General features: G+C 39.2%; 90 protein-coding genes (1 of these 90 cut by a window edge). 28 read left to right on the plus strand and 62 right to left on the minus strand.

Features of this window, described 5'->3' with window-relative positions; all coding sequences use genetic code 11:
- Positions 1–859: 859 nt before the first annotated feature.
- Positions 860–1,378: a KdsC family phosphatase gene (locus tag ACLCDV_RS03980; protein ID WP_286896804.1), complete on the plus strand. Its 519-nt coding sequence runs from the start codon at positions 860–862 to the stop codon at positions 1,376–1,378.
- A 2-nt stretch (positions 1,379–1,380) separates the two neighbouring features.
- Positions 1,381–1,959: a Maf family protein gene (locus ACLCDV_RS03985; RefSeq protein WP_317668374.1), complete on the plus strand. Its 579-nt coding sequence runs from the start codon at positions 1,381–1,383 to the stop codon at positions 1,957–1,959.
- Between the two features lie 54 nt (positions 1,960–2,013).
- Here ACLCDV_RS03985 and ACLCDV_RS03990 read toward each other — a convergent pair whose 3' ends face one another.
- The 16 genes from ACLCDV_RS03990 to ACLCDV_RS04065 all read right to left on the minus strand — a co-directional run bounded on the left by ACLCDV_RS03990 (position 2,014) and on the right by ACLCDV_RS04065 (position 19,602).
- Entirely contained in the window at positions 2,014–4,596 is a 2,583-nt protein-coding gene (locus tag ACLCDV_RS03990; protein WP_411972950.1) for a TonB-dependent receptor domain-containing protein, read from the minus strand.
- Positions 4,597–4,865: 269 nt separating this feature from the next.
- A complete protein-coding gene (locus tag ACLCDV_RS03995; RefSeq protein WP_286896798.1) occupies positions 4,866–5,285 on the minus strand; it encodes an HYC_CC_PP family protein in 420 nt (139 codons plus the stop codon).
- Between the two features lie 378 nt (positions 5,286–5,663).
- The gene (locus tag ACLCDV_RS04000) at positions 5,664–8,129 is read right to left on the minus strand and encodes a phosphocholine-specific phospholipase C (RefSeq protein WP_333576227.1); all 2,466 of its coding nucleotides are present in this window, start codon (positions 8,127–8,129) and stop codon (positions 5,664–5,666) included.
- Between the two features lie 180 nt (positions 8,130–8,309).
- Positions 8,310–9,071, minus strand: coding sequence for a tryptophan synthase subunit alpha (gene trpA / locus ACLCDV_RS04005; RefSeq protein ID WP_286896795.1), 762 nt, complete (start codon positions 9,069–9,071; stop codon positions 8,310–8,312).
- Between the two features lie 3 nt (positions 9,072–9,074).
- Positions 9,075–10,259: a tryptophan synthase subunit beta gene (gene trpB, locus ACLCDV_RS04010; protein ID WP_411972951.1), complete on the minus strand. Its 1,185-nt coding sequence runs from the start codon at positions 10,257–10,259 to the stop codon at positions 9,075–9,077.
- Entirely contained in the window at positions 10,256–10,882 is a 627-nt protein-coding gene (locus ACLCDV_RS04015) for a phosphoribosylanthranilate isomerase (RefSeq protein ID WP_317668370.1), read from the minus strand. The genes trpB and ACLCDV_RS04015 overlap by 4 nt, the downstream gene beginning before the upstream one ends.
- 1 nt (position 10,883) lies before the next feature.
- Positions 10,884–11,873, minus strand: a complete 990-nt coding sequence (trpD, locus tag ACLCDV_RS04020; RefSeq protein ID WP_286896792.1) for an anthranilate phosphoribosyltransferase — start codon at positions 11,871–11,873, stop codon at positions 10,884–10,886.
- Positions 11,874–12,223: 350 nt separating this feature from the next.
- On the minus strand, positions 12,224–12,691 hold the full coding sequence (locus tag ACLCDV_RS04025) for a hypothetical protein (protein ID WP_317668369.1): 468 nt from the start codon (positions 12,689–12,691) through the stop codon (positions 12,224–12,226).
- Between the two features lie 151 nt (positions 12,692–12,842).
- Positions 12,843–13,064: a DUF2795 domain-containing protein gene (locus ACLCDV_RS04030; RefSeq protein WP_028072584.1), complete on the minus strand. Its 222-nt coding sequence runs from the start codon at positions 13,062–13,064 to the stop codon at positions 12,843–12,845.
- A gap of 122 nt (positions 13,065–13,186) precedes the next feature.
- Complete coding sequence (locus tag ACLCDV_RS04035) at positions 13,187–13,945, minus strand: ABC transporter ATP-binding protein (protein ID WP_286896789.1); 759 nt, start codon at positions 13,943–13,945, stop codon at positions 13,187–13,189.
- The gene (locus ACLCDV_RS04040) at positions 13,927–14,718 is read right to left on the minus strand and encodes a lysophospholipid acyltransferase family protein (protein WP_411972952.1); all 792 of its coding nucleotides are present in this window, start codon (positions 14,716–14,718) and stop codon (positions 13,927–13,929) included. The genes ACLCDV_RS04035 and ACLCDV_RS04040 overlap by 19 nt, the downstream gene beginning before the upstream one ends.
- A gap of 66 nt (positions 14,719–14,784) precedes the next feature.
- The gene (locus tag ACLCDV_RS04045) at positions 14,785–15,699 is read right to left on the minus strand and encodes a substrate-binding domain-containing protein (protein ID WP_411972953.1); all 915 of its coding nucleotides are present in this window, start codon (positions 15,697–15,699) and stop codon (positions 14,785–14,787) included.
- A 5-nt stretch (positions 15,700–15,704) separates the two neighbouring features.
- A complete protein-coding gene (locus tag ACLCDV_RS04050; protein ID WP_120333478.1) occupies positions 15,705–16,175 on the minus strand; it encodes a DsrE family protein in 471 nt (156 codons plus the stop codon).
- 31 nt (positions 16,176–16,206) lie between these two features.
- Positions 16,207–17,187 (minus strand): c-type cytochrome, encoded by a 981-nt coding sequence (locus ACLCDV_RS04055; protein WP_411972954.1) that lies wholly within the window; start codon positions 17,185–17,187, stop codon positions 16,207–16,209.
- A gap of 80 nt (positions 17,188–17,267) precedes the next feature.
- The gene (locus ACLCDV_RS04060; RefSeq protein ID WP_411972955.1) at positions 17,268–18,170 is read right to left on the minus strand and encodes a LysR substrate-binding domain-containing protein; all 903 of its coding nucleotides are present in this window, start codon (positions 18,168–18,170) and stop codon (positions 17,268–17,270) included.
- Positions 18,171–18,231: 61 nt separating this feature from the next.
- Positions 18,232–19,602, minus strand: a complete 1,371-nt coding sequence (locus ACLCDV_RS04065; RefSeq protein WP_317668364.1) for a dipeptidase — start codon at positions 19,600–19,602, stop codon at positions 18,232–18,234.
- 107 nt (positions 19,603–19,709) lie between these two features.
- On the opposite strand from ACLCDV_RS04065, the gene ACLCDV_RS04070 reads away from it, so the two are divergent.
- The 7 genes from ACLCDV_RS04070 to ACLCDV_RS04100 all read left to right on the plus strand — a co-directional run bounded on the left by ACLCDV_RS04070 (position 19,710) and on the right by ACLCDV_RS04100 (position 28,405).
- Positions 19,710–20,024, plus strand: a complete 315-nt coding sequence (locus tag ACLCDV_RS04070) for a hypothetical protein (protein WP_317668363.1) — start codon at positions 19,710–19,712, stop codon at positions 20,022–20,024.
- Positions 20,025–20,031: 7 nt separating this feature from the next.
- The gene (locus ACLCDV_RS04075; protein WP_120333476.1) at positions 20,032–20,583 is read left to right on the plus strand and encodes an RNA polymerase sigma factor; all 552 of its coding nucleotides are present in this window, start codon (positions 20,032–20,034) and stop codon (positions 20,581–20,583) included.
- A gap of 31 nt (positions 20,584–20,614) precedes the next feature.
- Positions 20,615–20,929, plus strand: a complete 315-nt coding sequence (locus ACLCDV_RS04080; RefSeq protein ID WP_317668362.1) for a hypothetical protein — start codon at positions 20,615–20,617, stop codon at positions 20,927–20,929.
- Positions 20,930–21,110: 181 nt separating this feature from the next.
- Positions 21,111–23,834 (plus strand): outer membrane beta-barrel protein, encoded by a 2,724-nt coding sequence (locus tag ACLCDV_RS04085; protein ID WP_411972956.1) that lies wholly within the window; start codon positions 21,111–21,113, stop codon positions 23,832–23,834.
- Positions 23,835–23,852: 18 nt separating this feature from the next.
- Positions 23,853–24,641: a GLPGLI family protein gene (locus tag ACLCDV_RS04090; RefSeq protein WP_317668360.1), complete on the plus strand. Its 789-nt coding sequence runs from the start codon at positions 23,853–23,855 to the stop codon at positions 24,639–24,641.
- A gap of 253 nt (positions 24,642–24,894) precedes the next feature.
- Positions 24,895–27,612 (plus strand): outer membrane beta-barrel protein, encoded by a 2,718-nt coding sequence (locus ACLCDV_RS04095; protein ID WP_411972957.1) that lies wholly within the window; start codon positions 24,895–24,897, stop codon positions 27,610–27,612.
- Between the two features lies 1 nt (position 27,613).
- Positions 27,614–28,405 carry a GLPGLI family protein gene (locus ACLCDV_RS04100; RefSeq protein ID WP_411972958.1) on the plus strand — a complete coding sequence of 264 codons (792 nt, stop codon included), beginning with the start codon at positions 27,614–27,616 and terminating at the stop codon, positions 28,403–28,405.
- A 58-nt stretch (positions 28,406–28,463) separates the two neighbouring features.
- Here ACLCDV_RS04100 and ACLCDV_RS04105 read toward each other — a convergent pair whose 3' ends face one another.
- Both ACLCDV_RS04105 and ACLCDV_RS04110 read right to left on the minus strand, forming a co-directional pair.
- Entirely contained in the window at positions 28,464–28,643 is a 180-nt protein-coding gene (locus ACLCDV_RS04105; protein WP_046674057.1) for a hypothetical protein, read from the minus strand.
- Between the two features lie 118 nt (positions 28,644–28,761).
- A complete protein-coding gene (locus ACLCDV_RS04110; RefSeq protein ID WP_411972959.1) occupies positions 28,762–30,900 on the minus strand; it encodes a S46 family peptidase in 2,139 nt (712 codons plus the stop codon).
- A 176-nt stretch (positions 30,901–31,076) separates the two neighbouring features.
- Between ACLCDV_RS04110 and ACLCDV_RS04115 the strand changes: the two genes are divergently transcribed.
- The 4 genes from ACLCDV_RS04115 (at position 31,077) to ACLCDV_RS04130 (ending at position 33,588) form a co-directional block, all read left to right on the plus strand.
- Positions 31,077–32,447, plus strand: coding sequence for a DEAD/DEAH box helicase (locus ACLCDV_RS04115; RefSeq protein ID WP_343571082.1), 1,371 nt, complete (start codon positions 31,077–31,079; stop codon positions 32,445–32,447).
- A gap of 6 nt (positions 32,448–32,453) precedes the next feature.
- Positions 32,454–32,699: a hypothetical protein gene (locus tag ACLCDV_RS04120; RefSeq protein WP_411972960.1), complete on the plus strand. Its 246-nt coding sequence runs from the start codon at positions 32,454–32,456 to the stop codon at positions 32,697–32,699.
- A 104-nt stretch (positions 32,700–32,803) separates the two neighbouring features.
- Positions 32,804–33,154, plus strand: coding sequence for a gliding motility protein GldC (gldC, locus tag ACLCDV_RS04125; protein WP_088160288.1), 351 nt, complete (start codon positions 32,804–32,806; stop codon positions 33,152–33,154).
- Between the two features lie 26 nt (positions 33,155–33,180).
- Positions 33,181–33,588, plus strand: a complete 408-nt coding sequence (locus tag ACLCDV_RS04130) for an EVE domain-containing protein (RefSeq protein WP_075991117.1) — start codon at positions 33,181–33,183, stop codon at positions 33,586–33,588.
- Positions 33,589–33,698: 110 nt separating this feature from the next.
- On the opposite strand, the gene ACLCDV_RS04135 is transcribed toward ACLCDV_RS04130, so the two are convergent.
- The 7 genes from ACLCDV_RS04135 to ACLCDV_RS04165 form a co-directional block, all read right to left on the minus strand.
- Positions 33,699–34,226 carry an acyl-CoA thioesterase gene (locus ACLCDV_RS04135; RefSeq protein WP_120261652.1) on the minus strand — a complete coding sequence of 176 codons (528 nt, stop codon included), beginning with the start codon at positions 34,224–34,226 and terminating at the stop codon, positions 33,699–33,701.
- Between the two features lie 14 nt (positions 34,227–34,240).
- Positions 34,241–35,155 carry an SDR family oxidoreductase gene (locus ACLCDV_RS04140; protein WP_411972961.1) on the minus strand — a complete coding sequence of 305 codons (915 nt, stop codon included), beginning with the start codon at positions 35,153–35,155 and terminating at the stop codon, positions 34,241–34,243.
- Positions 35,156–35,337: 182 nt separating this feature from the next.
- Complete coding sequence (locus tag ACLCDV_RS04145) at positions 35,338–36,282, minus strand: M20/M25/M40 family metallo-hydrolase (protein WP_411972962.1); 945 nt, start codon at positions 36,280–36,282, stop codon at positions 35,338–35,340.
- 89 nt (positions 36,283–36,371) lie between these two features.
- Positions 36,372–37,022, minus strand: a complete 651-nt coding sequence (locus ACLCDV_RS04150; RefSeq protein WP_294184090.1) for a lipoprotein signal peptidase — start codon at positions 37,020–37,022, stop codon at positions 36,372–36,374.
- 55 nt (positions 37,023–37,077) lie between these two features.
- Positions 37,078–37,464, minus strand: coding sequence for a TraR/DksA family transcriptional regulator (locus ACLCDV_RS04155; protein ID WP_046674049.1), 387 nt, complete (start codon positions 37,462–37,464; stop codon positions 37,078–37,080).
- Positions 37,465–37,467: 3 nt separating this feature from the next.
- Positions 37,468–40,881 (minus strand): isoleucine--tRNA ligase, encoded by a 3,414-nt coding sequence (ileS, locus tag ACLCDV_RS04160; RefSeq protein ID WP_120333468.1) that lies wholly within the window; start codon positions 40,879–40,881, stop codon positions 37,468–37,470.
- Between the two features lie 213 nt (positions 40,882–41,094).
- Positions 41,095–41,445, minus strand: a complete 351-nt coding sequence (locus ACLCDV_RS04165) for a HesB/IscA family protein (protein WP_046674047.1) — start codon at positions 41,443–41,445, stop codon at positions 41,095–41,097.
- A gap of 285 nt (positions 41,446–41,730) precedes the next feature.
- On the opposite strand from ACLCDV_RS04165, the gene glyA reads away from it, so the two are divergent.
- The 8 genes from glyA (at position 41,731) to purE (ending at position 49,880) form a co-directional block, all read left to right on the plus strand.
- A complete protein-coding gene (gene glyA, locus ACLCDV_RS04170) occupies positions 41,731–43,002 on the plus strand; it encodes a serine hydroxymethyltransferase (RefSeq protein ID WP_046674046.1) in 1,272 nt (423 codons plus the stop codon).
- 529 nt (positions 43,003–43,531) lie between these two features.
- The gene (locus ACLCDV_RS04175; RefSeq protein ID WP_075991123.1) at positions 43,532–44,128 is read left to right on the plus strand and encodes an RNA polymerase sigma factor; all 597 of its coding nucleotides are present in this window, start codon (positions 43,532–43,534) and stop codon (positions 44,126–44,128) included.
- A 459-nt stretch (positions 44,129–44,587) separates the two neighbouring features.
- On the plus strand, positions 44,588–45,283 hold the full coding sequence (locus tag ACLCDV_RS04180) for a zinc metallopeptidase (RefSeq protein ID WP_411972963.1): 696 nt from the start codon (positions 44,588–44,590) through the stop codon (positions 45,281–45,283).
- A gap of 133 nt (positions 45,284–45,416) precedes the next feature.
- Positions 45,417–46,757, plus strand: a complete 1,341-nt coding sequence (ffh, locus tag ACLCDV_RS04185) for a signal recognition particle protein (RefSeq protein WP_046674043.1) — start codon at positions 45,417–45,419, stop codon at positions 46,755–46,757.
- A gap of 301 nt (positions 46,758–47,058) precedes the next feature.
- Positions 47,059–47,682, plus strand: a complete 624-nt coding sequence (locus tag ACLCDV_RS04190) for an NADH-quinone oxidoreductase subunit A (RefSeq protein WP_411972964.1) — start codon at positions 47,059–47,061, stop codon at positions 47,680–47,682.
- Positions 47,683–47,684: 2 nt separating this feature from the next.
- Complete coding sequence (locus tag ACLCDV_RS04195; protein WP_075991127.1) at positions 47,685–48,188, plus strand: NADH-quinone oxidoreductase subunit B; 504 nt, start codon at positions 47,685–47,687, stop codon at positions 48,186–48,188.
- A gap of 31 nt (positions 48,189–48,219) precedes the next feature.
- A complete protein-coding gene (locus ACLCDV_RS04200; protein ID WP_317668353.1) occupies positions 48,220–49,362 on the plus strand; it encodes a 5-(carboxyamino)imidazole ribonucleotide synthase in 1,143 nt (380 codons plus the stop codon).
- 8 nt (positions 49,363–49,370) lie between these two features.
- Entirely contained in the window at positions 49,371–49,880 is a 510-nt protein-coding gene (gene purE, locus ACLCDV_RS04205; protein WP_088160297.1) for a 5-(carboxyamino)imidazole ribonucleotide mutase, read from the plus strand.
- A gap of 44 nt (positions 49,881–49,924) precedes the next feature.
- Here purE and ACLCDV_RS04210 read toward each other — a convergent pair whose 3' ends face one another.
- The 4 genes from ACLCDV_RS04210 to bshA form a co-directional block, all read right to left on the minus strand.
- Positions 49,925–50,908, minus strand: a complete 984-nt coding sequence (locus ACLCDV_RS04210) for a sugar phosphate isomerase/epimerase (protein ID WP_317668352.1) — start codon at positions 50,906–50,908, stop codon at positions 49,925–49,927.
- 227 nt (positions 50,909–51,135) lie between these two features.
- Positions 51,136–51,699 (minus strand): ribosome recycling factor, encoded by a 564-nt coding sequence (gene frr, locus ACLCDV_RS04215; protein ID WP_317668351.1) that lies wholly within the window; start codon positions 51,697–51,699, stop codon positions 51,136–51,138.
- Positions 51,700–51,728: 29 nt separating this feature from the next.
- Positions 51,729–52,433, minus strand: a complete 705-nt coding sequence (gene pyrH, locus ACLCDV_RS04220) for a UMP kinase (protein ID WP_411972965.1) — start codon at positions 52,431–52,433, stop codon at positions 51,729–51,731.
- Positions 52,434–52,507: 74 nt separating this feature from the next.
- Positions 52,508–53,650, minus strand: coding sequence for an N-acetyl-alpha-D-glucosaminyl L-malate synthase BshA (gene bshA, locus ACLCDV_RS04225; RefSeq protein ID WP_317668350.1), 1,143 nt, complete (start codon positions 53,648–53,650; stop codon positions 52,508–52,510).
- A gap of 351 nt (positions 53,651–54,001) precedes the next feature.
- On the opposite strand from bshA, the gene ACLCDV_RS04230 reads away from it, so the two are divergent.
- From ACLCDV_RS04230 to ACLCDV_RS04250, 5 genes are all read left to right on the plus strand, one after another.
- Complete coding sequence (locus tag ACLCDV_RS04230; RefSeq protein ID WP_411972966.1) at positions 54,002–54,721, plus strand: DUF1003 domain-containing protein; 720 nt, start codon at positions 54,002–54,004, stop codon at positions 54,719–54,721.
- Positions 54,718–55,122 carry an alternative ribosome rescue aminoacyl-tRNA hydrolase ArfB gene (arfB, locus tag ACLCDV_RS04235; protein WP_411972967.1) on the plus strand — a complete coding sequence of 135 codons (405 nt, stop codon included), beginning with the start codon at positions 54,718–54,720 and terminating at the stop codon, positions 55,120–55,122. The genes ACLCDV_RS04230 and arfB overlap by 4 nt, the downstream gene beginning before the upstream one ends.
- Positions 55,123–55,272: 150 nt before the next feature.
- Positions 55,273–55,641 (plus strand): BlaI/MecI/CopY family transcriptional regulator, encoded by a 369-nt coding sequence (locus tag ACLCDV_RS04240; RefSeq protein WP_317668347.1) that lies wholly within the window; start codon positions 55,273–55,275, stop codon positions 55,639–55,641.
- A 30-nt stretch (positions 55,642–55,671) separates the two neighbouring features.
- Positions 55,672–57,405, plus strand: a complete 1,734-nt coding sequence (locus tag ACLCDV_RS04245) for an energy transducer TonB (RefSeq protein ID WP_411972968.1) — start codon at positions 55,672–55,674, stop codon at positions 57,403–57,405.
- Positions 57,406–57,421: 16 nt separating this feature from the next.
- Positions 57,422–58,312: a hypothetical protein gene (locus ACLCDV_RS04250; protein ID WP_317668345.1), complete on the plus strand. Its 891-nt coding sequence runs from the start codon at positions 57,422–57,424 to the stop codon at positions 58,310–58,312.
- A gap of 22 nt (positions 58,313–58,334) precedes the next feature.
- Here ACLCDV_RS04250 and ACLCDV_RS04255 read toward each other — a convergent pair whose 3' ends face one another.
- From ACLCDV_RS04255 to ACLCDV_RS04310, 12 genes are all read right to left on the minus strand, one after another.
- Entirely contained in the window at positions 58,335–58,625 is a 291-nt protein-coding gene (locus ACLCDV_RS04255; protein ID WP_317668344.1) for a chaperone modulator CbpM, read from the minus strand.
- A 4-nt stretch (positions 58,626–58,629) separates the two neighbouring features.
- Entirely contained in the window at positions 58,630–59,562 is a 933-nt protein-coding gene (locus ACLCDV_RS04260) for a J domain-containing protein (protein WP_317668343.1), read from the minus strand.
- A gap of 154 nt (positions 59,563–59,716) precedes the next feature.
- Positions 59,717–61,291, minus strand: a complete 1,575-nt coding sequence (locus tag ACLCDV_RS04265) for a M28 family peptidase (protein WP_411972969.1) — start codon at positions 61,289–61,291, stop codon at positions 59,717–59,719.
- A gap of 178 nt (positions 61,292–61,469) precedes the next feature.
- Positions 61,470–61,916, minus strand: coding sequence for a ribose 5-phosphate isomerase B (gene rpiB / locus ACLCDV_RS04270; protein ID WP_411972970.1), 447 nt, complete (start codon positions 61,914–61,916; stop codon positions 61,470–61,472).
- A gap of 12 nt (positions 61,917–61,928) precedes the next feature.
- Positions 61,929–62,789 carry a twin-arginine translocase subunit TatC gene (gene tatC, locus ACLCDV_RS04275; protein ID WP_317668341.1) on the minus strand — a complete coding sequence of 287 codons (861 nt, stop codon included), beginning with the start codon at positions 62,787–62,789 and terminating at the stop codon, positions 61,929–61,931.
- A 76-nt stretch (positions 62,790–62,865) separates the two neighbouring features.
- Positions 62,866–64,221: an acetyl-CoA carboxylase biotin carboxylase subunit gene (accC, locus tag ACLCDV_RS04280; protein WP_046672273.1), complete on the minus strand. Its 1,356-nt coding sequence runs from the start codon at positions 64,219–64,221 to the stop codon at positions 62,866–62,868.
- A 73-nt stretch (positions 64,222–64,294) separates the two neighbouring features.
- Positions 64,295–64,774: an acetyl-CoA carboxylase biotin carboxyl carrier protein gene (accB, locus tag ACLCDV_RS04285; RefSeq protein WP_411972971.1), complete on the minus strand. Its 480-nt coding sequence runs from the start codon at positions 64,772–64,774 to the stop codon at positions 64,295–64,297.
- 74 nt (positions 64,775–64,848) lie between these two features.
- Positions 64,849–65,838, minus strand: a complete 990-nt coding sequence (locus ACLCDV_RS04290; protein WP_317668340.1) for a beta-ketoacyl-ACP synthase III — start codon at positions 65,836–65,838, stop codon at positions 64,849–64,851.
- A gap of 7 nt (positions 65,839–65,845) precedes the next feature.
- A complete protein-coding gene (gene plsX / locus ACLCDV_RS04295) occupies positions 65,846–66,784 on the minus strand; it encodes a phosphate acyltransferase PlsX (RefSeq protein ID WP_075991146.1) in 939 nt (312 codons plus the stop codon).
- Between the two features lie 106 nt (positions 66,785–66,890).
- The gene (rpmF, locus tag ACLCDV_RS04300; protein ID WP_046672269.1) at positions 66,891–67,082 is read right to left on the minus strand and encodes a 50S ribosomal protein L32; all 192 of its coding nucleotides are present in this window, start codon (positions 67,080–67,082) and stop codon (positions 66,891–66,893) included.
- 14 nt (positions 67,083–67,096) lie between these two features.
- On the minus strand, positions 67,097–67,633 hold the full coding sequence (locus tag ACLCDV_RS04305; RefSeq protein WP_120333455.1) for a YceD family protein: 537 nt from the start codon (positions 67,631–67,633) through the stop codon (positions 67,097–67,099).
- Positions 67,634–67,735: 102 nt separating this feature from the next.
- Positions 67,736–68,386 (minus strand): epoxyqueuosine reductase QueH, encoded by a 651-nt coding sequence (locus tag ACLCDV_RS04310; protein WP_411972972.1) that lies wholly within the window; start codon positions 68,384–68,386, stop codon positions 67,736–67,738.
- Positions 68,387–68,565: 179 nt separating this feature from the next.
- Here ACLCDV_RS04310 and ACLCDV_RS04315 point away from each other — a divergent pair, with 179 nt between their 5' ends.
- Positions 68,566–69,723, plus strand: coding sequence for a hypothetical protein (locus ACLCDV_RS04315; protein WP_411972973.1), 1,158 nt, complete (start codon positions 68,566–68,568; stop codon positions 69,721–69,723).
- Between the two features lie 16 nt (positions 69,724–69,739).
- Here the strand turns inward: ACLCDV_RS04315 and ACLCDV_RS04320 are convergent, their stop codons facing one another.
- The 6 genes from ACLCDV_RS04320 to ACLCDV_RS04345 form a co-directional block, all read right to left on the minus strand.
- Positions 69,740–70,588 carry a transglutaminase-like domain-containing protein gene (locus ACLCDV_RS04320; RefSeq protein WP_411972974.1) on the minus strand — a complete coding sequence of 283 codons (849 nt, stop codon included), beginning with the start codon at positions 70,586–70,588 and terminating at the stop codon, positions 69,740–69,742.
- A gap of 100 nt (positions 70,589–70,688) precedes the next feature.
- Entirely contained in the window at positions 70,689–71,348 is a 660-nt protein-coding gene (locus ACLCDV_RS04325; protein WP_411972975.1) for an ABC transporter ATP-binding protein, read from the minus strand.
- A gap of 101 nt (positions 71,349–71,449) precedes the next feature.
- The gene (locus ACLCDV_RS04330) at positions 71,450–73,843 is read right to left on the minus strand and encodes an FtsX-like permease family protein (RefSeq protein ID WP_411972976.1); all 2,394 of its coding nucleotides are present in this window, start codon (positions 73,841–73,843) and stop codon (positions 71,450–71,452) included.
- Positions 73,844–74,096: 253 nt separating this feature from the next.
- Positions 74,097–76,544 carry an ABC transporter permease gene (locus ACLCDV_RS04335; protein WP_411972977.1) on the minus strand — a complete coding sequence of 816 codons (2,448 nt, stop codon included), beginning with the start codon at positions 76,542–76,544 and terminating at the stop codon, positions 74,097–74,099.
- Positions 76,545–76,570: 26 nt separating this feature from the next.
- A complete protein-coding gene (locus tag ACLCDV_RS04340) occupies positions 76,571–79,012 on the minus strand; it encodes an ABC transporter permease (protein ID WP_411972978.1) in 2,442 nt (813 codons plus the stop codon).
- Between the two features lie 204 nt (positions 79,013–79,216).
- On the minus strand, positions 79,217–79,441 hold the full coding sequence (locus tag ACLCDV_RS04345) for a helix-turn-helix transcriptional regulator (protein ID WP_312188547.1): 225 nt from the start codon (positions 79,439–79,441) through the stop codon (positions 79,217–79,219).
- A gap of 123 nt (positions 79,442–79,564) precedes the next feature.
- Here ACLCDV_RS04345 and ACLCDV_RS04350 point away from each other — a divergent pair, with 123 nt between their 5' ends.
- Positions 79,565–80,236 (plus strand): hypothetical protein, encoded by a 672-nt coding sequence (locus tag ACLCDV_RS04350; protein ID WP_411972979.1) that lies wholly within the window; start codon positions 79,565–79,567, stop codon positions 80,234–80,236.
- Positions 80,237–80,385: 149 nt separating this feature from the next.
- On the opposite strand, the gene ACLCDV_RS04355 is transcribed toward ACLCDV_RS04350, so the two are convergent.
- The 15 genes from ACLCDV_RS04355 to ACLCDV_RS04425 all read right to left on the minus strand — a co-directional run.
- Positions 80,386–82,791 carry an ABC transporter permease gene (locus ACLCDV_RS04355; RefSeq protein WP_411972980.1) on the minus strand — a complete coding sequence of 802 codons (2,406 nt, stop codon included), beginning with the start codon at positions 82,789–82,791 and terminating at the stop codon, positions 80,386–80,388.
- 246 nt (positions 82,792–83,037) lie between these two features.
- The gene (locus tag ACLCDV_RS04360; protein ID WP_411972981.1) at positions 83,038–85,422 is read right to left on the minus strand and encodes an ABC transporter permease; all 2,385 of its coding nucleotides are present in this window, start codon (positions 85,420–85,422) and stop codon (positions 83,038–83,040) included.
- 37 nt (positions 85,423–85,459) lie between these two features.
- Complete coding sequence (locus tag ACLCDV_RS04365; protein WP_411972982.1) at positions 85,460–87,865, minus strand: ABC transporter permease; 2,406 nt, start codon at positions 87,863–87,865, stop codon at positions 85,460–85,462.
- Positions 87,866–87,898: 33 nt separating this feature from the next.
- Positions 87,899–90,289, minus strand: a complete 2,391-nt coding sequence (locus tag ACLCDV_RS04370; RefSeq protein WP_411972983.1) for an FtsX-like permease family protein — start codon at positions 90,287–90,289, stop codon at positions 87,899–87,901.
- Positions 90,290–90,340: 51 nt separating this feature from the next.
- Positions 90,341–92,734, minus strand: a complete 2,394-nt coding sequence (locus ACLCDV_RS04375) for an ABC transporter permease (RefSeq protein ID WP_411972984.1) — start codon at positions 92,732–92,734, stop codon at positions 90,341–90,343.
- 99 nt (positions 92,735–92,833) lie between these two features.
- On the minus strand, positions 92,834–95,224 hold the full coding sequence (locus ACLCDV_RS04380; protein ID WP_411972985.1) for an ABC transporter permease: 2,391 nt from the start codon (positions 95,222–95,224) through the stop codon (positions 92,834–92,836).
- Positions 95,225–95,439: 215 nt separating this feature from the next.
- Positions 95,440–97,803 carry an FtsX-like permease family protein gene (locus ACLCDV_RS04385; RefSeq protein ID WP_411972986.1) on the minus strand — a complete coding sequence of 788 codons (2,364 nt, stop codon included), beginning with the start codon at positions 97,801–97,803 and terminating at the stop codon, positions 95,440–95,442.
- 32 nt (positions 97,804–97,835) lie between these two features.
- A complete protein-coding gene (locus tag ACLCDV_RS04390; RefSeq protein ID WP_333576164.1) occupies positions 97,836–100,217 on the minus strand; it encodes an ABC transporter permease in 2,382 nt (793 codons plus the stop codon).
- 63 nt (positions 100,218–100,280) lie between these two features.
- Entirely contained in the window at positions 100,281–102,689 is a 2,409-nt protein-coding gene (locus ACLCDV_RS04395) for an ABC transporter permease (RefSeq protein ID WP_333576162.1), read from the minus strand.
- A gap of 47 nt (positions 102,690–102,736) precedes the next feature.
- On the minus strand, positions 102,737–105,139 hold the full coding sequence (locus tag ACLCDV_RS04400) for an ABC transporter permease (RefSeq protein WP_411972987.1): 2,403 nt from the start codon (positions 105,137–105,139) through the stop codon (positions 102,737–102,739).
- A 91-nt stretch (positions 105,140–105,230) separates the two neighbouring features.
- Complete coding sequence (locus tag ACLCDV_RS04405) at positions 105,231–107,720, minus strand: ABC transporter permease (RefSeq protein ID WP_411972988.1); 2,490 nt, start codon at positions 107,718–107,720, stop codon at positions 105,231–105,233.
- Positions 107,713–110,121, minus strand: a complete 2,409-nt coding sequence (locus tag ACLCDV_RS04410) for an ABC transporter permease (protein WP_411972989.1) — start codon at positions 110,119–110,121, stop codon at positions 107,713–107,715. The genes ACLCDV_RS04405 and ACLCDV_RS04410 overlap by 8 nt, the downstream gene beginning before the upstream one ends.
- Positions 110,122–110,206: 85 nt before the next feature.
- A complete protein-coding gene (locus ACLCDV_RS04415) occupies positions 110,207–112,582 on the minus strand; it encodes an ABC transporter permease (protein ID WP_411972990.1) in 2,376 nt (791 codons plus the stop codon).
- 133 nt (positions 112,583–112,715) lie between these two features.
- Positions 112,716–115,121, minus strand: coding sequence for an ABC transporter permease (locus ACLCDV_RS04420; RefSeq protein ID WP_411972991.1), 2,406 nt, complete (start codon positions 115,119–115,121; stop codon positions 112,716–112,718).
- 44 nt (positions 115,122–115,165) lie between these two features.
- Positions 115,166–115,343 carry the 3' end of an ABC transporter ATP-binding protein gene (locus ACLCDV_RS04425; protein ID WP_411973928.1) on the minus strand. Its footprint extends 500 nt past the window's final position, so only the last 178 of its 678 coding nucleotides appear in the window; its start codon lies off the right edge, out of view — the gene reads right to left on this strand; the stop codon is at positions 115,166–115,168.

A 115,343-nucleotide genomic window follows, 5' to 3' on the forward strand; every position in this document is an offset into this window, starting at 1 on the left:
GAATGAGTTTATCGTTTACTTTTCTGTAGGTATTGTATTTCGATGGTACCTGGGGAAAAAGATATATGTAAAATAACAAAAAAACTTGCTATTCCTAAAATAATCAAAAGTCAGCATAGAAACAAACCTATAAACAGTCAGGAGGTATCCCAAAATAATCGATTAGCGTGTAATAGCGAGTTTTTGTTAATGTAAGTGCAGCTTATGGCATGTGTGTCCTTTATTTCTTAGTCTGGATAAATTGGGATCAAGTAATGATCAAATTGGGTCTTTTAACAGTACTTGTTCAGTGCTCGTTCAGTGATTGTTCAGTGATCACTCAGTATAGACTGAATAATCAGTGACTAATCACTGTCTAAAAATTGATTGAATATTGTTATTAGCTACGTATTGGTAGGGAGATGGTTCAGTCAGGTTTATTTAATAGAAGATGAAAAAATACATATAAAAACAAAACCCTGATGATGGGCACCAGGGTTCGTTACTAACCAATTATAAACCTAAATTATGAAAAGACTCTTTAAGGGCTTCTAAACTAAATTAGTTGCCGTGTTATTCCATGAAAACTAAAAATGATTGTTTTTTAAATCTTATGCACGTTTCGAGCAAATAACTTCTCTGACTGCATATTGTTAGTGTTTCATAGTGAGATAACCTTTAATTATCTTCAACAAAGATACGGTAAATATACAGTAGTATCCAAATATTTTTTCGAATAAGTTGCTAATACAACTATGTTGTGACACACAAATGATATTTTGGCTTATCTGAATAATTATCTGACAGCCTCGTCAATTAGATCGGTATCGCTGCGCGAATAATTACTCGAAATGCCTTACTTTTACAAAAATATATTTTTATGGTATTGACCGAATTTAAAGCGATAAGAGCATTTGTATTGGATGTAGATGGTGTATTGACTGATGGTACTGTACAAGTTAATGAAGAAGGGCATCAATTACGTACATTTAATATAAAAGATGGCTATGCGATGCAGTTGGCGATCAAGAAAGGCTATCCTATTTTTATCATCACAGGTGGAGGTTCGAAGGGGGTCGAGCAGCGGATGAAAGGTTTGGGAATCAAAGAAGTGTATTCAAAAGTTACTGACAAGCTTTCTAAAATGAAAGAACTTGCTTATGATTATAAGCTTGAATTAAATCAGTTGATGTACATCGGTGACGATATCCCTGATTTTAGCTGCATGAAGTCTGTTGGCGTAGCGGTTTCTCCGGCAGATGCAGTAGAAGAGATCAAGAAAATTTCGCATTATGTGTCTGGTTTTTGTGGTGGAAAGGGAGTTGTGCGTGAATTGATTGAAAAGGTCATGAAAGTACAAGGCAATTGGTATGAGGATGAAACAGTGAAAAGTATATAAGGATGTTGAAAAATCTAAAAAATAGAACAATTATATTAGGGTCTCAATCTCCACGGAGAAAACAGCTGTTAGCAGGGCTTGGGCTGACATTTGAAGTCGACGTTCGGGAGACGGATGAATACGTGGATCCGAATTTATCGGCTGCAGAGGTGGTTCGCCAAATCGCTATTCGTAAAGCGGAGGCATTTAGAGATAAAGACGATTGTTTGGTTATCTGTGCCGATACTATTGTCGTATCGGATAAGGGCGAAATTTTAGGTAAACCCAAAGATGAACAGGAAGCCAGGACAACTTTAACAAACTTGGCTGGTAAGAAACATTTGGTATTGACTGCCGTAGCGATCTTATGGGAGGGTAAGATTAGTACTTTCGTCGAAACGACAACTGTTTATTTTTACGAATTAGATGCGGATGAAATCGATCATTATGTTACTAAATTTTCACCATTAGATAAAGCCGGTTCTTATGGAATACAGGAATGGATCGGCTTAATCGCCGTAAAAAAAATTGAGGGAGAATATAATAATGTGGTCGGATTACCAACGGCAAAGCTTTATCAAGAATTGAAAAAGTTAATGTAAAAAAAAGCGGCAAAAGCCGCTTTTTTTTTATCCCCTGATTTTTTAGTTGAGCTGTTATTTGATGAAATAACGAACCCCAGTGTAGAACATGCGTCCTGTTAATGGTCCCCAAAGCATCGAAGTGTCAAAATAGTTTCCAAAGGGTTGATCCGCTGCAAGTATTGGCATATTTTGGAAATAATTAGACAGATTTTCTCCGCCCACATATACAGTGAAGTTTTTGTCTTTCCCAAAAGTTTTGCTAATCTGCGCATTCATGGTCGCATAAGCTTTTGATGCTGTAGGCATTTGATATTCAACGGGGTTCTCTGCTGTTGATGGAATGCGTTTTTGTCCAACTACATTCAGCGTATAGTCTACACTCCAGCCAGAATGGTGATTATATGCTAGGTTGACAAAGCCACGGTGTTTGGCCAATAGCGGTTTGGTCTTTCTGCCACTTTCAAAATCAGTTTGGACATCAAGTAAGCGATAGGCCAATCTCGTTTCAAAATGTGGTGCTGGCATAAAGCGAAATTCTGTTTGTAAGCTATTGGAGAAAGACTTCCCATTCAAATTGTAAAAATTGATCTCTCGGGGGTTTTCGTAATCGACCACGACCTGATTAGAGAAGCTGTTATGGAAAAATTCAACGGATGCCGAAGCCTCACGTCCAAAGATTCGCATACTTTGGTCTATCGCTATTCCGCTATTCCAGGAGACTTCAGGTTGTAGGCCATAAGCTTTATCGTATATATTAGGCGATTGAATAACCAATTTTCTACTACTTGCCAAGACGGCCGTATTCTCTGCAAATATATTTGCTGTACGTTGGCCTCTTCCTGAGCTAGCTCGAACCGTTGTTCCCGCAATCGGTGCATAACGTAAATGGATGCGTGGCGTTGTAAACCAACCATACAGGGAATTATAGTCTTGGCGGAGACCGATAATGGCATCAAATTTTTCTGATGGACTATAGGTATATTCTGCAAATGCTCCCGAAATCACTTCTTTCCTTTTGAAGTTTTGATCTTTTAAATACCACTCATTGTAATTGTCATAATTAATGGAGGCACCAACGCGATACTTGTGAGCGACTGTACCGATAATATCTTGAAATAAGAGGTTAGCATATCCATTTTGTTGGTCCGAATTGTAGTTATTGAGCCCAAAATAGCTTTTTTGATTGTAATTTGATCCTGCAAGCTGGAGACCTATGCTGCGGTGCTTATTTTCGGGGAACACGTAACCAATTTTAGCGAAACCTTCTACACGTTCAATATCAAACCCTAAACCATAGCGATTCGTTGTACCCTTATCTGTTTTTTCGTTAAAATCAATCTGCCCACCTGTACGGTCGTCATTGAGATATTTTACCCCAAATTGTACCATAAGTCCTTTTCCGTTTTCATAAAACCAACGGTTGACACCAGAGAATAGATTGCCAACAGGTACATCTCTAAATCCGTTGTGACTAAAGTTCATGGATTTATTGTACATGAAATTGTCGTGCAACAGAACTGCGGTGGACCAATGCTGACCAATTTTTTGTGAAAGATTTAAGTTGACATCTGTGCGTCCCATGTTGTTAGCATAGGCATTAAAAAACAATCTTTCTGAATTTTGCGGTTTTTTCAATTCGACGTTGATCTGTCCGGCCATGTTTTCGAAACCGTTGGCTACGGAACCGATACCTTTCGCGATTTGAATTGATTCAATCCATGTTCCTGCAATAGAATTTAAACCTAAAGGAGAAGCGAGCCCACGAGGTCCGGGTAAATTTTCAACGGTTAATTGGGTATAAATACCACTAAGACCCAGCATTTGAATCTGTTTGCTGCCTGTTACCGCATCAGCACTGACGACATCGACGGAGGCATTGGTTTCAAAGCTCTCGCTTAAATCACAGCAAGCGGCTTTGAATAACTCTTTTCCTGTAAGAACTTCCAGTCGTGCAGGTGTCATACGGTCGATGTAATTTGAGCGTCGTGTTCCTTTAACCTCGACTTCCATCAACACATTTCCCTTTGCTGTAATCATGATGACTTCATGGAGATCTTTGATGGTGATGGTGTCAGGTTTCATTCCAACGTAACTTACCACCAATTTGTTGAATCCTTCTTTATGGTCCAATTTAAAAACACCATTTTCGTTTGTTCTTGTGTTTTTGGTTGGAAGGTTGGCCCAGTGTAGATTGGCGCCAATAATCGGCTTAAGATCCCCCTTTTCGTTTTCTTCAACGACAACACCGGTAACAGTATGTGGATGGTCATGGCTATCGGTTGTTACAATTTTCTTTTCGGGGATTTTGCCATTTTCCAAGCGTGGATACATACAACATTCGTGAAGTTTAGCATAGGATTCTTCATCGGCAACCAGGTTGTCTACATCGTGACCAACATGCGCAATGTTTTTCTTAATAGACTCCAGTTGTACTTTCTGAGGATTATATTTGATCTGTAACAGGTTGTCGCTGGCATTCCAAACAGCCATTTCTACACCATTCATTTTCGCGGCAGTTTCAATACGTTTTTTACACATGGCACAATTTCCGGCCACTGTAAGCGTCCTCGTACTGTCGGTCTGTGCCTGTACAAATGCCAGAAAAAATAAGGATAGAATGGTTGTCGTATATATTTTTTTGAAAATTTGATTCATCGTTTTAATTAAGAGTATTCGCTTCAACTAGCATTTAATTTTTACTTTCATGATATCGCGCGACCGCATTTATGGGTAACGGATCTATTTTTTCAGTTCTACTACTATTTTTGCTGAATGATTTAAAATCCACTGTTTTTAGTTCCGTGACAAGCGACGGAAAGATCAATGTTGGGAATGACAGTCTGCCATTCTTACGAAATATAAAAATTATACTGGACTTCTGTCAATTCAAGAAATTGAACTGTGTTCGGTGAAAAGAGGTGATATTAAATCCTAAAATTTTGATTGAGAATAAAAACAGGTGGGTTCTGTCTATTATCGCTCGCAAAAACGGTATACTTTAGTTTAGAAAAATCGTCTTCCTCCTCAGAGAAATGATAATAATTAAGTATCCAATGACGCGTAATTATTGCGGGAGAAAAAGTGTTAAAATCAAGATTTTGTGTTACTCGGCTGAAGTGATCGACTTTTTGTGCTTCGATCTTAACATCTTTACAGCTTCCTGTTTCATGACAGTGGTTCTGCTGTTTTTTTGCAGACTTGGCACAAAGAGGGCAGGCCATATTATGGCTTTCCGATAACGATACACTTTTTGTTTCTCCTTGGCAAAAATGAAGATGCAGTGAGGCACCACTTGCAGCGAGCAAATAGAAAAATAAGCCGATAAATAGTGCGATTTTCTTCATTGAAGCAAAAATAGAGAAAATATGTAATTTTTTTTTGTAATATTTTGGATAAATGTTATAACTTGTAGTAACAAATGAAAAACCAAAAATTACCAGAGTTATGTATTTATTATTTATTAATCCCGTCAGCTCCTATTTATTAGCTATCCTTTTGATTGTCGGGGCAGTTTTATTGTACAAAGGATTCTACCATCTCGCTCGTCGTATACAGGAATAAAACAATATATTAGACCTTATTCCCGGATACTGTTAGTAGCTTGAATATGTGCTGTTTCTTCTAAGATAGCAGCATGTAAGGATTATTCATTGAATTTTAACTATTCAGGTAAGACATGATAAGAATGGGAGTATTTATTTAGACACTCCCATTTACTTTGTTTATCGGCTTAATAAGGGATCACTTTTTCCTGCATTTCCAATCTCTATACGCCCCGCATATTGTTCCTCGAAGTTTGAGAAACCAGCGCAGGTGAGGCGGAAATCATACCAAAAATTTTGCTTAGCCAAATCAAAATGTATCTTAATGGATTGTCCCCCCTTAAGTTGCAGATTCTTTTTTTCTTTTCCATAGCTGGCGTCCTCAAAAACAAGTTGCTGGGTTGTTTTCCCATTGTTTGTACATGAAAAAGACAAACGCCCGGTAAACGCTGATTCATTTTTACTTTTTTCATAGGTACAGCGGATCTTTAACTCTGGGTTGTTTGTGTCACCTTTAAACGCTCGATAAAATCCATTTGGGCCATAGATCTCGAGGTGGTACATTTTTTTATCGAAGGCGTCTAGCGACCATTGGTCCGTTACACGATCTCCGGGAGAAATAGCATAATTTCTTGAGGTTCCAACTTCTCCTTTGTAGCTAGCAGCATGGTAGACTGTAAAAGGTGAGCCCGCAGCGTGTTTGCCAAAAATTTTATTTGAAGCTTCAAATGTGACCAAGTAATCCCCTTTGGATTGGTATTCGCCATGCACATAAAGTTCATAGGGAAGGATACATGAATCCCGGAGCCCTTTTTCTTGTTTTGGGAAATAGGGTGAACTGCTGGGGTCTTTCTCTATTTGTTTGATCTCCATTTCGCTGAGCGCTTTGAAGCCCATGGGAAGGCCTTTGAACTTGGCTTGGTGAATCTCTTGGATAAAAGGTTCCCGTTCTAGTACCATAGGTTTGTTTATGGTTTCGCCATGATAGGGCCTAAATGCCGAAGTTAAGTCACCACATACGGTACGTCGCCAACTGCTGATGTTGGTTTCTTTTATATTTTTATTGGTTTTGTGATTAATAAACTTCTCCAGAAATTGTAAACTGGAGGTATGGTCAAATACTTGCGAATTGACCCAACCCCCTCTGGTCCATGGAGAGGCAATGATCATCGGTACACGATAGCCAAGACCGATATTGCCTTCTCTTCCGCTTTCAGGATAATATTGCTCATCGCGGCGGACAAATTCTAATCCAGGGTTGATTCCCGCTGATACTTTTCCGCTTTCTGTATCATCAGGATTCGGCGCCGTAAAGGGTGCAAAGTGATCAAAATACCCATCATTCTCATCATAGGTAAGTATAAAAATTGTTTTTTTCCAAACTTCTGGATTTTGGGTAAGAATGTCTATGATTTCGCTAACATACCATGCGCCAAACCAAGGAGAATCGGGATGGTCAGAAAAAAGCTGCGGTGGAGCCAACCATGATACGGTTGGAAGTTTACCTTCCGCGACATCTTTTCGGAATTGATACAGGACATCTCCTTTAGGGATCTGTAACTCGCGCTGTTGCCCCCCTTCTTGATAATGCATTGTTTCCAATTCCATATAATCAGGCTGTGCACTGTTGTTAACAAAAGCACGGCGATGAATATCTTTTGTCCGCTCATCGAGCTTTTCAAAGTTCTCGGCAGTATATAGCTGTAATTCTTCTAGCGTATGTTTGAGATTTTTCTTTAAATTTTCAAGTGCTTCGCCAGTTGTTGTTTCGCTAATTTTACGTTCGAGGTCTTCTTTTTTTAATGTCAGGAGCTGACGATAGCGTGGATGGTATTTGACTTGATATTGGGGGAAGTATTCCATCGGATTACAACCAAAATTGGCGAGCCAGCTGTTTGCTTCACCACTATAGCCAGCGCTGCTTGAAGAAATTTCATTTTGATAGATTTTCCAGTCTACGCCTAATTCCGAAAGGCGTTCGGGGAAAGTCGTCCATGTTGCTTTCCCGCTAAACTCGGAGTCACCATTCCAAACTAAGGCCTTTCCTGTAAGATTTTCCCGTATATTGGCGGTCCAGAAATAAAGCCTATTCGGATTCGTGCCGGTGATGCTCGAACAAAAGTGTTGGTCACAGATTGTGAAAGAGTCCGCGAGAGAATAGTAAAATGGAATATCTTCGCGGCTATAATGCCCCATGGTCAACGGTAGATTCGAAAATTCTTTAAATCCGGAGTGTTTTACATCCAGCCATTTGTTCATCTTGCCTTTATTGCGTGCATCTGTTTGATCGGTCCAGTTGTGGGGAAGACAACCCATCCAGGTGACTTTCGAATCTTTGATATCCAATCGGAAGGGAGCAAATGTTTCGCCGGATTTTTGCGTCTGAAACCAGACTTTATTCCGATTGGGTTGACGGATAGCTCTAGGATCATTAAAGCCTCTTACACCACGTAATGTTCCAAAGGCATGATCAAATGAACGGTTTTCCTGCATTAATAAAACAACGTGTTCGGCATCATAAAACGTGCTGCCCAATGCTGGATTAATAGCCATCGCTTTCGCAATGGCGGATGGAATAACATGGGAGATAGAAGCTCCCCCAGCAAGCATAGCTGCTTTCTTTAAAAAATCTCTTCGCGTATCCATGGTTATATCAGTATTGATTTGATTGGCTGCCTATTGCTTGGTTGATCAAGGCAACAAAGTCTCTTCGAAAAATCATATTTTCGAAAACTGTCTTAAAAATAAGAGTTCGATCCAAGAAAAAAGACTTTAGACCGAACTCTTATTAAAAAATTAACGCTTTGCTAATTTCTAGCCTACATATTAAGCTTTGATAGACGCAATAAATGCTGGAATCTGTGCAAGATAATCCGGTTCTTTTAGCCGTTTGACAAATGCTGTACCGATAATGGCACCGGCCGTATGCTTACTTGCTTTTTGAAAGGTAGGTTTATCGGAGATACCGAAACCAACGATCAATGGGTTTTTTAATTGAAGATCATGTATCCGCTTGAAGTAAGCTGCTGTATTGTCTCCAACATCAAGTGTTTTACCCGTCGTTGCATTGGAAGAAAGTAAATAAATAAAGCTTCTTGAAAGGCTGTCTATTTTTCTGATTCGTTCTTCAGAAGTCTGTGGTGTTACAATGAATATATTTGCAATCCCATTTTTCTCGAACGTCTCTTTGTAAAGTTCTTCGTATTCATCCATGGGTAGGTCAGGTATAATGACACCGTTCACGCCTACATTCTTACATGCTTCACAGAATCTTTCAACACCAAATTGGAGTACTGGATTAAAGTAGCCCATCAAAAATACGGGGATGCTGACATGTTTGCGGAGGTCAATCAATTGATCAAACAGTTTTTCTACGGTCATGCCATTCGCCAAAGAAACTTCTGAACTGTGCTGAATGACAGGTCCATCCGCCACTGGGTCGGAATAAGGAAACCCGATTTCCAAAAAATCCGCGCCAGCTTCTTCCAATTTCTTTGCAATACTTATTGTGCTGTCCAATGTTGGATATCCAGCGGTAAAATATATCGATAAAAGGGGAGTACCTTCTTTTTTTTCAATTGTATTCATGCCTTAAAAATCAAAGTATTTCATATAATTATCTAGATCCTTGTCACCACGTCCAGAAAGACAGACAACGACAGTCTCATCACCTTTAAAAGGTATTTTTTCCAAATAAGCCAGTGCGTGAGAACTTTCAATAGCTGGTATGATACCTTCTAGTCGCGTAAGCTCAAGACCGGCCTGCATCGCTTCGTGGTCGGTCACACTGACATAGTTACCTCTGCCAGATTTGAATAACCAAGCATGTTGGGGGCCAATACCGGGGTAGTCAAGTCCTGCTGATATGGAGTAAGGTTCTATGACCTGGCCATCCGCTGTTTGCATCAGTATAGATCGGCTTCCATGTAAAACCCCCTCTTTTCCTAATGCTGTTGTCGCAGCGGATTCGCCTGAATCAACACCGTGGCCTGCAGCCTCTACGGCATACAATTGAACCGATTCTTCATCTAAGTAATGATAGAACATACCTGCCGCATTGGAGCCTCCTCCGACACAAGCCAATACGATATCTGGATTTTCTCTTCCTGTTTTTGCCAAAAGCTGTTTTTTCGTTTCTTCAGAAATAATCGACTGAAAGCGAGCAACCATATCGGGATAAGGGTGTGGTCCCACAACAGACCCAATGATATAATGGGTGTCGACAGGGTTGTTGATCCAATCTCGCAAAGCTTCATTGGTGGCATCCTTTAGCGTTTTGGAGCCCGATGTCGCAGGAATAACTTCGGCACCCATCATTTTCATCCGTGCTACATTTGGAGCTTGACGTTGAATATCAACTTCTCCCATGTACACTGCACATTGAATACCTTTCAGCGCACAAACGGTAGCTGTGGCAACGCCATGCTGTCCTGCGCCTGTCTCCGCAATGATGCGCTTTTTACCCAAGCGTTCCGCCAATAGAATTTGGCCAATGGTATTGTTGATTTTATGCGCTCCGGTATGGTTAAGGTCCTCCCGTTTTAAGTAAATCGTAGTTCCATATTTTTCAGAAAGACGCTTGGCATGATATAATGGAGAAGGACGTCCGACATAATCGCTGAGCAGTTGGTTAAATTCCTCCTGAAAGCTCTCTTCTTCGATAATTTTGAGATATTCTTCACGTAGCTCTTTCACATTTGGATAGAGCATCTCAGGGATATAGGCTCCTCCAAAGGGACCATAGTATCCTTTTTCATTGACTTGATATATACTCATTTTCTAATAGTATTTATACTTTGGCTTAATAGCTCAATATCTTTTAAGCCGGGTTCTACTTCAAATTTTGAATTTAAATCCAGTGCATATAGCCGTGGATCATTTCTTTCTAGCGCTGTTTTGATATTTTCGGGATCTAAACCGCCGCTGAGAAAATAGGGGGTGGTAAGTTTGTATTGGTCCAATAGGGACCAGTCAAATTGCACTCCTGTACCACCATAGGAACTACTTTTTGTATCAAATAAAAAGTAGTCTACAATTTTAGCGTAAAGATCCAGCTGTATCCAGTCAAAGTTTTGATCGACTCCGAAGGCTTTCACGATGCTAACTGCTGATTTTTCTTTCAATTCAAGACAGAATTCTGCAGATTCATTTCCATGCAGTTGAATTGCATTTAATTGGAATTCAGTTATTTTATCTAGAATTTCTGAAAGGCTGGCATTAACGAAAACTCCGACCTTACTTAGGCTGTCAAGATCCTTAATATATGCGGAGGAGCTTTGACCAACATAACGTTTGGATTGATCATAAAATATAAATCCCATATAATCGATGCCCAGGGAGGCTACAGCGGTTATATTGTCGGGATATTTCATGCCACAAACTTTTACTTTGATCGCCATTTTATTTTTTGATTAGTTTTTGGAAACTGCGCAAAGCTTTACCTCCCATCAATGAACTTTCTGCTTCATAAAAACAGTCGCCAAAAGTTTTTTCGGGGTTAAAGGTCTTAATTGCAAATGCGGCGTTGGTCAAAACAACATTGTTCTGCACATCTGTACCCTGATTGTTCAATATAGATAAGAATGTCTGGGCCGCATCTGCTATCGTTTCACCTCCCGTCAACTCCTGAGCTGAGACTGGGGTAAAACCAAGTTCTTCCATGTTGTAGTAATTCTCTCCTTGGTTGTTGATTACTTTAAAATCACCGGTCATGGATATTTCATCATAACCGTCTAAGGCATGAATAATGGAATATTGTTTGTTGGTGTTTTGATATAGATAACCATACAGTCGCGCTAATTCTAAACTAAATACACCAACGGACTGAAATCTGGGATTGGAAGGATTTGTCAATGGTCCCAGCATGTTAAAGAAAGTCTTAACACCCAATGCACGACGTATCGGGGCAACGGTTTTCATGGCAGGGTGAAACAATGGTGCATGTAGGAAACAGATATTGGCTTCATCAAGCTGGCGTTGTAGTTCCGACTTGTCGTTGCTGAACTGATAGCCTAAATATTCCATGACATTGGATGAACCACAGCTCGAAGATACCCCGATATTACCGTGTTTGGCGACATGATAACCAGCTCCAGCGGTGACAAAGGATGCTATTGTCGAGATATTGAAGGTATTTTTACCATCCCCACCTGTACCGCAAAGGTCAATTAAATCATAACCGTTAAAATCCAGCTTGAGGCATAAATCATACATCGCATCTCTAAACCCGCCAAGCTCTTCAACGCGAATACTGCGCATACCATAAGCCGTCATAAATGCCGCAATTTGGTGACTGTCATATTTGCCCATGGCAATGTTGGTTAGAATCTCGTAGGCCTCTTGCCGAGAAAATGTCTTGTATTCAAATAAATGCGCTAAAATTTCTTTCATGGTAATTTAAATAAAAAAAGGGCTTACCTTATTTAGGCAAGCCCATCATATCTTGACGTATTAATCAAATAATGCAATAGGAGTTTGCCACAACGTTATTCGTTGTGCCACCACCAAGCTTTATTTGATACAGTTGTTATCATTGTTATTTTTATTAATACAAATATGGTTGATAGAATTATAAAATGCAAGTGTTTTTATTGAAAAATTTTTAAGAAAGCATCATTGGCTTAATATTGCTCACAAATATACCGTAAAATAAAACCTGATAAGCGTGCATTTATTTAAGACTAAGCGTGATATTTAGGGATTCTAAGAGCAAGCGTCTGATAAAATAGGGGCGATGAAAACTAATAGAATACAAAATGCGCTTTATTGTTGCCTTTGGAGACTAATGTAAAAGATGCAATTTTCTTATCACGAATGACTGCCGCAAATACAAAACGCTTGAGGTATTTGACAAAGTAGACTTGTTGTGGATCGATACCTTCGAGATCGATATCACTGGTTTCTTTTCTTCCAGCTTGAGCAAAGCTAAGATATTCCAGTTGGTTGATATCCTTGCTCTGTACATTTATCCTGATTTCATCGATGCTAGCCAATAAGTAGTCCTGTAGATCTTCGTCCAATTTTTTTGATGTTATGAGGTCTTGACTTAGAATTATATCAGTAGCTAGATCTGGATCATGTAAACGTTGAACAAATCTTTTTAAAACAACAACATAGTCATTGGGAGTTTGTTGTTCCTGAGCAAATAGGCCTTGGCTGACTAAACAGCCAATAAACATGAGCAACACTAACTTTAATTTAATTTTCATACCTGTAAGACTTGTCTTCATCAAAATGGATTAAAACTCTGGAATAAAAACCTTCGTGAGCTTATGGATATAAACCGTACTGAGTTGTTTCCGCAAAGAGGGGGATGCCTTTAATAAAAAACGCCTTTTGAATAAAGGCGTTTTTTATTTTTTAGTATTCATCTTCATTGAAGAAGAAATCGTCTTTTGTTGGATAGTCGGGCCAAATTTCTTCGATATTTTCATATGGCTCACCATCGTCCTCAAGAGATTGTAAGTTTTCAATCACCTCAACAGGTGCACCCGAACGAATAGCGTAATCGATTAATTCATCTTTTGTTGCTGGCCATGGTGCATCTTCTAGATGCGAAGCTAATTCTAATGTCCAATACATATAAAAACAATTTAAGTTCTCTATTTTCGCAAAACTATCATTTAATTTAACTTAAGCAAGTAAATCACGTGTTATTTTTGCTGTATTAATGTAAGTAGTTGATTGCTAGAGTTATAATATTTTTAGATATTCTCAAAGTCACTTCCCTTTTCGTTTAACGCATTCAGTCTTGGTGACACGGATTTGATGTCGGGGTTTGGATAATCATTTTCGATCAAGCCATCTCGCATGCGTACAATGCGATGTGCATGTAATGCGATATCCTCTTCATGTGTCACTAGAATAATGGTATTGCCTTTGGAGTGAATTTCTTCCAGTAGGCCCATAATTTCAATGGAGGTTTTGGTGTCAAGGTTTCCTGTCGGCTCATCGGCAAGTATAATGGAAGGATCGTTGATCAATGCCCTAGCAACAGCAACACGTTGTCGTTGTCCTCCTGAGAGCTCGTTAGGCCTATGATCCATACGATGTCCTAGGCCAACACTTTCCAATGCCGCTGTGGCTTTTTCCTCCCGTTTAACCTTACCATAACCTGCATAAATTAAGGGCAGAGCAACGTTCTCAAGTGCTGTATTTTTTGGTAGTAGGTTAAAAGTTTGAAAAACAAAACCAATTTCTTTGTTCCTTACTTCGGCGAGTTCATCCTCCGTCATGTCACTGACATTAATCCCGTTGAGGATGTATTCTCCTCGGCTAGGCGTGTCCAAACAACCGAGAATATTCATTAACGTGGATTTGCCCGATCCTGAAGGTCCCATTAAGGCAACAAATTCTCCTTTGTGGATGTTGAGTGTAACAGAGCTTAAGGCATGAATTGTTTCCGCACCAATTTGGTATTCTCTGGCAATATCCTTGATTTCGATTAAGATCTTTCCTGACATATTTTTTGGAGGTTCTCTAGGTCATGAAAATACGATTTATTCTTCATAATCCAATAGGAATGCATTTTGTCATATACAACTTTTTCTAGTTCTGATGCATTATCATCGTTAAAATCTTTTGTCTCTATGGGGTTGAATACATGTATTTTAACTATTCCCGGCCGAGATCCTCTTTTCGAACCGTCATCGAAAAAGATATCCCAGGCATTTTCTATGATAATGGGTACTGCGGGAACGTCATTTTGAATAGCGATTCGAAAGGCTCCGGATTTAAATGCGTGAATCTGTGGCGGAAAACTATCGTCGATTTTTCCTTCTGGAAAGATGACCACACTTCTGCCATTTCTGACGAGTTCATTGGCACGTTGGAAGGCCTTGAAAGAAGATACTTTACTTCTTCTTGTGACCGGGATATCTATTGTTTTGAAAAAAATACGTGTAACCGGATTTTTAAGCAATGAAGCTTTTCCGATAAATGAAAAAGGAGCTGGGCACAAATAGGTGAGGGCTGTTATATCCAAGACCGAAGTATGATTGGGACACAATACCATGGAACGGTTCCAATCTATTTTTGATTCATGGCTCACCTTAAAAAATACACCAGCTAGGGCCGAACCACCAACTGATACCCAGCGTCGCATACGGGCGATTCGAACATAGTTTTTTTCGGGACGTCGTGCTAGAAAATAGATGTAAGGGAAAAACAGAAGAAAAACAAGTAGAACGCTGATAAAATACCAATACCGATGGAGTTTTTTGAGCAATAGGATCATACAAGTCAACTAATTTTGACCTAAAGTAAAGAAAGAAAATGGATAATTAATTATCCATTTTCTTTTTTAGTCTACTGTGAAACCAAATTTCTTGTAAATATTCTTGGCTGTTGGCGAATCCATGAATTTTAAAAAGTCATCTGCTGCCTGCGTATGGGGTGCGTTTTTAAGCTTTGCAGCAACGTAAGTTGCCGTAGTATTTTGCGCATCAGGAATGGTGATCCCTTCAATTGGATGGCCAATTAGTTTTTGGTAAACGACTTCAGAAGTCCAAACGGGAGCCGCATCGGCCAGTCCATACAATACACGCATGGGGCTTTCCCTATGATGGATCTTGGTCAGATAAGTGCTGCCATCTTTGACCTTATCATCCATGATTTTCTTGACAAGTTGTTCGCCCCCGGCTTTTTTATAAGATGCTTTGATCTGCTCGCCAATTCCTTCCCATTGGGGGTTAGGCATGCTGATACGAACTTTGTCATTCCCCAGATCATTCAAGGTTCTGATATTAGCGGGATTACCTTTTGGGATCATCAAACAGATATTGTTGTAGCAATAAACCTGTGTATGGCTGAAGTAATCTGCCATCTCGTTGATCGCTCGTTTGCTCGCTGTATAAATATCGGGCTTATGCGTAATGCGTAGATTGCCTATCGTGATTGATCCGCCTTTAATCTGTTTAGCTAAAATGCCCGGCGGCAGGGTTTCAACAAAAATACGTTCGTATTGTGGATATTCTTTTTTGAATGATGCAAGTAGATCATCGACAACCATAAATTGATTGCCCGCGAAAAAGACAGTAAGCTGCGGATTCTCGATATCACCATATAAATCTGGAATATTGTCTATCCCGGGGACCGTAAAATTTAGAGCCGATTCTGGTGGATTATTCCAGGGGGGATCAAAACGATGTTCTTGTGCCTTAATTTCCTGGGCTCCCAATAATGCTATTGTTAGACCAAGCAGTAGAAAATTTTTCATTATACTTATGGTTTAACGATAACCCAACCTTCATTTGCTCTTAAGATTAATTCACCATTTCCGCTAGGAACATAGCCTATAAAATCAAATAGTTCTTCTTTGGCAATATGTTTCTCTTCCAACGTATTCAGGCACTGTGCTACGATAACGCCTTTCTCGACGAGGTCTTTCAATGGTTTCTCGTATTGGCTGTTCTTTTTTAGGTAAGCTTCGGTACCACCGGAAAATGCAACCAATTCAATCTGTAAGTGTCCTTTTAACCGTGGGTCTTTCAAGACATTGTTAATATTACGGATTGCTTTTTCAATTGTTTTTGGATCATTGCTGTCCAGCTGATAAATGGCTTTATACGCTTTTTTCTTAGCAACGGCACCGCTGTATTGATGGTTATTGAGCAACAATTTATTGTCCTGTGCTTTCGCTTGAATAGTCGTTATCGCTACTAAAATGCAAGCGATTGTAAATTGTTTTTTCATATTTATTATTGATTTAATGGGGTATTTATGTTTAAAAATTAAAAGGTCCGAGTTTATGTTGTTCTAAACTAACGTTATCGGCATAAGGTGGGTAGGGGCTATCTTTGGGTTTTTTGCTTAGATTAGGATAGTCCAATTGCTTGTTTGTTTTTTGAGGTCTATCGAAAGAATTGATATATGCTGCGACATCATAGGCCTCGTCATCTTTCAACAGAGGTGCATCATAAGTTGCGCCTAAAGGCATATTAGCTTTGATAAAACGAGCTGCGGTAAGCAATCGTGCCATACCAGCACCATCATTGTAGCTGTCTTTTCCCCATAAGGGTGGGTATTGATATCCTTTTCCCGCTGTTTGTGGTAGCCCCTGACCATCTTTTCCATGACAACTTGTACATTTATTCTCAAAGACCAATTGACCATGTTTCAAGTCCGCGGCACGGTTGGGGATATCCATTTTTATAAATCCTTGGCCTGCCAACCGACCTTTATTAACTGTATTTATGCTGATGTTTTTGATATAGGTGATAATGGCTCTCATTTCCTTGCTATTTTCAGGAATGGCTCGGCCGTTCATGCTTCTCTCAAAGCAACCGTTGATACGCTCTTCAAGTGATTCAACCTTATTTTCTCGTCCAATATAAGTTGGAAAGACATTGGTGAGCCCGACATAAGGGGCAGCAAAAGCCTTTGTGCCTCCATTGAGATGGCAGCTGCTGCAGGCAAGCTTGTTTCCGATTTTGACCTCCCCATCATAGAAATAATCGTAGGTATTTTTAATTAGCTTTTCACCATAACTGGCCATTTTACCTTCAGGATTATCTTTGAATGAGATTTCCTTAAATTGGGAAACGTGCGTAATAAGCGAGTCGTTGCGCAATTCAAGAGAATCTGTTTGCTTTTTGTTTTCATCATGTTTTAGTGGAAATATACATAAGGTCGTACATGTAATAACCAATGCTACAATGATCCAGCTGAGTGCCTTTAAATAATCTGTTAGTTTTTTATATTCCATTACGCTAATTCATTTGTACAAATCTAGCCGCCTCAAATCTGGAATTAAAACGAAGTTTGTTTATGAGATATAACATTTGGTTATAACTTGAAGTTTTGCCGCAGACAGAATTGTAGAAACTGGTTGGGCGCACCGGCAAGTCCTCCATATAAATGGGTAAAATAGAAATAACGTTCTATTGTCAATTGTGGAATATCAACAATGGTCAATAGATTATTTAACACTTCTTTTTGCACTGTATGAATCGATAAAAAAGCAAAGCTGTTGCGACGTGCAAGGTAGCCTTTGATACTCTCTGTTGAAGGCAAGATCATTTCTATCTGTACTTCGGATAGATTAATGCTTTTATCTTTTAGTGCATTCTCAATAATTGTTCGTGTACCCGAGCCCTGCTCGCGTAGTACCAAAGGTAAGCGCGTGATATCGGATAGTATTGGATTTTTTAATTGAGCTAATCGTGGGTTTTGGCTATTTGTGACCAGAACTAGCTCATCCTTCATAAAAGGAATGTATTTCAGCGCCCGGTTGTCGGTAGACCCCTCCGTGATACCTAAATCCAATGTTTTGTCGATAAGCTGTTCCTCAATACTGCGGCTATTGGATTGAAAAGACTGGATACGGTTGTTGGGATATTGGGATAGAAAATCGGCAAGCAGAGCAGGTAAAACATATTGGGAGATGGTTGTGCTGGCTCCTAAGACCAGATTTCCTTTTCGCCCTTCCTGCAACTCCTGTATTTCCTGGCCCGCCTGGTTATACAGATTGATAATCTGTTGGGCATATTTATAGAGAATTTGACCTGAATCGGTTAAATTAAGATTGTTGCCCTTTCTTTCGAAGAGTGGTACGCCAAGTTTCTTCTCTAGTTCTTGGATGTTTTTGCTTACGGCTGGTTGTGAGATGAAAAGGGCTGAAGCCGTTTTGGTGAAATTAAGGTGCTGAGCCGCAGTGTAAAATACAATTAAACGAAAATCAAAATCCATAAAACGATAAAGGGTTATTTCTAAAATTTAAAAATAACCCTTTATCTAATGAAAAACTAAATTATTTGCTTAGTTCCGCGTAATATTTATGAAATAAAGGAATTGTTGATATGCCCATAAGGTAATTTTCAATACCATACTTTTCATTTGGAGAATGTAGGTTGTCACTATCTAGTCCGAAGCCCAAGAGTACAGTCTTTAAACCCAATACTTCTTCAAAAAGAGCGACGATTGGGATCGAACCACCACCGCGCGTTGGAATAGGTTTAACACCAAAGGTGTCATGTAGGGCTTTTTCTGCCGCTTTGTAAGCAACACTGTCGGTCGGTGTGACGACAGGCTCACCACCATGATGAGGTTTAACCTCTACTTTCACATAATCTGGTGCAATAGATTCAAAATGTTTTTTGAAAAGCTCCGTAATACGGTGCGAGTTTTGGTTAGGTACAAGACGCATTGAAATTTTTGCATTCGCTTTTGAAGGTAATACCGTTTTGGCGCCTTCACCGATATAACCACCCCAAATGCCATTTACTTCTAAGGTTGGTCGAATACCGGTGCGTTCCAATGTCGTGTAACCTTTTTCTCCCCAGATATTTTGGATACCCAGGTCGGTTTTGTATTCTTCAATGTCAAAAGGTGCTTCATTTAATGCTTTACGTTCTTCAGCCGTCAATTCGACAACATCATCATAAAATCCAGGGATAGCGATATGATTGTTTTCGTCATGTAATGATGCAATCAGTTTTGCCAATATCGTCGCCGGATTGGCTACTGCTCCACCATATACGCCGGAGTGTAAATCTCTATTAGGCCCCGTGACTTCAACTTCAACATAAGAAAGTCCACGTAAGCCAGTTTCTAACGATGGTTGGGCCATGCTGATCATCGATGTATCAGAAATCACAATAACATCGGCTTTCAGTCTTTCAGTATTTTCTTTTACGAAGGTACCCAAATTGACCGAGCCCACTTCCTCTTCTCCTTCAATCATAAATTTGATGTTGCATGCTAATGCATCATTTTTAATCATGTATTCGAAGGCTTTTACATGCATATAAAACTGACCTTTATCATCGGCAGACCCACGTGCATAGATTTTGCCATCACGGACTGTCGGTTCGAAAGGAGGGGTATCCCACAACTCATATGGATCAGCAGGTTGTACGTCGTAATGACCATATGTCAACACTGTAGGAAGTGCCGGATCGATGATTTTTTCTCCATAAACGATTGGATTACCAGCGGTAGGACAAACTTCTACATTGTCGGCTCCGGCTTCACGCAATTTCTGAGCAACAAATTCAGCAGTCTTTTCAACATCTCCTTTAAATTTAGGATCGGCACTTACTGATGGTAAACGCAATAAATCAAACAACTCATCCAAAAAACGTTGCTTGTTTGCTTCTACATATTCTTTAATGTTTTGCATATTGTTTGTGTTTGAAACAAATTTACACAAATCGATACATTTAACTCAATTTGTTGTAACCTTTTCGGAAATGGCTGCGACTAATGTGAAAACTAATTCAAATCATTATGGAAAAGCAAACAGTAGGAGCCATTTTAGGAATCGGACTATTTACATGTATCACCTTATGTGTTTATTTTATTATGCGGTATCGGAGTGTCGCTGTTCAGATTCCGGGTGAACATAAGAAAAGAGAGTCGCTAGATTGGCAAAAGCCCGGGATTTTGGTGCTTGGTATAGGAATAGGATTGTTCATTGTGGGAATTTTGGACAACTACATGAATACTGATTTGCCCGATTCACTTGCCGTCGCAATTTTGATTATTTCTGCGGGTGTTGCAATGATAATTGCTAACCGATTGGATAAAAAACGCGATATTTAACCCGCCAATGGATGAAATCTATATTCGAAAAGTTCTATCAGGCGATGTGGAATCCTATCGTTATTTTATAAAAACGTATAAGGATATGGCATTTTCTGTCGCTCTTTCCATTGTGAAGGAAGAGCATTTGGCAGAAGATGTCGTTCAGGATGCATTTATAAAATGCTATCAATCGCTGTCTTCCTTTAAAGGGAAATCGAAATTTAGTACCTGGTTTTACCGAATTGTTGTGCATGTTGCTTTTAATGCTATTCGTCATAAGAAACTGGAGCTGGTCAATTTTGATCTATCCCATCATGACATGTCGCATGAAGATTCTGTATTGGATGAAATAATAGACCACGAAAGAAAAGAAATGATAAACGATGCACTCACTATTTTGCCCGCTCGCGAGTCTGTTGCATTACGCCTGTTCTATCTCGAAGAACAGTCGATGGATGAAATTAAAGAAATTATGGGCTGGACATTAGCGAATACGAAAGTGATCTTGCACCGGGCCCGTAAAAATATGCAGATCATTTTAAGTCAGTTAATTAAAAAAGCGGAGTATTATGGATAAGGAACAGGAAAGATTCAAAAAAATTATGCAAATGAGTAAAATAGAAATACCATTTGACGATTTTGAACAACGTATCATGAACGGTATCGCTGCGCTCGAGAAAGATAAAGAGAAAGCCCTGGTAAATAAAAAGTATGCGATTACATTTTTTCTTCTGGGGACTGTATGCGGCATGATGTTCAATAATTATCTGATGGCCAAAATTCAAGTTGCAGACATAGCCCCGGATCTTAAAAATTACAGTGCAATTGGGGGCCAATTATCTTTTGCTGTTTTGATATGCTTTTTCTGTCTTCAGTTGTGGCGTTTGATCAATATGCAACAGAAGAGGCATTATCAAGCATAGTGAATTTTTCTATATACATGTGTAGGAAATGGGCTTCTCAAAAGGAGCCTCTTATTTTGCTTGTAAGAGGGGCTTAGGTGTTAAAATTCTTTTTTAAGAAATAAAATTAAATTTACTGTAACAAAACATTGGTTTTATCTACTAATGATATATTGATATTAATTTACTATCCAACAATTTTATGAAAAGAGTTTTACAAATTCTCTTATTTTTCATTCTTTCTATTCCTGGTTTGGCTTCGGGACAATCCAAGATTGCTGGGAAAATAAGTGATGTAAAGGACCAACTAAAGTTATCAGACGCAACAGTCATGCTGTTGACAGCTAAAGATTCCATACTAACAGGCTTTACGCGATCGGACGAAAATGGTCTGTTTTCCTTAGCCAGACCTGATACTGGAAATTATGTACTGATTGTGAGCTATCCCAAGTATGGCGATTTTTATACGGAGATTCAATCTGGAGTGGATTACTCCAAATTGGCTATTGGCCTAACCAATACAGCCACATTATTACAAGAAGTCATCGTCACTGGACGTATCCCAATCACCATTAAAGGTGATACCACAGAATATGATGCCGGCAGTTTTAAAGTTGAAAAGAATGCCAAGGTTGAGGACCTGTTGAAAGCTTTGCCTGGCATCACGGTTGATGCATCTGGAAAGATTACTGCACAAGGTAAAACAGTCAAAAAAGTATTGGTAGACGGAGAAGAATTTTTTGGTGATGATCCGACACTGGTGACACGAAATATCCGATCGGATATGGTGGATAAAGTTCAGGTTTACGAGAAAAAATCCGAGCAGGCAGAGCGAACAGGAGTGGATGACGGTCAGCGTGAGCAAACGATCAATGTAAAGCTAAAAGAAGGTTCTAAAAATGGCATGTTCGGAAAAGCGCTTCTTGGCGGTGGAACCGACGACTACTATATGGGGCAATTGATGTTGAACAAGTTTAAGGGATCGCAGAAAATATCAGTTTATGGGCTTTTCGGTAATAATGGTACTACAAGCATGAACTGGCAGGATGCACAAAAGTATGGTGGTGATTCAGGTGTGTCCTATGGTGATGACGGATCGATGAGCTGGTCTAATTTTACGGATCCTTTTTCTGGACAAGGAGTTATTGGTGTACCTAAGGCCATAAATTCGGGCGTTAACTTCTCGGATAAATTTGATAAGGATAAACATACAGTCAACATTAACTATAAATATGGAAGATTGAGCAGCGATGGAAATGATGAAACGATTACGACCGGCTTGATCGATAACAAATCTGTGAAGAATGTAGATTCTGAAAATGACCAGCATCGTGCTAATCTGAAATATGACCTGAAATTAGATTCGTTAAATCTCCTGACCATACGGGGCGGGGCATCAAGAAAGAACCTTTGGTCAGATAACAAGCGTGAAGCTTATCAGTTTGGCCAAAATGCAGATACAACTATTGCTGAGAATACGCGTGAATTGGTGAAAAATAATATCAACGAATTTAATTTTAGCACTTATTTTACGCACAAATTCAAGAAAAAAGGACGTTCTTTTACATTCGATGGTCAATGGAAAAGAAATGAGATGAAAGGCACTGGTCATTTAAAGTCGGACCTGAGAAATTATAGCTTAAAAACAGATTCAACTACAGATCAAAGTAAGGTGCGTAACAATACCAGTGACGTGCTAAGCGCTTCAATTTCCTATACCGAACCTTTATCCAAAATTTGGAACCTTGTTGTGGGAACGGGAATTGAGCAAAGTAATAGTAGTTCCATCGTGGAGTCTTTCAATATTGATGGAGCCGGAAATTATACGCAATTAGATCGTCGCTTCAGTAATAACTATGATTTCGATAGAAGCAGCAATAGGTACAAATTGGCTGTAGTTCATACAACTGAAAAATTTAAGTTCACTGTGGCCAATAATTTCAATAATGACAAACTGAAACAGTTTAATAATTATACAAGTGAAGGTATTACAAGAAGTTACTTTACGTACAATCCAAATGTAAGTGCTGGCTATTCCTTTACAAAAACCAAGGGGTTATGGATGAATTATACCGGTAAAAATCAATTGCCTTCATTAAGTCAAATCCAACCGATCTTAGATAACTCAGACCAGATTAATCGCTATTTGGGAAATGAAAATTTAAAACCATCGTTTAGGAACTCACTAAATCTGAACTATAATTCCTTCCGTGTGTTGACCGGAAACTATGTCTATGTCGGTGGTAATATTTCTACAGAAAAGAACCCGATTACGCAGAATATTGATACCCTAAAAGGGATCAATACATATACTTGGAATAATGTTGATGGTAAGACAAATACTTCCCTGAACGTATGGTCTGGCGTTTATTTCAAGCTGAGCAAAAAACTTGGCCTGTCCAACTCACCACAGTTTTATGTGAATATGAGTGATAATTATAATATGTTCAATCACCAATTGAATAAAGTAAATACAACGAACTTTAATTTTACGTATAATTTCAAAAGAGATACCAAGACAGGTTTAAATTTTGACCTGAACTTTAGTCCACAATATCGTTTGATGAAATCAAGTTTGGAACGCAATACCAACAGTAATGGTTTTGTTTTCGCTTCAAACGGAAGTGTGGAGTATTTCTTCAACAAAACATTTAAGGTTTATACCAATTATACCTACTCCTACGAGGCAGCCACCAAAGCTTTTGATGAGAAGTTTGAGCAGTTTTTGCTGCATCCGGGTGTAAGCAAGAAATTCCTGAAAAATGAGTCGTTGGTGTTGGATTTTATGATCAACGATGTTCTTAACCAAAACAAGGGCTTTAGTCGTTCGGCATCAACTTCTGTCTTTACACAACGTCGATATGATACGATACGCAGATATTATATGCTTAAACTATCATGGGATTTTACAAAAATGTTTTTATAAAATATTAAGCGAAATACAATGTTAAAATATATCTTTTTTCTCTTCTTCTGTTGTTCAGCCTTAGGTCTTAAAGCACAGTATACGTTGTTTGGTCGATCGGGAACTATTTCCTACGATAAGACGATGTATATGAAGAATATCGTAAGTAAAAAATTCATCGCTAAGGCCGATGATAACTCTAAACAGTTTTTTGAGCGTATAATACCGAGATTACCAGAAAGTGCCGTATTAAAGAAATCAATGAAATTCAATACCACGGAGACTTTGTTCGAGTCGGTAAAAGACGAGAGCCTGGACGCCGAGATTAAGCAGTATATTATGATGCTTGCGCTAGACTTTGATGCAGCAACACTTTCAAATATGTCCAACCGATCTTTTTTGAGATACAATGATATTGTAGGTGAAAAAATTATCGTTCAGGATTCCATGAAGCGTATTAAATGGAAAATCACAGATGAATACCGTGAGATCGCTGGCTACAATTGCAGGAGAGCCAATGGTATTACTCCGGACTCCATTTATGTTATTGGATACTATTGCAATGAAATTCCTATCAGCGGCGGCCCAGAGTCCATCAATGGTCTTCCGGGAATGATTTTAGGCTTAGTTGTCCCTAGTCAGCACGTTTCCTATTTTGCAACAAAAGTCGAACTCAGCAATACCGTTGTGATGGACAAAAAGAAATTTGAAAATACCAAGGTCAAACGAATGACGAGAAAGGCCATGACAGATCAGATTACAAGTGTACTGTCTCAGCACATGAATAAAGAAACTGTTCAATTTATTATGGAACTTGGCAATTTATAAAGATCACAGGATGCTGTTGATACAATTTGTTGTTTATTTATAACTGTTTAGATAAAAAAGCTCTTCTTTTGAGGGGCTTTTTTTATGGTTTTTCGCCTGTATTGTGTTGTTAATCAATTTTTTTGTTTTGTTTTTAGTGGCTTTTTATGGCTTGTATTTTTTTTGAGATACACTAAGATTAACTGAAACAAAATATTAGTTTTGTGCACGAATTTTATTATTTATATAATTATATATTATCCAAAACCATATTATGAAAAGAGTTGGGCAACTACTTTTACTTATTTTATTCTGTTTATGCGGAATAGTTCATGCTCAATCCCGAATTGAAGGAAAAATCAGTGACGTAAAAGATCAACTTAAGTTGCACAATGCAACTATTATGTTGTTAACAGCAAAAGATTCCATTTTGACCAATTTTACCCGTTCAGATGAAAATGGCAAGTTCTCTCTTGAGCGGCCTGATACTGGACACTATTTTATTATTGTAACCTATCCGAAGTACGGAGAATATTACGCGGAGATCCTGCCAGGGAAGCGTTACAATAACATGTCCATTGGAATGACCAGTAGCACAACCTTGTTGGAGGAAGTCATTGTTACGGGACGCGTGCCCATTAGTATCAAGGGTGATACAACGGAATATGATGCCGGAAGCTTTAAGGTGGAAAAAAATGCCAAAGTGGAAGACTTGTTAAAAGTCTTACCCGGGATTACCGTCGATGCCTCGGGTAAAATTACCGCCCAAGGAAAAATAGTGAAGAAAATGCTTGTTGACGGGGAGGAGTTCTTTGGTGATGATCCCATTTTAGTAAGCCGGAATATTCGCTCTGACATGGTCGACAAAATTCAGGTCTATGAAAAGAAGTCTGATAAGGCTGAGAAAACAGGAATTGATGATGGTGAACGTACGCAGACAATCAATGTGAAGCTAAAAGAGGAAGCTAGACGCGGAATATTCGGGAAAGTAGATGTTGGTGGAGGGACTGATAAGTTTTATGCTGGACAGGGTTTTTTGAACTATTTTAATCAGTCGTTTAAAGCTTCAGCTTATTTTATTGCAAGCAATACCGGGAAGAACGGGCTCAGCTATGATGAGGTGAATAGTATGGGGGGAGATTACGATGGAGGTGATAATTTTAATGGCGAAGGTATTCCCAAATCCCTGAATACAGGATTTTTATATTCGGATAAAACGGCAAACAAAAAACATGCTTGGCGGATCGACTATAAGCATATCCGATCCGATGTTGATCTAAATCGCAGCGTGTTCACGCGCAATGCAGCACGCGATACGATATTGACAAGCAATAGCAGCACATTGGCATCAAACGAAAACAGAAAGCATAATATCGGTTTGAAATACGAATTTAAGGTCGATTCGATGTCGGATTTAACAGTTTGGGCAGGTGCAAACAAAAGACAGGATAACAATTCTTCGGAGACCCAATCAACGACTGTAAATCAATTTGATCAAAAGATCAACGATAACATGCGAAAGTTTAAGAATGATTCTAGATCAGAACAGTATAATGCCTCTGCACTCTATGTAAGACGTTTTAAAAAGAAAGGCCGTTCGTTATCATTCAACTATTTTACATCGGGCAATAAACAGGATGGTGAGCAAGATTTATTTTCTAAACTTACATTTTACAAAGAAGGGAATGCTGAAAGAGATTCAATTCTCAACCAGAAGAAGTTTGTGAAAAATAGCTCATTTTCTACAGGTGGTGAAATTGCGTATTCCGAACCGATTTCAAAAAAGATTATCTTTTCTTTTGAATATGGGTTGAATCTTAACAGGGATAACAACGCAGTTAGGTCTTTCGATAAAAATCAGAATACCGGTACTTTTGATAGATTAGATAGTTTGTATAGCAATGACTTCTTATATAAAACGATAAAAAACACGTATAATTTTGCAATTAATTACAAGCCCCTGGAAAAGCTCGTCGTCAATGCCTCGAATAAATTCGAAAATAGTAATCTGTCGCAATTAAATCGGATGGAAAATTCGAAACTTTCACGTTCATTTTTTGTCTATAATCCAGCCGTCGATGTCACTTATGAGATTCAAAAAAATAAATCAATCAATTTGAGATATCAGGGTACAAATGGTTTACCTTCCTTAAACCAGATCCAACCTTTACGATCTAATTTGGATCCTTTGAACGAGTATTTAGGGAATGAAAATCTGAAACCGTCCTACACCAATAATTTGAATCTAAGCTATAGAACCTATTCGGTATTGGAAGATAAGTTTATAGGTATATTTTTAAGTGCATCACGTACAAACAATGCTTTGGTGCAAAATACAACGATTGATTCACTGGGTAAGACGACATTTGTGTGGGGAAATTTGAATCATAATAGCAACAATCAAATTGGCATCAATCCAATGTATTATGGTAAGTTGTGGAAAAAGTTTCAACTCAGACATGGTGGAGGGCCCTCGGTATCTTTTAGTAACAGTTATAACTATGTCAATACTGTTTTGGCGAATGCTAAAGTGCAGCGTTATGGGATGAATTATAGTCTACAGCGATCGACAACGAAAGGTTTGGACTTTGGTGTCGAGTTATCTCCAGGATATCTTATCCAAGATAATTCTATAGGGGCTATGGAAGATAGTAAGGGATTCACGTTTTCATCTGAGGGGAATCTAAAGTATTTTTTGCCAGCTAAATTTATTGTGCGAGCAGATTTTAGCTATAGTTATCAGGCTCCCACAGCCGTCTATAGTGAAAAATTTGAACGATTTGTGTTGAGTCCAGCACTCTCAAAAAAATTCAGAAAGGATGAAAAGCTGGAAATGACCATTATGGTTAATGACCTTTTCAAACAGAATGTAGGTTTTGACAGAACTCAAAACGGAACATTGCTGACCGAACGTCGGTATAATACAATCAGCAGATATTATATGGTTAAGCTCACTTGGGAAATCAATAAAATGCTCGTAAAATCGAAATAAAATGAAAGATATCAAAAATTTACTCGTCCTATTGTTTGCCTTTTTCTGGGGAGCCACAGCATTTGGACAATATGCTTATTTTCCTACGCAAGGCACAATTACCTATGATAAGACCGTGTTTCTTAGAAACCTGCTCAAGCGCTATGCCACCTATGCAAAAGACGAGGATACACGCAACTCCATCAAAGAAATGATCGGGCAGATTCCCGAAAATCAGGTATTGAAAAAGAAACTGACATTTTCCAATGATGAGGTCCTCTATGAGCATATTGCTGAAGAGTATCCGGATGTTGTTAGTGGGCTGATGCGGTCTGGAATTTTTGAGTCGGGTATAAGCGGCTATCAGAATCTGAAAAGTAAAGCATTTAATTCTGTTTTTGAGTTGGGCGGGGAGCGGGTTGTCGTGGCAGATTCGACATTAAAGATCAAGTGGAAAATCACGAATGAATACCGTGAAATCGCAGGTTACCCCTGCCGCAGGGCCAATGGACTTGTTCTGGATTCCATTTATGCTGTCGCCTTTTATACGGATCAAATCCCCGTTACAGGAGGTCCCTCGGCCTTTAATGGTCTGCCGGGAATGATTCTCGGTTTGGCGGTTCCAGAGCTGCATTACAATATGTTTGCAACGAAGGTGGAGTTGGGAGCCGTAAACCCTTCATCGGCAATATTGTTAAAGAAGAAAGATAAACCCTTGACCAGGAAGCAGGTTTATGATAAACTCAAGGCCTCTTTCGGTGACTACCTGGGTATTAAGATTTACAATTTGGTGATGGCCTGTACCTTTCTATAAAGGACATAAAAAAAGGCCTTTCATCTGAAAGGCCTTTTTTATGTTAACTCCGAAAAGACTATTTTCCGTCGTTTTTCTTAGCAGTAACTTCGTTACGAATTTCTTGTGCTAAAGTTTTGATTTCTTGTAATCCTTTACGTACACGTGTACCAGCTGCAGAATTACCATTGTTGAAGAACTTGTCTGCATCAGCTTCGATAGAAGCTACTAACTCTTTTAATTTTACGTAGTTTTCCATTTTTTTATAATTATAATTTTAGTTTTTATGGTTTTTCCTAAACACTCCTTAAATATACAAAAACGAATCAAATAGAAAATAAATTTCGTTTTTTTTTATCGAAAAAGCTTAAAAAAAACTATTCAACAATCTTAAGTTCGTCAATAATGTTAGTTGCTCCAGCAAATTTATCGATGATAAATAATACATAACGGATATCAACCGAAATTGTACGTTGTAGCTTGTGGTCGAAGATCACATCACCAGCCATAGCTTCAATATTCCCATCAAAAGCTAGGCCAATTAATTCACCGTTGCCATTTATTACTGGTGACCCCGAGTTTCCGCCTGTTATGTCATTGTCACTTAGGAAGTTTACAGGTAAATATCCTTTTTTGTCTGCATAACGACCATAGTCCTTATTATTATACAGATCCATCAAACGCTGTGGTAAATCAAACTCTTCGTCGCCTTTTTTGTACTTCGCAATAGTGCCTTTCAATGTCGTGTAAAAGTTCTTGTCCGCATCATTACGTGGGTCTTGTGGTAGGCCTTTGATCGAGCCGTAGGTTAAACGTAACGTACTGTTCGCATCTGGATAGAATTTACCTTTTGGATTCGAAGCTAATACCCCAGCGACATATTTACGATAAGCACCTTCAAATTTGTCGTCTTGTATTTTCCAGCTAGGATCTACTTGGCGGTATCTGTTAAGCAAAGCTGAAGAAAGTTTATACAATGGGTCATTGGCTAAAATTTCAGCGTTAGGGTTCTCCAGATAATTGTTCAAACGTTCAGCAGAAGCGAAGATGCTGTTCTTTACAGATTCTTTTACATAAGCCGTAAAGTCACCATTATTTTTAGCCGCCAATTCTGCAACATAAGGGGCAATATTTCCTGCTTTTTTAGCATAAAGATTCAATTCGTCAATCAATACTTGCTCTTCCAGCGGCATGTACATTTTTTCATAACCGGCATCGATGGCTGATTTTAACCGCGGAAGAATGGCATTTCTTCTGGCTTCATCTCCAGCAGTATATATTTCTAAACCTGATCCAATTGTGTTCGGTAAAGCTGCAATTGCACTAGAACGCAACATACCCATTAAATAGTTGTCATGTCTAGCTTTCTCGTTTGTCGAAGCATAAAATTCGTTGATTGTTTTGATGACATCACCGTATTCTGCTTTGTTGGCACCTTTATTTGCCCATTTGTCAAATTTAGCTTCATCTTTTGCTTTAGATTCCGCAGTTTTATGTAATGTCAACGCATCAATCATCCCTTGACGGTTTTTCCAGTAATTAGCTACCTGAGAGTATTTCGAAGCGTAATTCAATTTTACAGCCTGATCTTGATCCATGAATTTTTTCATGGCATCCATACCTGTTTTAGAAGCTTCTACCCAAGCTGGATAAGCGAATTTAACATTCTGATTGATTCCTCCAGAAGGCATCCAACGATTGGTACGACCTGGATAGCCTAAGATCATCGCGAAATCTCCTTCTTGAACACCTTTTAAGCTGACAGGTAGGAAATGTTTAGGTTTCAAAGGCACATTGTCTTGTGCATACTCTGCTGGATTACCATTTTTATCGGCGTAAACGCGGAAAATTGAGAAATCGCCGGTATGACGTGGCCATTCCCAGTTATCTGTATCACCGCCAAATTTTCCAATGCTATTTGGCGGTGTTCCCACCAAACGGACATCATTGTAATCTTGGTATACAAAATAATAGTACTCATTGCCTTGGTAGAATGATTTTACTTCAACCACATACTTACCATTTTCGCTATTCTCTTTTTGAATTTTGGCAATTTCAGCAGCAATGATTTTTTTTCGTTCATCTTCAGCCATTTTGTTGTTGACCAAACCTAAGATTCTTTTTGAAACATCATCCATGCGTACGAAAAAGCGAACCGACAAAGATTTAGGCTTTAACTCTTCATTTTTGGATTTGGCCCAGAAACCATTTGTTAAATGATCATTTTCTGGTGTAGAAAGTTCAGCAATAGCACCATATCCACAGTGATGGTTGGTGAATACCAAGCCTTGATCCGAAACGATCTCAGCAGTACAGCCACCGTTGAATTGTACGATTGCATCTTTTAAGCTAGAGTGGTTAATGCTGTAGATTTCTTCGGCACTTAAACGAAGTCCTTTTTTCTGCATATCTGACTCATTCAGACGCTTTAGATACATTAAAAACCACATTCCCTCATCGGCAAATGCAGCAAAGCTTGTTGTGATAAACAACAAACACATCCATAATTTTTTCATATCAACCTGATAAAAAGTTTGTTTATACCCTACAAAAATGCTTTAATTCTCTTAAAAACCAAAATATTAGACTTTATAATATGCTTTTTACCAATTTTTATGTCAATTGAAAGTAAATGTGTACCGTATTGGTTGTCAAGGAAAGTCAAATGGACTCTTTTCCTTATCTTTGCAAGATGCAGCAATCATTTGAAAATTTTAAATTCAATAAACAGATCTTAAATGCGATAGCGGAGGCGGGGTATCAACAACCGACAGAGATCCAAGAAAAGGCAATTACTCCAATATTGGCCGGGCAGGATGTGATGGGAATCGCTCAGACTGGAACAGGAAAAACAGCGGCATTCGTTTTGCCGATGCTGATGAAGCTAAAATATGCTCAGGGGAATGATGCGCGTGCGTTGATTTTGACACCAACGAGAGAATTGGCCATGCAGATCGAAGAAAATATTAAACTGTTTTCTACTTATCTTGATTTGCGTTCAGTGGTACTTTATGGTGGATTAGGACCAAAAACTCAAATAGAAGCACTCGAAAAAGGAGTGGATATTATCGTTGCAACACCAGGTCGATTTTTGGACTTGTACCTGGAAGGGCACATTGTTGTCAAATCACTCAAATTTTTGGTCTTGGATGAGGCCGATAAGATGATGGATATGGGTTTTATTAGTAAGATCCATCGTGTACTTGAAATTGTGCCACGCAAACGTCAGAACTTATTGTTCTCAGCAACAATGAGTGAGCTTGTTCGCAAAATTGCAGGTGATTTCTTGGCGTTTCCAACCATTATTGAGGTGTCCGAACAAGCTACACCAGCAAAGACGGTAAGTCAGGCGCTATATGTCGTTCCCAACCAAAAGACAAAATTGAATTTACTTCAACACCTCTTGAAAGATGATGAAGCGTTTAGTCGACTGATTGTTTTCTGTAAAACAAAGCAGGTAGCAGATAATGTTTTCCACTTTTTGGAACGTAAATACGGGAAAGATGAGGTTCGTGTTATTCATGCCAATAAAGGTCAGAATACACGTATCAACTCCATCAATGCGTTTAAGGAAGGGAATATTCGTATTCTGGTCGCAACGGATGTGGCGGCGCGAGGGCTTGACGTTTCTAATGTAAGCCATGTGATTAACTTTGAAGTACCTATTGTGATAGAAGATTATGTGCATCGCATTGGACGTACCGGGCGAGCCTTCAATGAAGGGGATGCTATCACGTTCTGTAATGATGCCGAGAAATATTATGTTCGCAAAATCGAAAAATTGATCAAGCAAAGTATCCCTGTCCATGCACTACCAGAGGATGTTTTTATAGAGAAAACACCCTTTCATGAAAAACAGGATATTGCGCGCGAGATTGATAATCAAAAGCGGAAAGATGATCCTGATTTTCAAGGTGCTTTTCACGAGAAAAAATACGTTATCAAACAGAAAGAAGTGCGGGAGGCACAACGAGCTTCCGGATTTAAACCAAAAGCAAAAAGTAAAAGTAAGTCTGCAGGCGGAAAATCGGGAGGAACAAATCGTAATTTTAAAAAACGTTAATTTATTGTGCGCTTTACACCACTAAATATCGCTAGTGCATGCCTTGTTGCCTGGTTTGTTATGGAAAACCCCAGTGACGAAAAGGCCTTATTTACTTGGGGCGCATTTATCCTATTGTTGTTGATATTGACCGTCATTGATATTGTATTTAGGGTCTTTGTAAAGCCAAATAAAAAAATGTGGTTATTGCAGTTGGCATTTTTGGTCGTCGTTTGTGTCACCAGTTTAATTGTCAAAGTAACCTTTGGCTAAGCGGTAAAATTAAAAATAAAGACGAGTTAGGTTGTGAATCGATGGCAAATATAGTTCCTGTTTCAAAAAACATAGCTCAATATAAATAGCTCAATAATATTAAAATGAAAAAAGCTGAAATAAAATTACAGGTAGAGTTAGATGAAAACAACGTACCTGAAAATATCATGTGGTCTTCTACAGATGGAAATAATGCGGAGGAATTACCTGCAAAAGCGATGTTTTTAGCCCTATGGGATTCACATTATAAAAATTCCATGCGTATCGACCTTTGGACTAAAGATATGCCCTACGATGAGATGAAACGTTTTTTCTATGAAACGCTACAAACATTGGGCGACTCTTTTATCCGTTCTTCAGGCGGTGATCCGATGGCGGAAAAAGTTATTGGCGACTTGCGTGATTACTGTGCGCATTTTGCAGATAAAATGGAAGTTTTAATGCCACAACAATAGTTTTAACGCTTAACAGAAATTTGACCATGCAATACTTCTTAGTAAAATCTGAACCATTTAAATATAGCTGGGAACAATTTAATAAAGATGGCCGTACATTTTGGGATGGCGTTCGTAATTATCAAGCTAGGAATAATATCAAAGCTATGAAAGAAGGGGATCTGGTCCTGTTCTACCATAGCAATGAAGGAAAAGAAGTTGTGGGGGTGGCGAAAGTCGTCAAGGAATTTTATCAAGATCCGACAACAGATGATGAGCGTTGGGTCGTTGTGGATCTGGCACCTGTTGAGACGCTGAAGAAATCCGTTACGTTGGAAACCATTAAGGCTGATGAGCAGTTGCAGGATATCGCTTTGGTCAGACAAGGACGTTTGTCTGTCATGCCTTTGAAGCCAGAAGAATTCGATCGGATTTTAGCGCTTGGCAACGCGTAAGCTATCGCGAATAAATCAACCCAGTGTATGGGGATATAAATCAAAAAGGGAAAACGTTCGTTTTCCCTTTTTGATTATTTACACGGTATGTAAGTCATGAACATCAAGCATTAGTTCTTTTGGCTAAAAAGACTGACCAGCGCTTTTAATTTTTTTGCATTTTCAGGTTTTAATTTCCCCGCGAGAATAAGACGTAATTCTCTTCGTTGTAATGCATCTTCGTATGCTTTGTGTTCTGACTCTGTTTCCGGAATTAAAACAGGCACCGCTTTGGGGTTGTTATCCGCATCAACAGCAACAAAGGTATAATAGGCTTCGTTGGTTTTTACACGGGTACCTTCCGGTAAATTAGACGCGAAAATTTCCATGCGTACCTCCAAAGAACTATTAAACGCACGCGTTACCTGAGCTTGTATCGTGACGACCTCACCAAGTTTAATGGAGCGCTTAAAAGATACATTGTCGACTGATACTGTTACGACGACATTGCTGCAGTGTTTTTGGGCAGCAATAGCCGAACAAATATCCATCCAGTACAATAAACGGCCACCCATCAAATTCCCAAAAGTATTTGTGTCGTTGGGTAATACCAATTCGTTCATCTCAGTGTATGACTCTCGCGCAAATTTCTCTATCATATCATTATTTGTCATTATCGTCCAAACATTTTGAATTGATTATCTATAATTGCCAAAGAATCCATAAATGACGTCGGCACATAACCCAATTCAGCGTTAGATTTAGTCAGATCAAAGCCTGTCTGCCGTGGCCTGTTTTCCGCCTGTCCAATGTTGGCAGCACTGATCTCCGAAATCAATCCTTTGTCTAGCTGCCAATAGTCCGCAATTTTGTAGACAGCCTCACTGATCGACATTAATTCTGCTCCTGAAATATGAAATATTCCCTGTGCTTTTCGGTCAATCGCGAGTTGGCATGCATAAGCTAAATCATCCACAAAGGTAGGCATTCTCCATTGGTCATTGACTACTTTTATGGGTTCATTTTGCGACAACTTACTTTTAGCCCATAACACTAGATTTGAACGATTGGGGTCAGCATTGATCCCATATACTAAAATCGTGCGAAGGATGGCATAATTGCAGTTGGATTGTACAAGCACTTGTTCGGAAGCGTATTTACTTTTCCCATATTCACTCTGTGGATTGGGGAGATCTGTTTCATCATAAGGCGCATTTTTTTTGCCATCAAATACAAAGTCCGTAGATAAGTGGATCAGTTGGGTCTGATGTGCAGTACAATAGGAAGCCAAATAGGCGACGAGATCGACGTTAAGCAATTGACATGCTGCTTGATCTGCTTCACAGGCTTCCACACTGGTCATCGCTGCTGTATGTACAATTGCATCAAAAGTTTGTGCAGATAAAAAATCTGTCAATTTTTCCCGATCCGATAGGTCTACCTGAAAGAAAGCATAATTCACTTGATTCGGGTTGCGATTTGGACCCTTTGAAATGGCAACAACATCATATTGGTCATTTTTAGCAAGTAAATCAACGACTTTTTGGCCAAGGAATCCATTGGATCCTGTCACTAGAATTTTTTTCATCAACAATAATTAAATGGTATTCAGGCACTTGTTTATAAAGACTCGTTTGCGGGGTCTTAAGTGCGCTGTTTAGTTTATTCGTGTCTGTCTACAAACTAATTTACTAATCGCTGTTATAGCATTTGAGCATATAAAAAGCTAGATTATCATATGCAGTTAGACACAAACCCGCCTTTTTTGTTTTAGTTGGTCCATATAAAATCCATTTTACTGGATTGTTTCATGATATTTTCAACTACTGTTTTTTCTAGGTCCAAAATGGACTTTAAAGCGTTATAATCAATTTTATCGGCATCATCGGTCGGCATATGGTAGTCTGGGTGTCCACCAGTATGGAAAAACAACACCGGTATATTCTTTTTGTAGAATGAAGTTTGGTCAGATCCGCCGTTGCCATCCTTGCTAAGATTAAATTTTATAGGTGCCTGAACATCTTTGAATATAGCTGGCCATTGACTACTTGTTCCATAGCCGATTACAGCAAGGCCATTGCTGGGATTATAGCGGCCGATCATATCCATATTGAGCATGGCTGTGATTTTCTCCAATGGTAGGGTAGGGTGTTCCGTAAAATATTTGGAACCAACTAATCCCAATTCTTCCGCTCCGAAAGCAATAAACAACAAGTTGTAGGGTTCTTTTTCATTGTTGCTGCTAAAGTAACGTGCGAGCTCCAATAAACCAGCTGTACCGGAGGCATTATCGTCGGCTCCATTGTGGATTTTGCCTACTCCTAAGGAATCTTTTGAGCTTCCTTGACGACCTGTTCCCAAGTGATCGTAATGTGCGCCTATAACAACTGTTAAATCTGCACCATTGTCAATAAATCCAATGATATTATCGGTATTGCGAATGCTGTCTGCAACTTTTACTTTCCAGACTTTGGCCTTGAAGGATTGGCGGTACCCTTTTTCACCTTTAGGCTCAAGTTTGTATTTTTTGAATTCCTTTTCAATATAATCTGCAGCTTTAAATACTTCCTTACTGCCCGTTCCCCGTCCCTGCATTTTGTCGTCAGCGAGGTAATAAATATGTTTCTTTAAGTTGGAAACTTCGATCTGCTGTGCCTGTGCTATTTGGATTCCTAGTAGGCAGCAAAATGTCAGAAGTAGGCTAATGTTTTTCATGCTAATAGTAGAGTTTAGATAGTTGTATTGGGTTATATGTACAAAAAAATAAAAGCCTTGAGATTAACAAGGCTTTTAGGGATATTTCGTTAATCTTCAACGATTTCACTGTGGATGCTGGATTTCTCTTCTTTTTCTGTTTTGAAATACCGTTTTTGAAATAACAGGATCAAAACCACCCCAACAGAAATTGCCGAGTCGGCAATGTTGAATACGGGTCGGAAGAAGAGAAACTCTTCACCGCCCCAAAAGGGTACCCAAGAAGGGAAGTTGCCTTGAATTAATGGGAAATAAAGCATATCGACTACTTTTCCGTGCAGGAAGGAAGAATAACCACCACCTGCGGGGAATAAACTCGCTTTATCATACCAGGTACTTTCACTAAAGATGACACCGTAAAAAGCAGAATCGATGATATTTCCTAAGGCACCGGCAAGAATTAGGGCAACATTTAGGATGAAACCACGGTTATATTTATTTTTGATCATGTAATGTAGGCCGTATCCAATACCAGCTACGGCTAAAATACGAAATACCGTCAAAAATAATTTTCCATAATCACCGCCAAATTCCATTCCATAGGCCATTCCATTGTTTTCAATAAAATGAATCTGGAAAAATTTGCCCAATACATGGTGGCTTTGTCCAATTGTCATTGTGAGCTTAACCCATATTTTTGACAATTGATCTATTAAAAGTATCGCTATAATGAGCGCGATCGGTTTCGTATAACCCTTCATTGTGTTATAAAAATGGTCTTTGCCTAAGCAAAGACCATATATTTAATGCCTAAAATTAATATTGTTTGTTTTTCGCTTCGATGCTCAACGTTGTATGTGGAACAGCTTTCAAACGTTCTTTTTGAATCAGTTTTCCGGTCTCTCTACAGATACCATACGTTTTGTTCTCGATGCGCACCAACGCCGCTTCTAGGTTGTCGATAAATTTCTTTTGACGAGCAGCCAATTGATTTGTTTGCTCTTTCTCTAAAGTAGCTGAACCGTCTTCCAATGTCTTGTACGTTCCAGCAGTATCGTCGGTACCATTAGCATTACTGTTATTGAGCGTTGCGGTCAACGAGGAAAGCTCTTCTTTTGCTATTCTAAGCTTGTCCAAGATAATATCTTTGAATTCTTGTAATTCTGAATCGCTATAGCGTGTTTTCTCGTTGTTGTTTGCCATAATTTAATTTTTTTGGATTAATGCCTTAAGTTCTTTGCCATCGATCTCGATGGTCTCTCCTTCAGTTAGTGAATCTTCAAATACCAATGAATCGGCCAGAATTTCGGTGCAAATATACGATAAATTTTCGTTGGCAGCATTGACCACTTCTGAAGCAGCTGTTAACTTTACGTTAATTCTATCAGTGACTTCTAATCCTTTATCCTTCCTTAGATTTTGTAGGCGGTTGATCAATTCTCTTGACAAACCTTCTTTTTTCAATTCTTCGGTGATATGTACATCTAATGCTACGGTCAATTTACCTAGATTTGCTACCTGCCATCCTTCAACGTCTTCTGCTATAATTTCTACATCGCTCAGTAAAATCGTATATGGCGTGCCTGCTAGGGCCAATTCGCCTGTTGATTCCAACGTGCTGATTTGATCTATAGTCAACGATTGGATAGACGAAGAAACTAACTTCATATCCTTACCAACTTTCGCGCCAAGAGCTTTGAAATTTGGTTTTATTTTTTTCTTAATAATACCAGTGGTATCTGTAATGAACTCGATATCTTTGATATTGGTTTCAGAAAGTATCAGATCTTTTACTTTCTCTACCTTTTCTTGGAAAGCACTATCCAGTACCGGAACCAAAATTTTGTTTAATGGTTGACGTACATTGATGGAAGTTTTCTTCCGTAAAGAAAGTGTCAGCGATGAGATATCCTGCGCTAAAGCCATGCGTTCTTCCAGATCTTTATCGACTAGACTTTCATTATAAACCGGGAAATTCGCCAGGTGAACAGATTCAACTTGTTCCTTGTTCGTGGCTGAATTCAAATCCAGGAATAATCTATCCGAGAAGAAAGGTGATATTGGCGACATTAATTTCGCAATCGTATCAAGACAGGTATAAAGTGTTTGATAGGCCGAAATTTTATCTTCTGTATAATCTCCTTTCCAGAAACGACGACGGCAAAGACGGACATACCAGTTGCTGAGATGTTCATCAACAAAGTTTTGAATAGCGCGCGCGGCCTTTGTAGGCTCGTAATCCGCTAAGTATTCATCTACTTCCTTGGTCAACGAATTTAACAAGGAGATAATCCAGCGGTCAATTTCAGGACGTTTTTCCAAAGCAATATCTGGTTCTGAATACGAGAACTTATCGATATTGGCATACAATGCAAAAAAAGCGTAGGTATTATATAAAGTACCAAAGAATTTACGACGGACTTCATCCAACCCTTCCATATTGAATTTAAGGTTGTCCCATGGTGCGGCATTACTGATCATGTACCAGCGTGTTGCATCGGCACTGTATTGATCGATCGTTGAGAATGGATCAACACCATTGCCTAGGCGTTTGGACATCTTATTTCCATTTTTATCCAACACCAAGCCATTGGAAACCACGTTTTTGAAGGAAACCGATTTATACATCATCGTAGAAATCGCATGCAAGGTGAAAAACCAACCCCGTGTTTGATCAACTCCTTCAGCGATAAAATCTGCCGGGTATGCATGATCGAATCCAGCTTTAAAAGGAAACTCTTCGCCTTTGGCTAATTTTTCGTGATCCAATCCCCATTGCGCATAAGGCATTGCCCCCGAATCAAACCAGACGTCGATCAGATCAGGTTCGCGGAATAATTTTTGTCCGGCATCAGAAACAAGAACGATATCGTCCACATATGGACGGTGAAGATCCAGTTGCTCGGTGTCGAATTTATCCAAGTAAGCTTTATTCTTCGCTTTTTCATCGTCAGACAAAACATCAGAGGTCAAAGAAGCTTCCAATAAAGACTTTAATTCAGGTAAGGAACCGATACAAACCTCTTCATTTTCGTCTTCTGAACGCCAGATAGGAAGTGGAGTTCCCCAGTAACGCGAACGCGAAAGGTTCCAGTCTACTAAGTTTTCTAACCAGTTTCCAAAGCGGCCGGTACCGGTTGCTTCAGGTTTCCAGTTGATGGTTTTATTTAATGCAACCAAATCTTCCTTCACTGCTGTCGTGCGGATAAACCAGCTATCTAATGGATAGTATAGAACAGGTTTGTCGGTACGCCAACAATGTGGATAGGTATGCTCATATTTTTTGACATCGAAAGCTTTGTTGTCCTCTTTTAGTTTGATAGAGATCAACACGTCTGTGGGTTTGAAGTCTTCTTTTGAACGTTCCTCAGCGCTGTAATATTCCTCTTTGACAAATCTTCCGGCAAAATCTGTGATTTCACTTACAAAACGTCCAGTACGGTCAACAGTAGGTACCTCTTTTCCATTTTCATCTTTCACCAAGATGCCCGGTACACCATGTTCTTTTGCTACACGAAAGTCATCCGCACCATAAGTAGGAGCAGCGTGGACGATACCGGTACCGTCTTCAGTCGTAACAAAGTCGCCTGGAATAACGCGGAAAGCATTTTCTTGTAAGTCCTCGTTGGTGATATAGGGTAACAATTGCTCATAGCGCAAGCCAACAAGCTCTTCGCCTACAAATTCTGCTGCCAGCTCCCAGGGAATTACTTTGTCGCCCAATTTATAGTCTTGGAAGGATGCATTTTCTCCTTCCGCTTTAAAATGTTTGCTGATCAAATCTTTCGCTAATACGACAGATACAGGAGCACCGGTATATTTATTGAAAGTTCGGATCTTAACATAATTTATTTTCTTGCCTACAACCAAGGCTGTGTTGGACGGCAAAGTCCATGGCGTGGTCGTCCAGGCAATGAATGCTACATCCTCCGCATCGTCGTCAACTAATTTTTCTATAGCTGGGTGAAGCTGACTTTTGATCAGTCTAAATTCTGCAACGATGGTGGTATCTTTAACATCTTTATAGGTGCCGGGCTGGTTAAGTTCATGCGAACTCAATCCTGTACCTGCTGCCGGAGAGTAAGGTTGTATCGTATAACCCTTGTACAAAAGACCTTTTTTGTAAAGTTCTTTCAATAAATACCATAAGGTTTCGATGTATTCATTCTTGTAAGTAATATAAGGATGTTCAAGGTCAACCCAATAGCCCATTTTGGTGGTTAGGTCATTCCATACATCGGTATATTTCATTACCTCCTTGCGACAAGCGTCATTATATTGTTCTACGGTAATCTTTTTGCCGATATCCTCTTTTGTGATTCCAAGAGCTTTTTCGACAGCAAGTTCAATGGGCAGACCATGGGTATCCCAGCCGCCTTTTCGTTTCACTTGGTAACCTTTCAAAGTCTTGTAACGACAGAAAATATCCTTAATCGTACGTGCCATCACGTGGTGAATTCCAGGCATTCCATTTGCAGAAGGCGGACCTTCAAAAAATGTATAGGTCTTGCTTTCAGGACGATTATTGATACTTTTTTCGAATATTTTTTCCTGTTCCCAACGGGTCAAAATCTCTTTACCTATCTCGGGTAAATTTAACTGCTTATATTCTTTGTACATCAGACTGTTGTATGCTTCTTTTCTAAAGGTCGCTAATTTAGTGATTTATGATGGAAAATGAAAGAGGGCTTTGTTGTGCTTATATCATTAAATCGAGGTTGAACTTTTTGAAATCTTCACTCGATCAACTGGCGAAAATGATGGAAGCATCTGCTACGACAAAGGGACTACCTATGGCAGTCCCTTTGTTATTTCATTCGTGCTGAAATTCAGTTATGCTGAAAAACTGCTTCCGCAACCGCAGGTACTTGTTGCATTGGGATTATTGAATGTGAAGCCCCTTGCATCGAGTCCCGATTTGAAGTCGATTTCCATACCGGCAAGATAGAGGCCATGTGCTTTGTTCATAAAGATGCGAATTCCTTGAATTTCGTATTCGTTATCGCCGTCCTTTTTCTGGTCAAAGCCCAAGATATAACTCATACCGGAACAACCACCGCCTTCAACACCGACACGTAAACCAAAATCATCAGAGATTTCTTGTTGATCCTTTAATTTATTTAGTTCTTTGATTGCCCCTTCTGTTAAAGAAACAGGAGCAACTGCTGTATGTTCTGTACTCATTGTAATAGTGTTTTAGCCAATCCAATACAAAAATACATTTTTTTAATGGCAAATTGCTTGACCGGGATTTTTTGACATTTTCGAAACATTCAATTCTTCGTACGCTTATTCGGTCCGATAGCACCATAAAATGATCTTGGCCTAATTAGGTAATTCGCATAAATAAGGCTGTTTTTCTAAGAACATTTAATTAAATAGGACTTTTTGTCGATATTCTTTATGGAATATGCTATCTTTGAGGCATTAAAATAAACTACAAAATTTACTTTACAACATTTAAAAACAATGGAAAGAGATCAAGCCATTTTTAATTTAATAGCTGATGAGCTTAAACGCCAAGAAGAAGGTATTGAATTAATTGCTTCAGAAAACTTTGTTTCAAAACAAGTGATGGAAGCTGCTGGTTCAGTGTTGACAAATAAATATGCAGAAGGCCTCCCAGGAAAACGTTACTATGGAGGTTGTGAAGTTGTGGATGAGATTGAAACCATCGCAATTGATCGTGCAAAACAATTATTTGGCGCAGAATGGGTAAATGTTCAGCCTCACTCTGGTGCTCAAGCAAATGCGGCTGTTTTTTTGGCGACAATCAAACCTGGCGACAAAATTTTAGGTCTTGATTTATCTCACGGTGGTCACTTGACACACGGTTCACCAGCGAACTTATCTGGTAAGATCTATCAACCATTATTTTATGGTGTAAAAGAAGATACAGGCCTAATTGACTACGAGCAATTGGAAGAAACAGCGCTTCGTGAAAAACCAAAGATGATCATCTGTGGTGCTTCGGCTTATTCTCGCGATTGGGATTACGCGCGCATTCGTAAAGTTGCTGACGAAATTGGTGCTATCGTAATGGCTGATATTTCTCACCCTGCAGGTTTAATCGCTCGTGGTTTATTGAATGATCCACTTCCACATTGCCATATCGTTACGACAACGACACACAAAACGCTTCGTGGTCCACGTGGTGGTATGATTATGGTCGGTAAAGATTTTGAAAATCCATGGGGTATCAAAACACCTAAAGGTGAAATCCGTACAATCACGCAATTATTGGATTTAGCTGTATTCCCAGGTACACAAGGTGGTCCTTTGGAGCATACAATTGCAGCGAAAGCAATCGCTTACGGTGAGGCTTTATCCGATGAGTATATGGAATATATCGTTCAGGTAAAGAAAAATGCAGCTGCATTGGCACAATTCTTTGTAGAAAGAGATTACAAGATCATCTCGGGTGGTACAGACAATCACTTGATGTTGGTGGATCTTCGCAACAAAGATATTTCTGGTAAAGAAGCGGAAGCTGTATTAGGTAAAGCCGGTATCACAACAAATAAAAACATGGTTCCTTTCGACACACGTTCTCCTTTTGTGACTTCAGGTGTACGTTTTGGTACTGCTGCAATTACAACACGTGGTATTAAAGAGAATGAAATTATACAAATCGGCGAATTGATCGATGAGGCATTGAAAAATGCATCTAACGATGCTCAACTGGATTTGATCCATGGTAAAGTAAAAGCAATGATGGCTGAGTTCCCATTGTATAAATAAGGAATTCCCCTAGGAATAAAAAAAAGCGGAATCACCGATGCGGTGGTTCCGCTTTTTTATTTACAGCTATTTTCAGCGTAACATGTATGGTATACGTCCGTACCAATTTAACTTGTCACGGGAATTATATAAGAACCTGATCCGTATTTTATACGGTTTAAATAGGGGCTCATCCGAATGAGGTCCCTATGAGGTCCCTATTAACTCCCTATAAAGTTCGGATTAAATAATGCCTCATTGGCGTGTTGTCTTTCTCATGTACAACTGCTGGTTCCAGCTTGTTTCGGAGGGATTAGGAGAATTGCCTTAAGAGCTCGGTTTGGAAATGTGAGGCAGATAACTTATTTTTAAATGTTAAAAAACCTTAAAATAAATTGTAATAATTTGATTACTCATTTATTTTGCGGTAATTTGGTTTTAGATTAATTGATTGTTTTACAATAAGAAAGGATAGTTTATACGGCAAACATTTACATTTTAACACAGAACTGATAATTTATTTGCGAACTGCTAAAAAAGTAAGTGACGTATGAGACTTCTAAAAGGTAAAAGCGATCAAGAGTTGATCCAAATGTATGTCGGTGGCCAAGAGTCCGGTCTAGAGGCATTGTTGAATCGATATAAATCGAAAATATATACTTCCATATATATGAAAGTAAAAGATGAATATCTTGCTGAAGATATTTTCCAGGAGACTTTCATTAAAATCATCAACACATTAAAATCCGGTAAATATAATGAAGAGGGTAAGTTTTTACCTTGGGCTATTCGTATAGCACACAATATGATTGTTGACTTTTTTAGGAAAGCAAAACGTGCTCCAAATATTGTGAATGCGGATGGCTTTGATATTTTTGAGGTGCTCGAATTTAGTGATGAAAGCGCAGAGTCAAAAATGCTCAAACAACAGGTTGATGTTGATCTTAAGAAAATGATCCAAAAACTTCCGGACGATCAAAAAGAGGTGCTCATTATGCGGCACTTTTGTGATATGAGTTTTAAAGATATTGCGGAAATAACCGAAGTAAGTATTAATACTGCTCTGGGGAGAATGCGCTACGCATTGAGCAATTTACGTAAGATGATTGAAGGTACCGATCTTACCCTGCAAATGGGCTATTTATAATAAAAATGGGCGTTACAAAACGCCCATTTTTATTTATATTCAAATGGGATCACAGGGAGTTTCGCTGTTTTTGTATTTTGCCACCCTGTGTTTATAACAAGGCAATGCTACAATTCTTTGCGCATCCTATATTCAAAAGCCATTTCTTTAAATAATCTCCCTGATCGAACTTAAAATAACTGCGCGCCTTCAGAAATGACCGGTGGGTATACGTATTGAATTCTTGTTAATCAGTTTGAATTCTTGTTAATCAGTGTAAGTGTTTCGTTGCATCGTAGCCAAAAGCAAGGTTATTTGTCCAATTATTATGGTAATTATGTCATGTGGAGATCAGAAGAACCTGTTCTTTTTGTCAGGTCGAAGACTTTTTTTATCTTAGAAATTTATGCATACGCCTTTTTTCAACGATTGGAATAAGGTTTGATAGTCATATTATAACTATAAAACGATTGAATAGCTATGTACTTGATTTTATTTATTGGAATAATGGTGGTAAGCCTAATTGTCCAAACAAGATTCAAAAACAAATTTAAGAAATACTCCGAGATGCCTTTGAGCAACGGGATGTCTGGAGCTGAGATTGCGCAAAAAATGTTAAATGATAACGGTATATATGATGTAAAGGTATTGTCTATCCCAGATCGTTTGGGAGATCATTATAATCCGTCAGATAAAACCGTTAATTTAAGTCCTGAAGTTTACAGTGGTCGCAGTGTTGCAGCGGCAGCGGTAGCGGCGCACGAATGTGGTCATGCTGTGCAGCATGCTAAAGCCTATAAATGGTTGGGATTCCGTTCGGCAATGGTACCGATGGTGAATGCGGCTTCCAAATTGACATCATGGGTATTGATGCTGGGCGTTATGCTGTTTGCTTTTTCTAAAGGTGGTAATCCATGGCTTTTAGCTGTTGGAGTTGGGGCGCTGGCTATAACGACCTTATTTTCTTTTATCACCTTGCCTGTCGAGTTTGATGCGTCTAACCGTGCGCTGGAATGGTTAAACCATGCTGGTGTAACCTATAATGGTGAGGAGCATGACGGTGCAAAAGATGCTTTGAAATGGGCAGCGATGACGTATGTTGTAGCAGCGTTAAGTGCGTTGGTAACACTTTTATACTATGCATCGATTTTATTCGGTGGCCGTAGAAGTGATTAAATACGGGTATTGTAACTTTATCCTACAAAAATGCGATTATTTTTTATAGTCGCATTTTTTATGGTGTGTTAATGAGGTTACTATAGACAATTTTTTTAACTTTGCTGTTTATATAGAATAAGATTCAGATTTTATGTTTTCAAATCTTCAAGATAAGTTAGATAGGGCCTTTAAAGTATTAAAAGGACAAGGTAGTATTACCGAGATCAACGTTGCAGAAACGATGAAAGAAATTCGCAAAGCGTTGTTGGATGCCGATGTGAATTATAAAACTGCCAAAACTTTTACCGACGATGTTAAACAAAAAGCTTTAGGCGAAAATGTACTGACAAGTATTTCCCCGGGCCAATTGTTGACGAAGATCATGAATGATGAGTTGACGGCTTTGATGGGCGGATCTGTTACAGAGCTTGAGACTGGAAAAAATCCGACAGTCATTTTAATTGCGGGTTTGAATGGTGCTGGTAAAACAACCTTCTCAGGTAAGTTGGCCTTGTACCTTAAAGATAAAAAGAATAAAAAACCATTATTGGTGGCTGGTGACGTTTATCGTCCTGCAGCGATCGATCAATTGGAAGTGCTCGCGGAACAAGTGGGCGTACCAGTGTATGTGAATCGTGAATCTAACGATCCTATTGCGATTGCCAAAGCCGGTGTGGAAGAAGCAAAACGTAATGGAAATAACGTCGTAATCATCGATACAGCTGGTCGTTTGGCGATCGATGAGCCTTTAATGGTAGAGATTACAGCCGTTAAAGAAGCGACAAAACCAGACGAAATCCTATTTGTTGTGGATTCAATGACTGGTCAAGATGCCGTGAATACAGCTAAAACGTTCAACGACCGTCTGGACTTTACAGGTGTAGTATTGACTAAGTTGGATGGTGATACACGCGGTGGTGCTGCATTATCGATTAAATCTGTCGTTAATAAGCCCATTAAGTTTATTGGTACAGGTGAAAAGATGGATGCATTGGATGTATTCCACCCCGATCGGATGGCATCCCGTATTTTGGGTATGGGTGACGTCGTATCCTTAGTAGAACGTGCGCAGCAACAGTTTGACGAGAAGCAAGCTGCAGAGCTCCAAAAGAAAATCCGTAAGAATAAATTCGATTTCAACGATTTTAAATCCCAGATTCAACAAATCAAGAAAATGGGTAATATGAAAGACCTCATGGGAATGATCCCTGGTGTTGGTAAAGCAATGAAAGATATTGAAGTAGATGACAATGCTTTCAAACCCATTGAAGCGATTATCGATTCCATGACACCTTTTGAACGCGAAAATCCGGATGTTATTGATCAAAAACGTCGTTTACGTATTGCGAAAGGATCAGGTACTGATATTAACGAAGTGAATAAGTTATTGAAACAATTTGGTGATATGCGCAAAGTCATGAAGCAGATGTCTAATCCAGCTATGGCAGCTAAATTGATGCGTAATATGCCCAAAATGCCAGGAAAAATGTAATTTTTAGAGAATAGTTACATCATAAGAAGGGCATCGTTTTATACGATGCCCTATTTTTTTTTCTGAAAGTGTCTGGTCTTATTGGCCAGAAAGAACCTTCAGTCGGCTTTCATTGTTTTTGGTGTCTAAGAAGCCATGCAGGTTTTGATCATTGCATTGCCTTTTTGATTAATTTTTTCGGTTCTACTATGCGCTGTGGATGATGAATCTAGGTTTCTTGCGGACAGGATACTGGTGGTTGATTCCGTAAATTCGAACTGTTTTTAAAGAAATAATTTGTAATTTCAAGTTCCGCACCCGAGTGAACGAAATATTTGTTAAATTTGTAATTATTATGGATGACCCCGCGCAATTATCGGAATACGGCAAAATCCTTATCATTCTTCTGATAGGGGCGCTGTTAGTCTGTGCGACCATTTTTCTTGCACGTTTAATCTCTCCGAAAAAGAATAATCCCATCAAATCTGGTACCTACGAATGTGGAGAGGATCCCATTGGTTCTTCTTGGGTTCAGTTTAATCCACGGTTTTATGTGATCGCCCTCGTATTTTTACTTTTTGATGTGGAGCTTATTTTTATTTTTCCATGGGCCACTGTATTTGGACAGTCCGAATATATTGCAGCAGATGGAAGATGGGGGTGGTTTACCATGATAGAAATGGCTATGTTCATTGGTATTTTAATTCTAGGATTGGTTTTTGTCTGGAAAAAGGGTGATCTAGAATGGGTTAAACCGAATGTGTCCTTACCTAAAGTTCCTGTACCTATCCCGGATAGCGCCTATGCAAGCCTGAATAGCAAGATTTATCAGGTGCGTGATTATGCACTGGTTGTAGATGAAACTGTCGCGCACAAAACAACGGTAGATGAACAGGTGTCGACGCCGAAACCAGCCTTTAAACCTCGATTTAAAAAACCTGAGTAAGCATGAGTTTAGATAGTCAATTGCAGAATAATGGTGTTATTGTTGCCAAATTAGATGATTTGCTGAATTGGGCAAGATTATCTTCGATGTGGCCTATGAGCTTTGGTATTGCTTGCTGTGCCATTGAAATGATGGGGGCAATGGCTTCAACTTACGATTTAGATCGGATGGGCGTATTTCCAAGGCCTTCTCCAAGGCAATCCGATGTGATCATCATTGCTGGAACGGTTACCTTTAAGATGGCCGATCGTATCAAGAAACTATATGAACAGATGCCCGATCCTAAATATGTTATTTCGATGGGCTCTTGTTCCAACTGTGGTGGTCCCTATTGGCAGCATGGCTATCATGTGGTCAAGGGGGTAGATCGCGTTATCCCTGTGGATGTTTATGTCCAGGGATGTCCACCACGTCCAGAGGCACTAATTGGTGCTTTTATTGAATTGCAAAAAAAGATAGACAAAGAAAGCTTGTTAGGTGAGCAATTGTTCAACGGAAAAGCTTAAAAAATAAATTTTATAAGATTTTAAATCAATTATGGCAAAAGATTTTTATGGTGAATTGCAATTGGGTATTCTTGGCGGTGGTCAACTGGGAAGAATGCTCATCCAGGAAGCCATTAATTACAATGTAAATGTTCATGTATTGGACCCGGATAAGAATGCTCCTTGTCGTAAGTTGTGCAATAAATTTGAATGTGGTTCATTGGGCGATTTTGAAACGGTCTATAATTTCGGTAAGGATTTGGACATGATCACGATCGAGATCGAGAAGGTGAATGTAGATGCTTTGGAGAAACTGGAAGGCGAGGGAGTAATCGTGTACCCGCAATCACGTATCATTCGTCTGATTCAAGATAAAGGTCTACAAAAGCAATTTTTTAAACAAAACGATATACCAACGTCGGCGTTTCAATTGATATCCAATAAGGATAATTTAGTAAATGCCTCGTTAAACTTACCGTATATCCAGAAATTACGTAAGGATGGATATGATGGAAAAGGGGTGAAGAAGATTGTTACCCAACAGGATATACAAGAGGCGTTCGAAGAAGCTAGCTTAATTGAAGAATGGGTAGATTTTGAAAAGGAAATTGCGGTCATTGTTGCCCGGAATGATAAGGGTGAGGTGTCTACATTTCCAATGGTGGAGATGGAATTTAATCCTCAGGCTAACTTGGTGGAATTTTTGATTGCGCCGTCTTTGTATGGTGTAGAGATTCAACAACGCGCGGAGGCGATAGCAAAAAAGATTGCCGATGATTTGCAGATCGTAGGTATATTGGCTGTAGAGATGTTCCTAACGAAAAATGGTGATATTCTGGTCAACGAATTGGCTCCGCGCCCGCATAATAGTGGTCATCAGACAATAGAGGGTAACTATGTGTCGCAATTTGCTCAACACTTAAGGGCTATATTCAATCTACCGTTAGGTGATACCAGATGCAGAACGAATGCCGTTATGATTAACCTTTTGGGGGAAGCCGGTTATGAAGGGTTGGCTAAGTATGAGGGGGTTGAAGAGGTGCTGGCTATGGAAGGTGTATATATCCATCTGTATGGTAAGAAATATACAAAGCCATTCCGCAAAATGGGCCATGTTTGTATCATCAATGATGATCGGGAGAAAGCGATCTCCAACGCAAGAAAAGTACAAGAAATATTAAAAGTTAAAGCTTAAACAATACTATGTCAGTCAATAATAAGGCCCAGGTAGGCATTATCATGGGAAGCAAATCAGACCTTCCTGTTATGCAGGATGCTATAGATGTGCTCAAAGCCCTTGGAGTGGAATTTGAGGTAACGATCGTCTCAGCACATCGTACACCACAACGTATGTTTGATTATGCGAAAAATGCAGCATTTCGTGGTTTGAAAGTTATTATTGCTGGAGCTGGTGGTGCGGCGCATTTGCCAGGAATGGTCGCTTCTATTACACATTTACCTGTAATAGGCGTGCCTGTAAAATCATCAAATTCCATTGATGGATGGGACTCGGTACTTTCTATTCTTCAGATGCCCAATGGTATTCCTGTAGCAACTGTCGCTTTAAATGCGGCGAAGAATGCAGGTATATTGGCTGCTCAGATTCTTGGTACACATGATGAAACAATCAGCAAGAATATCATCGAATTTAAAGAAGAGTTGGCGAGAAAAGTAATCGAGACCGCAGTGGAGGTAGAAGATACCGAATTTTAAGTTGACAATCTCACAAAATAAAAAAGGGAGCATTGCTCCCTTTTTTATTTTGTAAGATTTGTCTGAACATAATCGTAGCTCTTTTTAAGACTTTCCATCTTATTGGGCATATAAATATTATCTTGTTCAACAAAAGCATATTTAAGTCCTGATTTGCTCTTTTCTTTAACAATTTCAGGGAAATTGATGCTTCCGGTTCCCACTTCGGTATATTTGATATCGTTGAAGATTTGTTCGATAGGCAATTTTCCATCTTTAGGCCATTCAATAGGATTGGATTTTGTTTTATCCATATCTTTAACGTGCCAAAGTTTAAAGCGGTTGGGGAATTTTTCAAACAAAGCTATCGGGTTTTTACCCGCTTTTTCTGCCCAGAAAAGGTCTAATTCAAAATCGACCAAGTCGGGTTCGGTGAATGCTAACATAACCTCTTCACCCGTCGTATTATTGCCTAGATCCCTAAATTCCCAGAAATGGTTGTGATAAGCAACTTTTAAACCTAATTTTTTAGCCTGTTCACCAGCCTTATTCAATTGCTCTGCAGCATAGAGATAATCGTCTTTTTTCAATGCATTCAGATCAAACATCGGTGTTACAGGAGCAATTACATATTCTTGACCAAGTTCTTTTGCTGCATCAAAATAAACCGCAAGATCCTCTTTGTCGGTATGAGCTTTACTAAGGTATTTGGACATATCATAATGGCCTGAATGTGTTTTTAGACCGTTATCATCCAATATTTTCTTCAACTCTTTGTAGGGTAATTTCCAGAACTGTTTGGCTGTGGCGTCTATGCCATAGAGCTCAACATGTTTATACCCAATTTTGGCAATTTGTTCCAGAGATCCTTTCGGATCTTTATCCATTAAATCACGAATGGAATAGAGCTGCACGCCTATATTCTGTAATGGATTGTCGCTGATTGCTCCGGCTTTATTTTGACAAGATATAAAGTTGGGCACCAGATAAGCTGCCGAAAGACCTATTCCAGCTTGCTTTAAAAATTGACGGCGAGAATTGTTCATCATATAATTGATTACTTGTTAGTGTACAATGTACAATTATTTGTTCAGAAATCAATGGTGTAACAAGGAATATTTTTGAAGAGTATGTTGATTTTATTAACGATAAAATCTTCGGAGAGCCAAGCTATTGTATGTCGGTAAGTGCCCGTTTTAAGGGGAGTAGGGAGGTCTTTATACCAAAAAAAGGTCTGAATATTTTTCAGACCTTTTTTCTATTCAAGTAGGAAAACTTAAACAGTCATGATATCTTTTTCTTTCAGTTCAGCCAATTTATCAACTTTTACAATGAATGCATCCGTTAATTTTTGAACCTCACCTTCAGCAGTTTTGATCTCATCTTCAGAAGCGCCGTCATTTTTTAATTTTTTGATGGATTCGTTTGTATCTTTACGGATATTACGAATACCAATACGGCCTCTTTCAGTTTCTTCTTTTACTTTCTTAACCAAATCACGTCTTCTTTCTTCTGTCAAAGGAGGGATATTCAGACGAATAACGATGCCGTCATTCTGTGGGTTAATTCCTAGGTTAGCGTCTGTGATAGCTTTTTCAATTGCGTTGATGAGCGATTTTTCCCAAGGTTGGATAACAATAGTCCGTGCATCAGTTGTATTGATGTTGGCCACTTGTGAAAGCGGAGTGGCGCTGCCATAATAGTCTACTGAAATTCCATCTAACATAGATGGAGAAGCTTTACCCGCACGAATTTTAGTTAATTCGGATTCGGTGTGAGCAACTGCTTTGGACATCTTGTCTTTACAATCGTCCAATTCAATTGAAATTAGTTCGTTCATATAAGATTACGTTTTTTACAGATTTAAAATTATTTAACCACAGTTCCGACATGTTCACCATTGGCAAGTTTTAATAAATTGCCTGGTTTGTTCATATCAAATACGATGATCGGTAATTTGTTTTCTTGACAAAGGGTAAAGGCAGTCATATCCATGACATTTAATCCTTTCTCATAAACCTCTGTGAATGATATTTCTTCAAATTTTGTTGCACTAGGATCTTTTTCAGGATCTGCAGTATAGATACCATCTACACGTGTTCCTTTCAATACCGCATCGGCATTGATCTCAATTGCACGCAAGGATGCTGCAGTATCTGTGGTGAAATATGGATTTCCAGTACCAGCTCCGAAAATAACAATACGGCCTTTTTCCAGGTGGCGAACGGCTCTTCTACGAATAAAAGGTTCACAAATTTGCTCCATTTTGATCGCAGTAAGCAAACGTGTCTTTTTCCCAACTTTCTCAAGCGCATCTTGAAGAGCCATGCTGTTGATGACTGTGGCAAGCATGCCCATATAGTCTGCTTGAACACGGTCCATGCCTGATTTTTCAGCGCTTAGACCACGGTATATATTACCGCCACCGATAACAATTGCAATTTCTAAACCTCGATCGTGAATTTCTTTGATATCATTAGCGTATTGTGATACACGGTTAATATCGATACCATAGCTTTGGTCACCCATTAAGGATTCACCGCTAAGTTTTAATAAGATACGTTTGTATTTCATAATTGTTTTTTTGGAAATTTTCCAAAGGTCAAAGATAAAATATTTTTTTTATCCCTTAAGCCTTAAAGTGATATTTATTGTGCTTTTATTGTTTGATTGATGACTTCTTGATAATACTGCTCATACAAAGGCATAATATTAGACAATTGGAATTTTTTTGCATGATTTAATGCTGCTTCTTTAAATTTCTCTAAGCGCTCTCCATCTTCCAGGATATAAATCGAGTTTTTTGCCATATCATCAACATCACCCACCGCACTCAGAAATCCAGTGACACCGTTTTCATTCAGTTCAGGTAAACCTCCGGTATTGGAAGAGATGACCGGAACTTGACAGGCCATGGCTTCTAGGGCTGCAAGACCGAAGCTTTCCGAGCTAGAAGGCATCAGAAAGAGATCTGATACAGACAATATTTCTTCCACTGCGTCTTGTTTCCCCAAGAAACGGACGTCTTTGCATACATCAAGTTCTCTGGATAGCTCCTCTGCATTTCGACGCTCGGGACCATCACCTACCATTAATAATTTGGAAGGGATTACATCATGTACTTTCTTAAAAATACGAATAACATCTTCCGTATTCTTAACTTTTCTAAAGTTGGAGGTATGAACCAATATACGTTCATTGCCCGGTGCAATGGCTTTTTTGAAATGTGACCGATCTTTATTGCTGAACCTATCCAGATCAATAAAGTTTGGGATCACTTTGATGTCTCGGGTAATGTCAAAGTATTGGAGCGTTTGATCTTTCAGATTCTGTGATACCGCAGTTACGCCATCGGATTGATTGATGGAGAATGTAACAACAGGACTAAAACTCTTGTCTTTACCAACCAGTGTAATATCTGTACCATGTAAGGTGGTCACTACGGGAATATTAATGCCATACGTAGTGAGTAAAATTTGTTTTGCCATAAATGCCGCTGATGCGTGTGGAATGGCATAGTGCACATGGATCAAATCCAACTTTTCGAAACGAACTACATCAACCAATTTGCTGGCTAATGCAGATTCATAGGGTAGAAAATCAAAAAGGGGGTACTGTGAAACAGCTACCTCATGGTAGTATAGGTTTTCAGAGAAGAAATCCAGACGTGCGGGTTGTCGGTAGGTGATAAAATGGATCTCATGTCCATTAGCGGCCAAAGCCTTTCCTAGTTCGGTTGCAACTACACCACTTCCACCAAAGGTGGGATAACAAACAATTCCTATTTTCATCTGCGTAATTATGTCTGAGCGTATATTTTTAATGGCATCCCGTAAGAAGCGCTGTTTAATTTTGTTTAAAGGTTTCCAGGAACCTCGTGTTAGTATTCTGTGTGTTGTCGTCTAAGACATCTGATGCCTATCGCATATAAGCTATCGTGCTCGTGAAGCACGGACGATGTTATTTAGCTTAACAATTGTCTTCTTAAGATGATAACATGAAAATTAGGATACTTACTCCTGAATTTTGTGTTGCAAATTTCGACTATTTATGCGTAAAATAACAAAAACCAATTGCCATAGTTTTGTGAATTTTTTGAATGCTTAAAAAACATTATCTTTAAATACATATTTAATCAGTATATGGAGAACTTCGTCAGTGCTATTTCAGGACAAGAATTTCCTGTAGAACAACGTATTTTGGGTGCTTCGATTCGACAGCCCATTTTTAAGCTGATCAAAAAGGAATATCCAAGTTTTAGTAAGGATAAATATATTGCAGCTACGGAGTTGATGAAATATAAAGAAGCTTATATAGCCGAATTTCTAAAAGATGAATTCGGGCAATTAAGCCAATTGGATCAGCAAGTGATCGATAGTTTTAGGGAAAATAGAGTAATCAGCGCAAGTTTGGATGGTGATAACAAAGAATGTTTAACCCTGGGAGAACGGGTTGCAGACAAAGTAGCTGAGTTTGGCGGAAGCTGGACCTTTATTATTTCCTTTATGCTGTTTTTAGTCGTTTGGATTGCAGCGAATATCTATTGGTTGAACAATAAAGGATTTGATCCTTACCCTTTTATTTTGCTTAATCTTATTTTGTCCTGTGTAGCTGCTTTACAGGCTCCCGTTATCATGATGAGTCAAAATCGGCAAGAAGACAAAGACCGTGAGCGTGCTCGAAACGATTATGTCGTCAATTTGAAGGCTGAACTCGAAATTAGGGAATTGCATGAGAAAATAGATCATCTTATTATTCGCAAAGAACAGGAACTGGTTGAGGTACAGCGGGATCAAGTGGAGAAATTGGGGTTCCTATTAAAAAAGATGGAAAAAATAGAAGAAGCATTTAAAGATAAATGAATTTAGAAAGTGTAATAGGAGAACTTACGTTTAAGTTTTCCAGGTCGGGCGGAGCAGGGGGACAACATGTAAACAAGGTGTCATCCAAAGTATTGCTGCAGTGGGATGTAGCGCTTTCGACAGCTGTTTCTGTCGAAGAAAAAGCGATGATTTTCACCGTGTTGACAAACCGTATAAATAAAGAAGGAATACTGCAACTGGAATGCGATATTGACCGGTCGCAGATCCGCAATAAAGAAATCGCAATCGATCGCTTTACGCGTATATTGACGGCCGCACTTGTGCCAGCAAAACCTCGTAAGAAAACCAAAACTCCGTATTCGAGTGTTCTCAAAAGGCTGGATCGAAAGAAACAACAGTCGCAATTGAAAGCTTCAAGGAAAAAGAATTTCGATGAATAAATATGACAATATTTCGTATTGAAAAAAAATAATACACTGATTATCAGTTTATTGATTATTAAACTAATTTATTAGTTGTTAAACTATGTTTTTAGTTATAACTTGTCTATTGATTTATTATTCAGGTATTTATTTTATTCTTGAGGAGTTATGGAGGATTTTAAAGAGTTAACGAAAGCTGAGGAGCAGATTATGCAAGAGCTCTGGGAGATGGGCCGTGGCTTTGTCAAAGAGATTATTGATCGACTTTCGGAACCGAAACCGGCTTACAATACGGTCTCGACCATCGTTCGTATTCTTGAAACAAAGGGCTTTGTAACGCATGAATCTTTTGGGAAAAGTCATCGATATTTACCAAAGATTTCAAAAGAGGAATATAAGAAAGGTATTACAGGTAAGTTATTAACCAATTATTTTGATAATTCGCCCAAAAGTATGCTCTCTTATTTTTTGGAAGAGAACAGATTGGACATCAAAGAACTTGATGACATCTTGTCCATCATCGAACGTAATAAATAACAACCAATCCTCTTTTATAAACTTTTGATTATGATTTACTTATTGATTGTCAATATTTCATTGATTATCAGTTTTGTGCTCTACAAACTGATTTTTAGAAAACTTACTTTTTTTCAGTGGAATCGGATCTATCTGATTGGAATGGTTGCATTCTCTTTATTAGCTCCCGTGGGTATTTTTATTGAATTGCCCAAGACAGAGATGATTTCCAATCATATTCCACAGGTCGATTTAGGAACATATATGGATGTCGAAATCGGGAGCCCGATCGAAGAAAAACCTCTTTTTCTATTGGATATTCTTACCAAGATCTATTGGATAGGAGTGGGCGTCGCCTTTTTTTTCCTGGTGGTGCGCATCAGGCAACTTGTTCGAGTATTGCGCTCTTCTCCTGAATACCTGAGTTTTTCTTTTTTTAATAGGATCGTGATTGGAAAATCGATTAAAAACAAGGAGAATATTGCATGGCATGAGCAGGTCCATACTGCGCAGGGGCATTCCTACGATTTGGTGTTGATTGAGCTGCTGAAAATTTTTAATTGGTTCAATCCTGTTGTGTATTTCTTTCAAAAAGAAATCAGGTTTCAACACGAGTATATTGTAGATGAAATTTGCTCGACCGATAAAGTGGCTTATGCAGAAATGCTGGTTGCTCATGCATTACGTACAGATCAATTGGCTTTTTCACATGAGTTTTCCAACCATTCTTTTTTAAAGCAGCGCATCACGATGTTATTTAAAGTTAAATCTGTACAGAGACAACGCTTGTTATATGTGATTGTGTTGCCCATGCTATTGGTGGTATCGGGGTCTACGTTGGTCTTTAATACGAGTAGGGCCAAGGATATGGTAGCAGATGTTGAAGAAAGCGTCAATAGGTTAACTGTGATTGATGAGCAGACATTATCGAAACAACCTGAGGAGTTAAAAAACGAACAGGTAAATGAAGACAGGAAGGTCTACAAAGATCCGGAGGTATTGGCTATTCCAGTTGGAGGAATGAAAAAGTATGTCATGGGATTGGCCAGTAGAATCCAGGTGAGTGATGAAGCAATCAAGAATAATGTGATCGGGGTAATTGTTATCACAGCCATCGTGGAGAAAAACGGTGATTTGAGTCATATAAAGGCTAAGAATGATTTGGGCTATGGCCTGGCATCAGCTGTGGAAAATGCTGTAAAAGCAAGTGGGAAATGGAAACCTGCAATCGTCAATGGAAAGGTCGTTCGATCGCTGCTTTCCTTGCCCGTTACCGTTGGCGGAAAAACAACTTATTTTTGGGAGGAAACCGACACATTGGGCAGAAAGGCTCGGATGTCATCTCATTCATTCCCAGGTGCTGAACCTGGTGAAGACACAGAAAAACAACTCAAGGAAGTAAAATCGATAAGGACAGAAGATGAGCGCGACCGCTGGAATCTTTCGTTGGATTTTCAGTCCGATTTAGTAACTTTTGATAAAGTTGAGGTGCAACCAACACCTATTGGGGGAATGCGATCTTTTATGATTTGGGTAGGCGATAATTTTGTTTTTCCTGAAGCAGCAATTAAACGGGAGGTTATTGGTATTGTTGAAGTGGCTTTTATTGTCGAAAAGGATGGTAGTTTATCCCATGTTGATGTAAAAAAAGATCTTGGTTATGGAACCAAAGAGGCGGCATTGGAGCTCCTAAAAGGTGCGAAAAAATGGAAACCGGGATTAGTCAACGGTAAACCGGTACGCGTGGCTTACACATTGCCGATTCGTTTAAATTTAAAGAAGTAAAGATTAGATCATAAATATGCAGAGCAGATTCATTCAAATTTTCTATTTTATTGTGGTTGTGGCCATGCTTTCTTCCTGTAAGTCCTATAAAGTAGTTCCCAACGGTTTTGCAGTACAAGGAGATGAGTATTTTGTTAATATAAACAAAGAGCTCACGGTATTCCTCGGGGATGATATTATGGAAAGCAAAAATTGGCAGGGCAATTCGAGTCCGATTAATGCACATCAGGTTGACCTTCGATTTCGTCGTGTATTGCGTTATTTACGTTATTCAGATACAGCTTATCAAGTGTTGTTTTCTGGACATCTGGAAGGAAAATATCAGTATGATATGCTTGCTGTAGTGAACAACTCGCCAAATATAAAAGGAAAGAAAAACCATTTACTTGATCTAAGTTCTTTTCAACGGGAGCAGAATAAAGAAGGACGATATTTTTATACGACTACAACTTTTAAGGGACAAAAGCTGCTTCATTTTGTAATTCCTTTTAATGGACGACTTTGGCAGGAGAAAATGGTGTCTCTTATCTTTCTCGTACCCGAGGATTTTACCGACATTGCGTGGGCAAAGGATGTAGTCATGTCGAATGTTGCTATGTATCGCGATCGTTATAAATTTACCCCGAGCCGCACAGAGATTTTATGCCCTGATGATGGTAGTAGCCGTTCGCATTTGGATTATAAAATCCCTGAAGAAAAGGTGAATAAAACAGGCTATATGTTAATGAAAGCTTATGGTGAAGTTGACGGAGAACGAAAACTGGTTGTTTACCGCGTGATGAAGCCCGGTGATTTTTATGGGTCCTTTGTGACCTGCAAAGGAGATTATGAAATTCTGTATACCACATTGCAAGACAAAATTGTTTGGCAGACTAAGGTGAATACAGAGCGGGATGTCGAATTCTAAAGAATAAATTGAAAGCCTTGGATCAATAATCCAGGGCTTTCAATTTATTCTTTAAATGCAAAATTTCATTTTGGAGCTGTTCGACTTTCTCCAATAGATGGCTGGCCACCTGAATTCCAGCAGGATTTACTTCAAGGTCATAATAGAGATTCGAAAAGCGTTCCAACTTTTGGAGTTCTTCTTCATCGATATATTGTTCTTCCTGTTGAATTACGATGTGTATGAGCCCATATTCCTCCATGGTTTGCAGAAACGTTGTTTCAACCTTTCTGGACTGGCAGAAGTCGATGACTTTAATGAGTGTCGTTTCCATAAGATTATTGTTTTAAATCCTTCAACTGTTGGAACAATGCCTTTTCTTCGGCAGATAGATTATTGGGCATTTGGATATTCAATGTGACATAAAGGTCGCCAAATTCACCTTCCTTGCGGTATAAGGGGAATCCTTTTCCTTTAAGTCGCATTTTTGCGCCATTTTGACTTTCGGCTTTAATTTTCAGTTTAACTTTTCCACCGAACGTATCTAAGGTCACTTCGCCGCCTAAAATAGCTGTATAGAGGTCTACATCAAGTGTAGTGTATAAGTCATTCCCCTGGCGTTTAAAACGGGCATCTGGTATGATATTAATTGTGATATAGAGATCTCCCTTTGGCCCCCCGTTGATGCCCTCACTGCCATATCCTTTCAGTTTGATTTTCTGACCATCCTCCACTCCAGCATGAATCGTGATGCGGATACTTTTTCCATTGATATTGAAGGTCTGTTGATGTGTCGTGTAAGCTTCTTGTAAAGTTAAGCTGAGCTCGGCATTAAAGTCCTGTCCACGAAATGTACTTTGGCGACCTCCCCCGCGTCTGCTGCCAAACATCTGTTCGAAGAAATCCGAGAATTGCCCATCATCAAAGTTTCCGGTGTACTCGTGGGAGCCGCCGCTACCAAATGGATTTCCCCCAGCTCCGAATGGGTTTCCTCCGGTGGATTGGGACTGACGGTATTGTTGTTGCGCTTTTTCATACTCCTCTCCATGTTGCCAATGTTCACCGTATTGGTCATATTTTTTGCGCTTTTCGGGATCGGATAATACTTCATTTGCCTCATTAATCTCCTGAAATCGTTGTTTGGCCTCATTGTCATTGGGGTTGACATCAGGGTGGTATTTACGGGCTAGTTTTCGATATGCTTTTTTGATCTCATCAGCTGAAGCTGTTTTATCAATGCCAAGCACTTTATAGTAATCTACAAAAGCCATAAATTATACTTGTTTTGTATTAAAGATAACAATAATTGTGGATAAAAGGTTTATGCTAAAGGTCATTTTAATACATAAAAAAGCAAGTAAACAATCATTTACTTGCTTTTTTATATAGTATAAAGTAATCCTTTTTACAAGCGATAATTTGACCTTACTCTTTATTATTGTCAACCACCAGGCGATTTTCCCGATTGGCTATTTGCCATGCGGTGTAAAATGCGAGCTTTTCACGTTTAACCATCAATGGAAAGTCGATCTTGTCATAGGTATCCGCAGGTGTGTGATAGTCCGGATGCAAGCCCGAAAAGTAAAATACAGATGGTATACCTTTCTTGGCGAAGTTATAATGATCGGAGCGATAGTAGAGGCGCATAGGATCCTTTGGATTGTCATACATATAGTCAATCTCCAGTTTCGTATGTTTTTCATTCTCATTTTTATTGATCTGATATAACTCCGAGCTCAATTTATCTGAACCGATCGCATGGATATAATCGTGATTACCTTTGAGATGTTTGTCGTCAACACGGCCAATCATATCAATATTAATGCAGGCAACGGTGTTTTTCAATGGAAATATGGGATTTTCTGTATAGAATTTGGAACCCAGTAAACCTTTTTCTTCTGCCGCATAGGTGATGAACAAAATACTGCGTCGTGGACCATTTCCGGTCGATTTGGCTTTAGAAAAAGCGCGTGCCAATTCAAGGACGGCTGTTGTGCCCGAGGCATTGTCATCGGCCCCAAAGAAGATATTTCCTTTGGAATCCATTCCATCGTGGTCATAGTGGCCTCCGATCACAACGATTTCGTCTTTTTTATCTGTTCCTTCCAGGTAGCCAAGAATATTAGGATCGGCTAATGGAGCCGCATTGGTGCCAAACTCAGCTTTAAAATTTGTTGAAATAGCAAAGGAATTTGGTTGTCCCGTACGATTAATTTTTGCAACCACAGTAGCAAGATTGGTTCTCGCCAGGTTTAGAATATAATTTGCTGCATGGTCTGTAATATTGACCACAGGGATCATGGGTGACTTTTCCGGCGCAGGTTGATCCACCGTCAAATTATAACGGCCCTCAATAGCACGGTCTCCTGCATCCTCCAAAAGTTGAGACAGCTGACTATTAATGGCTAGTACCATTTTGGGACTGTGTTTAAGGATTTCCTTGACTTTTTTATTTCGGGTTGTTGCCCAGTCCGAAGCAGTCTTTTTGCTGGTAATCCATGAATTCCCTTTCTCATCTGTTGGCTCATTCTCATTGATCAGCATAACGATCTTATTATGGAGATCCATGCCTGAGATATCCGAATACTTGGGATCATCTATCCCATAGCCAATAAACACAATTTCATTGCTTTCGAAGAACTTGTTCTCATTGTTACCAATGACAAAAATGTCCTTACCATGTTGGAAGGGTCTATCGTTAATACTAAATTGCTTTACCTTAAAGCTGTTACGAATAAGCTGCAGGGGTTGGAAATAGGATCCATTGACGGGCGCACTGAGACCATATTTTTTAAATTCATTGGCAATATATTCAGCTGCCAAGCGACCACCTTTTTGTCCAGTTCCTCTGCCTTCGAAATCGACAGAGGCTAAAGTGCGTAGATGCTTTTGGGTAGATTCTACGGTGATTTCCTCCGCATATTTACTGTTTACGTCCTGTGCTTGTGCACAGCTCATCAGGGAGCATGCGATCCAAAGCAGGTTGTATATTTTCTTCATTGTTTATTTTTACTAGTGCGACTTTCAGCGCTTTATTTTATCATTTTAATCGACCCAATCAGACGGGTGCCAACTGTCTAATTCGTCTAATAGGTGTCGGTATCTGTACAAGATATAAAAAAAAGCGGATGAAAAGTGTTATTTACCTTTCATCCGCTTCTTAAAATATGTTAATTTATTAACAGCTACAAGCTATTTTGTTAACGCGGTTGGCGTGACGGCCACCCTCGAATTCCGTATTCATAAATGTATTGACGATCTTTTTAGCAAGGTCAAGATCAATAAAACGTGCTGGGATACAGACCACGTTAGCATCGTTGTGCTGACGGGCCAAAGCAGATATTTCTTCCAACCAACAGATAGCAGCACGGATATTTTGGTGTTTATTTGCTGTGATCGCAACTCCATTTGCACTTCCACAAATTAAGACTCCGGCATCAGCTTCTTTATTTTCTACTGCTGATGCTACTGGGTGTGCGAAATCTGGATAGTCAACTGAATCTGGAGAGTTTGTACCAAAGTCTGTTACTTCATAACCCAGTTCATTCAAAAAACTTACCAAAGCTGTTTTATATTCAAAACCGGCATGGTCGCTTCCAATCGCAATTCTCTTTACGCTGCTCATTTTATTGTTATTTTATTTTTCTTGTGCTAATTTTTTTCTTTTGACATCCGCAGAAACCATGATACTGATTTCATATAATAAGAACATTGGCGCTGCAACGGTCAACATCGTGATAATATCTGCAGAAGGTGTAATGACAGCGGCTATCACTAAAATAATTACAGTTGCATAACGACGGCTGGCCCGCATAAATTCAGGTGTCATAATGCCTATTTTAGAGAGAATAAATACCAATATTGGAAGTAGGAAAACAATCCCACAACCCAATGTTAATGTTGCTATCGTAGAAAGGTAATTATCAATAGTGATCTGGTTGACGATTTCATCACTTAGGGATACATTTGCCAGAAAGTTGATGGATAATGGCACAACGATGTAATATCCGAATAGCGCTCCTAAAATAAACAATAAAGACGAGTAAAATACAAACCCACGTGCTGAGCGTCTTTCTACATCTGTCAATGCTGGTTTTACAAATAACCAGATTTCAAAAAGAAGGTAGGGAAATCCCATCATCAAAGCCATCAATAAACAGGAGTTTATCTGAAGCATAAACTGACCTGCTAGTTCAGTATTGATGATATTAAAAGGAATTTTCTTCACACAGAAATCTGCCAAATTGAAAGCATCTGCAGCCTTACACATCATACGATACGTCCAAAAATTTAGATTCTTTGGGCCCATGATGATATCGTTGAATACGAAATCGTAGAATGTAAAGGCAATACCTGCAAAGATACAGATCGCAATTGCTGAACGCACTAGATGCCATCTTAAAACCTCAAGGTGGTCGAAAAAGGACATTTCTGCTTCTAAATTCTTCCCTTTATCTTTAATAGCTTGTATAAGATCTTTCGAATTAGGTGTACTCATAAAAATTGTTTGGAAACAAAAATACCATTCTTATTGTAAAGAATGGTATTTTTTATGTATGTAAAGATAATTTTATTTAATCTTCTGCTGGATATTCCGTTAGGTCGAAAGTTTCCATAAACTTTGTCGTGAAATTGCCGGCTCTAAAGTTAGGGTCGCGCATCAATCTCAAATGTAAAGGAATGGTTGTTTTGATCCCTTCAATGACAAATTCGCTTAACGCACGTTCCATGGTACAAATTGCTTCCTCACGTGTTTGTGCAACAGTGATCAATTTAGCAATCATAGAATCATAGTTCGGCGGAATTGAATAACCTGAATAAACATGTGTATCTACACGTACACCATGTCCACCTGGTGAGTGGAAGTTGGTGATTTTGCCTGGTGAAGGGCGGAAATTGTTAAAAGGGTCCTCCGCATTGATACGACATTCAATTGCATGCATTCCTGGTTCATAGTTTTTACCAGAGATCGGAATTCCTGCGGCCACTTTTATCTGTTCTTTGATCAAATCAAAGTTGATTACCTCTTCCGTTACAGGGTGTTCTACTTGGATACGAGTGTTCATTTCCATAAAGTAGAAGTTGCGGTGTTTGTCAACCAAGAATTCGATTGTACCAGCACCTTCATAGTTTACAGCTTTGGCACCTTTGACAGCAGCCTCTCCCATTTCAGCTCTCAATTCGGGAGTCATAAAAGGTGATGGAGATTCTTCAATCAATTTTTGGTGTCTTCGTTGAATAGAACAGTCACGTTCCGATAAGTGACATACTGTACCGAACTGATCGCCCACAATTTGGAATTCGATGTGACGCGGTTCTTCTACATATTTTTCAAGGTAGATACCATCGTTACCGAATGCTGCAGCAGATTCAACACGTGCAGAATCCCAAGCTGGTTCGAACTCTTCGTCTTTCCAAATGATACGCATACCACGACCACCACCACCGGCAGTTGCTTTGATGATTACTGGGTAGCCGATTTCATTCGCTAATGTAATACCTTCTTTTACGTTTGAAATCAAACCATCCGATCCTGGAACGGTAGGAACACCAGCTTTTTTCATGGTGTCCTTAGCACGGGATTTATCACCCATTTTTTCGATCTGTTCTGCAGTAGCACCAATAAATTTGATACCATACTCCGCACAGATTGCTGAAAAGCGCGCATTTTCGGATAGGAAACCATATCCCGGGTGAATTGCATCTGCGTTTGTCAATTCAGCAGCAGAAATAATATTCGGAATGTTTAAGTAAGAATCTCTACTTGGCGGAGGACCAATACAAACGGCTTCGTCCGCAAATCTCACGTGTAAGCTGTCTCTGTCAGCAGTCGAATATACTGCAACACTCTTAATACCCATTTCACGACAGGTACGGATAATGCGCAGGGCAATCTCGCCTCTATTTGCAATTAATATTTTTTTGAACATTGTCTTGAATTATGAAGTTTGCAAAAAATGTAGCCCTTTGGAGGCTACATGTATTCATTTACGTAGTTGTAAATTACTTAGGCTCAACTAAGAATAATGGTTGGTCAAACTCAACAGGTTGAGCATCTTCTACCAAAATCTTAACGATTTTACCTGAAACTTCAGATTCAATTTCGTTGAATAATTTCATTGCTTCAACGATACATAATACAGAACCGGTATTGATATCATCACCAACATTAACGAAAGATGGTTTACCAGGTCCTGCCGAACGGTAGAATGTACCGATCATTGGTGATTTGATTGTTATCAAGTTTGCGTCAGCGTTTGCCGCTGGTGCTGCAGGGCTAGCCACAGGAGCTGGTGCCGCTGCTTGCGCAACTTGAGGAGCAGCGATAGGAGCAACAGCGGGAACAGTAGCTGTCACATACGTAGGCTCTTGATTTGTTTTTATTGTAATTTTAAAATCTTGCTCTTCAATTGAGACTTCATTCACACCTGATTTTGAAACGAATTTAATCAAGTCCTGAATTTGTTTGATATCCATACCCATAGTATTCTAGGTTTTGTTTGTTTCTAAAAAATTCTAACTGTCAAAAGTAATAAATTATACCATAAAATGGACAATTAATACGCCCATTTTAAATAGATGGATCCCCAGGTAAAACCACCGCCGAAAGCAGCAAGGATAAGATTATCCCCTTTTTTCAATTGCGATTCCCATTCCCATAAACACAAAGGGATTGTTCCACTCGTCGTATTACCATATTTTTGAATGTTCACCATAACCTTCTCTTCTGGCAATCCCACGCGTTCTGCTGTCGCATCAATGATACGTTTGTTGGCCTGATGCGGTACCAACCAAGCAATATCCTCTGATTTCAAGTTATTCTTGACCATAACTTCGTGCGCAACATCTGCCATATTGGTTACCGCAAATTTGAACACTGTACGGCCTTCTTGGTAGGCATAGTGTAATCCTGCATCTACAGTTGCATGTGAGGCCGGATTAAGTGAACCCCCACCTTTGATATTCAAAAATTGGCCTCCGGAACCATCGGTTTTTAAAATAGCATCTTGTATACCTAAACCTTCTTCATTTGGTTCCAATAGTACACATCCACATCCATCGCCAAAGAGGATACAGGTATTACGGTCTTGGTAATTGATTACCGAAGACATTTTATCTGCACCGATAACAAGGACTTTTTTATGTGTGCCCGCAGTGATAAACTGTGTTCCTGTATTCAGACCGAACAAGAAACCTGAGCAAGCGGCCTGAAGATCAAATCCCCATGCATTGGTCGCTCCGATTTTATCGGCCAAAATATTAGCCGTGGCGGGGAACAGCATATCTGGGGTACTCGTACAAAAGATGATGAGGTCAATATCTGTAGCAGCTATACCTCTTTTTTTCAATAAACCTTGAACAGCAGGTACAGCAAGATCTGAAGTAGCAAGCCCTTCACCTTTTAAGATGCGACGCTCTTTGATCCCCGTTCTGGAAACAATCCATTCGTCGTTGGTATCGACCATTGTTTCCAATTCTTTGTTAGTAAGGATGTAATCCGGAACGTAACCATTTACAGCCGTGATTGCGGCGTGAATCTTTGACATAAATATTCTAATTGAAAATAGACCTGATGCTGTCAATGAACTTAGACTCGATCATATCTCTTGAAAATAAAACCATATTTTTAATGGCCTCAGGTGTCGAAATACCATGGCCAATAATGACAGGAGCATTAACTCCCAAAATGGGGCTACCGCCGTACTGCTCGTAGTTGAATCGGTCGAAGAAATCATCTTTAAAACCTTTTTTCAACGTTACTACATAAAATGATTCTGCAAGTTTCAAGACGACATTACCTGTAAACCCATCACAGACGTAAACGTCGGCATGGTCACTAAATAGGTCGCGGCCTTCTGCATTTCCGATAAAGTTAATCTTGTCGTTGGCTTTTAGTAGGGGGTAGGTAGAGGTTGTTAGGATGTTTCCTTTTTCTTCTTCTTCTCCGATATTCAATAATCCAACTTTAGGATTGGATACATTAAACACATGTTCGGCAAAGACACTTCCCAAGATTGCAAATTGGTTCAACATCTCTGGTTTACAGTCTGCATTTGCGCCGACGTCCAGTAAGATTCCGAAGCCTGATTTTAATTTGGGAACAATGGATGCTATAGCAGGACGCAATACGCCTGGGATAGCTTTAACACTGAACATTGAGCCCACAAGCATGGCACCGGTATTACCAGCAGAAGCGAATGAGTCAATTTCTTTGTTTTTTAAATATTCAAATCCCTTCGCAATACTTGAGTTGGGTTTTTGAGTTATTGCTTTGGTTGGATGTTCACCCATTGCAATGACTTCTGGAGCCTCTACATATTCAAAGTCAGATGAATTTCCTCCGGCTTGATTGATTAATTGTTTAGTCTCTTCAGTATTACCAAAAAGGACTATCTTTTGGTCTCCAGTAAGCTGTTTTTGTGCTTCAATAGCACCTGTTATCGTTGCTTTAGGAGCATAATCTCCTCCTAAAATATCTAAACCAATCTTCATCCGTTATTATTTAGTAAATCAATAATACGCAAAAAACATCCCAAAGTAAAGCAAATTTCTAAAATAGTGCTTGTCTGGGATGTTTTGGTGTTATGAAAGGTTTACCTTAGACAACAGCTGTATTTTCAATGATCAATTTACCGTTGTAGTACAAGTTTCCGTCTACAGTATATGCACGGTGAGGTAAATGAACTGCGCCAGTTTCTTTACATACTGTCAAGCTTGGAGCTTCAGCTTTATAATGTGTTCTTCTTTTGTCTCTTCTTGATTTAGAAGTTTTACGTTTTGGATGTGCCATCTCGTATTTTTGTTTTAGTTATTTTTAATATTTCTCAATGCTTCCCAACGTGGGTCGATAATTTCTTCTTCTTTTTGTTCCTCTGAATCTGGCTCGCTTGTGAATAATGCGAGCATCTCAGGATCACATTGTATGCCCTGTCCCTGCTCTTCACATTTTACGATATAGGGAACAGCTAAATTAATGTATTCATAGAATAATTCAGCTATATCCAACTCATGGTCGCTTTTGGATAAAATCAACACCTCTTCGGTATTATCTGTCCAATCTTCATCCGTGAATTTGACTAATATTCGTTCTTGAATTGAAATCGGCGACATAAACTCTTTTAAGCAGGTATCACAAGTCAATTGAATTTCACCTTGGATATCAAAATGCAAAATCAAAAGATTTTCCTGTTTTTGCAATTCAACCTCTGCTTTTAGATTGCCGTCTTTTACAATCGAATGTTCGTAGCAGTCAAAGAACTTTTTATTAATGTCAAACTCAAAATTGTGCTTTCCAGCGTTGAGCCCCGAAAAGGGAATTCTGTATTGTTTTAGATGTTTCACAATCTTGCATTTGAGCCTGCAAAGGTATGTATAAAATCATTAGGATAGAAATATTTTTTTAAATATTCCGAAGCAAAGCTTTATATACACCGGTAACAGGGCTTATTCATAATAATTTTTGCCTAACTCTATCTTTTCGCGCCCATTTGCCATACGCCACTTGTTGGTGTCGCGTAGTGAATAAGCACAGCCGCAATATTCCTGCATATAGAATTTCTCCTTTTTAGAGACCTCCAGCATACGGGCAGAACCACCTTTCTTGCGCCAGTTGAATGTCCAATATTCCATCCCTTCATGGCGAGAGGCCGCACGTAAACCACAGTCATTGATCTGCTCCATGTTTTTCCAGCGTGATATACCCAGTGAACTTGAAATCACATCAAAACCATTGGCAGCTGCATATTCCGCTGTTTTTTCAAAACGCATATCAAAACACATGGTACAACGGATGCCTCTTTCGGGCTCTTGCTCCATTCCCTTAGCCAAATCAAACCAATGGTCAACATCGTAATCGGCATCAATAAAAGGAATATTGTGTTTTTCCGCAAATCGGATGTTCTCGTCTTTGCGTAAATCATATTCTTTGCGGGGATGAATATTGGGATTGTAAAAATAAATCGTAAAATCGATATCCGAAGCAATCAGTGCTTCCATCACTTCTCCAGAACAAGGAGCACAGCAGGAGTGTAAAAGTAATTTCTTGCCGTCTCCCGGTAATGTCAACCTCTCCCTTACAAATTCCTTATTTTCCATAATCGTATATGCTAACAAAAACAAAGGCAATTTTAATCAAAAAGTAGCGAATTGACAAATATTTCCGTTTTTACTTCGTAGGGTTTTCCCTTAAAAGAATCATATAAATGCATTGATATTCTGCATATATTCGTAGATTTGTATGTTTAACGCAATACGCTATTTTTAATAAAAAATATATGAAATTTTCGTTTCAATCCTGTATTATTCTATTCTTTGCCAGTATAATAGGTTTCACTGCCTGTAAGAAATTGGATGATGAACCAAGCAATATTGGACGTGTCACGCAGATATCAAGATTATATATCTCTTTCTCAGATTATCAGGCAAGTAATTCTTCGCTTAAAAATATGATAATTGTCGATCCGGCCGATACCAACAATTTGGATAATATCTACCAATATCTGTCTCCGGCAAAGGGAGGAGGACCAATTATTTTTAGTCCCGATGCGAAGGCTGTTTTCCAGGCGAGCGCAACTGGAGCCGCGACCCAAGACACATTTATTAGGTATATTCCTTTTAACAATGATATTTATGGTATTCCTGGTCCTTCAGTTGGCATTGGCTATACAGGGTTCACAAATGTGAAAGGGGTAGGATTTTATACTTATGCCCAGCAGAATGGTACTTCTGGATCATCAACTATACCCTTCCTCCTTGCGGTATCAGATAAAGACACGGATAGATCGATGCTTTATGCAATTGCAAACCCCAGTGGAAAAGGTTCTAACGGCGGCGCTAGAATTATCGATAAGCAGATTAATCTAGGGAAAGTTGTTCCGAGCTCCTTAACACTAATTGGAAGCGGTAACGAGAAAGCCGTTTTGGTAGGATTTAATAATGATGGAACAAACAAAGGAAGTGGTTTCGCTGTTTATACCGGACTTAAAACAGAATTAATTGACCGTGCCAAAGATACGATTGTGATCTCCGACAACTTTCGTCCTGTGATGAAAGTATACATTAAAGGAAAAACAGGATTGGGGCCTGTATGTTATGCGATCAATAAAAAATTATTAGCGGTAACTGCCGGAAAAGAAGTGTTATTCTTTAAAAATCCGGATGAGATCTTTAGTGGAGCAGGTGATAAAGAAATTTCGCCTGATTATGTTGTTGGAGGTACAAATACAGGGTTGGAAGAGCCTTGGGGAATAGCAATAGACGACCGCCTCAATGAAGGGAAATTCTTCTATGTGTCAGATTTAACAAATAAAACCATATCGAGGTTTCTATTAACGGATCAGGGCAATGCTTCACCCAAAATAACTGCTAAAAAATATGGTACACTTACTCCTAATTATATCTTTTTGGACGGGAGATCAACTCCCCAATTTTAGTTGAAAGCATAATAGTTCAGCCAAGCAATTCGAAAAGCGCTCTGATTTCCTGTTGCTTGCTTAAACTTTCATGTTCCTCGTAGGCTGACATCAAATTCCGCAAAGCGCGTTTAATGATGGTCACATTATCGCAGGGATAGGTAAATTCTCTATCGGGATTGAGGTTCAGTTGCTTCAAAAATGAATTTACATCGCTTTTTTGCATAACCTGCCCACGATTAAAGGCGTTGATGTAAAACAACACATTTTCATTCCCTTCTTCATCTGAATCCATATACGCCAATACAAAATGCTTGGGTAAATTAATCCCGTAGATTGGAATGTCCAGTTTTTGTGCAATGATACTATAAATGCAGGATAGCGTTAAGGGATTCCCCTGTTTGGTATCGAGCACTTGACCAATATAGGAATTCTGTGGGTGATGGTAATCCTTTGTATTTCCTGCTAGGCCGAAGGAACCAAAAAGAACATGATTTATCAGGTTCACTTTTTCCAACGGGCTCATGTCGTAATGGAGACCGCGCCACACCTCAGTCTTGAGGTCTTCTATCGCCAAAACAATCTTGTGGTCTTCATAAGAAGGATATTGATAATTATTGAGGATGATTAATCCTTCCAGCAGATTGAATGAGTTACTCAGATTCCAGATCTGTAACTCGTTTTTGGTCTGATCAAATTGAATTTCGTGAATGATATTCTCTAATCGCCCTTGGACGTTGGGATCGAAGCTTGATTCCCAATATTTTTCCAAATAGGGTACAATCTCAGGACCTTGGCTTTTTAACTGATGTTCCACTTCCTGAATAATCTGTTGGTCGGTATCATCCAACAGTGATATTAGCGATTTCAACTCTCTCTTATTCATCCTAACGAAGTTAAAAAATTGATTCGACAAATGATATAAAAAAATCCCTACAGTAATTTACTTACTAGGTAGGGATTATTCAGGTTAAATTGGTATACAATTATTTGAGCTGACCATCCAGCATGTTGACAATTCTTTTACCGTATTCAGCATTCTTTTCAGAATGGGTTACTTGTATAATTGTAACACCATCATCGTTCAGCTGTTTGAATAGATCCATGATTTCTTCTCCCTGTTTGGAGTTTAAATTACCCGTAGGCTCATCAGCCAGCAATAGCTTGGGGGATCCCGCTAATGCGCGCGCTATACCTACGATTTGTTGTTGACCACCAGATAGCTGGGCTGGGAAGAGGTCCTTCTTCCCGACAATGCCAAAGCGATCGAGCATATCGGCCACAATGGCTTTTCTTTCTTTGGTCGAAATGTCTTTATAGATCAAGGGTGTTTCGATATTTTCGTATACAGTCAATTCATCCAGGAGATGATAAGCTTGAAACACATAGCCAATATGGGATTGGTAAAGCTGCATTCTTTTTTTTGCTTTCATTTCCAATACATTCTCGCCCATAAAAAAGTACTCACCCTCGTCAGGTTCATCAAGCATGCCGATAATATTCAACAGGGTCGATTTTCCAGACCCTGATGGACCCATGATGGATATAAAATCGCCTTCAGCGATATCGAGACTTACATCTTTAAGGACGAATGAGCGTGTACCACCTACATTATACCACTTGAATAAATTTTTTAATTGTATCATTTTTTAGTATTGAGATCTTAGATATTCGTATTTATATTTTTACCGGTAACCATAATTATTGTTCGACTCTGGGTTAAGGCCATCACTGCTCATATTATCTTTTATTCATCGCGCAGACTATCTATTGGATTGGTTTTTGCGACTTTGAGAGATTGGAAACTGATGGAAACCAATATGAGGATAAATATGCAAAATATTGGAATCAAAAACGACCACCAGGAAAGCTGAATGTGATAGGCGAAATTAGAAAGCCATTTATTCATGAGCATATAGGCTAGTGGAAGGGCTATGCAAATACCGATCAAAAAGAGTTTGAAAAATGGCTTGTTCAGTTGAACAAAGAGCAATTGTACCGATGCTCCCAGTACTTTTCTGATGCTCATTTCCTTTTTTCGTAATGCCGCCTGATATGCCGCCATACTGAACAGCCCTAAGGCCGCGATGATCACAGAGAGGCTAGTGAAACTATTAAAAGCCGTCTGCAATTCTTGCTGTTTTTTGTGCTGTAAAGCATATTGCTCATCCATAAAGGAATAATCAAGGGGGAGGTCTTTTGCGGTTGGGTTTTTCGCCCACTCTGCTTTGACTGTTTGAATTGCCTGATCGACCATTCCTTGTTTTGTTTTGACCATAAGTGTCGTCTGAAAACGCATAGTGCCACATTCATTTTTAAATGAATAGATGGTCGGTTGAACTACATTCTCAAAGCCATAAGCTTTACTGTCTTTGACTAAACCGACAATTTCAAAGTTTACATCACAGCCCTTAATTTTTGCACCCATAGGGTTTGAAAGTCCTAAATTTTTGGCTGCAGATTCGTTTATAATAGCATAGTGGGCTAAGGAATCGCGAAGCAATTGGTCCAATGAAATATTGGTATTCCCCTGTATACTGGAGATGTTTAACGTCTTGAAGTATCCAGGATCAATGCCGACATGTGCAAATGAAATGTTTTTTTGGGCATAGGAAAAATCCATTTTGGGAGGCTGCTCACCTTCTCCCGGAATATTGGTCGCCGATGCGGTGGATGCAATACTCGGATCATTTTCTAATCGCCTCTTTAATTGTTCGTAGTTGTTTTTATTGTAATACATACCTACTCCCTTGAAATTGATAACCTGCGCTGGCTCAAACCCTTTATCCGCCTGCTGCATGTACTGAAGTTGGCCCCGGATGATTAACATACCCGAGATAAACAAAATCGCCATGCTGATTTGAAAGGTTAATAAGGCATTGCGGAAAGTTCCTTTTTTGAGTACTGATGTTAGTCCGCCTTTAAGGAGATTAACGGATTTGAAGCCAGAGAGTACGATAGCTGGGTATATTGCCGATAGAATTGTTGTCAATAGTACGGCAATAGCAAGTTGGGCGATTGTCTCCGAGCTCAAAATATACCCCTTAAGATCATCGTTGAACCATTTTTGTAGAATATTTCCTGTGAGAGCCAAAGTGACAAAACTTAAGATTGCAGCACTGAAAGTCAGAATAAATACTTCCAGTACCAATTGCCTGACGATAGCCCAGCGTGAGCTGCCCAATATTTTTTTAAGCGCGAGTTCCTTAATGCGTTGATCCGCCCGTGCCATAATCATATTGGCAAAATTGGCAGCGGCAAGTAAGAGGATCAAAACGGAGAGAATACCAATAATCCACGTAATGATATAAGCTGTGTTAGTACCTGTTTTTGGCCTTAGATGAAGATTGGCTAATGGATCCAAATAGATTTTTCCCTTGGCATAACTAGAAGAACGTATTTTATCTTTTGGTGCAATTTCTTTCTGGTAAAGCGTATTGATGCGATTGGTCAACTTTGTGATATCCGTACCGGGGCGAACCTGAATATAAGTTTGATACAAAAAAGGATTATTATCGGCGAAGAGATCCTGCGGTTCGCGGATAAAAAGGAGATCGTAATCAATCATGGACAGACCTTGCTTTTTGATGGTACCGTAGATTGTTTCCTTCATTCCAATTTGTAGACTTAGAGCTGGAATCGAATGGGGACTGTCAAAATTTAAGTCTTCTTTTTTGAATAGTTGTTCGGCAATATGGCTTTTGACCATGGTCGCATCCTTTTGGTCCTTGTTTTTGTAGAGCGGTCCGGTCGCATTTTCGATTTGAAAGATTCGTGCGGCTGAGGAGTCAATCAGTGCTGCATTTTTAATAAGCACCGTCTTCTCTCCGAAAAGAGGGTAACTACCGTAGTTATAGACTATTTTTCTTCCTGCATATACAATATCAGGTAAACTCTGTTTTAGCAATGGAGCCAATGAAGGTGAAGTTTCGTCCGTAAATGCACCTTCCGATTCAAGGCCAATTTGGTAGATATCCTTAAAATGTGGGTTCCATTTATCGTAACTCGTTTCGCGATTAATGTATTGATAGGAAAGGATAAAACCCGTAAAACCCAGGGTCAGACCAACAATATTTAAGAAAGTAAAACCTTTATTTTTTAAAAGTTTGCGCCAAGCTAGTTTGAAATCATTTTTTGCCATTTTTTGGAGGATATTATGTTTAAACTAATGCGAACCAATTCACTCAATTAAAATTACAATCCTCTTGCCATTGTTGTAATTGTTTTGTTATAAGTATTTTATGTTGTTTTTTTTTGTTTTTGGATGTCCGATTTCGGACAGTTTACGTCCAGAATCGAACATCCATCTCCTAAGCCCTTGGTTCATTGCCCACAACGCAACAGGCAAGGCAATTACCAAGGCAACAAACCCCAAATTTTAAGATTTTCTGACTTTATTCATCCCTTAAACTTTCGACCGGATTGGCACGGACGACTTTCCAGGTTTGATAACTAATGGTTCCAAATGCAACCAGGATTGCACTGAGACCCGCTAGAATAAAGTAGAACCAATTGATTTCTATGCGATAGTTGAAATCTCTCAACCATTGATTCATTGCCCACCATGCAACAGGTGTGGCAATGACCAAGGCTACAAACACCAATTTTATAAAATCTCCGGAAAGTATTCGGAGTAATCGGATGGAACTTGCGCCGAGAACCTTGCGGACACCGATTTCCTTGGTTCGTTGCTGGGTCACATAGGTTGCCAGTCCGAAAAGTCCAAGAGCAGCAACAAAAATGGCTACAAAAGCGAAGCAGCTGAAGATATTTTTAGTCCGTTGGACATCTTGATAGAGATCGGCGAAGCCGGCATCGAGGAAATTGTAATCGATTTTTTGATTTGGTGAAAACTTGTTCCAAACGGCAGTAATGTTCGTTAGTGTTTCGGACATGTCCGTTGATTTGGTTTTAATGGAAAGCATGGAAGGGCTATTAGCTAGGGTCATGCAGACGGGATAGTAGCCCTCATCTTTCATCGATTCAAAGATAAAATCGTCGACGACACCGATAATCGTCCATGTCATGCCATTGGTAATTTTTACACCAATGGGATTTCCTTTAATGCCCAAATCTGCAATCATTCTTTTGTTAACAATAGCACCAGTACTATCCGATGCGATATGCGGATCGAAGTTTCGGCCGGCTATAAGTTTCAGTCCAAATGTAGTGAGGTAACTTTCGTCTATATTCCAGAATTGTCCAGCTTCTCCCAATTCAAGATCTTCTTTTCCTTTGGACCAAAAAAGATTTCCATTTCTTTTTACGCCATCCAATTGAACAGGTATGTAGTCGCCTACGGAGACATCTCGCACTGTCGGAATGGCTTTCAGTTCATTTTTTAATTCTTTTGCCTGGGAAGCAATACCCGTTATACCGCGGAGTACGATTACCTGATCCTTATCGAAGCCAATATTTTTATTGAGCATAAAACTGATTTGCTGATTCGCAATAAGGGCACTGATCATCAGTATTATAGATGTTGCGAACTGGAAAATAACCAGTCCATTGCGTAACAACGACGATTTAGGATTGGTGACCGATTTGCTTTTTAATGCGTTTATAGGTTGAAATCCTGATAAATAGAGCGCTGGGTATAAACCGGCAAGGATGCCAATAAACAACATACTTAAGATCAGCGAGGGGACAAAGTACCACACTGTCCAGGGTATAAACAGCGCTTTGTTGGCTAGATTGTTAAATAGCGGTAATAACAGGAAGGCTAATAATAACCCTATCAGGAGTGAAATAAGACTGTAACATATCGCTTCGGTCATAAATTGGATAATCAGTGTCCGTCGATTTGATCCAATGGTTTTTCGAATCCCGATTTCTTTGGCTCGCGTTGCTGCATTTGCCGTTGATAAGTTGATGAAGTTTATACAAGCAATCAATAATATAAAAAATGCAATGCCCGCAAATATCCAGACCATCTTAATGTCACCTTGATATTGTGTCGCCATTCCATACTCCGAAATATTCTTCGAGTGCAGGTGCATATCAAGGGCGTTTTGAAGTAATACCGTTGACTGCATCATTTCGGGGGATATTTTCTTTCCATTTTTTTTGTTGAGCAAAATATAATGGTCCTGAATATAGTTTTTTGAAATGCTACGCTGTGCGTTTGCAATATCTGTATTTTCCTTTAGTTTTACATAGGTAATGTAATTTGTCGCGCCCCAATTGTTTTGTTCACCCGGATAAAATGGTTCGCCTGCAAGGGAAATAAAATAATCATAGCCATAGAGACTGGAATTGCTCGGGACATCATCGATCACAGCCGTTATGTTGTATAAGACATTTTTATTATTGTTCAGATAGATCGTTTGTCCTACCGCATTTCCTTTGAAATATTTCTGGGCCCTACTTTTGGTAATGACTATCGCATTGGGTTTGTCCAGCGCATGTGATAACTGTCCTTGTACGACCGGAAGCGGAAAAATTTCCAAAATGGACTGATCAACATATACAAAACCTTTATCAAGATAGTTCTCCGCACGGCCATTTACAGTAAACAGATTGCTTCCGGCACCAAATAAGGTATTGGGTAAAATGCGACCGGCTAATTCAACACTTGGGATTTCCGCTTGTAAGGTTTTAGCTGCTGGAGCAGGAAAGGCAAAGGTTTGCCTCACTTTATCACCATCGGGTGCCGAAACGATAAGACGGAAAACACGGTTCATGTTGGGATACATTTTATCATAACTGGTTTCATGTCGAATGTACAGCATAATAAGAATGCAAATCGCGATGCTGAAAGCGAACCCGCCGATCTTGATGATCGAGTACAGTTTGTTGTTGACCATATTTCGCCAAGCGATCTTTAAATTATTTCCTATCATAATAAAAGTCTTTTACGGTTTTGTATTTATTCATCGCGCAGGCTATCCACAGGATTGGCGCGAATGGCTTTCCAGGTCTGATAGCTGATTGTGCCTAAAGCAATTAAAATGGCACTCATTCCTGCAAGAATGAAGTATAGCCAATTTATTTCGATCCGATAGTTAAAATCTGTAAGCCATTGGTTCATTGCCCACCACGCAACAGGTGTGGCAATGACCAAGGCTACAAACACCAATTTTATAAAATCTCCAGACAATAATCGGAGTAATCCAATCGCATTGGCTCCAAGTACCTTACGTACACCAATTTCTTTGGTCCGTTGTTGAGTCACATAAGTTGCTAGACCGAAAAGCCCGAGCGCAGCAACAAAAATGGCAACAAGAGCGAAACAAGTGAATATATTCTTGGTCCGTTCCACGTCTTGATAAAGGGCCTCAAAACCTTCGTCCAAAAAGCTGTAGTTAATCTGTTGATTTGGGGCAAATTTGTCCCATACTCCTGTGATATCAGCGAGCGTCTCTTTGAGATGTTGCGGTTTTACCTTAATAGAGAGAAGGGTGGGATTGCCTTGTAATGTCATACAAAGCCCTGCATACCCCTTCTCCTTTAATGACTCAAAAATAAAATCATCGACTACGCCAATGACCGTCCATGTATTGCCATTGGTGATTTTTGCACCAATGGGATTCTTTAAGTGAAGCTCTTCGGCTAATTTCTGATTGATAATAGCCGAGCTGCTATCGGTGGCTCTGGTGGGATCAAAATTTCGTCCTTTATTTAAATGAAGACCGAATGTGCTCAGATAATCCTGATCGATTTCCCAAAATTGGCCCTGTGTAGCCATATCAAGATCTTTTCTGCCATCGACCCAGAACGGATTGCCATTTCGTTTGGCGCCATCGATGGGGACTGGAAGAAAATCACCCATGGAAACTGAAGCAACATTGGGGAGGCTCTTTAGTTCATTTTTTAAACTTGGAAGCTGTTTCGATAATGTTCCAATGCCGCGAAGCACAACGACTTGTTCCTTGTCAAATCCCAGATCTTTGTCCAATATGTAGTTTATCTGTTTATTGGTTACCAGTGCTCCAACGATAAGGATAATTGAGGTGGCAAATTGAAAGACAACCAAACTATTTCTAAATAGTGAAGATTTAGCCCCAATGACATTGTTTTTGAGTGCGGTGATTGGTTTAAATTTGGATAAATACAGTGCTGGGTAGATTCCGGCAAGACCACCGATCACCAATATGGCCACCAAAAGAGAAGGAAAGAAGTAGGCTGCTATCCAAGGAATGGTCAAGGATTTGTTGGCTAGTTGGTTGAATACGGGTAGTAGTAGCCAGCTTAGAAAGAGCCCAATAATCAGTGACAATACACTATAGCAAATTGCTTCAACAAGGAATTGCACAACAAGCAGCTTCCTGGGGGAGCCAATAGTCTTACGGATACCAATTTCTTTTGCTCTAGTTGCTGCATTTGCTGTCGACAAGTTGATGAAGTTAATACAGGCAATGAACAAAATAAATAAAGCTATTGTTGCGAAGGTCCAAACCAGGCGAATATCGCCTCTGTTCAATGTACTAACTTTATCGTCGCTTATATCCGCAGATTTTAAATGCATGTCGAGTGCATTCTGTAAAGTTATTTTTGCCTGCTTGAAAAGCGGATTAAGTTTACGTCCTGATTTTAGATATTCAGGAAGATAATGTATTTCTAAATAATTCTTTGAAATTTCTTTTTCTGCCAATGCAGCATCGGCGTTGGGTTTTAATTTGACATAGACCGTATAATTGTTATTGAGCCAAGCAGTCTGTTCGCCTTGATAAAAAGGTTCTCCAGCGAGCGACATAAAAAAACTATAACCGGCAAGGGTCGAATTGTTGGGCATATCTTCAATGACCCCAGTGATGGTATAGGCCTTCGATTTATTGTTGTTGAGATAGATCGTTTGTCCAATTGGATCATTTTTAAAATATTTTTCGGCTTTGCTTTTGGTGATAACCAATGTGTTGGGCTTATCGAGTGCATGGGACAGCTGGCCCGAAACCATTGGCATAGGAAACATGTCGAGAATGGACTGGTCGATATAGACAAATCCATCATCGTAATGGCTATCCGGGCTGTTATTTAATGACAATTGGTTGCTGCCCGCACCGAATAACGGATTAGGTAGGATGCGCCCTGTTTGCTCAATGGAGGGTATTTCTGCTTTTAGGGTTGGCGCTACGGGGGCAGAAAGTGAAACCCAGCGCTCGATCTTATTCTCAATGGGTAACTGGACGACCAGACGGTAAATTCTATCCATAGCTGGATAAAACTTATTGTAGCTCGTCTCATGTTTTAGATATAAAACAATAAGAATACAGATCGCAATACTAAAGGCAAAGCCTCCAATCTTGATGAATGAATATAGCTTGTTTTTTGCCATATTCCGCCAAGCTATTTTGAGATTATTTCCTATCATAGCAGAGATTTTTAACGCCTGAATGACTGGTAGTTATAATCAAAACAGACGTTTAAGCTGAAATCAATTGCGTTGCCATTTTGTTAATATGCTGATAATTAGTTTGTTGTCTTTAATTTAAAAAGCTCGTCTGTACGATATCGAACAGTCTGGCGTTCAGTATCGCACAGATGAGCTAGGTGCTGGCGATAAATAGCGAATTGCTTAGTCTTCAATCTCTTTCAGCTGGAGATGATCACATAACTCGAACATCATTTTAGCTGGATCTGTATCAATAGCCAATGCGATCAGGTACATTTCATCCAAACGCAATTTAGCCGTTTCGGTCATCGTTAACTCATTGATTCTTGCCTTACTTAAACCTGTTTTGCGCGCAATTCGCGATTTATTAACGGATTTCTTCTCTAAAAATTCACCTAGTTTTGTCATAGTTATGATTTAGTATGCTCTTGTTTTGTATAGATAAATATACAAAATGTTATTTTTATTTATACAAATGTTTTAAAATTTTAAAAGATTTCTATTCCTTTGTATGGAATAACTATATGAACTATGATTGGAAATAATTTTAAAGTGTTCAAACGGGTATATAAGCATCGTTGTCAACCGTTGGAAATGCAGTTCTTTTATCGGATGCTATTACAGCGTATTTCAAATGGTCTCTCACCCGAAGAAGTATCTTTTTTAATGGGAAAAGCACTGGATTTTATAAGTAAAGTTGAGTCTTTCAAAATTAAAACGATTCTTGCTATTGATTACTATATTTTTTGTCGTGTGTTAGAAGTGGGGAGTATATATGCCATGATGCCTTTAGGAATGAATTTATCCAAGCAAAAGTATGCTTATGAGTTGCATGTCAAAACATTGGATGATGAGGTTATTTATCACTTATATAGATTACCCATTGAAGAAGGGGTACAGGAGATCGAATTTAAGATAATGGACATCCGCCATAATTTTGATCCAAATAAACCTTCTACATTGAATGAGCTTCGGAAAGTCAAGAGAATTATCGAAGCGCAGGTTGGCACAGGGTATTTTAATAAAAATAGGAGTCCTTATGAAATACATAAATTGGTTTGTATAATACTCGGTACATATGTAAAACCTAAAAGCCTGATGAAGATACTTGAAGATTTGCTCAATCGGTCTGATGAGCTTAAACTTATTCGGAAAGAATCAAAATATGGATTTGTTTATCTATCGAAAAGCTATGCTGGTTAAAGGAATAAAGAGTTACCCTTCCAGTAGCTGTTCGCAACGAATAGCTACTGGAAGAGTATAAAGATACTGAGCCGTAGGGAATCAATTATAAACTACTACACCCAATTCAGCTTGATAATAATTTTCGCACACTCTACGGCTTATTTTTCTTATTCATCTCTTAATTTTTCAACTGGATTAAACCGGGTTGATCGAAATACAATAATGCCCACCAATAAACTCAGCAAACCAATTAAAGTCCCCAATGGTAACAAGTAAGTAAATGCATTGATTTCTACTCGGATAATGTAATTTTGCAGCCAGTATTGCATCAATAGATAACTCAGTGGAACTGTCGTAAATGCAGCAAATAGGAAGATTCCGTAGTACTCTTTTGAAAAGAGTAACATCAAATGTGCTAGTGAAGCTCCAAGTACTTTACGAATGCCTACTTCTTTATTGCGAAGATGGATGGAAAGCGATATTAATCCAGTAAGTCCCAAAGCCACGATCAGTAGCGAAACAACCGTAGCAATCTGGGAAGCGCGATGCAGCTGCAACTCAGTTTCATATAAACTTTTGATACGTTCATCCATAAATTGATACTCGAATGGTGCATCAGGCAGCAAGGTTTTCCATTTTTTTTCTAGTTGTTGTATTGTATTGGAAAGAGAGCCTTTTTGTAAGCGAATACTGAGGTATCGGTATTGAAGGCTCTCATGTACATCTATCCAGATAATTGGCGGGGATGCCTGATGAAGTGTGTTGGCTACAAAATTTTCAGCAACGCCCACAATAGTCATTTTATAACTAGGATCATTTATTGCTATTTGCTGACCAATCGCCTGCTCGGCATTTTTAAAGCCAAAATCATCCATAGCTTTCCTGTTGATGACAACTGGTCTATTATCCGAATGAGTAGCATAGTTTTCAGGAAGAAAAGTTCCCGCAATTAGTGGTATTTCATAGGTTCCCAAAAAGTGACTATCACTTGTAATCCGTTGTACCTGGATTTCTTTGTTTTCAACCGTACCGAATGCAGATTGCATATTGAATCCCAGTAATCCCGGTGTTTCATAAGATAAGCTTACAGATTTTACTTCTGGTTGCTGGCTGAGTTCATGTTGTAAAGTCTCCATTTTGCGAACACCATTTTCGGACCAATCTCTAGGTACTTGAACGGTTAATAAGTAGTCCTTGTTGTAACCTAGATTGCTATGGAGAAATAGATCCACTTGTTTGGAAATAATTAGTGTGCAGACAAGCAGGAGCAAGGCTACCCCAAATTGAAAAAACAAAAGAATTTTTCGTACCAGCTGTTTGCCTCCCAGCGTCGAAAACTGATTTTTGACTGCCGGAAGTACCGCTATATTGGAAAGCTTGATTGCAGGATATAGACCCGCCAGCAAACCAATTAATAAGGTCATTATACCCAGTAGACCAAAAAAATAAATCGGCAATTCCATTAACGTAGGCAGCTTGCGCATCAAGATATGTTCGAAGATTGGGCTTGTCACGATATAGATTGGCAGACTGATGAATGTTGCTATGGCCACGATCAGGATATATTCGGTCATCAGTTGTTTAATAAGTTGCACCCGAGACGATCCCATCATCTTGCGAACACCCATTTCCTTTAATCGCGTAATATGCTGAGCGATACTAAAATTAATGAAATTTATAATGGCCATGATCAAGATAAAAATAGCCGTCAAGACCAATGTCCGTATCATTTTGCGAACAGCCCCCTGGTTGTCGTCCAAATAATAGGTTTTCAATGGTTTTAAACTAGGGCTATATTGGCTGGAAAATTCCTTATCTGTATTTTTGCTTACCAGTGTCTCTATGGCAGCGTCTACCTGTTCCAAACTGATACCTGGCTTCAATTCAATGTAACCAGCAATATATGGATTATTCCAATTGTCTATAGATCGGCCAAAGAATTGCTCGTTGATGATCGGTAAAAATATGTCGGCATGCATATTCTTTGTGAGATCCATAATGGCATTTTGGACGTCGGATTTGATGATTGCTGTAATTTCAAAATCGTGTTTTTCACCCTTGAAATTTTTTATTTGTAGCGACCTTCCAAGTACGTCCACTTGTCCGAAATATTTTATAGCAGCTTTTTCACTGATAACAACTGAAAAGGGATTATTCAAAGCCGTATTGGGATTGCCCGCTAAAATATCGAATCCGAACATCGTCAATAGACTAGGATCTCCGAGAGACATCCCTTCCTCATGGATTGTTGCTCCGTTTGCTACGATACCTGTCAATCCATCAATCCGATAATAATTAGAGACAAGATTAGGATACTCCTCATGTAAGGCTTTGGGGAGCGCCCCTAAAGTGGTTAAGTTAATACCAAATCCTTCTTTCTTATACTTGCTTTGCAACAAAAATTGCCGATCAATATTTTTGATATTGCTATTCACTTGGTGTACATCCCAGACATAGGCGCCTACAAGTAGTAGAAAAGTAATACCGCAGGTCAATCCAATTAGATTGATCAGATTTTGCACTTTTTTCTTTCGAATATTTCGCCAAGCAATCTTAAAGTTTGTAAAGTTCATTGTCTTTGTAATAAGAATTTATTCCGTTCGTGAAGCTGTTAGTATAATGGGGCCTCGACATAGAAAAATAAAAATACAAATGTTTGGCCAAGTGTATATATTGTTGATAGTTAGTTTTTTATTGCTGTTGTGCTGCTGAATGCTGTTCGATATCGGACAGTTTGCCGTTCAATATTGTACAGCATTCAACCTCCAGCTCGGCGGATGCCTGTAGCTGGAGATCCTGTTCCATGTCGCAGCAGTCAATCATTCGTTCCGTAAACTATGGACCGGATTTGCTATTGCAGCCTTGATGGATTGTAGTGCAACGACCAATAACGTCAAGATTAATCCAGTGCAGAAAGCAAGGGAAAAGATCCACCAGCTAATTTCTATTCGGAATGGGAAATTAGTTAACCAGTGCTCCATGAGATAATATGCTACAGGAGTGGCAATAGTGAAGGCAATAGCCATCCACTTGAAAAAGTCCTGAGATAGCAAAATGACAATACCTGAAACGGAAGCGCCAAGTACTTTTCGTATGCCAATTTCTTTTGTGCGTTTGAGGATATTGATGGACAGCAAACCTAAAAAACCAAGTGAGCTGATACATAGCGATACAATAGCCGCAATCCAGATAAGTTTTTCAACCAACGCTTCTTTTTTGTAAAGGTTAGCAATTTGCTGATCGTAAAACTTATATTGGAAAACTTCATCAGGATACCAGTTTTTCCATTGTAGCGCTAGCGTTTTCAATAATATATCTTGCTTATGTCCCTTAAACTTAACGGCCAGATTTTTTAATCGGCTTTCATTGTAGCCAATTACGGTAGGGGATATAGGCTCGTTGAGCGAATTGGTGCTAAAATCTGCAACTACACCTACAATTTTTCCGATGTGCTCTTCATTGAGCCCGCCAGCATTCAAATTTCGGCCAAGGATATCATTGGGGTTTTTAAATCCCAATGTAGTAGCCATCTGCTGATTGACTAAAAATTCTGGATTTTGTGGATTGTCATCAAAATTCCGTCCGGCCAATAATTTGATGTGAAAGGTCCTAATATAGGTTGAATCGCCGATTGCATACCTAGCAGGCCATTTTTCCCATTCTGATCTGTTATCAAATTGAAAAGTTCCACCCCATACTTTTTCGTATGATGGCGGATTGTCACAGAAAGTAAATGATTGCACTTCCGTTCGATCACGAAGGAAATGTGCAATTTTCTCTTTTGATTTCAGCATGTTATTCGTCATGGGAAAGAGAACCACTTGTTCACGATTAAAGCCAATATCGGTCTGCTTGAGATGGTTTACCTGTAAGACAATAACGAACGTGGCAATCAGAAGAATCATGGCGATTATATTCTGTACGACAATAAAAGATTTTCTGGTTAAGCTCCATGGGCCTATGGTCAACTTTTTTAATGCTTGCTGGATTTTCATTCGATTTACAAAGATCAGCGGGTAAACGGAGGTGACTAGTGCGGTAGATGTCCAGAGGATTCCAATTGTACCCAAAAATGAATACAGGTTGATAATTTGCAAGGGCTCATCTTCAAATAGGTATTGATTGGCCCAGGAGATGGAAAGACTCAATAGTAATAACGCAAATAAGACTGAGCACGCTGTCAACAGCAAGGTTTCGGTCAGAAACTGGTAATACAGTTGCTGCTTGGAACTCCCTAGTATTTTTCTGACCCCCATTTCTACGCTCCGGTTCATTTGTTGGGCAAATACGATATTACTATAGTTGATAAATGCCATAACACCGATGCCCACGGCGATAACAACTAAGATGTTCAATAAGGTTCGTTGGGTCCCTTTGCCATAATCCGCGTCAAAATGAAAATGGGGTAGTGGCAGTAGCTTATAATGAAAATATTGAAGTACATCCTTGTCCCAATATTTCGTGATTAGCTTTTGTATACTTTTTTCCACAGCAGCCTGATCGGATGTATGTTTTAGTTTTAATATGATGTTGTTACTTGAATTAGTATAGCCCCAATTGAGAAAGAATCCATCATCTTTGGGAATCTGCCATAAATTTGTCAGTGAATTTAACGATATATAGATATCCGAACGAAAATCGGAATTTCTCTTGCTGTCATCGATGATACCGATGACCTTTATGGGGAATTTGCCATCTACTAAAATTATTTTTCCGATCGGGTTTTCATCTTTAAAATAAATTTTTGAAATACTTTTAGTCAAGGCTACCGTATTGGGTTGATCCAGTTCCTCCGGTTTGCCTTGTATCCAATGAAAATTTAATATGTTGAAATAGCTGGAGGAAGTAAATGACGCTTTGCCTGCTGTCTGATATAATTGATCCTCTATACGTAGCGTAAGATTTTTATTATCGATATATAATGCTGTTTTTTCTACTTGGGGAATTTCACGAGATATGGCGTCATACATGGCATAAGCGCCCCCTTTGCTGTGTTCTATCTTGTCCAATTTTAAATCTTGTACGACTAAAAAGGTTCGATCTTTATCGACGTGAAACTGATCAAAGCTCAATTGGAAACTATTGTAGATGTAGATAAACAAACTACAGGCCATGGCTAACCCTAGCCCGCAAATCGTCAGCATTGTATAGTAGCCATGTTTAAATAATTGTCTTAAAGCTGATTTAAAATATAGCTGAATCATTGTTTGAGGTTATTGTATCGATAATTATAAACATTTTTTATTCATCACGTAGACTGTCAACAGGCTTTGTTAGGGCTGCGCGTATCGCTTGTGAACTTACAGTAATTAAAGCAATAAAAACGGCTAGCGCTCCTGCTAGCACAAACATCCACCATTGCATCTCAATATGGTACGCAAAATTCTCTAACCATTTGTGCATCATCCACCAAGCTAGGGGAGAAGAAATGATAATGGCTATTAGCACGAGTTTGACGAACTCCGTGGAAAGCATACGCGTGATGTCGGGAATTGTAGCTCCAACAACTTTTCGGATCCCTATTTCTTTTCTGCGTTGATTGGCGGTGAAAATAGCCAAGCCGAATAAACCAAGGCAGGCCACAAAAATTGTCAGTCCCGCAAAGATGCTCAGTAATTTACCCGTTTTCACCTCTGCTTGGTAAGTTTGTGCGTATCGGTCATCCAGAAAGGAATAGCTGAATGGAATGTCTGTTGGAAAGGAACGATAGAGAGATGCTAATTTTTGAATGAGCTTCTCCATATCGGCTGTTTGGGTTTTGAGAATCAAACTCCCGGCTTGATCGCTAAGAACCATCACAAGCGGAGAGATCTGCTCATGTAAAGAGCGAAAATGGAAATCCTTAACGACACCAATAACACGATAGCTTTTGTTGTCTTTATTGGTCAATATTTTGCCAAGGCTATGATCGTTCCAACCGAGATCTTTTGCTGCGGTTTCATTGATGATGACAGAAAGGCTATCATTACCAAATGTTTTTGTGAAATTTCGTCCTTCTTTAAGCTGCATACCCATAACTGGAATATATTCTTCATCTATATCGTAACGAATCGTTTTGACCCATTGATCAGTATTGCCATCTGGATAGATGAAAAAATTGTTGTTGTTACTTTCTCCGGCGGGGAGATAGGACGAATGGGAGACATGCTTGATTCTGCTATCTTGCATCAATAAATTATAATATGTCTTTTCGTTTTTCCCTAAAGGCCAGCTCGGTATAATAAGGACATTATCCTTGTTGTATCCAAGTTTAATATGACGCATATAATCCAGCTGCTGAACAACGACCACGGTTCCAAAGATAAGTCCGACGGAAATGATGAATTGAAATACAACAAGCCCACTGCGTAAATTAAGGCCTTTAGTCGAACGACTTATTTTCCCTTTTAATACACGGAGCGGATTAAATGAGGACAGATATAACGCGGGATAGCTGCTGGAAAATAGACCGACGACTAAACCAAAAGTCAGCAGGAAGGGGATAATTTTAAAAGCGTCAAGTTTTTGGATTTCAATCTCTTTGCCTGAAATCTGATTAAATAGAGGAAGGGCAAGTAAAACAATTCCCAAAGCTATTCCCAAGGAAATATAAGTCAGGAGGATGCCCTCCAGCATAAATTGTCGCATCAGGTTTTGTTTGTCGGCACCCAGTACTTTTCGTACTCCTACTTCTTTACACCGCCTAAAGCCACTGGCTGTAGATAGATTCATGAAATTAATTGTAGCAATCAATAGCATAAAGAGTGCAATAGCACTAAAAATATAAACGTAACGTATATCCCCCGGAGCGCTGAGGTCGTAGTTGAAATTCGAATGTAGATGGATATCTGTGAGCGGCTGTAGGTAAAGTCCGATCTTATTTCCCGTTTTCTTGTATTCTTGGTAACTCATACCAAAACCTGCCATAAATTGTGTGGCAACATGTTTGTCGAATAGTGTGGCTAAGTTTTTTTCGAGCTTTTCACGTGAAGCATTCTTCGAAAGCAACGCATAAGTATAATATTCGGAAGTCATCCACGAATCTGATCGTGAATCTTCCAGTGCATCCAAAGAGGTAAATACATCAAAATGAAAATGGGAGTTTTGAGGGACATCTTTGATTACTCCAGTGATTTTGAGGATATTTGGACTGTCTTTGATGATGAGGTCTCGACCGACAACATCGTTTGTGCCGAAGTATTTTAAGGCAGTGGATTCGGAAATCACTGCAGAATTTGGGGAAGAAATAGCTGTAGACAAATTCCCTTTAATAAAAGGGAGCGTGAAAATTTTGAAGAAAGAAGCATCCACGAAAGCCATTTTTTCTTCGTGAAACACTTTATTATTGACGACAAATAGAGGCGATCCACCGATTCTTAGTCGTGCAGTTTCTTCAACTTCGGGCAGCTCTGACTTCATAGTCGAAGCTACGGGTGGCATCACATGTGCCTCATTGATCGTTCCGCCCTTGACAGTTCCTCTGAAAACAACACGTACAATACGGTCTGCATGCTCGTTGTAACGATCAAAACTAAACTCATCGATTACATATAAGCTGATCAATAAGCAGGTCGCAATTCCAACGGCTAACCCAGCAATGTTGATAAACGAAGTGGAGAAATTGCGTATTAAATTTCGCCATGCTATTTTTAAATTGTTCTTGATCATATTGAGGCCCCTTTTATTACTATAAATGAATATTTACTCGTTTCGTAAGCTATCTACTGGATTGTTTAGTGCGGCACGTATTGTTTGGAAATTGACAGTAATGATGCTGATCAAAAAGATGGCAAGCGCGGCAAGAATAAAGAACCACCATTGTACGCCCACATTGTACGCATAATCTTCGAACCATTTTTTTGAAAAATACCCCGCTATTGGACTGGCAATAAAAATAGCCAAGGTGGATAAGATGAGATAATCTTTTGAAAAGAGACGTGATATGTCGAGCACTGTTGCGCCTAGGACTTTGCGTATGCCAATTTCTTTGGTGCGCTGTTCGAGATTTTGCATAATCAATCCTGTGATTCCTAAGGCGGAGATCAACAATGTCAATGCACTGAATAGGATAAATAATTGCACTTGCTTGCTCTCTTTTTCATATTGTTTTGCAATCAAATCATCTATCCAATTGAAGGAAACGTGTTTATCAGGATAGGTATTTTGTATAATATGAGATACCGATCGAAAGATTTGTTGTTCTTGTCCTTTCCCTACTTTTATCAGAATATTGCCGTTTCCGTTGAAATCTTTTGCCAAAATCACTGTTGGTACTATTTTGCTACGAAAAGACTCACTATGGAAATCTTTAATGATTCCAACGGGGATAATTTGAAGGTCCTTATACAGGATACCGAGTTTGTCTATCCCAAGCTTTTTTGCCGTACTTTCCGTCACAAGGGCATTATTGATACCATCGTCTTCTCCCAGATCCATTTCTACAGGCGTATAATCTTCAGGAGTCAATAATCGACCTTTAACCAACTGGATTCCCAAAGTCTTGGACAAATCGACATCGCCACCGATGAAACTGACTTGGATATTTTTCCCTGGATCGTCCTTGTCGACGATTGTCTTGGCAAGGTAGCCCGACCCGATTGTCGGCGTCCAGGCAGCGACGCTGACCGATTCAACCCCGGTAAGTTGACCAATTCGATCTTTTATATTTGTATTTTGTGTACCCTTGTTAAAATAATCGATGTTCAGCACATTTTTGACTTCCATTCCCAAGGGAGCTGCTTGCATATAGCTGAGTTGGGACTTGATTGTTATAAGGCCAATGATGACGATAATGGCAATGCTAAACTGTGTTGTGATAAGCATTTTTTTGATAAGGACTTCTGCATTGGGAATTTTTGATAGCTTATTTTTTAAGGCATCTGAACTCTTAATACCGGAGATCAGCCATGCTGGATAAAAACCAATTAGCAGGCCAAGGGCAATTGCAGTCATCATAAATGCCAATAGCAACGGGAGCTGTATGGATTTAATATAAGCGAGATCATAGCCTATAAAGTGCTCCAGCTGGGACAATCCAAGTTTAAAGAGTACCAAACTGCATAATGCAGAAATAAAAAACAGTAGGATTGTTTCCAATAGCATCCGTCTGATCATTTGGGTTCGGCTGGCCCCCAATACTTTATGTATATGAAGTGTCCTTAATTTTTTAACTGTTCTTACAGCGTAAATATTAATAAAATTGATACAGGAAATAATAAAGACCAAAACGGCAACACCCACAAATATGTTTGTTGTTTTTTGGTTGCCGCTGATATCTACACTGCCTAATGGCTCCATATATATATCCTGAATAGGCTGCAGGCGAAAGGAAGTCACCTGTTTTGTGTTTGGACTGAGGTATCCTTTATACCAATGATTTAGTTTCTGCTCGAGATCTATTCTTGGTGTTCCGGGTTTTAGTTGTACAAATTGTTCGGTGTAGTACCCCGAGCCATCTTTGCTTAATTCCATCGATATTTTAGGCACTAAAGCAATGGCGGAAGCTCTGAGCGTTGAATTATAAGGAAGATTATCCATAACACCCGTAATGATATAATCGGATGGCTGATCGGTATAGGGGTCGGCACTTTGGATGACTTTGCCGATGACATCTTCGTTCTTAAAGTACTTTTCTTTGAATTCTTTGCCGATGAGCAAGTTTGTTTTTCCTTGGACCAGCTGTTTGGGATTGCCTTCGAGAACCTTGATGCTCAACATATCCAAGATATTTATTTCCGACTCCAAAACCTGTATGCCTATGGGCTGTGCTGAGCTTGCATGCGGTTTTAAATAATATTTTCTGGATTCTATCCGAGCCTCATTTTGAATCTCCGGGAATACTTGTTTGAGTTCCGTACTTAAATTAACGAATGTTCTGGACATTTGGTGTTCAAGGCCAGCAGTTGAATCTATGGTCACAATCCGAAAGAGATGATCCGCATTTTTCCAGCTTTTGTCATACGAGTTTTCTTCAATGACAAGAGCAAATACGAGAAGGCACAAGGAAAAACCAATACTTAAGCCCAAGATATTGATCCAGGTATATTGTCGGTTGCTAATGAGGCTGCGAAAAGTAAGTTTGAATGAATTCATGCCTTTCTTGATGGTTTAAAACTATACGAAACAAAGTTGTTAAACTTTGGGCTACTCATCGCGTAAACTGTCAACAGGGTTGCCTAACGCAGCCTTAATTGCTTGATAGCTTATCGTGGCCATACTGATCAGAATAGCCAATAGTCCAGCAATGACAAAATAATACCACTGTATCTCAATTCGATAACTGTAATCTTGTAACCATTTATCCATGGCCCACCAAGCAATAGGTGTCGCAATAAAAATAGCCACTACAACAAGTTTGATAAAATCGATCGAAAGCAAAGAGGTTACCTGGGTGACACTTGCGCCAAGAACTTTGCGAACCGCAATTTCCTTCATGCGTGTTTCGGCCATATAAGCGATCAGCGCAAGTAATCCTAGACAGGAAATAAAAATCGTCAATCCAGCAAAAACCATCGCAAGGGTACCTATTGCTTTAGTTTCCTTAAATTTCTCTTCGTAGGTTTTATCGATGAATTGATATTCAAAAGGATAGTCTGGATTAAATTTCTTAAAGATTGACTCAATCGTCTTTAAGTTGTCCGCTATTGCGTTGTTTGGATTTAAACGGTAGTGAATCGTTGTAAACCAGGCTTGCGGTCCTAATATCACCATAGGCTTTTTGTCTCCAAAAGGTGATCCAATGATAAAATCTTTGACTACACCAACCACCGTCCATTTGGTGCCATCGCCATCCACAATGCTATTGACCGGGTTTTTGAGGTGCAAACTTTTTACCGCGGATTCATTTAAAATCAAGGCAGTACTGTCTGTCGCAAACTTGTAAATATCGATATCCCGCCCCTGTATAAGTGTTAGGCCTAGGTTCTTTACAGCATCGGCATCGGTACTAAAGCGGTTGTAAGAAACCCGTTTGTCTTCTTCGGTAGGTGTGCCGGTAGTAAATCCCCAGCCATTGCTATAAAAGTCTGTTACAGGCGACATGTTCTTTGATACAGAAACAACCGCATTGCTGGCTAATAACTCATCCCGCAGGATTTTATAATTCTTTTCCAAGTCTCCTTGAATACTGCTATAAAGTAGCCCATTTTCATTGTAACCTCGGTCGCGCTGTTTGGTATATTGGATTTGTTTCGCGACAATGACTGTTGCGATAATCAATATAATAGCGAGACTAAATTGAATGACGACTAAAAGTGAGCGAATACTAAGGCCTCTTGTTTTAGAAACAAATTTCCCTTTCAAGGTCTTGATAGGCTGAAATGAAGAAAGGAAAAAGGCCGGGTAGGTACCCGCTAACACACCCGTAAATAAGGCAAAACCAATTAAAAAAAGCCAGGTTGATAAGTTTAATAACGATAGGCTTAGCTGTTTTCCCACCAGCTCGTTAAAAAATGGCAGGACAATAAAAACAAGTAACGTAGCTAGTACCATGCCGATCAGGCTAATTAATATGCTTTCAACCAGGAACTGCGCCATTAGGCTTGTCTTATTTGCCCCGATTACTTTGCGGACACCGACTTCTTTCGCACGGCGTTCGGAACGTGCCGTACTCAAATTCATAAAATTGATGCTTGCCACCAATAAAATAAATACACCGATCCAAGCAAATAGCTTGACGATATCGATACGTCCGGAAGTATAATTTCCTCCTTTTCCGCTATTGTAAAGGAAAGAATCTGGATAGGGGAAGGCAAAAATCTCACCCGTATTTCTTGCAGAAGTATAACCGGCAGCTTTATTACTCGTATTGATATGATCTCTCAGATAGGTTCTGATTTTGTCGTTAAATGCGTTGACTGAAGTACCTTCTTTTAACAGGACATAAGTAGTTATTGAATTATTGCTCCAGTTGTCGTCTACATAACCGATTATTTTTGCATATTCAAATGGGAGGAGGATGTCAAATTTGAAACTTGAATTGCTCGGAAGATCTTTGAGTACCGCTTGCACGGAGACCTGATTAACCGAATCTATTTTAACGGATTTTCCGATAGGATCTTCGCCGCCAAATAGAGCTTTTGCATAACTTTCTGTAAGGACAAGACCCTTTGGGTTATCAAACTTAATATTCTGTTCACCTTTCACAAAAGGAAGCGAGAACATCTTGAAAAAACCAGGATCTACAAAAACCGTGTTTGCAATTAATTTCTTTTCTTTAAATGTTGTTAAAAATTGAGACCCCTCATTATATCTGGTAAAAGCTTCGATATCTGGAAAATCTGCAGCCAATGAGGGTGCTAATATTTTAGGTGTATAGGCCCAGGCTGATTTTTCGCCTTGAAATTCGTCACGATTGCTCAATACGTGCAGGCGATCACCCTTTTCATGAAAGCGGTCCATGGTTAACATGTTCTGCAACCAAAGTGCTATAAGTAATGCTCCGGCCATACCGATCGCCAATCCAATGATGTTAATCAAGGAGAAGGATTTGTTTTTCATCAGGCTCCGCCATGCTATTTTGATGTAATTTTTAAGCATATCTGTCGTATTTTTATCGATAAATAGAAAAAACTTGAATTTTAAAGGCCCAGCTTGTTATTTATCAGATGTCTTTATTTTTAATAACTACTTCTACAATTATTCATCCCTTAAACTATCCACGGGATTGGTGGTTGCTGCTTTTACAGTTTGAAAACTGATGGTTATAAATGATACCAGTAATGCGCTGATTCCAGCTAGGATAAATACCCACCAGTCCAACGTAATGTGATAGGCAAAATTTTCTATCCAGCGATGCATAGCAAACCATCCCAATGGTATACTAATCAGCAAGGCAGAGCAGACTAAAACCATAAAATCAATGCTTAATATCTTGACAATCTTGGTCGTTGAGGCACCGAGTACTTTACGTATACCTATTTCCTTGAAGCGTTGTTGTACGGCATATGCAGATAATGCAAATAATCCCATGCAGGCAATAGCAATTGTAATGATGGAAAATAGCTGCATGACCCGTGTTGTTTGTTGATCCTTTAGATACAGCTTGTTGTAGTCATCATTGAGAAAATGATACTCGAAGTTATTTTTTAAGTCAATATCTTTGATGACAGACTTAATTTGAGCTAATGCATCTTTAATTGGTGTATCTGGATTGAGCCGAATAAAGATGTTGCCAAAATAATAATACTCGGGAAAGAGTACGATCGGTTTGACTTCGTTGTGTAATGAAGCAAAGTTGAAACTGGCTACGACCTGTTTGATGCTTCCTTTACGTCCGTTTAAGTTGATTTTCTTTCCGATAGCTTGTTGAGGAGTAAAGCCCATGGCAGATGCCGCTAGTGTATTTACAACGAAACTATATTCAGGTGATATGCTATCCCGTGCACGTAAGATGTCGGTATCTGAAAGCGGTTCGCCGGCAACAGACTGAATGTGAAACACGGAGACGAAATCTTTTTCGATTGGGATTGCAGTAACATTCATCTCAAAATCGCTAGGCTGGCCTTCTACTTCGCCAACAGTGTACCCCCCATGGATATTCACGGGATTATCATAGGAAGCCGTTACACCTTGAACACTATTAAGTTGTATTAACTTTTCTTTTAATAGCTGCCTTTCTTTATCTTGCCATCCTCGGCCATCAATGACCAACATATCAGAGCGATCCAATCCAGTGTTTTTAGACTGGATAAAATCCATCTGTCTACTCGCAAATAAGGTGCAGATAATAAAAAATATAGAGATACTGAATTGAAAAGTAACGAGTATCTTGCTCAAAGATATACCACTTTGTCTTTCGGTCAATTTTCGCTTAAAAATGGAAATAGGTTTTGAGCTTGCTATTGAATAGGCTGGCCAGCCACCTGACAGCAGCGTCAACAAGGCTATGAAAACAAGTAAAATCGTATAAAACCGAGGGTCAGTCCATACGGTTAATTTCATTTCGGTACCCATAAATGAACCGAATACGGGTAATAAAAGTACTGTAGTCAGAAGACTAAAAGCAACCGCTAGAAAGACCATGATGCTACATTCAAAAAAGAACTGAAAGAATATCGTTTTCCTTGCGGCACCTAAAACTTTCTTGACACCAATTTCTTTCTTTCGTTCAAGTGCATGTGCTAGAACCAAATTTGTAAAATTGATGCAAGTTAACACAATGAGCGCAGCACCTAATGCTATTAAAATATAGATATAGGTAATGTTTCCGGACCCGGCTGCTTTGGAATGTAGGTGGATATCAGTCAATTTTTCAGCTACGAATCGAAATTGATAACCCTGTTTTGTCGCTTCTGCAAATTTGGATTTTGTCATTTGATCCAATTTCTGTTGGACGATATTGAGCTGATCTTTATTTTTTAGAAGAGCGATGGTAACATCATTGGCAGAGGACCAGGCCATTTCTTTATAACGTTCCAATCCTTTGTTGGACAGGAGCGCAGAAAAATTCATTTGTGTATTGGTTGGTAGGTCTTCTATGACGCCAGTTACTTTCCAGTTGACATTATCGATGGATAGGATTTGACCAACAGCCGATTGATTCGGGAAATATTTTTCTGCTAATTTCTTTGTCAATACAATCTGATTGGGCGCTGCTAATGCTACTTTCGAATCCCCCTCAATAAAGGTATAACCTAAAGTTTTAAAAACATTTTGGTCAGCATAAAGTAGGTCTTTTTCAGTTATTAGTGCCTCTTTGGATTCTATTTTACCGCCTTTGGAATAGCTGTAGAATCTGGTTGCCTGCTCTACATCTGGAAATTCAGCTTGTAAAGCCGGAGCTAAACCGGTCGGTGTAACCGAGGAATTTACTTCTTCTGTGCTATTCGGCGATTTATAGGTAAGACTAAGATAAGCAAGACGGTCTGCATTGGGAAGGAAACGCTCATAACTGGATTCATGGTATATATACGCTGCCAACAATAGGAAACATGTTATTCCGATGCTGAGGCCAAACATATTTAAAAGAGAAAATCCTTTGTTTTTTCTGATATTCCGCCAAGCAATTTTAAAATAGTTCTTTAACATGGTTATGAGCATTTAGACTGTTAATTAGGCTATATTCTTGTCACTTAGCTCGCTTTAGTAGAAGACTCCGTTATTCGAAAAATAGCAAAGCCAAGTAGTTCAATTCGTTTGCCATAAATATAATGTATTGATTTTTAAGTTTTTGGTGTGTTTTTATGGCGGTTTTAAATGTTCGGAAACGGACAGTATAGTGTCCGTCCCCGAACAAATTGGTCTTATTCGCTTCTTAAGGTTTTTACAGGATTTGCTAATGTTGCTTTAATCGCTTGGTAACTAACGGTTAATAAGGTGATGATTAGTGCGGTTAAGCCTGTGATAGCAAAGACCGTCCAAGTAATAGATATGCGGTAGACATAGTTTTCAAGCCAAGATTCCATCAAGAGGTAAGCTAAAGGGGCTGCGAGTAAAAAGCCAATGCCTGTGAGCCAAATGTATTCTGTGGAAAGTAGTCGCCACAAGCCAAGTTCTGATGCACCCAATACTTTACGAATACCGATTTCTTTTTCTCGTTGCTCCGTAAGAAAGGAAACAAGCGCGTAGAGACCAAGACATGAAATGAGTATGGCCAACCCTGTAAATAAACTGGTTAAGCTCTTGATCATTTCCATATGTTGGAACTCTTTGGCATATTCCTGATCCGTAAAGGTATAATCAAAAATGAGATCAGGATCTATGCGATTGAACGCTGTGGAAATCGCTTTTAGGTTTTGTTTGGGATCTTGATTTTCATCCAGTTGAAGCGTTATTTTATTCTTTGGTAAAAATTTTAGAAAATAAGCCGTCGGTGTAATGGATTTGAAAGGAGATTCGGAAAGCGTATTTTGAATAATACCCAAGATGTGGTAATTGATACCGGCACGTGAAAGCTGTTTGCTGTTTAGATCGGTAACTCCCATAAATTTGGCCGCCGCTTCGTTTAGAATAACAGCCGTTGAATCTGTTTTGAAATCTTTTGAAAAATTGCGCCCTTTTATAAAATTCCACTGTACAGTATTCGCGAAGTTTTCATCTACGGTGAAGATCCCCATGATCGCACCGTCTTTGGAATCATTACCTTGCCAATTAAAGCCACCACCTGTTAAGGATAGGTGGTTCACAAAGTTGGAAGAAAGGGCTGCATCTGCCACAAGACGCTGACCGATCAGCTCTTTTCGAAGTACATCAAAGTTTTTGACGATAGTTGAATTGGATGAAGTAATGTTTATCAAATTTGAACTTTTATAACCTATTGGACGATCCTTTGTGTAATGCAGTTGCTGAATCACCAGATAAGTGGATATCATCAGGAAAATAGAAATAGCAAATTGCACGATGACCATTGCCTTTCTACTTCTTGATCCGCCTTTTCGGCTGTTGATTTTACCTTTAAGTGCAAGAATAGGATTAAATGCCGATAAAAATAAAGCTGGGTACATACCTGCTAAAAGACCTATAACGCCTATTCCTACTAGGGAGTAGCCATAGAAACGAATATCGGCAAAAGGGATATGCAGTGTCGTATGTGTAATCGTTTTGACCCAAGGCAAAAGCAATGTAGCGAATAGAACAGCTAACAAAAATGCGCAGGCTACAGCGAGGATTGACTCAACAAGAAAGCCTGCAATAAGCTGCCGGCGATTGACGCCAACAGACTTTAAAACCCCGATTTCTTTTCCTCTTTTTAGGCTTCTTGCCGTACTCAGGTTAATGAAATTGATACTGGCCAATAAAATGATGAATACGCTTATCCAAACAAACATCCATACATATTGAATCTGTCCGCCAACGTTCTTTCCATTCTTGAACGAATCATATAAATGCCATTTGGACATCGGATGTAACAGGATCTCAGGTTTTATATCCGTCAGTTTTTTGTTGATGATATTTGTTAGTTTATTTTCCAAAGCAGGAACAAAGGCATCATTGTCTATCTTGGCGAAAGTGCTGAAATAGCAGCTGGACCAGCTTTCTTCAATACCTTGGTCTTTTGCAAGATAATCGACAAAGGGCAATATATAATCTAAGCCATAAAAAGTATTGTTTTCGGGAATATCTTTATAAACACCTTGAACAGTATATTGTTCTTTGCCATTTAATTGAAGTGTTTTCCCGATGATATCTACCTTATCGAACAGTCGTTTTGCTAAGGATTCTGAAATTATGATGGTCGATGGATTGCTCGGTGTGGTACTATTTCCTTGTACAGATTCGAGAGAAAATAATTCGGCAAATTTTCCCATGGCGTAAAACCCCGGTGCATTAAGCTTCTTATCACCTACCTTAAGATTATTGCTTTCCATATTCGTGACCAGTGCTGCATCTTGCATTTCATTTTTGAAATCAGACGCGATCGTTTTGACCAAGGGAATAGGGGTGGAGCGATCAGTAGATTTCTCATCATTGAAAGTCCCAGTCATCATGACCTGATAAATATGCTGATAATTGCTATAATGCTTATCAAAAGAAAATTGTTTCAGTACCCATAATGTACTTATCAGAGCAACAGTAAACCCTAGTGCTAATCCCAAAATATTAATTGTCGTATTTAAGGGACTGCGCTTCAAATTTCTCAACGCTGTTTTTAGGAATAATCGAATCATCTTATGGTGTTGTATTGGTTCTCAAATATAAACTATTCATCGTGCAAGCTTTTTACAGGATTGGCGTATGCCGCCTTGATGGACTGGAAACTCACCGTAAATAATGCAATAGCAATGGTTATCCCCGCCGCATATAGAAATATGGTAAATGGGAGAGTCGTTCTGAAGGCAAAGCCATTGAGCCAGTTTATGCTGAAATATACAGCGATTGGTACCGCAATGACGTTGGCTAAAATGACTAACAGTAAAAATTCTTTGTTTAACAATCGTATAATACCGAATACCGTAGCGCCAAGGACCTTTCTGATACCAATTTCTTTGGTTCTAACCTGCGCTGTATAGGTGCATAGTCCTAAGAGTCCTAAGCAGGAGATGACGATGGCGATCAGGGCAAAAAAATTGAATAAGGAGCCTTGTTTCTGCTCATTCGTATATTGCTTTTGATAGCTTTCGTCCAGGAAGCTGTAATTCATCGGCATATCATCATAATAACTTTTCCAGATCTGTTGCAAGGAGTTTAATGCGGATTTTGTACCAGAAGTTGTTGTTTTAAGGTATAGTTGCCAGCAATCTTTCGGGCTATATTGGAATACCATAGGCTCAATCTTTTGTCTAGCGCTCGCATAATTGAAATCTTTTACAACCCCAATAATAGTTCCCGTAACTGTTCGAATGCGTAAGCGCGTGCCAATCGGATCTTTTAGCCCCATTTCCCGCGCTGCCGATTCATTGATTATGAAATGTGTTGAATCTGCTATGGAGCCCGTAAAATTACGACCTTGCGTAAGTTTTATCTTAAAAAAGTTAAGTGCAGATTGATCGGCGTATGTCATATTGAACCAAAGATTTGATTTGCTGGGTTTTCCTTCCCAATCGTTGTCCCCAGTTGAAACACCACCATAAACCATATCCCGGCCAAGACGGATAACATCATCAATATCCTTGTTTTTTAGAAGTTCGGTTTTGACAGCATCAAAATGATTGGACATTTTTGGTGCCATAGCAACTGAAATAATATGATCCTTTTCGTAGCCTAAATTTTGATGTTTTATAAAATCCAATTGACGGCCAATAACAATTGTTAGCGTAATAAGGATGATCGAAACTGTGAACTGTAACACAACCAATATTTTTCGTGCACTGGAATTTTTTATGGTAAATCGGCCTTTAAGTACTTTAATCGGATCAAATTTCGATAAAAGCAGGGCAGGGTATATACTTGTAAGTGCAAGTGTTCCCACAAGCATGATCAGCACGCTTATCCATAGTGTAGGATTCAAGAGTTGTATGGAAATCTGCTTCCCCGAGAAATTATTAAATAAGGGGAGACCAATAAATACGAAGGCAAGTGCCAATGCTGATGCAATGACAAATAGTATGGTTGTTTCCAATATAAATTGGAAAAAAAGTTCCTTTTTACCTGCGCCGATAACTTTACGTATCCCTACTTCTTTGGCGCGCGACAACGACCGTGCAGTAGAAAGATTGATATAGTTAATACTTGCAATTACAAGAATCATAATCGCTACACCTATAAAAACTCGAACATTGTCAATTCCTGCATCACTCCCATCCATTTGGTAGAGATGCACCTTTGCGAGTGCTTGTGTAACGTATGGGACAGGGGCATCCTCAGGTTTGTTCCTTTCGTGTATCGCCTGTAGCTTTTTTGAAACTGTGGCAAGATTTGCGTCAGGCCTCAGCTGCAGATAGGTTTCGAATGAAAAATTGGACCAATCTTCATCCATGGAAGATAGAAAGGTCTTATTATCATAGGTCGTTTTATTTTTAATGTAGGCCTGTTCGTTAAACCTTGAAATAGGAAGCAATACCTGAAATTGAAAGGTTGAGTTTTCAGGATAATCGGCAATCACACCTGAGACAACACAAAGATCCTCAATACCCAACGTTACGGTTTTTCCAATTGGATTTTCATCGCCAAAATAACGGTGTGCGGTACGCTGGGTGATGACAATTGAATTGTTATCACGAAAAGGTTGACTTGAATTGCCCTGAAGTAATGGAAAATCGAAAATAGTAAAATAACTGGGGTCTACAAACGCAAAATTCTTTTCATTAAACCTTTTCTCTTTGTATTTAAGCGCGGCATCTCCAATCTTAAAAATACGGACTGCATCTTGGACTTCAGGAATTTCCTTTTTTGCAAAATTTCCAACCGGAGCAATGATGGATCCAAAGATTCGTTTTGATATCCCCGTTCCTCCTTCTATTCCAATTTTGTAAATGGAGCGCTGATGTTTGTGGAATCGGTCAAAGGACAGCTCATCTTGTATCCATAGCAATAGGAATATCCCCACAACCATTCCTGCGGTTAATCCTAAAATATTAATGGCACTGTAGAATTTATTCGAAAAAATACTTCGCCATGCGGTTTTTATGAAGTTCTTTATCATCGCTGTAGGGTTTAAATTCTTAATTCATGTCAAAATGATCGCTCTATTGTTTTATCAACTGATCTATTCGTCCCGTAAACTATTTATTGGATTTGCTTTTGCTGCAAAGACACTTTTGGTTGAAAGTACAAGACTGGCAAAGGCGATCAACCCTACGGCTGACAGCCCGAAAATCCAAGGACTTATTGTGGTTCGGTAAACAAAGTCGTTCAGCCAGCTATGCATAAAATAATAAGCAATTGGAAAAGCTACTATACAGGCTATTGCAACCAACGACAGCAAATTCCGAAGTAATAAAAAGGTGATCTGGAACACAGAGGCCCCCAATACTTTGCGAATTCCAATTTCCTTTGTGCGCTGATTTGCAGTAAATATGGCAAGTCCAAATAAGCCTAATCCAGCAATTAGCACAGAGAGTCCTACTGCCCAAGAAAGGAGCTTAGACAGCTGCTTCTCTTGCGTATAGAAGTTCTGGATGACCTCGTCTACAAACCGTAGGTCCAATTCATCATCGGGGAACACCGATTTGTAGCTTGATGTTATTTTATCAATGGCGTTTTTCCAGTTTTCGGGATGCGATTGATCCAAGGCAATATGGAGTACATATCCTTCTTTACTGCCTGTATAAAGAACTGGCTTAACCCCTTGTCGTGCTGAAGCCAAATCAAAATCTTCCATCACACCAACGATGATGTTCTGTCCATTTTCGAAGGTTTTACCAATGGCATCCTGCGGGTTTTTGATATGCAGTAGTTCAAGTCCTTTTCTATTGATCAACATTTCACTTGTTGAATCCAATAAACGGATATTTCTTCCTGCTAAAAGCGGAATCTGATAGACATCTAAATAGTTTTCATCACCCGATCGGCTATCAAAAGTCAAGGATTCCTTATTTGGCGATTGATCGTAAGCGATTGCGGTAGTCATCCAGCCATTCATTGCAGGAGCGATATTCCCAAAACTTATGGCCTTGATATCTTTTAGCTTTTTGAGTTCATTTTTAAGAACTACACCTTTGGCGGAATTTTGGAACGCTCCAGGAATATATAGATTGACTATAGCATCTTTCTGGAAGCCCATATCTTTATGCGTAACATAATTTATTTGGCGAACGACGATAAGCACGCAGATCAGGAAAGCCTGGGCCATGACAAACTGGAAGATGGTCAGTGCTTTGCGTATCCATGCACTTCGGGAAAGATTGGTATTCTTTCCAAGCTGATTTTTGAGCGCTAGCACCGGAGCATATCCTGTGAGTACCCAGGCAGGATAAAATCCGGCAAGTAAGGTTACTAAGATCAACTGTCCAAATAGAAAGAAAACAATAACAGTTTTGTCTAGGCCTTCTACGCTTAGGTTTTTCGGAATAAATCCTTCAAAGACATGTAAGAACAATGGTAATAATAAGACTGCAAGTACTGTTGCAGTCAAAGTTATCAGAAAGGTTTCGATCAAAAACTGTTTGATCAATGTAGTTTTAGAACTACCCAACGTCTTACGAATACCCACTTCTTTGGCTCTTTCAATAGACTGAGCCGTGGATAAATTGATAAAATTTACGGCCCCCAGAGCTAAGAGGAAGACTGCAAGTAAAATAAGGTTGCGAAGCGCTTCCGGATGGGTCGCGTCATAATTAAATCTTGTATCAAAATGTACATCTGCCAATGCTTGTAATTCAAGCTTATCGTTGATTTTTTCACCTTCTTTGTATTTATATTTTTTAAGGAGATTAGCAATATTGCGTTCCAGAAGACGCGGATTGCTTTGTGCTTTTGTCTTGATGAGTACCTGATGTGAATCCGATATGCTGTTCCAAGCTTCCCACGTATACATGTTTTTTAAATTGTTGTCCCGAGGGATCGTCGACTCAGCGATGAAGCTTTCAAAATTGAAATCCGAATTATGCTGCGGATTTTCTATTACACCAGCGACCTGAAGTGGGATACTATCTGCATAGATGATGGTTTTGCCAATCACATTTGCAGGCGGTTCTTTTCCATAAAACTTTTCTAATGTTTTCTCTGTAAGGATAATATTTCCGGATGAATTCAAAGCCTTAGCACTACCAGCCAACCATTTTGAAGGGAAAATATCGAAATATTGACTGTTCGTGAATACCATCTTCTGTTCTTTTGGAAAAGTCTGGAATTTGTCTGTTGCCAGAGAAACTTTCAGTTTTTGGACATGGCTTCGATAAATCGGGGCTACGGCCTCCAAGTTGGGCAACTCTGCTTGCATGGTGCGTACCAGCGGTACGTAGACGCCGGCATTTTTGAACTCTCCGTTATTGACAACACGATAGACCTGTTGTCGATTGGGAACATGTTTGTCAAAACTGTAGTCGTATTGGATCATCAGGAAAATAACTAGCGTCGCTGTAATACCAATCGCAAGACTTGTGATATTGATAAACGTGATCAACTTATGTTTTTTTAAAAAACGATAGGCTGTTTTAAGTGAATTTACAATCATTGTTATTTCGTTTTTTGTTAATCCTCCAATTTGATATGCGCGTGTTGCTATTCGTCCCGCAAACTATTGACAGGATTTAGTAATGCAGCTTTAAAAGTTTGGAATCCAATTGTAATAAATGCGACAATTGTCACTGTCAGGACAGCGACTACATATGCCCACCACGGCATATCGATGTGATAAACAAAATCATTTAACCAACTATTAAATAAGTAATATGCTATTGGTCCTGCAATCAGAAATGCTATACAGATTAATTTGATGTAGTTTGCGGACAGCAAATGAATAATACTACTGACACTTGCACCTAGAACTTTACGTATGCCGATCTCTTTACTTTTTGATTCAGCTGTATAGGCAGCTAGCCCTAGTAAACCCAGACAGGCAATAAATAGTGTCAAAAATGAAAACAAAGTCATGACATTGGATGAACGAATTTCATTGTTATATTGATCCTGTACATGCTGGTCTAAAAAAGAAAAATCAAATGCAGCATCGGGAGCAATAGCTGTATAGATCTTTTTTATTTCCTCAATATACGTCTGAAGATCTGCTGTTTTATAGCGGATCAATAAATTCCGAGGAGACTCAGAAGGAGCATTCATTGTATAGTAGGTATATCCACCGATCTCAGATTTTAGGTTGGCATAATTAAAATCTCGAACAACACCTGATATAATGGAATTAGTCGCACTCATTTCTGTAACGATATGTTTCCCTATAGCTTCTTCGGGTGTTTTATAACCTAAAAACTTCATTACTTTTTCGTTGATCAATACATAACAGGTTGAGTCTGTACGCCCGATCACATTTGGTAAATCTGTCCCCGCAAGTAATTTTAGTCCTAAAGTATTGATTGTCTTGCCATAGGTAACGCAGCTCAGTGTGGGTAAGCCTTGTTTGTCGGTCGTTAATTTATAAGTTGATTTACCACTTTCATTGAATCCAGGTATCGATTGTGCGAAAGTCGTAGCTACCGTATTGGTCAGGTTTTGAACTTGTTGGCCAAGGGTATTTAACTTTTCTTGATTTTTTAAAGAACGAATTGAAATAGACACAACATTTTCAGGTTGATATCCTAAATCCTTATTGCGGATAAAGCTCATTTGAGTCAGCATAATACTGATACCAATAATCAGTACGATCGAAATAGAAAACTGGCACACAACCAATATTTGTCTAATTAATATTGTTTTACCCTGTTTATTGTATCCTTTGTTCATTAAAGATATTGATTTAATGCCTGAAAGGAATAATGCTGGATAGCTACCTGCAACCAGCGTAATGATTAGCCATGCTATAGCCAATATTCCTAGCATATTCCGATTCAGCAGATGCTGAATAGTCATATCGGTCTTACCGACCAAATTGAACGCAGGAATGAGTATTATGGCAAGGACGAGCCCAATAAGCATAGCGGAAAGACTAATTGTTGCCGTTTCTACAAAAAAGCGGATAATGAGCTGCCGACGGGTAGCGCCAAGTACTTTATTGACCCCTACCTGTTTTGCATTTTTCTGTGATTTGGCTGTCGCAAGATTCATATAATTGATGCATGCAATTATAATCACGAGAAGGGCAAGGACTGATAATGTTCTAATGATGGTTATATTTACAGAACGTGTAGTAACTCCACTTGTTAAATCTGCTGAATAGAGGTGTACTGCTGATAACGGTTGTAGGAAAAATTGTGTATAATATTGATTGTCTTTTTTGACGTACTTATCAATTAATTTGCTCGCTTCGTGCGCAATGGCTGCTGGGTCTGAACCTTTTTTTAATAGGATATAAGTTTCGTAACTCGCATTGCTCCAGTGTACATTTTGACCCATCCATGAATCCATAATATTCATGACCATATTACAATCTAATGTGCTATTGGCAGGAAGATCTTTGAAGACACCGGTTACCTGTACGGTATCCCGTTGATTGATGCTGATTATTCTGCCGACTGCTTCCTGTTTTCCAAATAGTTTTTCTTTGGACGATTGGGATAGGACGATGCTTTTTTTATTTGAAAAAGCAGTACGCGCATTCCCTTCAATAAATTGAAAATCAAATATCGAGAACAGCGTCGAATCTGCTAAGTATAATTGTTTTTCAGAGAAATTATCATTCCCGCTGCGGATAGAAGCCGTTGCACCATAACCGTCTTTTACCAGACGTACCATATTATCTACCTGCGTAATGTCTGATTTTAAAGCTGGGCCTACCGCATTAGGGAGCGAGAGCATTTTTTCCTGATTATATTCTGCGGATAGTTTCATGTAGACGCGGTAGATATGCTCAGCTTTAGGATACATAGTATCAAAACTTAGTTCCTGTCGGATAAAAGCGAATAACAATAGCGATACACAGATACCTATGGCCAGTCCACTGATATTAAGGATACTGAAAAATCGGTTTGCCCTGATCGTTCGCCAAGCTGTCTTTATATAGTTCTTTATCATGATCGTGTGTTTTTCAAAGTTATCTGATGACCTGTTCTAATAAAAGATTGTTCATAGCAGAAGTATAGTGATTGAATAAAATGATAGCTGATTATTCATCTCTTAAGCTGTCTACAGGGTTTGTTCTCGCTGCTTTAAGCGTTTGATAGCTTACGGTTATTAGCGCGATCATAATGGCGGCGACACCGGCAAAGGCAAACATCCACCATTGTGGTTCAATGTGATAAGCAAAGTTGTCCAGCCATTTTTTCATCGCTATCCAAGATAGGGGAGTGGCAATGAGGAGTGCTACAGCCAATAGTTTAATGAAGTCAGAAGAGAGCAGGAGGATTAAATGATAGATGGATGCACCGAGAACTTTGCGTACGCCGATTTCTTTGGTCCGCTGTTGGGCTGTATAAGTCACAAGCCCCAATAAACCTAAACAGGCAATAAAAAGCGCCAGCCCAGAGAAGGCTGTGAAAAGTCTTCTAAAATTAAAATCCGCTTCATATTGTCGATTGAAATTGTCGTCAAGAAAGCTATATAAAAATGGACGGTTTGGTACAAGTTCGTTCCATAGTTTGCCGATTCTCGTAACGGTCTCAGGCTGGTTTACATGTTGGATATTCAAGGTTAAATACCGGCTGCTGGTTGGTTCAAGTCGCAGCGCTAAAGGCTCAATCTTACGGTGTAAAGAAAGATAGTTGAAATCTTTCACCACACCAATAACGGTTCCTTCTCTTCCCCATTGACGAAATTGCTTGCCAATAATATCTTGTGGATTGGAGTATCCCCATTGTTTTGCAGCAGATTCATTGATAACAAGTGAATGAGCTGTGTCGGCAGGGAAATCTCTGGAATAGGCGCGTCCTGCGGCCATTTGTAAACCGATATTAGGAATGAAGTCGACATCGACTTCATATAAAAAAGGAGCAAATGAAGTCATTGTTCCGTTGGCTGACATGATTTCGGTCCCTGCATTTGGAAAAAATGTTCCCGGTACCGTACGTGATGCAGTGACAGACAGCACATCTTTATCTTTTGCAAGTGTCGATTTTATCGCTTCCAGGTTATTGTTTACCTTATCATCGAAATTATAATCAATGACAAGCCGTTGATCTTTTTGAAATCCAAGATCGCGGTGCTGTAATTGATCTAGTTGAGAAAAGACGACGACAGTACCCGCAATGAGCGCAATGGAAAGGCAAAATTGAAAAACAACCAATATGCGACGTAACCAGGTGCCACCCTTACTGCTGCTATAGTTTCCTTTAAGTACTGTTATGGGTTTGAAATTTGCTAGAATCAAGGCTGGATAGCTAGCTGCAAGTAGCCCGGTAAAAACGGTAGTGAATAGGAATATTGCCCAGGTCGTTCCATTTTGCAAGGACGAATAATTGAGGTGTTTGCCCGAGAATGCTTCCAAAAAAGGAAGGAAGGCGAGAACGAGCAGTATGGCTAAAATGCTACTGACGAATACAAGAACCAAAGACTCCGACATAAATTGAAAGATCAGGTTGCTTTTGCTGGCGCCTATGGTTTTTCGGACCCCGACTTCCTTTGCTCTTTCCATTGACCTAGATGTCGCCAGATTCATAAAGTTCACACAGGCAATCAGTAATATGAATCCGCCAATAATGCTGAATATGTATAAATTCTGATAGCTTCCATTGGTGCCAGGCTGACGATCTGCCGACGAATGCATGTAAGCCTGGAGAAGTGGCTCGATATGGAAATTGTATTTTGCGTTTGCATTTTCATTTGTTGGGAGATGCCGCTTGATAAACTTTGGTATTTTTTGGTTGAACTTTACAGGATCAAAGTCTTTTGAAGCGAGAAAGTAGGTGTAGAAGTCTACATAATCCCAACCTTCTTTGTCAAAAACATCGGGCCTAGCGTTGCGGAATGTACTCATCGAGAGTAGTGCATCGAACGTAAAGTGTGAATTAGAGGGTACATCGGCCATTACTGCTGTTACCGTGTATAAACCAGAGTTGGCACGGCCGGCGGCTAAACCTCCCTCAAGCGTCTTACCAATGGGATTTTGATCGCCGAAATATTTTTTGGCTGTACTCTCTGTTAATACAACAGAATAAGCGTTTTTTAAAGCTGTATGCGGATCGCCGGCCAAAATCTTCCAACTGAAGACGTCAAATGCAGTAGAATCCATAAAAAATACATTTTCTTCCTGGAATCTTTTATCGCCTTGTTTGAGCAGGATAGACGTTTGTCCTGAAAACTGAACGACCTTCTCGATTTCAGGGAAATCTGCTTTGATGGCATCTCCGATGGGTGCATTGCCCCAGATTTGATGCTGCTCTGTGCTGCTTACATCTTTATAGTCATGGACGATGCGGTAAATTCGATCTTTATTCACATGATATTTGTCGTATGACAATTCATTTTGCACATAAATTGCTATTAGTAGGCAACAGGCCAAACCTATTGCCAAGCCAATTATGTTTATGGTCGAATACCCTTTATTTTTCGAGATATTGCGCCAGGCTATTTTTATATAGTTCTTGATCATTGCTTTTTTCTTTAGTTTTAGTGTATCAATATGTTTAATCACTTTTACTTTATTTTTCTTTTTATTCATCTCGTAAACTATCGACGGGATTAGCGCGAGCTGCTTTGACGACCTGTAAGCCAATTGTGCAAAGAGCAAGACCTATTGTTGTTGTGCCAGCAAGAGCAAACATCCACCAGCTTGGTTCCACATGGTAAGCAAAGTTTTCAAGCCATTTATTTAGCATCCACCATGCTAAAGGTGTCGCTAGAGCAAAAGCTATGAAAAGTAGTTTTACAAAATCTTGGGATATCAATAAGACAATTGCAGATACTGAAGATCCCAATATTTTTCGAATACCTATTTCTTTTATGCGGCGATTGATAATCAGCAGTGTTAGAGCGAATAGTCCCAAACAGGCAATCATAACTGCAGTTGTTGCTCCAGCAATTATGATACGAGAAAAACGCTTTTCTGTGCTATACATATTTTCTGTATTCTCATCCAGATAAGAAGGAGAAACGTTGGCTTTGGGATTAATCTTTTTCCAAATTTGTTCAATATCGGCAATGCTTTTGGATAAGTTATCAGTCTGTATACGTACAAAAATATATTCTACAGGGAAACCACGGGGATTAATGATAAGGGTCAAAGGGTCTACTCTTTTGTATAGGTCCTGAAAATGGAAGTTGTCGACTACACCAATAACCGTAGGTTTCCCGTTCATGTCGATGCTTTTATTAAGGACTTTATCTACCCCGCCTAAGAGCTCAGCCATCTGCTTATTGATAAGCACAGCTGTGGTATCTGTACCAAAAGCGCGATTAAAGTCACGTCCAGCAATCAACTGTATTCCTAAAGTCTGTAAGTAATCGTAATCTATACACATGAAATTCGTATGAATTTGCTTTCCATTATGTTCGAATCCGATCATACTGGTTCCCGTACTTCCATCTCTGCCTTTACCGATATTCATATCTGATGCACTCACGCTCTTTACCCACGGTCGCGAGGCCAGTTCGATGCGCATCCGCTGGACTGCTTTTTCTGGATCTATACTGCTACCTATCGGAATACTTATTACTTCAGTCTTATCAAAACCTAATGGACGATTAGCAATATAATGCAATTGGCTGCCCACAACTATGGTTGCGACAATCAGTGCCATGGAGATGCTGAATTGTAGTACTGTAAGGCTATTGCGCAACCGCCCAGCTTTAACTCTCGCTGTGCCTTTGAGGTTCTGGATAATGTTTGTACGCGCTATGCGCCACGCTGGATATCCACCAGCAAACAATGTCAGCATGATGAAGACCAAAATAAAGATGATCAAATTACGTAGAGTAAATAGTTGAGCAAAACTTAGCTTATAATTAGTCATCGCGTTATACTCAGGCAGTATTAAAAAGGCCAAACCTATCCCTAAGCTAAGCGCTACAACACATAGGAGTAAAGCTTCAGTCCACAATTGCTGTATTAATTGACCAACAGTACCACCTAAAGTTTTTCGTGTACCAATTTCGCGGTTGCGGATTAACGAATTTGCTAGTGAGAGATTGACAAAATTAGAACTCGCAACAAATAAAATCAATCCAGCGATCAAGAACAACATCCAAGGAAAAGTTGGTGATCCTCCGTTCCCCAATCCGAGTGAATTTAGGTGATATTTGGAAATAGGTAGAATATGAAGGGAGATGTAGTCTCCCTTTTCATCGGGAGATGCTCCGCTACGTTTTAATTTGTCATTGCTCGATTTTAAATGCTGTTGCATAAATGATTGAGTTGCTTGACTGAATATGTAATCATCTACTTTTTCTGAATTCACTTTGGCAAATAGAACGTGATCCTGTTGGTCCCAACTATCTTTAAAAGACTGATAATTGGGATTTCTTTCAAAGCGTAGCAGGGTGTTGAAGTTAAGACTTGAATTACTTGGTAAAGCTTTCAAGACAGCACTAATGGTCTTAGGTTCCCATTGTCCATTTAAATTGACTTCCACTTGTTGACCGATTATATCACTGCTGTTAAAGAGGTGCTTTGCAGTCTGTTCGTCAAGGACAATATTGTTTAAATCATCAAGTGCTTTATTGCTTCCTGATAACATTGGTAAGCTGAAAATAGGGAGGAAATCCGCATCTACAAATTTGTTGTTCGTCGTTAGTTGTTTTTGGCCATTGCGAAGCTGCAGCACACTATGAAGATAACGACTCAGATATTTAATTTCTGATATTTCCGATTTTAGAATGTCACGCATTGGGGCTGCCACTGTAGCATTATTGTTGACACCCTTTTCGGGGTGTGTCTGAAAATAAATCAATCCTACTCGTTCATAATCCTTTATAGATTTGTCGTATGACAACTCATGCATTGATGTGAGATAAAGTAAGGTTGCGGTCATTATAGCCACGGCCAATCCTAAAATATGAATGCCGCTCAGCATTTTATTCTTTACTAAGTTACGGTAGGCTATTTTAATGTATGTTTTTGTCATTGTATCTTATAATTTGGTATTATCAGTTATTGACCTCTCATTAAAATCCAGATGGATGTTTTTTTCCTTACTTTTATATTGAAAATTATTCATCTCGTAAACTATCTACGGGATTGGATAATGCTGCCCGAACGGCCTGGTAGCTGACGGTAATAATGGCGATCAGCAAGGCCAGGATACCACCGAAGACAAATGTTTGTACCTCTAGATCTGTTTTATAGGCAAAATTGCTCAACCATTGTTTCATTAGGTAAACTGCAATAGGGCAGGCAATCAGAATGGAAATGGAGACGAGTATCACGAAATTTTTCCCCAAAAGCCGGACAACTCCAAAGGTGCTTGCACCAAGAACTTTACGGATACCGATTTCCTTTACACGCATTTGCGCTTCGTGAGTTGCCAGGGCAAACAGACCTAAAGCAGATATAAAAATGGCGATGCCGGCAAAAATATTGAACAACAAACCTGTGCGCTGCTCGGATTTATATAGATTATCAAATTGCTGATCAATAAAGGTGTAGTTAAAAGGAGCATCTGATGGATAGCGGTTATAGATCTTTTCTAAAGCTTTAATGGCTTCAGAAGCCTTTGTCGTGCTGGTTTTAACATACAGCGTGCCCGATCCCCAGCGCGTCCAGAAGACCATCGGACCGATCTTATCTTTGATGGATTTGAAGTGGAAGTCTTTCACAACACCGATAATTTGTCCAGGGAAATCGTGGAAACTCATATTGGATCCGACATAGGGCGGTTTTAATCCCATCTGTTTGGCCAAAGTCTCGTTGATGATATAGCCGGACGAATCAACCGGCATGCCGCTAAAGTTTTTTCCTTCGAGGAATTGCATGTTCATTAAGGGAATAAAATCCTTATCGATGGTCGCTTGAGCAACAATGAGTTTGTTGTCTTTGGACTTGCCTGGCCAATCGATATCGCCCGTGGCATTTCCGAAATCCGTCATGTTGTAAACACCGGATAGAGAGACTGCCTGTATGGCATTGTTGCTTTTGAGTTCGGCACGTATCGCGTCCATGTGTTTGTAGGCTTCCTCTGGAAGGCCGAGGGTCAGGACATGGTCTCTGTCATAGCCGAGGTTGATCTTCTGGATAAACGCCAATTGGTTTCGGATCACCAACGTACATACAATAAGGGTCACGGAGAGCGTAAACTGGAAAACCACCAATATTTTACGCATGGTATTTGAGGAAACACCTCTTACTGATTTTCCTTTTAATGAATGAATGGGATTGAATGAGGAAAGCTGTATCGCAGGATATATACTGGATAGTCCCAATGTGCCTATAATTGCTGCCCCAATATACAGCCATATCGTCGTATTATGGAAAGAAAGACTGATTGATTTCTGCGCGATCTGATTATAGCCTGTATGAAGAATCACGATGAGGATGAAAGCAATCAGTAGTGAACAAAGAAATACAACAACAGTTTCGGTGATAAATTGTAGGAATAAATGGAGACGGTTGGCGCCGATTATTTTGCGGATACCAACATCTTTCGCCCGATCCAATGCTCTTGCAGTACTTAGATTGACATAATTTACCGCACCGATCACCAGGAGCAATATCGCAATGATCCCAAAAATCTGAACCATGCGAAGCGTCGATTTATTTCCATCAGGAGCGATCAAATGCATGGTTTTAAGAGGGTCTAAAACAAATATAGTCGAGTTTTCACCGTCGCGGGCTTTGGTATAAGTATCTGTGACCGATTTTCCGATAAGTGCGGCAGAAGCATGAGGTTTGACTTTAATATAAGTCGAAAAACTGTAGTTACCCATATCTTCATCTATTGTTTTCCATTTACCGTTACCGCCCCAGTTTGTAAACCGCTGTGCATGATAACCCAGTGGGATAACGACATCGAATTGCATTGAGGAGTTTTGTGGAATATCGTTTAGGATACCGGCTACGGTGAAGAGATCTTTCTGGTAACGGAAAGTTTTTCCAATGGCTTTTTGCGTACTAAAAAGTTTTTCGGCAGTCGATACGGTAATAAGCGCCTGTTTATAATTTTCCTGAAAACCTGCAAGCGAGCCCTCTCGTAATGGAAAATGAAACATCTTGAAAAAATTACCATCTACATAATAGATGTTCATATCAGTTACCGGACGTTTCAGTTTGTCATTGACCAATGTGGTATTGTAATCCTGTGAAACCCGCGTTGCGTAATCTACCTCCGGTACATTTTGTGCATAATTTCCTATAGGGCCGGGAGATGTCCCCCATATCGAACCGTTGTGCTCGGGATCCAAATGGGAATTGACCTTGTAAATCTGTTCAAAATCTGGATGGAATTTATCAAAGCTCTTTTCATCCTGTACCCAGAAAATAATTAATATCGCTGCCGTAAGACTGACCGACAGACCTAATATATTGATAGCAGTATAGAATTTCCGTTTCCTTAATTCTCTAATGGCAGTTATTAAATAATTCTTTATCATGGTGATAGGCTTTTTTTGATTAATTCTATTGTTTAGTCATTCTTTGCAGTGCATTATTCAAAACAAGGATTGTGATGGGATCATTGCTGATTCCCATCATTCTCCTTGATCACTATTGAGCTTCTTTTCTGTTCTATTCATCTCTTAAACTATTTACGGGGTTTGCACGTGCCGCTTTTATGGATTGGTAGCTCATTGTAAAAAATGCAATAAGTAGGGTTGCGGCTGCCGGTATGATAAACATCCACCAGGATAGATCTATTTTATAAGCAAAATCATCCAACCATTTGTGCATCGCCCACCAAGCAATTGGGGTAGCGATCAAAATAGAAATGAGTATAAGTTTGATATAATCTTTTGATAATAATCCAATAATCCCCAGTACGGTACTTCCCAACACTTTTAGAATACCAATTTCTTTTGTACGCTGTACCGTGGTGATGGTAACCAGTCCGACCAATCCCAGGCAGCTGATGAGAATTGTCGTCGATGTAAATAGATTGATGATCTTCGAGAATTTTAGATCACTGCTATAAAGTTCTTTGATTTGCTGGTCATAGAAATCATATTTGAATGGGGCTTTTGGATAATATTTTTGCCATTCTTTTTCAATCTGTTTTAATGTTTCGGGCCAGGTAGCTGAATTATTGTTAAGTTTGACACTTAGTCTGTTTAATTCCCATTTTTTAATGGAACTTAGCATAACGACAGGCTGAATGGCTGCATGGAGATTTTTTGTGTGAAAATTGTCGGTTACCCCCACAATCTGACGCTGTTTGTCGGTATACGTAACAAAGCTCCCTACAGCGTTTTCAGCAGATTTAAAACCTAATTTTTGAACGCTGGCTAAGTTTAACACGATGCCTGTGCTCGTATCGGCCAACTGCAGCGGGCGGCCAGCAAGCATTTTAAAATTATAGAGCTTAAAGTTATCCTGATCGACAAATTTCATTTGCACATCTGCTTGTACTTGTCCTGTATCACTTTTTGCAAACAGTGCATTTCCCCAATGGTCGTTACTCATGGGCAGATGCCCCAAGGAAGCCTGCTCTACACCTGCGATGTGCTTAATCGCCTGTTTGAAAACAAAGGGATCGACATTACTGTCCTGATAGCTTTTACTCGGGAAACGTAGGGTAATGATCGCATCCTTATCGAAGCCGTAGTTATTCTGTAGTGCATGTTTCAATTGTAGACCAATGATGCAAGTTGAAATAACAAATAGCTGGGCAATCAAAAATTGAAAAACAATGAGCATTTTTCGAAAAGAAAGATTGCCAAATTTGATCGTTTGCGCATTCGAGATTTTAATGACTTCAACAATCTTGACTTTGTTTGTTAATAAAATCGGATAACCTGAGGAAATTAAGGTAATCGTAATTGTAAGTGTTGCTAAAAATAGCGATACACCCCAGGGATCTGGATATAGCTTGAGCTGATCGGGAATATATGCGGCTAAAACGGATTGAATGAGAATAAGTAAAGGCCAAGATAAAAGCACCGAAAAAGCCGTAATGCAGAATGTTTCTAGCAGAAAGGACTTTGTAATTCTTTTCTGGCTTTCTCCCAATGTCTTTCTGATACCAATTTCCTTGGCGCGTTGTGGGATTTGGGCGGTAGCGAGATTGATGTAATTGACACAGGCGAGTAAGAGCAAAAATATACCTATGCCGATAAGACCGTACATTATTTTCTGATCAACATTATTTTGCGCGTAAGAAGTAAAATGTAAATCTTTTAAAGGAATTGTATTTACATGCATTTTAAATCCAAACTTATCAAATTCGGCATGTGTCATCTCATAGGCCTTTTTGTCGGCTGTCTTTATGAGGTTAGGAAGGGAAGCTGATGATTTTACCTTAATAAAGAGCTGCCAATTTGAATTTGAATTACTCCAGTTTGTACTGTTCCATTCCTGTTCTGGAATCCGGATAAATTCTTTTCCCAAAAAGCTGCTTGGATGCGCGAGGTCTTTTACAATACCAGTTACATTGTACAATGTACTATCATAGGATAAGGTCTGTCCTATGATTTGGTCTATTGACGTGTTTGGGAAATATAATCTAGCCCGCGATTCCGTCAGGACGACTTCATGGCTGTTTTTTAATATATTCCTTTGGTCACCAGCTAACCAAACATAAGGTGTCATTTTGAAATAGTCTCCCGTGGTACCGATGATTTCGGGCTGATCTTCAAACTCTATTTTCTGCGCTCTGCCATTATTACTGACACGCTCGAAGTATTGTTTAAAGATGGGTACTGTCAGTTCAACATTGACAAAGTTTTCCTTGATATATGCCGGTAATGGTGCGGGAACACCATCGAAATGATCTAATTTATCCTTTTCCTCATAGGAGGTATGGACCTTGTAAATCTGCTCACTTTCCGGATGATGCTGGTCAAAACTAAATTCATAATTGACAATTCGGAAAATAAGCCAACAGGCACTTATTCCGATGGCAAGCCCAAATACATTTAAAAATGTGAAAAGACGGTTGCGCCAAAGTTGTCTGAAAATTAATTTAATCGTGCTCATCATCTATAGGTTATTTGGATTAATATCTTTGTTACATAGAAGTTATTTTATACCGAAGTTGTTTCCATAATTACTTGTCCATCCAACATGCGGATCACACGGTCAGAAAATTTAGCATCGTGTTCACTGTGTGTTACCATGACGATCGTTGTACCAGCTTCATTCAATTCAGTAAGGAGCTGCATGACTTCGTTACCATTATTGGAATCGAGGTTACCCGTAGGC

The sequence above is a fragment of the Sphingobacterium sp. Lzh-3 genome, assembly GCF_046764375.1.
Classification (GTDB): domain Bacteria; phylum Bacteroidota; class Bacteroidia; order Sphingobacteriales; family Sphingobacteriaceae; genus Sphingobacterium.

What these genes read in the sequence shown, in the direction of transcription:
- ACLCDV_RS04055 (WP_411972954.1), bottom strand. Translation starts at nt 17,187, where the DNA reads ATGGAATATAAAAAACTAACAGATTATTTAAAGGCACTCAGCTGGATC.
- ACLCDV_RS03985 (WP_317668374.1), top strand. Translation starts at nt 1,381, where the DNA reads ATGTTGAAAAATCTAAAAAATAGAACAATTATATTAGGGTCTCAATCT.
- accB (WP_411972971.1), bottom strand. Translation starts at nt 64,774, where the DNA reads ATGGGTATGGATATCAAACAAATTCAGGACTTGATTAAATTCGTTTCA.
- ileS (WP_120333468.1), bottom strand. Translation starts at nt 40,881, where the DNA reads ATGTACAAAGAATATAAGCAGTTAAATTTACCCGAGATAGGTAAAGAG.
- ACLCDV_RS04035 (WP_286896789.1), bottom strand. Translation starts at nt 13,945, where the DNA reads ATGTCAGGAAAGATCTTAATCGAAATCAAGGATATTGCCAGAGAATAC.
- ffh (WP_046674043.1), top strand. Translation starts at nt 45,417, where the DNA reads ATGTTTTCAAATCTTCAAGATAAGTTAGATAGGGCCTTTAAAGTATTA.
- ACLCDV_RS04090 (WP_317668360.1), top strand. Translation starts at nt 23,853, where the DNA reads ATGTTAAAATATATCTTTTTTCTCTTCTTCTGTTGTTCAGCCTTAGGT.
- ACLCDV_RS04050 (WP_120333478.1), bottom strand. Translation starts at nt 16,175, where the DNA reads ATGAAAAAACAATTTACAATCGCTTGCATTTTAGTAGCGATAACGACT.
- arfB (WP_411972967.1), top strand. Translation starts at nt 54,718, where the DNA reads ATGAATTTAGAAAGTGTAATAGGAGAACTTACGTTTAAGTTTTCCAGG.
- ACLCDV_RS04065 (WP_317668364.1), bottom strand. Translation starts at nt 19,602, where the DNA reads ATGCAAAACATTAAAGAATATGTAGAAGCAAACAAGCAACGTTTTTTG.
- bshA (WP_317668350.1), bottom strand. Translation starts at nt 53,650, where the DNA reads ATGAAAATAGGAATTGTTTGTTATCCCACCTTTGGTGGAAGTGGTGTA.
- ACLCDV_RS04150 (WP_294184090.1), bottom strand. Translation starts at nt 37,022, where the DNA reads ATGAAGGGTTATACGAAACCGATCGCGCTCATTATAGCGATACTTTTA.
- ACLCDV_RS04370 (WP_411972983.1), bottom strand. Translation starts at nt 90,289, where the DNA reads ATGAATTCATTCAAACTTACTTTTCGCAGCCTCATTAGCAACCGACAA.
- trpA (WP_286896795.1), bottom strand. Translation starts at nt 9,071, where the DNA reads ATGAATACAATTGAAAAAAAAGAAGGTACTCCCCTTTTATCGATATAT.
- ACLCDV_RS04315 (WP_411972973.1), top strand. Translation starts at nt 68,566, where the DNA reads ATGAAATTTTCGTTTCAATCCTGTATTATTCTATTCTTTGCCAGTATA.
- ACLCDV_RS04095 (WP_411972957.1), top strand. Translation starts at nt 24,895, where the DNA reads ATGAAAAGAGTTGGGCAACTACTTTTACTTATTTTATTCTGTTTATGC.
- ACLCDV_RS04365 (WP_411972982.1), bottom strand. Translation starts at nt 87,865, where the DNA reads ATGATCAAGAACAATTTAAAAATAGCATGGCGAAATTTAATACGCAAT.
- ACLCDV_RS04265 (WP_411972969.1), bottom strand. Translation starts at nt 61,291, where the DNA reads ATGAAGAAAATATACAACCTGCTTTGGATCGCATGCTCCCTGATGAGC.
- ACLCDV_RS04230 (WP_411972966.1), top strand. Translation starts at nt 54,002, where the DNA reads ATGGAGAACTTCGTCAGTGCTATTTCAGGACAAGAATTTCCTGTAGAA.
- ACLCDV_RS04260 (WP_317668343.1), bottom strand. Translation starts at nt 59,562, where the DNA reads ATGGCTTTTGTAGATTACTATAAAGTGCTTGGCATTGATAAAACAGCT.
- ACLCDV_RS04045 (WP_411972953.1), bottom strand. Translation starts at nt 15,699, where the DNA reads ATGAAAAATTTTCTACTGCTTGGTCTAACAATAGCATTATTGGGAGCC.
- ACLCDV_RS04140 (WP_411972961.1), bottom strand. Translation starts at nt 35,155, where the DNA reads ATGAAAAAAATTCTAGTGACAGGATCCAATGGATTCCTTGGCCAAAAA.
- ACLCDV_RS04195 (WP_075991127.1), top strand. Translation starts at nt 47,685, where the DNA reads ATGAGTTTAGATAGTCAATTGCAGAATAATGGTGTTATTGTTGCCAAA.
- ACLCDV_RS04245 (WP_411972968.1), top strand. Translation starts at nt 55,672, where the DNA reads ATGATTTACTTATTGATTGTCAATATTTCATTGATTATCAGTTTTGTG.
- ACLCDV_RS04115 (WP_343571082.1), top strand. Translation starts at nt 31,077, where the DNA reads ATGCAGCAATCATTTGAAAATTTTAAATTCAATAAACAGATCTTAAAT.
- frr (WP_317668351.1), bottom strand. Translation starts at nt 51,699, where the DNA reads ATGAACGAACTAATTTCAATTGAATTGGACGATTGTAAAGACAAGATG.
- ACLCDV_RS04390 (WP_333576164.1), bottom strand. Translation starts at nt 100,217, where the DNA reads ATGATAAAGAACTTCATAAAAACCGCATGGCGAAGTATTTTTTCGAAT.
- ACLCDV_RS04360 (WP_411972981.1), bottom strand. Translation starts at nt 85,422, where the DNA reads ATGATTCAGCTATATTTTAAATCAGCTTTAAGACAATTATTTAAACAT.
- ACLCDV_RS04330 (WP_411972976.1), bottom strand. Translation starts at nt 73,843, where the DNA reads ATGGCAAAAAATGATTTCAAACTAGCTTGGCGCAAACTTTTAAAAAAT.
- rpiB (WP_411972970.1), bottom strand. Translation starts at nt 61,916, where the DNA reads ATGAGCAGCGTAAAGAGAATTGCGATTGGAAGCGACCATGCCGGTTTT.
- ACLCDV_RS03995 (WP_286896798.1), bottom strand. Translation starts at nt 5,285, where the DNA reads ATGAAGAAAATCGCACTATTTATCGGCTTATTTTTCTATTTGCTCGCT.
- purE (WP_088160297.1), top strand. Translation starts at nt 49,371, where the DNA reads ATGTCAGTCAATAATAAGGCCCAGGTAGGCATTATCATGGGAAGCAAA.
- ACLCDV_RS04240 (WP_317668347.1), top strand. Translation starts at nt 55,273, where the DNA reads ATGGAGGATTTTAAAGAGTTAACGAAAGCTGAGGAGCAGATTATGCAA.
- ACLCDV_RS03980 (WP_286896804.1), top strand. Translation starts at nt 860, where the DNA reads ATGGTATTGACCGAATTTAAAGCGATAAGAGCATTTGTATTGGATGTA.
- plsX (WP_075991146.1), bottom strand. Translation starts at nt 66,784, where the DNA reads ATGAAGATTGGTTTAGATATTTTAGGAGGAGATTATGCTCCTAAAGCA.
- glyA (WP_046674046.1), top strand. Translation starts at nt 41,731, where the DNA reads ATGGAAAGAGATCAAGCCATTTTTAATTTAATAGCTGATGAGCTTAAA.
- ACLCDV_RS04255 (WP_317668344.1), bottom strand. Translation starts at nt 58,625, where the DNA reads ATGGAAACGACACTCATTAAAGTCATCGACTTCTGCCAGTCCAGAAAG.
- ACLCDV_RS04395 (WP_333576162.1), bottom strand. Translation starts at nt 102,689, where the DNA reads ATGATTGTAAATTCACTTAAAACAGCCTATCGTTTTTTAAAAAAACAT.
- ACLCDV_RS04130 (WP_075991117.1), top strand. Translation starts at nt 33,181, where the DNA reads ATGCAATACTTCTTAGTAAAATCTGAACCATTTAAATATAGCTGGGAA.
- ACLCDV_RS04030 (WP_028072584.1), bottom strand. Translation starts at nt 13,064, where the DNA reads ATGTATTGGACATTAGAATTAGCTTCGCATCTAGAAGATGCACCATGG.
- trpD (WP_286896792.1), bottom strand. Translation starts at nt 11,873, where the DNA reads ATGAAAGAAATTTTAGCGCATTTATTTGAATACAAGACATTTTCTCGG.
- pyrH (WP_411972965.1), bottom strand. Translation starts at nt 52,433, where the DNA reads ATGAAATACAAACGTATCTTATTAAAACTTAGCGGTGAATCCTTAATG.
- ACLCDV_RS04025 (WP_317668369.1), bottom strand. Translation starts at nt 12,691, where the DNA reads ATGAAAATTAAATTAAAGTTAGTGTTGCTCATGTTTATTGGCTGTTTA.
- ACLCDV_RS04415 (WP_411972990.1), bottom strand. Translation starts at nt 112,582, where the DNA reads ATGATAAAGAATTATTTAATAACTGCCATTAGAGAATTAAGGAAACGG.
- ACLCDV_RS04320 (WP_411972974.1), bottom strand. Translation starts at nt 70,588, where the DNA reads ATGAATAAGAGAGAGTTGAAATCGCTAATATCACTGTTGGATGATACC.
- ACLCDV_RS04175 (WP_075991123.1), top strand. Translation starts at nt 43,532, where the DNA reads ATGAGACTTCTAAAAGGTAAAAGCGATCAAGAGTTGATCCAAATGTAT.
- ACLCDV_RS04165 (WP_046674047.1), bottom strand. Translation starts at nt 41,445, where the DNA reads ATGAGTACAGAACATACAGCAGTTGCTCCTGTTTCTTTAACAGAAGGG.
- tatC (WP_317668341.1), bottom strand. Translation starts at nt 62,789, where the DNA reads ATGAGTACACCTAATTCGAAAGATCTTATACAAGCTATTAAAGATAAA.
- accC (WP_046672273.1), bottom strand. Translation starts at nt 64,221, where the DNA reads ATGTTCAAAAAAATATTAATTGCAAATAGAGGCGAGATTGCCCTGCGC.
- ACLCDV_RS04420 (WP_411972991.1), bottom strand. Translation starts at nt 115,121, where the DNA reads ATGATGAGCACGATTAAATTAATTTTCAGACAACTTTGGCGCAACCGT.
- ACLCDV_RS04015 (WP_317668370.1), bottom strand. Translation starts at nt 10,882, where the DNA reads ATGGCGATCAAAGTAAAAGTTTGTGGCATGAAATATCCCGACAATATA.
- ACLCDV_RS04290 (WP_317668340.1), bottom strand. Translation starts at nt 65,838, where the DNA reads ATGTCAAAGATTCACGCCGCAATCACGGCTGTAAATGGTTACGTTCCG.
- ACLCDV_RS03990 (WP_411972950.1), bottom strand. Translation starts at nt 4,596, where the DNA reads ATGAATCAAATTTTCAAAAAAATATATACGACAACCATTCTATCCTTA.
- ACLCDV_RS04345 (WP_312188547.1), bottom strand. Translation starts at nt 79,441, where the DNA reads ATGACAAAACTAGGTGAATTTTTAGAGAAGAAATCCGTTAATAAATCG.
- ACLCDV_RS04040 (WP_411972952.1), bottom strand. Translation starts at nt 14,718, where the DNA reads ATGATCCTATTGCTCAAAAAACTCCATCGGTATTGGTATTTTATCAGC.
- ACLCDV_RS04060 (WP_411972955.1), bottom strand. Translation starts at nt 18,170, where the DNA reads ATGGATTTTGATTTTCGTTTAATTGTATTTTACACTGCGGCTCAGCAC.
- ACLCDV_RS04375 (WP_411972984.1), bottom strand. Translation starts at nt 92,734, where the DNA reads ATGCTTAAAAATTACATCAAAATAGCATGGCGGAGCCTGATGAAAAAC.
- ACLCDV_RS04325 (WP_411972975.1), bottom strand. Translation starts at nt 71,348, where the DNA reads ATGATACAATTAAAAAATTTATTCAAGTGGTATAATGTAGGTGGTACA.
- rpmF (WP_046672269.1), bottom strand. Translation starts at nt 67,082, where the DNA reads ATGGCACATCCAAAACGTAAAACTTCTAAATCAAGAAGAGACAAAAGA.
- gldC (WP_088160288.1), top strand. Translation starts at nt 32,804, where the DNA reads ATGAAAAAAGCTGAAATAAAATTACAGGTAGAGTTAGATGAAAACAAC.
- ACLCDV_RS04135 (WP_120261652.1), bottom strand. Translation starts at nt 34,226, where the DNA reads ATGATAGAGAAATTTGCGCGAGAGTCATACACTGAGATGAACGAATTG.
- ACLCDV_RS04250 (WP_317668345.1), top strand. Translation starts at nt 57,422, where the DNA reads ATGCAGAGCAGATTCATTCAAATTTTCTATTTTATTGTGGTTGTGGCC.
- ACLCDV_RS04110 (WP_411972959.1), bottom strand. Translation starts at nt 30,900, where the DNA reads ATGAAAAAATTATGGATGTGTTTGTTGTTTATCACAACAAGCTTTGCT.
- ACLCDV_RS04200 (WP_317668353.1), top strand. Translation starts at nt 48,220, where the DNA reads ATGGCAAAAGATTTTTATGGTGAATTGCAATTGGGTATTCTTGGCGGT.
- ACLCDV_RS04070 (WP_317668363.1), top strand. Translation starts at nt 19,710, where the DNA reads ATGGAAAAGCAAACAGTAGGAGCCATTTTAGGAATCGGACTATTTACA.
- ACLCDV_RS04400 (WP_411972987.1), bottom strand. Translation starts at nt 105,139, where the DNA reads ATGATAAAGAACTATATAAAGACAGCTTGGCGAACGATCAGGGCAAAC.
- ACLCDV_RS04145 (WP_411972962.1), bottom strand. Translation starts at nt 36,282, where the DNA reads ATGAAAAACATTAGCCTACTTCTGACATTTTGCTGCCTACTAGGAATC.
- ACLCDV_RS04155 (WP_046674049.1), bottom strand. Translation starts at nt 37,464, where the DNA reads ATGGCAAACAACAACGAGAAAACACGCTATAGCGATTCAGAATTACAA.
- ACLCDV_RS04000 (WP_333576227.1), bottom strand. Translation starts at nt 8,129, where the DNA reads ATGGATACGCGAAGAGATTTTTTAAAGAAAGCAGCTATGCTTGCTGGG.
- ACLCDV_RS04335 (WP_411972977.1), bottom strand. Translation starts at nt 76,544, where the DNA reads ATGATAGGAAATAATTTAAAGATCGCTTGGCGAAATATGGTCAACAAC.
- trpB (WP_411972951.1), bottom strand. Translation starts at nt 10,259, where the DNA reads ATGAGTATATATCAAGTCAATGAAAAAGGATACTATGGTCCCTTTGGA.
- ACLCDV_RS04355 (WP_411972980.1), bottom strand. Translation starts at nt 82,791, where the DNA reads ATGAACTTTACAAACTTTAAGATTGCTTGGCGAAATATTCGAAAGAAA.
- ACLCDV_RS04080 (WP_317668362.1), top strand. Translation starts at nt 20,615, where the DNA reads ATGAGTAAAATAGAAATACCATTTGACGATTTTGAACAACGTATCATG.
- ACLCDV_RS04405 (WP_411972988.1), bottom strand. Translation starts at nt 107,720, where the DNA reads ATGAATAAAAAGAAAAATAAAGTAAAAGTGATTAAACATATTGATACA.
- ACLCDV_RS04340 (WP_411972978.1), bottom strand. Translation starts at nt 79,012, where the DNA reads ATGATAGGAAATAATCTCAAAATAGCTTGGCGGAATATGGCAAAAAAC.
- ACLCDV_RS04350 (WP_411972979.1), top strand. Translation starts at nt 79,565, where the DNA reads ATGATTGGAAATAATTTTAAAGTGTTCAAACGGGTATATAAGCATCGT.
- ACLCDV_RS04085 (WP_411972956.1), top strand. Translation starts at nt 21,111, where the DNA reads ATGAAAAGAGTTTTACAAATTCTCTTATTTTTCATTCTTTCTATTCCT.
- ACLCDV_RS04380 (WP_411972985.1), bottom strand. Translation starts at nt 95,224, where the DNA reads ATGTTAAAGAACTATTTTAAAATTGCTTGGCGGAATATCAGAAAAAAC.
- ACLCDV_RS04105 (WP_046674057.1), bottom strand. Translation starts at nt 28,643, where the DNA reads ATGGAAAACTACGTAAAATTAAAAGAGTTAGTAGCTTCTATCGAAGCT.
- ACLCDV_RS04410 (WP_411972989.1), bottom strand. Translation starts at nt 110,121, where the DNA reads ATGACAAAAACATACATTAAAATAGCCTACCGTAACTTAGTAAAGAAT.
- ACLCDV_RS04210 (WP_317668352.1), bottom strand. Translation starts at nt 50,908, where the DNA reads ATGATGAACAATTCTCGCCGTCAATTTTTAAAGCAAGCTGGAATAGGT.
- ACLCDV_RS04385 (WP_411972986.1), bottom strand. Translation starts at nt 97,803, where the DNA reads ATGATTCGATTATTCCTAAAAACAGCGTTGAGAAATTTGAAGCGCAGT.
- ACLCDV_RS04075 (WP_120333476.1), top strand. Translation starts at nt 20,032, where the DNA reads ATGGATGAAATCTATATTCGAAAAGTTCTATCAGGCGATGTGGAATCC.
- ACLCDV_RS04180 (WP_411972963.1), top strand. Translation starts at nt 44,588, where the DNA reads ATGTACTTGATTTTATTTATTGGAATAATGGTGGTAAGCCTAATTGTC.
- ACLCDV_RS04100 (WP_411972958.1), top strand. Translation starts at nt 27,614, where the DNA reads ATGAAAGATATCAAAAATTTACTCGTCCTATTGTTTGCCTTTTTCTGG.
- ACLCDV_RS04310 (WP_411972972.1), bottom strand. Translation starts at nt 68,386, where the DNA reads ATGGAAAATAAGGAATTTGTAAGGGAGAGGTTGACATTACCGGGAGAC.